Below are 112,967 nucleotides of genomic sequence, written 5' to 3'. Positions count from 1 at the left end.
ACGCACCATCGGCGCGCTGAAAGCCGCTCTCAACGCTGCCCAGTAAGGACTGCACCATGCCAACGCCCAACCACCCCGCCCTGCCCCTGTGCAGCCAGTTCGCGGCACATCCCGACCGCTATATTTTCGCCGGCAACATGCAAACCATCCTGTACGACCAGCCGGCAGACCTACGCCAGGCCGAAGTTCGCCACTTGACTGGAATGCTGGCCGCATACCTTGAAGCTGACGTTATCAACTGCGAGCAGCACAGCGCGCTGCGTCATGAGCTATATGAATTCGCCTACGGTGCCAAAGCATGAGCACCATGCGCGAATCCCTGCGAGCGGACATTCTCCAGCGCCTGGAGAACGATTACGGCCTCAAGCGCGCCGGTCGCACCAAGTACATGCGCAAGGGCAAATGCCCGGCGTGCGGCAAGCTGGAGATGTACACCTTCTTCGACAGCCCGTGGATGCTGCATTGCGGGCGCGGCAAATGCGGGGCGCAGTACCACGTCAAAGACCTGTACAGCGACCTGTTCAACGACTGGAGCGAGCGCGTACCGGCCACCGCCGAGCAACCTACGGCCACGGCGCGGGCCTATCTGGAATTCTCCCGTGGCTTCCGCCTTGAGCTGATTGAGGGCTGGTTTAGCCAAGAAACCTTCTGGAGCCGCGACGCCAACGCCGGCAGCGCCACAGTGCGCTTCCCGCTGGCCAAGGGCGGTTACTGGGAGCGGCTGATCGACCGCCCCGAGCGTTTCGGCAAGCAGAAAGCACGCTTCGCCCCTGGCGAGAGTTACCGGGGCGTATGGTGGTGCCCGCCCTCGGTGGACCTGCAGGAAGTAAGCGAGCTGTACATCGTGGAAGGCATCTTCGACGCCATCGCCCTGCTGCACCACGACATGCCCGCCGTCTCGATGATGTCCGCCGCACCCTTCCCGGAAGAATCCCTGCGCGAGCTGGTCAAGGCCCGTACCGCCGCAGAATTGCCCCTGCCCAAACTCATCTGGGCGCTGGATAACGAGCCCTACGCCCGTGCCTGCATTCGCAAGTGGGTGCCCCAGGCCCGCGCCCTGGGCTTTACCTGCATCGCGGTGCAGATCCCGCAGCACGGCAAAAAGCTGGACTGGAATGACCTGCACCAGCGCTGGGCCTTTATCGACGACGACGAGCAGCGCGCCGAGCGCATCGACAAAGACATTGACGCCGCCCGCTACCAGGGCGCCCTGCTCATCGCCGAAAGCGCCTCGGAAAAGGCCCTGATCATGTACCAGCGCAGCGAGCGCAGTGAGTTCCACTTCGGCTACGACAACCGCCTGTATTGGTGGGCGCTGGACCTCGACAAATACAACAAGGCCATGCAGACCCTGGAGAGCAGCGACGAACCCGAGGCCAAGCAACTCACCAACAAGCAAATGCGCGAAAAGGCCCTGCGCCTGAGCGGCTGCGTGGTGGAAATCGCCAACTGCTACCCCGAGGCCCTGTACTACCAGCGCAACGAAGTGACGGACGAGTCTTGGTACTACCTGCGTGTGGACTTCCCCCACGGCGCGCCCAGCGTCAAAAACACTTTCACCTCTACCCAGCTTGCTGCTGCCAGCGAATTCAAAAAACGCCTGCTCGGCATGGCCGCAGGCGCCATGTTCACCGGCACGGGCCAGCAACTGGACAAGATCATGAAAGACCAGCTCTACGGCATCAAAACCGTCGATACCATCGACTATGTGGGCTACAGCAAGGAATACGGCACGTATGTGTTCGGCGACGTAGCCGTGCGCGACGGCGTGGTGATCGAGGCCAACGTCGAGGACTACTTCGAGTTCGACAAGCTGCGCCTCAAGACCCTGCAAAAGGGCGTACCTATCCGCATCGAGCGCAGCGGCAAGGGCTATAACACCGACTGGCTCAACCTGCTGTGGATGTGCTTTGGCGCCCAGGGCGTGGTGGCGCTGACGTTCTTTTTCGGCTCCCTGTTCTGCGAGCAGATCCGCGCCCGCTGGCAGTCGTTTCCGTTCCTCGAAGCCACGGGCGAGGCCGGCGCCGGTAAAACCACCCTGCTCAATCTGCTGTGGAAACTGCTGGGCCGCGAGGGTTACGAGGGCTTCGACCCGATGAAGTCCACCAAAGCCGGGCGTTCCCGCCTCATGGGTCAGGTCTCCGGCATGCCGGTGGTCTATCTGGAGGCAGACCGCCACAGCGAGGACAAAGCCCACGCCAAAACCTTCGAGTGGGACGAGCTGAAAGACTTCTACGGCGGCGGCACGCTGGCCACCAAAGGCGTGAAAACGGCGGGTAACGAGACCTACGAGCCACCCTTCCGGGGCACCATCGCCATCAGCCAGAACGCCGCGGTGGTCGCGCATGAGGCCATCATGACGCGCATCTGCAAGCTGCACTTTGTACGCCCCACCGTTACACCGGAAAGCCGCGCAGCGGCAGACCAGCTCAACGCCCTGGACGGCACCACCCTCAGCCACTTCCTGCTGCTGGCCGTGCGCCAGGAAGCGGCTGTGCTGGATCTGTTCAACCAGCGCTTCCCAGAGCACGAAGCCCGCCTGCGCCGCCTGCACACCCATTGCGTGGCGTGCGGCACCGCCTACCCGGACGATAAAAGCCCCTGCGGCTGTGGCAACGCCCTGCGCGGCTACATCCGCGTTGAGCGCATCAACAAGAACCACGCCCAGCTGCTGGCCCTGCTCGACTGCCTGCGCCTGCTGCTGCCCATCACCGACGCCCAGGTCAGCGCCACGCAACGGCAAATCATCGCCATGGCGATCGAGCGGCAGAGCTCAATCAGCGCAGACCACCCCGCCGTGGCCGAGTTCTGGGAGGTGTTCGACTACCTCGAAGGGCTGGACGCCGAAGGCCCGGTGGTCAACCACAGCAACAACCCGGAAACCGGTGAAATCGCCATCAACCTCAACGAATTCTACGAGCGCGCCAACGAGCACAAGCAAAAGCTGGCCGACATCGCCGTGCTGCGCAACCTGCTGCCCGAAAGCCGTACCCGCAAGCTGGTGGCCAGCAACCGCGCCGTGTGCAGCGCGGTGCGCAAGCACCAGGCCAAGCGCTCAAACCTCACCGTCTACAAGTCACCTACCGTCAAGTGCTGGGTGTTCAAGGCCAGCTAACCCGCCCAGGCGCTGCAACGCCCAGGCACAACCCCAAAGGAGAAACACCATGCAACCCACCCTCACCGACCACCTGAAAGCCCTGGCCAGCAACGGCCTCACGCTGGCGGTAATCGCCATCGGCGGCTACCTCACCCCCGACCTGATCACCGCCCTTATCCACTGACCAACCCGCCCAGGTGCTGCAACACCTGGGCAACCAAAGGAGAAACACCATGCAAACCAAACCGTTCAACATCAACCAGACCATGCGCGACAAAGTAGCCAATCAGCTGATGCTGCAGGCCATTGCTCAACACGGGGAGCGCATCGCGTTGGACCTCGCAGCGTTCAATAAACAGTTCTGGGCTGCGCACCGCTCGAAGGTCGAGGCCCTGCCAGGGCTGGATAAAAAACACTGGGCAAGCCTGATTCAGGCCGGCGCCGTAACGGCAACTTCGACTGTGCGCCCCGAATACATGAAGCCCCGCGAGGGCGAGCAGCCGCGCAAATGCGAGCTGGTAGGCATCTACGATGAATACGACAACGAAATGCGAAACCACCGCGTCACCACGATGCTGGCCTCGGAGGCATTCGCCGGTGTGGTCCGGTACCTGAAACATAGCCGCTACAGCCCAGCGGGCTGGGTCATCAATCTGGTCAGCACCTCCGGTTCAGTCCCCCGCCTCCACGGCATGGAACTCATCACTGATCCAGGCATGGAAACGCTGGGGCTGATGATCTGCGCCGACATTACCGCCGTAATGGAGGCCGGCCTGGCGTTCCGCCAGCAAGCCATGGACGTGCTGCTGGCCTGCCGCACCTCCCGCCAAGTCGAAGACCTCTTCCCCGAAGCCGCCAAGCTGCTGCCGCAGCCGGTCAAAAACGATAAGGCCGTCGCCCCCACCGAACTGGCCGCCAGCGTGCGCAGCATGCTCAGCAAGGGCGTGCCACCCGTAACGGCACAGGTGTGAGGTGGAAGCCATGAGCAAAGACCTCACCTGCAGAGTCACCGAGCGTGGTTTTCCGATCATCACCTTCCGCGATGAATACGACGAAATCTGCTCTCTCCAGATCAGCAGCCTGATGGGCGAACAGGTGTTTTGCTGGTTGGGGGTCACCAACCCCACCATTCAGTTCATGAATCAAGGCAAGGGCTGGCAGCCAGTGCAACTGCCAGCGGGGACCGTCATCAGCAGCCGCATGCACCTCAGCCAGGAACAGGTGCGCCAACTGCTGCCACACCTGCAGGCCTTCGCAGAGTCGGGTGAGTTTGCGTTTGACCCGCTGAGCACCTGACCGACAACCCAACCGCTCTGGTGCGCTGCAACGCACCAGGGCAACCCAACGGAGAAACACCATGCACCCCATCCACACCAACCACCGCTGGCCGCTGCTGGCCATGGTCGCCGCCCTCGCCGGCGTCACGGCCACGTCGGTGGCCATGGCCATGGCTGCCCTGATCGAAGCGCCCGTGCTGACTGCCCTGTTCGCCACCGCTGCTGTGGTGCTGGATCTGTTCAAGTACGCGGCCTGGCCGCTGGCCCTCGGCCTGCTGGCCGTGCGCCGCACCCTCTGCGCGCTGCTGATGATGGCCAGCGCTCTGGCCTTGGGCGGCGTTTCTGGCTGGGCCAGTTACGACCGCCTCATGACCTCGATCGTCACAAGCCGCGCCGAGTACCAGGCGCAACACCAACAACGCCAGGCCGACCTGCTGCAACTGCGCCAGGCCGACGCAACGCGCATCGAGCAGCTCGACGCCGAGGCCATAGCCGTGCGCCGCCAGGGCGATGCCCTGCGCGAACGCGGCATGGTCAGCCGCGCCCTGGAGCTGGAAAGCGCCGCCCTGGCCCGCATCGACACCGAGCGCGACCGCGCCCAGGTGCGCCGTGATACCGCCTCGCAGGAACTGACCGCCCTGCTCAGCCTGCCGGCCAAAGCCACAGGCCTGCCCATGCAACTGGCCACCCTGCTGTGCCTGGGTTTTGCCGTGGCACTGGAGGTTGTACCCGCCCTGATCCTCTCCGCCCTTCGGCCCGTACCCGTTACCGGGAACAGCACCGCACCCGTAACAGCACGTCAGGAACAGGCCGGGGAACAGCCACAGGAACACCCGGAAACAACGCCGGAAACGGCAACAGGCGAAGGCCTGCCAGCCGCGCTGCTGCAACTCATAGCCGGCACGGAACAAGGAACCAAGGTGGCAGTAAGACAGGTAGCGAAGGAACTACGAATAGGCAGCGACAAGGCCACCAAGCTGATGCAGAAGGCCACCGAGCGCGGCCTCCTGAGCAAGACAGCCGCCGGTTACGTGGCGGCATAAAAAGAGGCCCCGGCGGGCTGCAACCCACCGAGGCCGTACCAACCCCAAAGGAGAAACACCATGCAAGCGAAACCCCAAGAGACCGGCGAAGTGAAGACTACCACTTTCGCGGGCAACTCCCGAAGCGCCGACAAATTCGTGCTCCGTATGCCCGATGGCATGCGCAGCCGTATCGAACACCTGGCCGCCGCCAGCCATCGAAGCATGAACAGCGAAATCATCGTGCGGCTGGAACGGTCCTTCATCACCACCGACCTCATTGCAGAGCAGCGCATGGTGATTGATGCCCTGAAAGCGCAAGTCAGCGCCCTGAGCGAGGCGCTGGAAGATATCGTCCAGCAGTATCCGAACCCTGATATTTCTCACGTCGATTACCGTGTGCATGCCTGCAAGCACGCCGAAGCGGCCCTCACCGCCTGCCGCACCGCGCAAGGCGGTGCAGCATGAAAAACGAGCTCATCACCCTGCAGCAGGCCAACGACCTCATGGCCGAGCTGGAAGCCCAGGACCAGCCGTTCCACGAACTGACCGAGCCAGCCGGTTATACCTGGCTGCTCGACCGCCTCCGAGCCATTGGCCGCACGGATACCTCGTCGGTGGTGTTCCTGCTCGGCGCCGACGCCACACACTTCCAGCAGCTCAAGCGCATCCGCCGCAACAAGGGCGCCGCCCTGGGCGACATGACCGTCTACGCCGTGGAGGTGCCCAGTGAGCAATAAGATCGGCGCCGACCAACTGAGCGAGAAGGTACAAGCCAAACTGCGCAAACTCCAGGCGCTGGCAGAGCGCGGCGAAGGAGGCGAGAAGGTCAACGCCCAGCGAATGCTGGAGAAGCTGCTCGCGCGCCACGGCATCACCGTGGATGACCTGGCCGAAGAGAGTCGCGAGATTCGCTGGTTTCCGGTGGGCAACATGTTCGATAGAAAGCTCGCCGCGCAGATCATGGCGAAGATCGGCAACACCAACGACCCAGGCATCTACAAGAACAAGCGGCGCCCGAAGCATGTAGGGGTAGAGACAACTCCGGCAGAAGCCATCGAGTTCGAACTCCACTACGACACCCTGCGTAAAGCGCTGGCCGAACACTTCAGCGCCGCATTCTCAGCGTTCATCCAGGCCAACCGCGTGTTCTCATCCCTGCCAGACGACGAACTACCGAAAGAATTGAGCGAGCGCGACCTTCGCGTTATGGCGATGGCAGCTGTGGTACCTGTCACGCCAATCAATCCTCGCCTGGAGCACACCGAGGAGGTGCCCCATGCGTGAGCGCCCACCACTGGCAAGCCACCGCCTGGACCTGCCCAGCATCTGCGACATCTGCCTTAAGGCCCGCTCGACACGCAAGCACGCCAAGTGCAGCCGCATCCGCCAGCAGCTCAAGCAGGCCGAATGGGCGGCAGTGCAGGCCGAAAAAGCCGCAGCCAAACAAGCCCGGAGGCCTCGCTATGCGCGCTAAACATCACCCCAAAGAGCGACCAATCCTGTTCAGCGGTGCCATGGTTCGCGCCATCCTCAGTGGCCATAAACAGGTCACGCGCAGGGTCGTAAATAGCGACTGGATTCAGTCTGAGCGACTCCCACTCGAAACAAGCACAGGCATTTTCCATTTTTGGTGCAGCGGGGAGCATGCGTGCCCATATGGCATCCCCGGCGACCGGCTGTGGGTGCGCGAAAGCCTTCGCTTCGATCCAGAGTACGGCCACCACTACGCCGCCGGCGGAAGACACGGCGAAACCGTTTACTTGTGCTCGCTGTTCGACGACGAAGATAAGCAAGCAGGCCCCAGTTATGACGGTCTGCTGCCTGAACGCTCGGTACCCAGCATTCACCTGCACCGCCGCTATAGCCGCATCCTGCTGGAAATCTCTGCCGTGCGCGTCGAGCGCCTGCAGGACATCAGCGAACAGCAGGCGCTGGCCGAGGGCGTGGCAAGCTGCGCGCAAGACCTCGACCCGGACGGCAACGGCTATTCCCCTAGCGAGCTCTTCTCGATCCTGTGGTCATCGATCAACGGTACGGACAGCTGGAACGCTAACCCTTTGGTATGGGTAGTCGAGTTCAAGTGCGTGGAGGTGGCCCATGTCTGACCTCTTCTACCTGCAGGACAGCCGCAGCAACACCGGCAGCCGGGCGATGTTCTGGCGCGACGGTGGTGGCTACACCTCCAACCTGGACGAAGCCGAGCAGTTCACCCGAGCTGCTGCGGTCAAACAGTACGAATGCCGCGAAACCGACCTGCCCTGGCCAGTCGACTACGTCCGCGCCCTGGCCGAGGTCGGCGTCGATCATCAGTACCTGGAGCTCACCCCAGAACAGGCGCTGGCAGCGGCGCCGGCTGGTGACTGCATCTACGTTGCTTACAAGGGCGACTGGGACGGCAATTGCCTGATATGGCTTCGTGCCCCCGGAGCGACTTCAAATCTGGCAGACGCCAGCACCTGGAGCCTTGCGCATGCCCCATTCTTTGCCCAGCAGGGTGACGTACCCTGGCCGAAAAGCTACATCGACCAGCACAGCAGGCCGGTGGTGCGAGCCTACAAGCTCGATCACAAGAAAGCGCTCCGCGCGGTCGGCCTCAAGCTGCCCAAGCTCCAGCGCCAGAAGGCCCGCCGCGAGACCCACCGCTGTGGCAGCGGCTACGGCGGCTGCGGCCGCTTCCTGCGCCCAGCGGACTACTACTCCAGTTGCCCGCACTGCGGTACGGGGAATGCGCCATGAGCATCACAGCCCCCGTTATCCGCTATCACGGCGGCAAGTTTCGGCTTGCCCCGTGGGTCATCGAACACTTCCCGCCCCACCAGGTGTATATCGAGCCGTTCGGCGGCGCCGCTGGCGTGCTGATGCAGAAGCCGCGGAGCCATGGCGAGGTTTACAACGACCTGGACGGCGATATCGTCAATCTTTTCCGCGTGCTGCAGGACGCAGCACAGCGCGAACAGTTAGCCGAACTGCTGGTGCTCACCCCATACGCCCGCGACGAGTTCGAACAGGCATGGATCTACACCGACGAGCCGATCGAGAGAGCGAGGCGCACAGTGATACGCGCACAAATGGGCTTCGGCAGCTCTGGCGCGACCAAGGCCACCACCGGTCTGAGAGTCGACCCATACCGCAAGTACGGTACCGCGCCGCAATTGTGGTCACGCTTCCCCGATAACCTCGCTGCTTTCGGCCAGCGGCTGCAGGGCGTGCTGATCGAGAACAGGCCGGGCCTTGAAGTAATACGCCAGCATGATTCGGCATCAGCGCTGCACTACATCGACCCGCCATACATGCACGAAACCCGCGTTCACGGTGCTCAGAAAGGCCGCTACTACCGCCACGAAATGGACGACCAGGAGCATGGCGAGCTACTCGACACGCTGAAATTGCTCGACGGGATGGTGATTGTCAGCGGCTACCCTTGCGAGCTGTATGACAAGGCTCTCAAGGGCTGGTCGGTCAACACCACAACCGCAAGAATCGCGGCCTTTCGAGGCACAGCGGCGCGCACCGAATGCCTCTGGCTCAACCCCGCCTGCATGGAAGCGCTGGCGCGGCGTGGCTTGCCGCTGGAGGTGACGGTATGAGCCGACACGTCATCATTGCCGGCCGGCGCGGTGGCAAGCGCCTGTGGCCGCTGTTCTGCTACGCCAGGGAACACGGCTGGCAGATCTCCAAAACCAACGGTGGCCACCTGCGCCTAACAAAGCCAGGCCGGCCTATCGTCCACACCAGCAGCACGCCGAGCGATTGGCGGGCCGTTCGCAACGCTGTGTCCATGCTGGCCAGGGCAGACGGTTATTGCGTGGTGGAGACGGAGCATGCAGTCGTCGAGGTAGCGCATGGCTGAGCTGACAAGAAACTGACCGCCCAAATTCTTGGCCCCTCTGCGGGCCAAGTTTTTTTATGGCCCATACACTGGGCCTTTCGCATTGTGTGGGGACGCAAATGGCAAAGGGTGTAGAGGTGCGCGGCAACCGCGTACGCGTGTATTTCCGTTATCAGGGTGAGCTGTGCCGCGAGCCGTTCAACGGCGACGCCACGCCCGATAACATCGCCCAGGCAGAGCGCCTGGTCGGCATGATCGAGTACGAAATCAAGGCGGGCACCTTCTCCTATGCCCGCCACTTCCCTAAGTCGCCGAAGGTGCAGACCAACACCCTCGGCCACTACATCGACCTCTGGCTTGAAATCAAACGCAACGAGCTAGCGCCGTCCGGTTTCCGCACTTACAAGAGCAAGGCCGAGACACACATCCGCCCGCGCTGGGGCGATCAGCAGGCGGACGCCATCGACCACCTGCACCTCAAGGAGTGGGTGCATAAGACGCTGATGCCCAGCCTGCATAACCGCACGGTACGCGAAGTAATCAGCCTGCTGAAACAGATATTCACCCTGTACCGAGCGCGCAACCGCTCGGCGCACGACCCGACCGAAGGCATCACCATCCGTCAGCCCGACCCGGACGAGGTTGATCCATTCACCCGCGAGGAAATCGACACCATCCTCAGCACGCCCACCGACAAGATCCAAGAGCTACACCTCGCCCAGTTCATGTTGTGGACGGGGCCACGGGTATCGGAGGCCATCGCCCTGGCCTGGGAGGATGTCGACCTCAAGGCCGGCACGGTGAAGTTCCGCCGCAGCCAGGTGCGCGGCGTCTACAAGGTGACCAAGACTCGGCGATCTGCCCGCGAGGTGCGCCTGCTCAAACCAGCCCTGCAGGCGCTACACGCCCAGGCGATCCATACGCAGAAGGCCAAGCCAGTGGAAGTCGAGGTGCTCGATCGCGACAACAAGACGCGCAAGCGGCAGACGCTGCATTTCGTGTTCCACTGCACGACCACCGGCGCGGCGCACAGCAGTTCGGACATGCTGCTCAAGGGATTCTGGCGCCCGCACCTGGAAGCGGCCGAGGTGCGCTACCGGGGGCCGAACAACTGCCGCCACACCTACGCCAGCCAACTGCTGACTACCGGCGCGGTAACGCTGCAATGGCTTAAGGATCAGATGGGGCACATGACCATCGCCATGCTGGAACGCCATTACGGCAAGTACATCAGCAAGGACGGCCCGGACATGATCCCAATTCTTGAACACGCGCTAAGGCTCTGAATCCAGGCCCCCAGAAACGACAAAAGGCAGCCTTATCAGGCTGCCTTTTTCGTTGCCTCATTCCCAAAGTATTCCCAAAACACTCCCATACAGAGAGCCGATTTAGAAAAAACCTTTAGTAACAAGGCCTTACATGGTGCGGACGGAGAGACTCGAACTCTCACACCTTGCGGCGCCAGAACCTAAATCTGGTGTGTCTACCAATTTCACCACGTCCGCGTGGTCAATCCTGAAACAAAAACGCCAGGCCTAAGCCTGGCGTTTTCTCGAATATGGGGTGGACGATGGGAATCGAACCCACGACACCAGGAGCCACAATCCTGTGCTCTACCAACTGAGCTACGCCCACCATATTGCGATGCTTGCGCCTGGATGCCAGATGGCACGCCCGGCAGGACTCGAACCTGCGACCATCCGCTTAGAAGGCGGATGCTCTATCCAGCTGAGCTACGGGCGCTTATACATCTGCAATCGCAGATTTAAAGCTTTGGCTTGGCATGACTCAAGAGTCCTGCCTTGCCATCTTACCCAGCGACTGGCTGTGCTCGACAAGCGGGGCGAATCTTATATAGGCGTTCACCAAGCGTCAACAGGAAAAATCAAAAAAATTCAGCGAGATAAAGGAGTTACAGGAAATTCGCGGCCCCTCGCCTTTGCCCGACCGCCCCGTCGTGCGAGAATGGCCGCCCTTTTTCAATCCTTTTCGATGGTTAACCACGCGTCATGACCGCACAACTGATCGACGGCAAAGCCATAGCTGCCAACCTGCGCCAGCAAATCGCCCAACGTGTTGCAGAGCGACGCCAGCAAGGTCTGCGTGCGCCAGGCCTGGCGGTAATCCTGGTCGGTAGCGACCCGGCCTCCCAAGTCTATGTTTCGCACAAGCGCAAAGACTGCGAGGAAGTCGGCTTCGTTTCCGTTGCCCACGACATGCCTGCTAACACGACGCAAGGCGCCCTGCTGGCGTTGATCGATCAATTGAATCGTGACAACGCCATCGACGGGATTCTCGTGCAACTGCCACTGCCCGATCACCTCGATGCGTCGCAACTGCTGGAGCGTATCAATCCGGACAAGGATGTGGATGGCTTCCACCCTTACAACGTGGGCCGCCTGGTCCAGCGTATTCCGCTGCTACGCTCCTGCACCCCGAAAGGCATCATGACCTTGCTGGAAAGCACCGGGGTCGACTTGCATGGGCTAAATGCCGTTATCGTCGGCGCTTCCAACATCGTTGGGCGCCCGATGGCTATGGAGCTGTTGCTGGCCGGCTGCACCGTGACGGTGACTCACCGCTTTACCAAAGACCTGCCCGGCCATCTGGCCAACGCAGACCTGGTTGTCGTGGCAGCCGGCAAGCCTGGGCTGGTCAAGGGCGAGTGGATCAAGCAAGGGGCCATCGTCATCGACGTCGGTATCAATCGCCAGGACGACGGCAAGCTGGTTGGTGATGTCGAATTCGACGCTGCCGCCGAGCGCGCCGACTGGATCACACCGGTACCCGGTGGCGTCGGCCCCATGACACGCGCCTGCCTGCTGGAAAACACCCTGTACGCAGCGGAACACCTGCACGTGTAGCACCCGTGGACGCAACAAAAACGGCGCCGCAGGGCGCCGTTTTTATTTCACTGGCAGAAGCCCTATCACCGGCATCAAACCTCAGCCTCATCAGCCACAGGCAACACCGGGGAGAAAATATAAGAGGCCAGAAGCTCCGCAGCCATCGGCCGCGCAAACAGATACCCCTGCCCTTGCACGCACCCCAGCCCGATCAGAAGCTGGCGCGTCGCCTCATCTTCCACACCTTCGGCGGTCGTCAGAAGTTGCAAGCTTTTGGCCATTTGGATGATGGCTGTGACAATAGCCTGCCCCTGCGTATTGCCCTGCAACTGACGCACGAAGGACTGGTCGATCTTCAGCTTGTCCACCTGGAAGCGCTGCAGATAGGAAAGATTGGAATAACCGGTGCCGAAATCGTCAATCGACAACTTCACACCCAGCCCCTTGAGCCGTTGCAGCACCCCGATAAAGGCATCGGAATCCTGCAGTAGGATGGTCTCGGTCAGCTCCAGCTCCAGACAACCAGGCGGCAGGCCAAAACGCGTCAACGCAGAGCGAACCAATACTTCCAGATTGCCCCGTCGGAACTGCACGGCTGACAGGTTCACCGACACCACAAAACGCGGCAACCCTGCGGCCTGCCAGACCATCATCTGCCGGCATGCCTCGTTGATCACCCACTCGCCAATCTCCACGATCAACCCGGACTGCTCTGCTGCTGCAATAAAGCGATCTGGATAAATCAGACCTTCCTGCGGGTGCTGCCAGCGAATCAATGCCTCAACTGCCAGCAGACCGCCGCTGTTCAGGTCGACAATCGGTTGGTAGTGCAGCACAAACTCGTTGCGATTCAACGCTTCACGCAATCCCAACTCCAGGCTTAGGCGCTCACGGTTGGCGGCATGGGTCTGCGCATCGAAAAAGCGAAAGCCATTTCGCCCCGCCGCCTTGGCCTGATACATGGCCATGTCAGCATGGGTCAGCAGCGTATCGAAATCGTCGCCATCTTCCGGGAACAGGGCAATACCGATGGAGATGGAGGTCACGATCTGCATGCCCTTGAGCGTGAAGGGCTGGGCCAGGCGCTGCTGAATCTGCGTCGCGACGGCGGATACGGCCGCCAGATCATGCACGTCCGCCAAGGCGACGAGAAACTCATCGCCACCCTGCCGGCTGATGGTGTCCTCGTCGCTTACCGCCTGTTCCAAGCGCAGCGCGACCTCCTGCAACAACTCGTCACCGGCCGCATGCCCAAGGGAGTCATTGATCGTCTTGAAATTATCGAGATCGAGAAACAGCAACGCGACACGCCGCTGATAGCGCCGGGCCTGCCCAATGGCCTGCTCGGTACGGTCACTGATCAACAGGCGGTTTGGCAGATTGGTCAGGGCATCATGCTGGGTCAGGTGCGTGACACTGGCCTCGGAGTTTTCCACCTGTACGACCGCTTGCTGCAGACGCTGCAGCGTACGTCGCAGGTCATTGGACAACAGCCACACAGCCACCGCACAGACCAGCAGAATACTGCTGACATTGGCCAAGCGCCCCAGCCCCATCGGTAACGGTTCGAAGGTCTGCAGCCCACTCAGCCCGGCGTAGGTCAGAAATGCCACCACCGCCAGCATGCTCACCAGCAGCCCGATGAACATACGCAGTGATGCCACCATTCCAGCCACGATGAGAATGCCAGGATAGGCCAGCAAGGCAGCGCTATAGAGGCCCTGGCTGAACCACAGGGACACACTCACCAGCACCATGATCGAGCTGAGCACCAGCGCTACCGACAGCTCGATACGCCCCCTCTGATTCAGGTAGCGCCCAGCCAGCGTAAACAGCAGCGCGAGCGCTACCAATCCCGTGTTCAACCAATCCTGCGCCAGCACCGTTTCTGCACCGATACAAAGCAGTATCACGCACAGCACATTGGCGATCTGCAGCAATCGCTGCGCCGGCATATCACGATCCAGGGACGTGTTGATCCCATCCTGATGCTGCGGAAACTGCACACGCGCCATAACGACTTTACTTCCATGAGGCGACAACTGCGGCAGGCCATTATCCGGCCGAAAGGCCGAAAGCTAACGAAATGCCCGCGGGGCAGCAAGTTCTACTCAACAAGCAGCCCGACACCCGCCCACTTCATGCTGCCTCAGATTGGCCGTAGCTGACCTATGCAGGTGCCTGTAACCCCGCTACCTTCGCACAGCCGTCTTCCCCTGATGGGGTCATGGCACGCTCACGCGCAAGCCAACGCGACGAGGAAAACAATAAAGCGATGATCAGGCCACCAGCAGCACCACGCCTCAGCCACCACGGTTCACCGCATAGCAAACGTTGGCTGGTGGCGATCAGCTATACGCTGGCGCTGTGCGCTAATCAGGTGCTGATTACCAATCTGATCCCCCTCCTCTCGCACCTCCAAAACCTCTATGGCCTGTCAGAGATTCAAGCCAGTGCCAGCGTTCTGATCTTTCCCATCTTCTGTGTCGCGCTGTCGATCCCGGCAGGAATGTTCATCGATCGCTTCGGATTTCGCCACGGCACCGGCTTGGGGGTTGCGCTGATGGCATTGGCAGTACCGCTGCGCCTGAAGATCGAAACCTATTCAGGCCTAATGCTCGGGCAATTGCTGATTGCGCTGGCCCAACCCCTGATCATCAATGGCGCCGCAAAAATGGCCGCTGAGTGGTTCGCTGAAGAAGAGCGCGGCAAAGCCATAGGCCTGACCACCGCAGGCATGTTTACCGGACTGGCACTGGGCCTGGGGTTAACGCCCATTCTGTTCGAACGCTACGGCTTGCACGCTACCATCCTGGGGTTTGCGCTGGCCTCACTCCCACCTTGCCTGCTGTTCTTCCTTTTAAGCGGCAATGCTGAGCGGCCCCAACTCAGCCAGAGCGACAGCACCAGCCGTGGCTTATTGAACCTGTTTTATACCCCAGGATTACCGGTCCTGCTGCTGGCAGCACTGATCGGCTTCGGCCTGTTCAATGCGCTAACGTTGTGCCTGGAGCCCATCCTGGCAGACAACGGACTGAATGCCCGCACCCTCGCAGCAGCGAGCACGCTATTGATCGGTGGCGGTGTATTCGGCTCGCTTCTGGTAGAGCCGTTGGCACGACTGATAAACAGCAAGAAAAAGGTTCTACTGGGTTGCGGCTGCGGCGGCATCTGCAGCATCTGGTTGTTGTTCCACACTCATACCCATGTTGCAGCGCTCTTCTATGCAGCGCTGCTGGGCGTATTCTTGCTGCCCTGCTATGCCTTGCTCCTGACCTTGTGCGAAGAGCTGGCAGGCGCCAAGCAGGCTGCCAAGGCCAATGCCTTGCTAACCGTCTCGGGGAATGTCGGTTCGGCTTTGGCGATGACGGCCGTCCCCCTTATCCATTCAGCCATGGGCAACTGGACTGCAGTGATCGTCTTTCTGATCGCCCTGGCCCTGTTGCAATTGATGGTGGTCATACGCTTCAAACCGCCGGTATACACTCAAGCCTGCGCTACCGATAGATAGCGTCCAACCTCTACAACCGTAATCAAGCGAACAGCCCAATGAAATTTGATTGGCACAGTGATCCGATCACCCATCACACGGTCATCAGTAGCGACTACAAGAATACGCAGAACGTCCGCAGGTTCATGCTTGAGCACTGCGGCCCCACATTCCGGTTCGATCGCGACTTCATGGCCTGGATACGCGGCGGTGCACCACAGACGATGGGAGAGATTGTGGCAGAGTGGCAGCGCCGCAACCCGTCGTCAGGACCATCACCGGCCACCGCGTGACGCACCAAAACACGCACAGAAATGCACGCCGGTTTGCCATAATTGCCAGCCCTGAATCCCAGGTTCAGCGTAACGCAGACATTCGCTGCATAACCCACCAGTAGCCAGCGGTGACACGATGATTGAGGTAACCGAGGTTTCCATTTCCGAATTGCGCGCCGCGCTCGAGTCCGGCCGCACCACTTCGGTAGAGCTGGTCCAGGCCTACCTCGCCAGGATCGAGGCCTACGACAGCCCCACCACACCCACACGGCTGAACGCTGTGGTGGTGCGCAACCCCGAAGCCCTCCAGGAAGCCGAAGCCGCCGATGCGCGTCGGGCTCGCGGCGAAACACTCGGCCCGCTGGATGGCATCCCCTACACCGCCAAGGACAGCTATCTGGTGAAAGGGCTCACTGCAGCCTCCGGTAGTCCGGCATTCGCCAGCCTGGTCGCCTATCGGGATGCCTTCACCATCGAACGGCTGCGTGCCGCCGGCGCAATCTGCCTGGGCAAGACCAACATGCCGCCCATGGCCAACGGTGGCATGCAACGCGGCGTCTATGGCCGGGCAGAGAGCCCCTACAACGCCGACTACCTCACCGCCCCCTTTGCATCGGGCTCATCGAACGGCGCCGGCACGGCGACCGCAGCAAGTTTCGCGGCTTTCGGCCTCGCCGAAGAAACCTGGTCGAGCGGTCGCGGGCCAGCATCGAACAACGGCCTGTGCGCCTACACACCTTCGCGCGGCGTGATCTCGGTACGTGGCAACTGGCCGCTGACCCCGACCATGGACGTCGTCGTGCCCTACGCCAGAACCATGGCCGACCTCCTCGAAGTGCTGGACGTGGTGGTGGCTGAGGACCCCGATACCCGCGGTGATTTGTGGCGCCTGCAACCCTGGGTGCCCATTCCGAGCGTGGCCTCGGTACGTCCCGCGTCCTATCCAACGCTTGCCGCCAGCGCCGACGCGCTCGCCGGCAAACGCTTCGGTGTTCCGCGCATGTACATCAATGCCGACCCCGAGGCAGGCACCAGCGATGCGCCCGGAATCGGCGGTCCCACAGGCCAGCGAATCATCACCCGCCCCTCTGTGATCGAGCTCTGGAAGCAGGCTCGCCAGGCGCTCGAAGCGGCTGGCGCCGAAGTGATCGAGGTCGACTTCCCGCTGGTCTCCAACTGCGAGGGGGACCGTCCCGGCGCACCGACGGTATTTACCCGTGGCCTGGTATCCAAAGAATTCCTTCATCATGAATTGTGGGACCTGACCGCCTGGGCCTTCGATGACTTCCTGCGGGCCAATGGCGACCCCAACCTGAACCGTTTGGTCGATGTGGACGGGCCGCTGATTTTCCCGCACGACCCGGGAACCCTGCCCAACCGCGAAGGCGACCTCGTTGCCGGCATGGACGAGTACGTGCGGATGGCCGAGCGTGGCATTACACCCTGGAACGAGATCACCACCCTGCCGGACGGTCTGCGTGGGCTCGAGGAAACCCGGCGCATCGATCTCGAAGACTGGATGGACGGACTGGCGCTCGACGCGGTGATCTTCCCGACGGTGGCCGACGTGGGCCCGGCGGATGCGGACGTGAACCCGGCATCTGCGGACATCGCCTGGAGCAATGGCATCTGGGTCGCCAACGGCAACCTCGCCATCCGCCACCTGGGAGTGCCCACGGTCACCGTGCCGATGGGAATGATGGCGGATATCGGCATGCCCGTCGGGCTGACCTTCGCCGGCCGGGCCTACGATGATTCGGCGCTGCTGCGCCTGGCGTCGGCGTACGAGTCCACCGGAACGAAACGGGTGATTCCTCCGCGCACTCCGCCCCTGTCACGTAACTGAGACGAGTCGCGAAACCGGGGCAATAGACGCCCCGGCTCCGCTCAGGGTCTCCCCCTGAACCCGAGCCGGGCTGGCTCAGCTCCAGAGCCGCCTCAAAGGCAATCCCAGCACGATACCTAACAAGCAGAACAGGCCGAACAGCCAGCCCGAAGCCGCCCCGGCCATGATGCCGGACAGCAACGTGCCGACCGTACAGCCCAGCGCCAGCATGCTGCCCAACCCGAGCAGCACGCCGCCCAGCAGATTACGCATGAGCTCGTTTGCACTGGGGCGCCGAGGCTGGAAGTCACCGGCAACCAACGCACTGGCCCAGGCCGCCGCCACCAACCCGAGAATGAACAGGCCGTTGTTCGACAGCAGGGTTTCCTTGATCACGGTGGCACAGCCGGAGAACCCGTCCAGGCCCTCCATTCGCTCCGGTAACCAGCCCAGATCACTGGCGGAAGTACGGGCCACGCTGCCCAGTTCCGCCGTTACACCAAGCGGTCCGACCCGCAAGTAGGCCAGGGTCGCAAGAAAGCCGATCAGCACACCCCCCACCCAGGTCGGCCAGCGCTGACCGAACAGCACTTGCTTCAGGCTGCGTAAAGGCTGGATCACCTGCGCTCCTGACCGATGATAGGTCAGCAGCCAGCCCGCCAGTCCTGCCAACAACAGGAGCTGCAACACCAGCGAAACCCCGTATCCGTGCCAGTTGGGCAACCACACCACTGGCGCAGCCTGAATGCTCAACAGGTACAACGGGTTCCAACACAGAAAACCGATGACGAAGCCAAGTAGCGCCCCCAACAAGGCGAAGACCGATGCGAAAGCCCCCTCTCCCAGCCGGTACAGATGAGCACTGATACAGGAACCGGAAATGGCCATGCCGATACCGAACAGCGTTGCCGCCAGGGCAAGCACCCAGCTCAATGGCCCCACATGGGCATCAGGTGGTAACCGCCCCGACATCGGATCCGGCAGGAAGGCGCCAAACACCGCGTGGTAACCCAAGGTACCCACGACAAGCGCGGCGATGATACCGAGCAACCCTTCGGGCTTGCGCTGCTCAATGAAATCCCGGGTGACGCAAAAGAAGCAGAAGCGCGAGCGTTGCAGCAGCAGGCCGAAAACCGCGCCACCCAGCAACGACAAACTCAGGGCCTGGCTTTCACTGTCCGGGCCAGCCAACTGCCAGATGGCCAACAGCAGAACCACCGTGATCGATAAAGCCGTCAAGGTGGCGATGCGCTCGGTCGAGCGCCGGGGAACTGCAAGCATGCCGACTCTCCATAAAAGAAGGGTGAGCGCCCAGCCTGAACGCTCACCCCGGCAACCCTGTCACGAAGAATATTGCTTACTTGCCACCCCAGACGGTGCCGGCCACGTTGACCACCGGCACGCCGACCGCGTTGCCGTATTCGGTCCAGGAACCGTCGTAGTTGCGCACGTCGTAACCCAGGATTTTCTTCAGGGCGAACCAGGTGTGACTGGAACGCTCGCCGATGCGGCAGTAGGTGATGATCGGCTTGCTGCCGTCGATCCCGACCGCCGCGTAGACCTTCTTCAATTCCTCGGCAGACTTGAAGGTACCATCGGCTGCCACCGCCTGGCCCCAGGGCACGTTGACCGCACCCGGTACATGGCCAGCGCGGATTGCCAGTTCCTGTACGCCCTGCGGCGCGAAAATCTTGCCGTTGTATTCATCGGCAGAACGGATATCCACCAGTTGCACGTCGCTACGCTTTTCCGCCGCGGCCAGCACATCCGGCAGGAAGGCTCGTAGGTCCTTGTTCGCCGCCTTGACCACCACATTCCCCGCCGCCGGCGTTTTCACGCGGTTCTCCAGCGGACGTTTTTCCGCCTCCCATTTGACCCGGCCGCCATCGAGCAACTTGACGTTATCCACGCCATACACGTCGAAAACCCAGGCGCCCCACGCGGCGAACCAGTTGTTGCTGTCGCCATAGAGCACCGTGGTGGTATCCGCCGAAACCCCCGCCTTGCGCAACAGCGCCTGGAAGTTCTCCTGGCTGGCGATGTCACGGCGCACCGGGTCGACCAGATCGGTATGCCAGACGACATTTACCGCGCCGGGAATATGCCCGCGCTCGTAGACGCCCGGCACGACGCTTACCTCGATGACCCGCACCTTGGGGTTGTTCAGGTTCTTTTCCAACCAGTCGGTCGTCACCAGCACATCACTGGCGGCAATCACCGGAGACGCCTGCAGCAACGCGGTAACCGCGAGCACACCGGCACCAATCAACGTTTTCAGTTTCATCATGAATTCCTCGAAGATTGATCAGGCAAGGCCCCTGCCTTGCAGTCATTGAGTGCTGTGAATCCTTCAGCTGAACGTTCGAGGTAGCGGATCAATCGTCCACAACCGCCGCACACACAGCGCAGAAAATGCAGCGTTGCATGAGCAAGTGGATGAGATGACAAACGCGAGAACCTGGCAGACCTCGTGAGCACGTGTCGGCCATCTTGGCGGGCCGGATCACGGACAACTTCAGGGTTGAGCTGGAGTCCGGTGATCCGGTAGCGGCTAAGCTAGAAGATATAAAAAACAGGCTGCAAATAATCTTTAGGAATTAGCTTATATTGACTGAAGGAGGAAGGGTCGAAGGCAGTGAAAACTCCCGAAAGGCTGCTATCAGCACAAGCCTTCTTTGCGTGACAGGCCGCTCGTAACTCAATAGCAAGCCCTCTCGAATGAACCCTTGCCAGCCCTGTGATTGAGCAATGAGTATGCGACTTTCAACAACTGGATTTTCCTCGTTATCAGCAGCTCCGGAAAAACTGTTGGAGCCTTCTTACAGGGTCCGCCTGGAAGGCTATTTCTCTGGGAAACAGCTCGATGCGCGAGTGCTTCAAAATATTTCTCTCACATGCACGAGCTCATCGCTCCCCTTTTGCTTAACACCACTTGGGCGTTGAGCTGATAAAACTGGGGGGGATCAGTACCCCTACTCAGCTTGATACAGACGACCTTGCCATCGGGGTGGACGAACAAAAATGGGCCATGCTCATCGTCGGTAGTGTTCACGTGAGCTGGCCCTAAAAAGGCGTGTCGGAAGGCTGAAGCATTCCGACCGCCACCGGGGAAATTTAGAAATTCAGGGTATAGCGGACGATAAAGCGGTTCTCGTCACCACTATCCGCATAGTTCGAACGGTTTGTAGAGTTCCGCCAAAGCACCGACACCCCCTTCACAGGCCCGCTCTGTACAACATAAGCAATATCCGTGACCCGCTCCCACTCCTTACCGCTCTGGCCATCGACTCGTAGGGCTGCTGCTTGTCGGGTGTTGAGCAGTGTAGGGTCAACATCGTCGCCTTTCACGTATTTCAGCCCGAACGTCAACCCAGGGATTCCAAGTGCCACGAAATCGAAGTCATAGCGGGCAAACCAGATGCGCTCGTTCGGTGCAGTGAAGGTACTCACCAGAGACTCACCAAACAGATAGGTGTCAGTGCCATTCACAAACGCAAAGGGTGTCTCGCCCCAAGCTTTCTGATAGCCACCGCCAATGGTGTGTCCCTTGATGCTATAGGCGAAGTAGCTACTCAAGGTGCGGTTATCCACCTCGCCCAAGAGTGCGCTTCCCGTCTCACTGGAGTCGAATAGGCGTACATCGGAAATTACAGCGCCAGGCCCCCACGGCTGGTTTAGCTTCAAGCCAGCGTAGTGGGATCGGTAGAGGTCCTTCAGCTCGGCAATGTGATAACTGAGCGTCAGCGTGGGAAGTGCCTTGAGATCGAGTGCCAGGTAATCATAATGGTCCGCCTCAACGGGTCGGTAGCCGAATGCGGTAAGCGACTCGAAGTCTGTCGAGTTTCGCAGCTTGACGGCATTGACCCGGAGCGCCGTGATGGTGAGCGGATCAAGATCATTGGAAACCAGCATCCCGCCCCGGAAGACCTGAGGCAGCAGCCGGCTGAAGTTGCTCGATAGCATGGGAAGGACGGGGTTTAGCCCACCGACGCGCAGCTCGCTTCGACCGAGTCGAGCCTTGGCAGTCAGTAGCAGCTTGCTGTACTCATCCTCCACATTCCGCTCTGAATCAAAGGCCAGAAGCCCCGACCCCGTTCGGTCCGGGCTGGAGTCCAGCTTCACACCGAGCAGCCCCATTGCATCGATGCCGAATCCAACGGTGCCTTCGGTGTAACCCGACTGCAAATTGAGAATGAATCCTTGCGCCCATTCTTCTCGCTTCGACTGGCTTGCCCCCTCGTTACGGAGGTCACGGCTGTAATAGAAGTTGCGAAGTTCCAGGCTTCCCTTTGCATCTGCAACGAAGTCAGCCATGACGACTGGAGTTTCCAGTGCAACGGCAACGATGAGAGATAGCCGAACAAAGTTCTTCGACATCTTGAGCACCTTTTGTTTTTGTAGTGTGCATGAGTCCGTGCCACCAAGTTCTGGCAGCATTCGGGGTTTATTCGTGAGTCATATTTCTCTCAGTACGGCGCTGGCAGAACACCAGACGGCGCTCGACTCCAAGCCTCTTTGTTGGGGCAGTTGGAGTCATCTTGAGCACGTCCTTGGATACTGGTTGGTGGATCCAAGGACTGTGGGCTCAAGAAGCCTGTCGTTCAAACCACTCAGCGAGTGTGCTCAGCCTCCCAAGCCTTAATCGCCTCCGTAGCCACCCGGAACGCAGCCAGTGCGGCCGGTACGCCGGCATAAATACCAGCCTGCATCAGTACCGCACGAATCTCCTCAACGGTGACACCATTGGTGAGCGCCCCCTTCACATGCACACCCAATTCGTGGTGCTGGTTCATGGCTGTCAGCATGGCCAGATTCAACAAGCTGCGTGTTTTGAAAGGCAGCGTTTCATCCCCCCAAACAGCCCCCCAGCAGTACTCCGTCACCAACGCCTGCATGGGTTTGTTGAAGTCATCAGCAGCCGACCAGGACTTCTCTACATGTGCGGCGCCAAGTACAGCCTTGCGATTTGCGAACCCTTTATCGAACAGTTCTTTATTGCTCATATTTCACCTGCTATGAGTAGCTTGATAGTCAGAGGTTGATATCTACATCGCGGGTTTCACGAAGGAAGATCAACCCGATCACGAATGACAATGCAATCCAGATAACCGGGTACCAGAGGCCGAAGTAGATGTTGCCCTTCTCCGCCGACAGGGCGAATGCAATAGTCGGGAGCAAGCCACCGATCCAACCGCTGGCAAAGTGGTAGGGGAAGGACATCGAGGTGTAACGGATGCGCGCGGGGAACATCTCTACCAGCATCGGCGCTACAGGGGTGAGCGTGATGACGCCGCAGAACACCAGCGCCATCAGCAGCAGGAAGACCTTTCCTTGCTGGAATTTCTCAGGATCAGCTTTTACTGGATAACCGGCCTGTTCAAGTTGACCCAGCAGCGATGCTTTCAGTGACTCCATGCGCTCTTTGGCTACAGCTGTATCCAACCCAACGCTGCCAGGCGACATGAGCTCAGCCGCTCCCACCTTGATCAATGCAGTGGCCTGCCCTGGTACATTCTGAGTCTGATAGCTGATGCCCGAGGTCGAAAGCACCTGCTTGGCCACATCACATGGGCTACTGAAACTGCGGGTGCCCGTAGGGTTGAACATGAACGAGCATTGAGCTGGATCCACCACCAATGTAACGGGTGTACGCTCCTCAGCAGCCAACAGATCGGGGTTGGCGTAGTGGGCCACTCCTTTGTAGATCGGGAAGATGAAGAGCGCAGACAGGAAAAAACCAATCAGCAAGACTGGCTTACGCCCTATCCGATCACACAGCCAACCCGCGATCAGGAACATCGGCAGGCCGGTAACCAGGGCAAGCGTCAGCGTGGTATTGGCCAGTTGCGGATCAACCTTGAGACTCTGGGTCATGAAAAAGGTCGGGTATAGCACTGCCACGTAATAGGCACAGGTCATACCACCGCAGATACCGAACAGAGCAATGGTCAATCGCTTCAGGTTGGCTTTTTCCATGAAGGTCTCTCGCAGCGGAGACTTTGAAAGCCGATTCTCTTCCTTCATTTTCTTGAACGCAGGCGACTCTGCCATTCCCATGCGGATAGAAATGGAAATGCCGAGAAGCACTAGCGAAAAGAGAAATGGGATTCGCCAGCCCCAGGTGTTGAACTCATCACCGGTGTAATGACGGCAAGCCAGAATTACCCCAAACGCCAGCAACAATCCCGTCGTACCCGTAGCTGAAATCCACGCGGTATTAAGGCCTCTGCGCCGCGAGCTCGAGTGCTCAGAAACATAAGTCGCAGCACCACCATACTCACCACCCAGAGCCAAGCCTTGGAGCATTCGCATCGCGATCAGCAGACTGGGGGCGAGCACCCCGGCTGACTCGTAGGTAGGAAGCAGGCCAACTGCAACCGTGGAAATACCCATGATCACGATAGTGATGAGAAAGGTCTTCTTGCGCCCGATACGATCACCGATACGCCCGAAGACCACTGCGCCTACCGGACGCATGATGAACCCTACGGCAAAGGTCAAAAGCGCAAAGATGAAGCCTGTCGTAGGGTCGAGACCGGAAAAGAAGTTGAGTGCGATGACTGCTGCGAGAGCCCCATAGAGGGTGAACTCGTACCACTCGAAGACAGTACCCAGCGATGCTGCGGCAATGACTTTAACGGTCGACTTATCGATGCTTTTGGAGGAGCCGACATCCACCGTAGCTGTTGATGTTTTCATGTTCACAACCTGCATTGTTTTTATTGGTGTGTTTTCTTCATGGCGCTCAAGGCGCCGGGGCATAACCGACGATGGACTTGGTTTCCAAATACTCGATCAAACCGTGCTCTCCCCATTCGCGTCCGTTGCCAGATTGCTTGTAGCCACCGAAAGGGGCCCCCATATCCGCGGGTGGGTAATTGAGGTGAACGCCGCCTGCTTGCAGATAGGCCGCGACATCACGAGCCCGTTGCAGGCTGCTGGACTGCACATAGGCCGCGAGCCCATACGGAGTGCCATTGGCGATCGCGATCGCTTCGGCCTCAGTGCGGTATGGAATGATCGAAAGGACCGGACCGAAGATTTCTTCCTGGGCAATGGTCATGTCCGGGCGGACAGCAGCAAAGACCGTCGGCCTGACGTAATAGCCGCGCTCCAGGTCATCAGGTCGACCAAGGCCTCCACAGACCAGTTCAGCGCCCTCGTCGATACCGCTTCGAACCAGTTGCTGGACGCGATCGAACTGCGCCTTGTTCACCAACGGACCCAGTTGCGTTCGTTCGTCATTCGGGTCCCCCGTGCGGTAGGCAGCTGCCGCTGTGCGGGCGATTTCCACTGCCTCGGCCATGCGCGTCACAGGAACCAGCATGCGGGTAGGAATCGAGCAGGACTGACCACTATTGGTAAAGCAAGCAGCCACACCTTTAGTAACGGCCTGGGACAGGTCGACATCATCGAGCAGGATATTGGCAGACTTGCCGCCAAGCTCCTGGGCGACACGCTTGACCGTATCCGCAGCAGCCTTGGCTACGCGGATGCCCGCCTGGGTAGAACCGGTGAAAGACACCATGTCGATGTCCGGATGTGCACAAATGGCATGCCCTACGGTCGGACCATCGCCGTTCACCAAATTGAATACGCCAGCAGGCAGACCAGCTTCATCCAGTACCTCGGCGAAAAGCAGCGCAGAAAGCGCAGAGAACTCGCTCGGCTTCAACACAATCGTGCAGCCTGCCGCCAGGGCAGGCGCGATCTTCACCACGATCTGGTTGATCGGCCAGTTCCACGGCGTGATCAACCCACAAACCCCAATAGCCTCCCGCCGGATCAGCGTTGTGCCGTGCTGCTCATCGAAACTGAACTCGCGCAAGACACGGATGATCTCCTCGATATGCAGACGACCACGCGCCGCCTGTCCTGCCCGCGAAAAAGTAATCGGCGCCCCCATTTCCAGTGTCATGGCCTGGGCAAACTCTTCGTGGCGCTGGTTATAGAGGGTCAATACCCGCTCAAGCAGCTCGATGCGCTGCTGGGGCGTCCAGCGTGAATAACTGGAGAACGCCTTACGCGCAGCACGCACGGCACAATCAACGTCCTCGGCACTCCCCATGGTCAGCTCGCCATAGGCTTCTTCGGTTGCCGGATTGATCAGAGGGAACGTGCGATGTTCGCCTGCTGGCGCACACCATTGCCCATCGATGAAAAACTTATTCATACGATTCATGTCAGCGCCCCGCTCAATCGAAAGTGATGACTTGGCGAACTGCCTCGCCATTGCGCAGGCGATCCATACCGATATTGATTTCATCCAAAGGCAGGCGGTGCGTGACCAGCTTGTCTATAGGCAGGCGGCCAAGACGGAATAGCTCCAGATAGCGCGGGATATCGCGATTCGGGACACTGCTGCCCATATAGCTGCCACGCAGAATCCGCTCCTCTGCCACCAGCCCCACCATCGGCACGCTGAAGGTTGCGCTCGGGCGAGCCAGGCCTGCGGTGACGACCTCACCACCACGCTTGCCAACCTTCCAGGCAGTCTCCAGGGCTGCCGGTGCACCAGCGAACTCCAATGCTACGTCCACCCCTCCCTTGGTCAGTTCACGAATCGCCTCTACCAGGTTCGGATCGGTTGCATCGAATGCGTGGCTAGCCCCAAGCGCCTTGGCCATCGCCAATTTCTCGGGATTGGTATCGATTGCGATAACCTGACTAGCACCGGCCGCCAGCGCACCAAGCAGTGCGGCCAGGCCAACGCCCCCCATGCCGACGATGGCGACAGTCGAACCGAGCGTAATGCTCGCACTGTTGGTGGCAGCACCAACCCCCGTCAGAACGGCACAGCCGAACAACGCCGCGTGTTCCAGAGGAACTTCACGGTCTATTTTCACCAGAGAGTGGGTAGACACTACGGCGTACTCGGCAAAAGCCGAGATACCCGAATGGTGATTGAGGACCTGAGCACCACGGCTCAAGCGTCGGTCGCCACGCAGCAAGGTACCGGCGGTACCCGCAACCGCTCCCGGCGCACAAAGGGCAGGACGCCCTCCAGAGCATTCGACGCAGTGACCACAGGCTGCAACGAACACCGTTACCACATGGTCACCTACCGCCAACTCATCCACATAAGGGCCGACAGCCACCACGACCCCAGCCGCCTCATGCCCGATAACCATCGGCAACGGTCGAGGGCGCACGCCCTCAATGATGGAGAGGTCAGAGTGGCAGATGCCTGCAGCAGCGATCTTGATCAGCACCTCACCAGGACCGGGATCAGCAAGCTCAATTTTTTCGATGCGCAACGGCTTGCTTTCGGCGAATGGCGCGGGCAGCCCCATTTCATCCAGCACAGCGGCTCTGATTTGCATGATGGTTTCCCTTTTACATTGTTCTCGGAAAGGGCTTTTCGGCCTCACTTCGTAAGACTGTATTACAATCCTACAGGCATAACAACACATAAAGATAATTGCTCAGGACTCGGCAAGGGCAATTGACATACAATATGCGTGGTAATCAAACAGATCGTAGGGTTGGCATGCCGACCATGGAGAAATGGATGGAACACGGAGATATGCCGGTGATGAACCGCCCAGAGACCTTGCGCGGCCAGGTTGAAAGCTTCTTGCGCGAAGCGATCATGAACGGACGCTTTGCGCCGGGAGAGCGTCTTGTCGAGCGCGAGCTATGCGAGATGCTGCAAGTGAGCCGCCCTCCTCTGCGCGAAGCCCTGCGCCGCCTGGAAGCGGAAAAACTGGTCGTGATCGTTCCGCATAAAGGCCCCGCGGTGGCCAGCCTGGATACTCGCGAAGCCAAGGAGCTCTATGCCTTGCGTGCACTGCTGGAAGGCTTTGCAGCTCAGGAATTCGCACGGCTAGCCAGTGATGAACAGATCCAGGATCTGGAGCGTGCAGTCTGTGATCTTCATGCGCAGGCGAAAAACCCGGACAGACGAGCACTGCTGGTATCCAAGTCGAAAATTTATGATGTGCTCCTGGGGGGCAGTGGAAACAGTCTCATCAGCGAAGTGCTGCAAGGTCTTCTATCGCGTATCAACCTGCTCAGGGCCACCTCGTTTTCCCGACCTGAGCGCCTTGCTGAAAGCCTGGCGGAAATCGATGAGCTGGTTACCCGGATCAAGGCACGCGACAGCGAGGGAGCAAAAGAAATCGCTCAACAGCACATCAAGAATGCAGAGTCAGCCGCTCTGGGCATGCTCGATACAAACGAGTAGCAAGTCGTATCATTGACAGATTGTATTACAATTCATAGGCTTCTCGGCAGAGCCACTTTTTATGGCTGCCCTTGAACAATCCAAACTGTCGAGACAAGCATGAACAACAACCATACTCCGCTTCCGAAAGTTCTCTTCATCGGCCTAGGCATGATGGGACGCCCCATGGCCACTCTCATCGCCAAGGCGGGTTACCCTTTGCTCGTCAGCGATACCAATACCCACGTGGTTGAAGAGGTTTGCACCGCTCTAGGTGCAGCCCGCTTCGAGGGTGCTCACTCGCTCACCGACGTGAGTGTGGTCATCACCATGCTGCCGAACTCAAAGGTCGTAAATGCTGTTCTGCTCGGTGAAAACGGCATTGCCAAAGGGCTGAAAAAAGACGCGTGCATTATCGACATGAGTTCCTCAGAGCCGCTTGAGACTCAGCGCCTGGCTCAAGAACTGTCCACGCTTTCGATAAACCTCCTCGATGCACCAGTATCCGGTGGGGTAAAACGCGCCACTGCGGGCACTTTACAAATCATGGTTGGCGGAGCAGTCGAAGTCATGACCCAGCATGCCGGCCTGCTGGAGATCATGGGCGTGTTCACTCATGTTGGCCCCAGCGGTGCGGGCCATGCAGTCAAAGCACTCAACAATTTCGTTTCGGCCACTGGCCTGCTCGCAACCGTCGAGGCACTGCATGTGGGTGAAAAATTCGGCATCGACCCGGCCGTGATGACCAACGTGCTGAACAACGCTTCCGGCGGCAACTTCACCACTGCCAACAAGGTGCATCAGTTCATGCTGAGCGGCACCTATGCCTCTGGTTTTGCGTTGCAGTTGATGGTCAAGGACCTGAAGATCGCAGTGAACCTCGCCGAACAAATGACCGAGGACATGAAGCTCGGCCACCAATGCTTGTCCGTCTGGCAAGAAGCCGCACAGAGCTCGACCCCGCAGACCGATCACACCGAGATGTACCGCATCGTCGGTAATCACGGCTGACACCACCAGCCACCCTGGGTGCCCTGGCTTCAAGTGAAGCCCTCGGCACCTCAGCGTGGAAGCAATGCCAATCGGCCCTATGCCACCCCTTAACGGATCTGCCCTTCCCTGACTGAAACACGTGTGGCCATAGCTCTCCATCGGCTGTAACGCGTCAGCAGTTAGAGGCCCGAGCAGTTCGCCTCAGAAAGCAACTCAGCTCATACGTGATGCAAATTACTTATTTTCCCCGCGGCATGGCGGTTCTGTTCCTTGCCGGCCTGGCCTGCGCATTCGCGGGCAATCACATCGCAGCTCGCATCGCATTTGATAATGGCGCCGGCTTGCTTCTCGCAATTCTTTGTCGCTCTGGAATAACGTCCCTGGTCCTGGGGGCCATCGTCCTGGCACGCCGTGAACACCTGCGCATACCTCCAGGCGTACTCAAATGGCAGCTACTGGCAGGTTTGCTCTTGGGGTTGCAGAGCTTATGCATATTCTCTGCTGTAGCTCGAATTCCCGTAGGCCTGGCTCTCCTCCTGACTAATCTGTCACCCATTCTATTGGCTCTGCTAACGGCTCTCCTCGGCGGCCCTGCTCCCACTCGGCAAGCCTTCGTGCTCATGGGTGTAATCCTTAGTGGCCTGTTATTGGCACTCAATATCCCCTCGATAATCAGTGGGCAAGTGACTATGGATGGTCGATGGTTCGAAGGAGTGCTATTCGGACTCGGCTCTGCCCTCTCGTTCGCGATGGTGTTGTGGACCACTGAAAATCGATTGGCAAGCCTGGATGGGACCGTCCGCAGCATGATGTCAACGGCCTTGGTATGCCTGTGTGCGGTTGCTGTGGGCACGACGGGAGTTTTCCCGACCGGGATCTCACTCCCAGGCAGTACGGGAGGCTGGCTTGCACTATCGGTAATGGTCATGCTTTACGGTGCGGCGTTCTCGGGGTTGTTCATCCTCATGCCGCGCTTGAACATGGCACGCAATGCTCCTGTCATGAACGCCGAGCCTGTTGCAGGCTTAATCTTGGGATGGCTGATCCTCGGGCAACACCTAACCTGGGTTCAACTGATTGGTGGCAGCCTGGTCGTTGGCGGAATTGTTCTCCTCGCCTACCAGCGCCATTCCTGAAGTGAAGAGGCAGGATCACAGGACAGAGGCGAGCCGCCCAAGTCGTTGCATAGCCCCTGTGCCTTTAACGTTGCCTCCTATCGAACCTGATGTCAGCTGAATCGCCCACGAGAAAGCAGTCTTGCGAATAACCAGCACGGCTACAGAAGCGTAGATATCGAACCATTCAGTTCCGAAAGCTCAGGTATTGCGAGTAACCAAGCCCCTTAAGCTGCGCATCAGTCACAACCTCGACTGCTAGCGAGTCTAACGATGTAACAGCCGCCAAACCGAGCGGCTACGACCGTCTTGGATAACACGCAAGGAACCCGCTTGAGATGAAACTGCCCGACATTGATCACGCGTGGCTACAACTCGCCCAGCAAGGTGATCCCGCAGCACTGGACCGCCTCTTGCTGACGATCCAGCCGACGATCTTCAACCTTGCCATGCGCATGCTCCACCAGCATGAGGATGCACAGGACGCGACCCAGGAAATCCTCCTGCGCATCACCACGCATCTTTCCAGCTTCCGGGGCGAAAGCCGCTTCAGTACCTGGATGTTCCGTATCGCCAGCAACTACCTGCTCACCGCACGCTCGCGAGCCAAGGAAGCACCAGCCCTGTCCCTGGACGGGTTGGAAGACAAGCTGGGCCTAGGCCTGCAACTGGCCGAGCGCGCCCTGGCTGCTGGCAGTCCTCACCAGTTTGGTCCAGATGAGAAGCTGGCGGCCCAACGCCTGGCGCTGACGTGTACCCAAGGCATGTTGATGTGCCTGGATCGTGAGCACCGTGCCGCCTATGTCCTGGACCTGACCTTCGGGCTCGACTCGGCGACAGCAGCCGACGTGCTGGAAATCACCCCTGAGGCATTTCGCAAACGCCTGTCACGGGCGCGCCAGCGCCTGGACGACTTCATGCAACAGCAATGCGGCCTGGTGAATAGTCATGCCCACTGTACCTGCGAGAAACAACTGGCGGCGATCAGCGAAGCCCAACGGCTTGGAATCGGCAAATCCACGTCACGTCAGCCAGAGGCAGAACTGATCGCCCTAACTGGACTCAGCAACACCGCCGCGGTGTTCCGCGCCCACCCCGACTATCAGGTGCCACACCGGGTCATCGAGAGCGTACGCGCAGTGCTCAAGCTGCATACCGGAGGTTGGCAATGAACACCGGGCAACCATTCGAACTGCTGGCGGCAGATGGCTTTGTCCTCACGGCCTACCTTTTCTCGCCACCAGCGAGGCTCCAACCTCGCCAGAGCGTATTGATATCAAGTGCGCTTGCCGTACCACAGCGTTTCTATGCCCGCTTCGCCACATGGCTGGCCAATCAGGGCTTTGTGGTGCTGACATTCGATCCTCGCGGCATGGGTGCCTCTCGTCCCGCTGCGTTTGCCGGTTCGCTGCGCGGCTTTGCGACGGACTTCGGCGTCTGGGCTGAGCAGGACTTCTCAGCTGCAGTGCTCTGGCTCAAGACACAGTTTCCCAATCTGCCATTGCAGGTAATTGGACACAGCCTAGGCGCTCAGCAACCAGGCATGGCCAGCCAGGAGGCGCAACGGGCCATCGATGGCCTGCTGGCAATCGGCAGCGGCTCCGGCTACTGGCGTGACTGGGCCTGGCGCTCACAGCTGATAGCACCATTACTACTGCATAGCCTGGGGCCACTACTCAACCGCTTGCTGGGCTACTTCCCCGGGCGGCGCCTGGGCCTGGTTGGCGACTTGCCCCACGGGGTGATGCGTCAGTGGATTCACTGGTGTCGTCACCCGGATTTTGCCTGGGGCGCCGACCCGCAGAAGATTCTCGCCGGTTATCAGCAAGCGCGCTTCCCGATTCATGCCATCGGCCTCAGCGACGATGAATCCATGACGCAAGCCTGCACCCGCAAACTGCTGGCCGCCTATACCAATGCACCCAGCCGGTTGGAGATGCTCGACCCTGCACAGCTGGGTCTCGGTCGAGTCGGTCACATGGGGTTCTTTCGCCGCCAGTTCTCCGACAGCCTATGGCCACGCGTGCTGGCAATCCTCGAACAGAAGACAGATGCGAGGCTGCTCGTATGAATGACGCCCTGATTCCCGAGGGATTCCTCAGCCTACCTCGCAGCAGCCCATTGCTCGACCTGCTCGGGCCGTTTTATTGCAAAGGCAGCGGCTTGCAGCTGGAAATCGGCCTGCGCACAGACAGCCGCCATGCCAATGGTCGTGGCACCTTGCATGGCGGCGTCCTGGCAACCCTGATGGATGTCGGCATGGGCTACGCCATGGCCTTTTCCAGTGAGCCACCATTACCACTGGTAACGGCCAGCATGACCCTGGATTACCTCGATGCAGTACAGATCGGCGAATGGCTGGTAGTGCGCCTGGAACACGCCAAACGTGGCCGGCAGATGGCATTCGCCACGGCGAGCTTGCAGGTTGATGAGCGAGTGGTGGCGCGCGCCAGTGCGGTATTTGCGGTACCCGCACCAGCGTTAACTTAAAGGTTCAGCAGAACGATAACGTGAACCAAAGTTGCTGCCCTACAGGCTCTGATACTGCTGCACCATCGGAATATGCAGGAGCGGGTCTTTTCCATGTCAAAACGTGAGGGCCAGCAAGCAACAGCCACAAAAAAGGCCGCTCATCGAGCGGCCTTCTCCGTGCAGCAAACGCTTATTCGGCCAGGCGCCAGGTAGTGCCGCCCTTGCCGTCTTCCAGCACCACGCCCATGGCAGTGATCTGGTCGCGGATGCGGTCGGACTCGGCCCAGTTCTTGTCGGCGCGTGCTTGCAGGCGCGCGGCGATCAGGGCATCGACCTCGGCAGCGTCGACCTTGCCTTCGGCACCGGCCTTGAGGAAGTCGTCCGGCTGCAGCTGCAGCACACCGAGCACACCCGCCAACTGCTTGAGCTGGGCAGCCAGGCCGGCGGCGGCTTGTACGTCCGACTCACGCAGGCGGTTGACCTCGCGGATCATCTCGAACAGCACGGCGCAGGCTTCTGGCGAGTTGAAGTCGTCGTCCATTGCTGCGCCAAAGCGCTCGACAAAGGCTTCGCCACCGGCAGGCTGGGCTTGTGGCAGGCCTTTCAGGCCGTTGTAGAAACGTTCCAGGGCGCCTTTGGCTTCCTTGAGGCTGTCCTCGGAGTAGTTGATCGGGCTGCGGTAGTGGCTGGACACCAGCAGGTAGCGCACCACCTCCGGGTGGTACTTCTCCAGCACTTCGCGGATGGTGAAGAAGTTGCCCAGGCTCTTGGACATCTTCTCGCCGTCCACGCGCACCGCGCCGGCGTGCATCCACGCGTTGGCGTAGAGCTTGCCGGTAGCCGCCTCGCTCTGCGCGATCTCGTTCTCATGGTGCGGGAACACCAGGTCCGGGCCGCCGCCATGGATGTCGAAGGTCTCGCCCAGGCAGCAGGTGGACATCACCGAGCACTCGATGTGCCAACCCGGCCGGCCCGCGCCCCAGGGCGACTGCCAGCTCGGCTCGCCCGGTTTGACGCCTTTCCACAGAACGAAGTCGAGCGGGTCTTCCTTGATTTCGTCGACTTCGATGCGAGCACCGATCTTCAGGTCTTCGATCTTCTTGCGCGACAGCTTGCCGTAGCCGACGAACTTGCCGACGCGGTAGTACACGTCGCCGTTGCCGGGGGCGTATGCGTAGCCCTTGTCGATCAGGGTCTGGATCATCTGGTACATGCCATCGATGTGGCCAGTGGCACGCGGCTCGATGTCCGGGCGCAGCACGCAGAGACGCGCCTCGTCCTCGTGCATGGCGGCGATCATGCGCTCGACCAATGCCTCGAACGGCTCACCGTTTTCATTGGCGCGCTTGATGATCTTGTCGTCGATGTCGGTAATGTTGCGCACGTAGGTCACGTCATAGCCGCGATGACGCAGCCAGCGGGTGACCACGTCGAACGCCACCATCACGCGGGCGTGGCCGATGTGGCAGAAGTCGTACACGGTCATGCCGCACACGTACATGCGCACCTGGTTGGCCACCAGCGGCTTGAAGGGCTCTTTGACCTTGCTCAGGGTGTTGTAGATGGACAACGCCATGGATCAGGCTCCCCAGGAGTCGCGCAGGGTTACAGTCCGGTTGAAGACGGGCGCACCCGGCTTGCTGTCCTTGCTGTCGGCAACGAAATAGCCTTCGCGCTCGAACTGGAAGCGCTCTTCCGGCGTGGCATTGGCCAGCGATGGCTCGGCGCGGCAGCCTTTGAGCACCACCAGCGATTGCGGGTTGATGTTGTCGAGGAAGCTGCCGCCCTCTTCGTCCTTCTCCGGGTTGGCGGAGCGGAACAGGCGGTCATACAGGCGCACTTCGCACTCCACGCTTTCGGCAGCCGGCACCCAGTGGATCACGCCCTTGACCTTGCGGCCCTCGGGGTTCTTGCCCAGGGTGTTCTCGTCATAGCTGCAGCGCAGTTCGACGATGTTGCCGGCAGCGTCCTTGATGGCCTCGTCGGCGCGGATCACGTAGCTGCCACGCAGGCGCACTTCGCCACCGGGGATCAGGCGCTTGAAGCCGTCCGGCGGGGTTTCCTCGAAGTCGCTGGCGTCGATGTAGATCTCGCGGCTGAACGGCAATACGCGCACGCCCAGGTCCTGCTTGGGATGGCGCGACAGTTCGAGGTTCTCGACCTGGCCTTCCGGGTAGTTGGTGATGACCACTTTCAGCGGCTTGAGCACGCACATGGCGCGCGCGGCGTTGGCGTCGAGGTCTTCACGGATGGCGAATTCGAGCATGCCGACATCGACCACGCCGCCGGCACGGTTGACGCCGATCATGTCGCAGAAGTTGCGGATCGACGCCGGCGTGTAGCCACGACGACGGAAGCCCGAGAGGGTCGACATGCGCGGGTCGTCCCAACCATTTACATGCTTCTCATCGACCAGTTGCTTGAGCTTGCGCTTGCTGGTGATGGTGTAGTTCAGGTTGAGACGGGCGAATTCATACTGGCGAGGTTGCGCCGGCACCGGCAGTTGCTCGAGGAACCACTCGTACAGCGGGCGGTGATCTTCGAACTCCAGGGTGCAGATGGAGTGGGTAATACCCTCAATGGCATCCGACTGACCATGGGTGAAGTCGTAGCTCGGGTAGATGCACCACTTGTCGCCGGTCTGGTGGTGATGGGCGTGACGGATGCGGTAGAGGATCGGGTCGCGCAGGTTCATGTTCGGCGAGGCCATGTCGATCTTCGCGCGCAGGGCACGGGCGCCGTCCGGGAACTCACCAGCTTTCATGCGGGCGAACAGGTCCAGGTTCTCTTCCACCGAGCGCTCACGGAACGGGCTGTTCTTGCCCGGCTCGGTGAGGTTGCCCCGGTATTCGCGAGCCTGCTCCGGCGACAGGTCGTCGACGTAGGCCTTGCCAGCCTTGATCAGCTCCACGGCCCAGTCGTGCAACTGGTCGAAGTAGTTGGAGGCGTAGCGCTCCTCGCCCGCCCACTTGAAGCCCAGCCACTCGACATCGGCCTTGATTGCGTCGATGTATTCCTGGTCTTCCTTGGCCGGGTTGGTGTCGTCGAAACGCAGGTTGCACTCGCCACCGAACTCCTTGGCCAGGCCAAAGTTCAGGCAGATCGATTTGGCATGGCCGATATGCAGGTAGCCGTTGGGCTCCGGCGGGAAGCGCGTGATGATCTTGGCGTGCTTGCCGCTGTCCAGGTCGGCCTGGACGATCGGACGCAGGAAGTTGGCGGCGGCGGTGCTGGCTTTGGGGTCGACGGTGGGCTTGCTCATGATGTCCTTAGGTACGAATACGCGGCGTAGAGCTAATTTCGGGTCTCGCGAGCTAGAGCCAGGCAAGGCGAAATCGGGCGAAGAAGCGCAGTTTACGACGTGTAAATGAGCATTCTGAGCCCGGTTTCAACGCGGCATGGCCGACGCGCAGCAGACCCGACAAGGGTAGGCCGGTCAAATCAAAGCCCGTATGATAGCGAACCCGTCAACCCCCTGACAGCCGCAAAGCGACCAGGCGTGACGATAAGGCACCAAAGTCAGGCCCTCGCCGCTACCGTGCCGGTCCATGCCGCCCGTTTTGCCCGTAACCCGAGAGTGAATCCCATGATCAAGCTGCACACCAACCACGGCGTCATCACCCTGGAACTGTTCGAAGACAAAGCCCCGGAAACCGTGGCCAACTTCAAGGAGTACGTGAAGAGCGGTCACTACGACGGCACCGTCTTCCACCGTGTGATCAGCAACTTCATGATCCAGGGCGGTGGTTTCGAGCCGGGCATGAAGCAGAAATCGACCCGCGCACCGATCAAGAACGAAGCCAACAACGGCGTGGCCAACAAGGTTGGCACCGTGGCGATGGCTCGCACCATGGAGCCGCACTCGGCCTCTGCGCAGTTCTTCATCAACGTTGCCGACAACAGCTTCCTCAACCACAGCGCACCGACCGTACAAGGCTGGGGCTACGCGGTATTTGGCGAAGTAGTCGAGGGCATGGACGTGGTCGAGAAGATCAAGGCTGTTGCCACCACCATGAAGTCGGGTCACCAGGACGTTCCGGTGGACGACGTGGTCATCGAGAAGGCCGAAATCGTCGAGTAAGTCGATGATCCTGCTGATCTCCGATCTGCACCTGGAAGAACAACGCCCGGATATCAGCCGGGCGTTTGTGCATTTCCTCGCCGAACGGGCGCCCCAGGCACAGGCCCTGTACATCCTCGGCGACTTTTTCGAAGTATGGATCGGCGACAACGCCATGTCGCCGTTCCAGCACGACATCGCCCGCGCCCTGCGCCAATTGAGCGACAGCGGCACGCGGGTATACCTGATGCACGGCAACCGCGACTTTCTCATCGGCCAGGCATTCTGCCGCGAAGCCGGCTGCACCCTGCTGAAAGACCCGAGCGTGATTCAGGTCGACGGCAAGCCGGTCCTGCTGATGCACGGCGATAGCCTGTGCACCCTGGATGTCGGCTACATGAAGCTGCGCCGCGTGCTGCGTAACCCGCTAACGCTGTTCATCCTGCGCCGCCTGCCGCTGAGCACCCGGCACAAGCTGGCGCGCAAGCTGCGCAACGAAAGTCGCGCGCAAACGCGTATGAAAGCCAGCGAGATCGTCGATGTGACGCCCGAGGAAGTGCCGAAAGTGATGACGGCCTTTGGCGTGCGCACGCTGATCCACGGCCACACCCATCGCCCAGCCGTACACACGCTGGAGGTCGATGGCGAGCCCGCGCAACGCATCGTCCTTGGCGACTGGGACAAACAGGCCTGGGCCCTGCAGATCGACGAAAACGGCTACCAACAGGCCCCTTTCGCACTCTGAACGGTCTTCTCGCTACGCCAAAACACGCACCTCGATTGCCCGATAGGCAGGCAAAAAAACGGCCCAACACCGCAAAGTGTGGGCCGCGAAGCACTATCGGGTCGTGTGCCTGCAAAAGGTCACGACTGGACGACCAGCCAACCGGACCGAAAACTCAGATGTGAGCGTCCTGGTATTCCTTCTCGGCCACATCGAAACGCTGCTGCATGGCTGTGGACGGCGCATTGCCGATACGACTGAAAACCAGGATTGCCAGGGTCGCGAAGATGAAGCCCGGAATGATTTCGTACAGCCCCAGGCCGATCCAGTTCTTCCACACCACCACGGTCACGGCACCGACCAGCATGCCGGCCAACGCACCGTTGCGGGTCATGCCCTTCCACAGGACGGCAAGCAGCACCACCGGCCCAAAGGCCGCGCCGAAGCCCGCCCACGCGTAGGACACCAGACCCAGCACCTTGCTATCCGGGTTGGAAGCGATGGCGATGGCCACCACGGCAATCAGCAGCACCATGCCGCGACCGACCCAGACCAGCTCGTTCTGGCTGGCATCCTTGCGCAGGAAGGCCTTGTAGAAATCTTCAGTCAGGGCGCTTGAGGACACCAGCAGCTGGCAACTCAAGGTACTCATTACCGCGGCGAGAATCGCCGAGAGAATGATGCCCGCCACCCATGGATTGAACAGGATCTTGGTCAGTTCGATAAACACACGCTCGCCATTCTCGGTTACGGGACCCGCCAGCGATGGGTTGTTGGCGAAGTAGGCGATGCCGAAGAAACCGACTGCGACCGCGCCGCCCAGGCACAGGATCATCCAGGTCATGCCGATACGGCGTGCAGCCGGGATCGACTTGACCGAATCGGCAGCCATGAAGCGCACCAGGATGTGCGGCTGACCGAAATAGCCCAGCCCCCAGCCCAGCAGGGAGATGATGGCGACAAAGGACAGGCCACGGAACATATCGAAGTTGGCCGGGTTGGCTTGCTCGATGGTCGCCATGGCAGCGCTGTAGTCACCCAGGGCAAGCACCACGAACACCGGCGTGATCAGCAGGGCGAAGATCATCAGCGTGGCCTGTACGGTGTCGGTCCAGCTTACGGCGAGGAAACCACCGACGAACACATAGACGATGGTCGCGGCAGCCCCTACCCACAACGCTACATCGTAGGGCAGGCCGAAGGTGCTCTCGAATAGGCGCGCACCGGCAACGACGCCAGAAGCACAGTAGATGGTGAAGAACACCAGAATGACCACAGCAGAGAGGACGCGCAGGATTCGGCTTCTGTCCTCGAAACGGTTGGTGAAGAAGTCCGGCAGAGTCAGCGCATTGCCATTGTGCTCGGTCTGCACACGCAAGCGCCCAGCGACGAACAACCAGTTGAGGTAAGCACCAATGATCAGGCCGATGGCGATCCAGCTTTCGGAAATGCCCGCGACGAAGATCGCCCCGGGCAGCCCCATCAACAGCCAGCCACTCATGTCGGAAGCGCCGGCAGAGAGCGCGGTTACGAAGCTGCCCAGGCTACGCCCACCCAGGATGTAGTCGGAGAAGTTCTTGGTGGCCCGGTAGGCAACGAAGCCGATCAGTACCATGGCCAGGATATAGACCACGAAGGTGACCAGCATGGGAGTGCTAGCAGTCATTGGGGAGTACCCTCTCGTTTATTGTTAGTGCACGTTTTTATCGCTGCGATGGGTTATCCGCAGCCCGGCTTGCAAAACACCCGCTTTTGGCAAGTGTCGCGACGAGCCCTGCTCACGGTGGAGCAGAACCCTCAACAGGCACGCCATGCTCGGCGCCAATCAGCACTTTCATCCTGAAAGTGGTTGGGCGAGACCTTGTCCCGCCCTGCCCTGGACCTAGAAGCTCAGGACATTTACGCCTTACTCTCCATCGCCCAGCGACAGCAGCGAGGCGTTACCGCCCACCGCTGTCGTGTTGGTGGAGGTGGTGCGTTCGTTGGCGAAGCGCAGCAGGTAGCTCGGGCCACCGGCTTTCGGGCCGGTGCCGGACAGGCCGCAACCGCCGAATGGCTGCACGCCGACCACCGCACCGATCTGGTTGCGGTTGACGTACAAGTTGCCGACACGCGCCAGGGCCTCGATACGCTGGGCGGTTTCCTCGTTGCGGCTGTGCACGCCGAGGGTCAGGCCGTAGCCGGTGGCATTGATCGCTGCGACGACCTTCTCCAGGTTCGCCGCCTGAAAGCGCACCACGTGCAGCACCGGGCCGAAGTGCTCTTTCTTCAGCTCGTGGATGCCAGCGATCTCGAACGCCACCGGGGCGATGAAGTGGCCATTGAGGCCGTCTGGCAGCGTGGCTTCGGCGATCAGCTTGCCCTCGCCTTTGAGTTGGGTGATGTGCGCCAGCAGGCCGGATTTGGCTTCTTCGTCGATCACCGGTCCAACGTCGCTGACGCGCTGGTGAGTCGGGCCGACGTTGAGTTGGGCCATCGCGCCCTTGAGCAAGTCGAGCACGCGCTCGGCGATATCGTCCTGCACATAGAGCACGCGCAGGGCCGAGCAACGCTGGCCGGCACTGGTGAAGGCCGAGGCTACAGCGTCCTTGACCACTTGCTCGGGCAACGCGGTGGAGTCGACGATCATGGCGTTCTGGCCGCCGGTTTCGGCGATCAGCGCGGCGATCGGGCCTGGCTTGTCGGCCAGTTGGCGGTTGATGATGCGTGCGGTGTCAGTGGAACCGGTGAAGCACACGCCGGCGACGCGGGCATCGCGGCAGAACACGCCGCCGAGGGTAGCGCCGTCGCCCGGCAACAGGGCGAACACATCTTTCGGCAGGCCGGCTTCGAACAACAGGTCGGCGGCACGGGCAGCGATCAGGCTAGTCTGCTCGGCCGGCTTGGCCAGCACGCAGTTACCGGCGACCAATGCGGCGCTGATCTGGCCCAGGTAGATGGCCAACGGGAAGTTCCACGGGCTGACGCAGGCGAAGATGCCGCGGCCTTCGTGGAACAGCTCGTTGCGCTCGCCAGTCGGGCCCTGCAGCTCTTCACGGCCCAGGCGCAGGCGCGCCTGCTGGGCGTAATAGCGGCAGAAGTCGACCGCTTCACGCACTTCGTCGATGCCATCCTGCAGCGATTTGCCGGCTTCCAGGGTGCACAGCGCCATCAATTCGGCGCGGTGGGTTTCCATCAGGTCGGCAACGCGGTCGAGGATCGACGCACGGTCGTCAACCGGGGTGGCATTCCAGCGCGGCCAGGCGGCACTGAGCACGTCGAGGGCAGTGGCGGCCTGTTCGGCACTGGCGAACTGCACGCTACCGACCACCTTGCCGAGGTCATAGGGGCAACGCACGTCCTGTGCCGCGCCCGTGAGTTTCTGGCCGTTGATCACCGGGGTGGCCTGCCAGGTCTTGCCCAGGTTGGCGTTGAAGTCGGCCTCGAGGTCAGCCCATTGGCTCTGGATGTTCATGTTGATGCCCTGCGAGTTTTTCCGCTCCGCGCCGAACAGCGCCAGCGGGAGGGGAATCCGGTCATTGCCGAGAGTGTTGAATGTGCGCAGTTGCGTCACCGGGTGATCGATCAGCGACTCCACCGGCACGCTCGGGTCGACCAACTGGTGCACGAACGAAGAGTTCGCACCGTTCTCCAGCAGGCGACGTACCAGGTATGGCAGCAAGTCCTTGTGCGCACCGACCGGGGCGTAGATGCGCACGTTGCGCCCATGCTGCTCGAGCACGGTGTCGTACAGCGCATCGCCCATGCCATGCAGGCGCTGGAACTCGAAATCGCGCACCTCACCGGACTCGGCCCTGGCCGCGTCGGCCATGCTCAGGATGCAGGTGACGGTGTGTGCGTTGTGGCTGGCGAACTGCGGGTAGATCACCCCACGGGTATGCTCGGAGAGCAGGTAACGCGCACAGGCGAGATACGAGGTGTCGGTACCCTCCTTGCGGGTGAACACCGGATAACCCAACGCGCCCTGGACCTGGCACTGCTTGATCTCACTGTCCCAGTAGGCGCCCTTGACCAGGCGCAGCGGCATCCTGGCGCCGAGCTCCTTACCCAGCAGGGTCAGCCATACCAGCACCGGCAGGCAGCGTTTGGAATAGGCCTGGACCACCAGGCCGAACTCGCCCCAGCCAGCAATGGCCGGGTCACGCATGAGCTTCTCGTACAGTTCAAGGGACAGCTCCAGGCGATCCGCTTCCTCGGCATCGACCGCAATGCCGACGTCCAGTGCACGGGCACGGATGGCCAGCTCCCGGACGTTGGCGAACAACTCGCTGAGCACGCGTTCGCGTTGCGCCACTTCGTAGCGCGGGTGCAAGGCAGAGAGCTTGATCGAGATCGACGGACGCGGACCGGGACCGACCTGCGGCTCCTTGCCGACGGTGTCGATGGCCTTGCGGTAGTCGTTCATGTACTTCTCGGCATCGTCAGCGGTCAGCGCCGCTTCACCGAGCATGTCGAAGGAATAGGTGTAACCCTGTTCGCGCTGCGGTCGACCGTTTTTCAACGCCTCGCTGATACTGCGACCGAGGACGAACTGCTTGCCCATGAGCTTCATGGCCTGGTTCATCGCGGCGCGGATCACCGGCTCACCGGAACGTTTGATCAGGCGGCCGAGGATGTTCTTCGGGCGACCGTCGGCGGTTTCCGGGTCGACCACCTTGCCGGTCATCACCAGGCCCCAGGCAGCGAAGTTGACCAGCACGTTGTCGCTTTGGCCAAGGTGACGCTCCCACTCGGCGGCATTGAGCTTGTCGCGAATCAACGCATCGGCAGTGGCGGCGTCCGGCACACGCAACAGCGCTTCAGCCAGGCACATCAGCATCAACCCTTCGTGGGTGTCGAGGCTGTACTGGCGCAGCAGGGCGTCGAGGGTGTCTTCGGCGTTGTCGCGGCTGCGCACGTCCTCGATCAGGTGACGCGCCTTGGCGCTGATGGCCTCGATGCCAGCAGCACCGGGGTCGGCGAGCTGCAGCAGCTCGGTGAGATAAGCGGCCTCGTCAACAGCGTAGTTGGCGCTGATGGCGGGGAAGAATTCGGCGGCAGTCTGCTTGAGAACATCGCCCTGCAAGACGTGACTGGCTTTGAACATCACGCCCTCCTCTTTTTCTAGAGACTATTGTTTGGTCTAGCCCATTGCAGCGAAGCTGCAAGAACGAATGGTTCTATGCAGCAAGCACGCGGGATGCAGGACTCTAGTGACAGAGCGATGACGGGTTCTTGCGAGAAACTCTGGAGTTTTTGCAGAAAACTCCAGAGTGGGGGACTTTATCGAGACAGACGCTTGAATCAGCAGGAGGCAATGTTCAAGCGCTAGCGTGCACAGGCAGGGTCAGGACAACACGCTGCGGTCGAATACATAAAGGCCCGAGTCTGTCGGGCAATGTTCCAGCAGCGCCTGGGGACGGCCCATTTTCGGGTAGTTCTTCTCACCGGTATCGGTGATCCAGCCCTGTTGTTTCATCTTCTCCAAACGCCCACGCAAGGTGGTGTGCTGCACCGCCTGCCCCAGGCACGCCTGGAATGCAGCCAGCGCCTCGGTGACGGTAAAGCGCGGGGCAAGCAGGTACAGCGGCAGCGAGGTATAGACGGACTTGCTGGCCAGCCGCTCGGCAGCCTGGCCGACCAGTTGGGCATGATCGAACGACAAGGCACAGCTTCCATCCAGCACACCGGCCAGCGCAACGAAGGCACTCTCGGAGCCCTCGGCAGTCACATCCCCATCGAGCAACGCCAGGTAGAAGGTGCTCAGTGACCATCCCCGCGGGTCGCGGCGAGCATTCCCCACCGTGGCCACCTGCTCCAGATAGCGCGGGCATACACGAGCCTTTTCAGCCAACGCACGTGTGGCGGCCGCATCCAGATCGATATCGGCGCAACGACCATTGACCAGCACACCAGGCAGTGCCCACTGCCCCGCAAACGGGGCACGTTCACGGCGGATCACCAGTACTTCCAACTCGGCGCGGACATTCAGGCGCAGTGCGACGATATCGACACCGGCCAGGACTTCGGCAGACTGCATGTCACCTCCTCTCCCAGGACTTATTTCATCTTGACGAATAACTCGTGCATTTTCACTCCCAAGGCAGGAAAACTGCTTGACGACTTATTTCATCAGATGGAATATCTAGCCATCCAACCCAAGCCGAGGGCTACTCCATGAAAATCGCCAGCTTCGACATCGATGCGCAAAAAGGCTTCACGCCGCTGTGCCCGAACGAACTGCCGGTTGCCGGCGGTGAGCAGATCGCCCCAGCCCTCAATCAACTGGCCAGCCGTGCGCATTTGCGCCTGGGCAGCAAGGATGCCCACAGCCCGCAAGCCGCCTGGATCGCGCCAAGCCATGCGGAGATGCTCAAGCCACTGCCGCTGGCCAATGCCGACCTGTCCTGGGTCAGCCACTGCGTACCCGGTACGCCCGGCTTCGAACTGCTCGACGAACTGCCCGCCCCGCTCGATTACGACTACTTCGTCTGGAAAGGCGTAGAGCCGGACCTGCACCCCTACGGTGCCTGCTACCACGACCTGGCTGAGCGACGCAGCACAGGCGTGATCGAGTTTCTCCGGCACAATGGCGTGGAGCGCGTGCTGGTCGGCGGCCTGGCCCTGGACTACTGCGTGAAGACCAGCGCCCTGCAATTGCGCCGCGCCGGCTTTGCGGTCGATGTCTACCTACCGGCCTGCCGCGCCATCGCTGACGATACGGCACAGGCCGCCTGCGCCGAAATGCGCGCCGCCGGTATTGCCCTGCATAACGATCTGGATGAGCTGGACGCAGCCCTCAACAGCAAGAACCTGGAGAACTGACATGGGCGAAAGCGTATTTGCCGAGCGCATCGTGCAGAACCTGCTCGACACCGACTTCTACAAGCTGACCATGATGCAGGCCGTGCTGCACAACTACCCCAACGCCGAAGTGGAGTGGGAGTTCCGCTGTCGCAACCAGGAAGACCTGACCCCGTACCTGGCCGAGATCCGTTACCAGATCGAGCGTCTGGCGGACATTTCCATCACCGCCGATCAGCTCGCCTTCCTGGAAAAGATCCCGTTCATCAAGGCCGACTTCATCCGCTTCCTCAGCCTGTTCCGCTTCAACCTGCGCTACGTGCAGACCAGCGTCGAGGATGGTCAGCTGTGCATCCGCCTGCGTGGGCCGTGGCTGCACGTGATCCTCTACGAGATCCCGCTGCTGGCGATCATCAGCGAGGTACGCAACCGTTATCGCTACCGCGAGGTGCTGCTGGAGCAGGCCGGCGAACAGCTCTATCGCAAGCTCGACTGGCTCAAGGGCGAGGCCAGGGCCAGTGAACTGGAAGGCTTCCAGATCGCCGATTTCGGCACCCGCCGACGGTTCTCCTACCGCGTGCAGGAAGAGATGGTGCACATCCTCAAGCGGGATTTTCCGGGCCGCTTCGTCGGCACCAGCAACGTGCATCTGGCCCGCGAGTTCGACCTCAAGCCCATTGGCACCATGGCTCACGAATGGCTGATGGCGCACCAGCAGCTCGGCCCGCGCCTGATCGACAGCCAGATCGCTGCACTGGACTGCTGGGTGCGTGAATACCGCGGCCTGCTCGGTATCGCCCTGACCGACTGCATCACCACCGATGCCTTCCTGCGCGATTTCGACCTGTACTTCGCCAAGCTGTTCGACGGCCTGCGCCACGACTCTGGCGACCCGCTGGTCTGGGCCAACAAGACCATCGCCCACTACGAGAAGCTCGGTATCGACCCCTTGAGCAAGACCCTGGTGTTCTCCGACGGCCTTAACCTGGAGAAAGCGCTACAGCTCTACCGTGCACTTCACGGACGGATCAACGTAAGCTTCGGCATCGGCACCAACCTGACCTGCGACATTCCCGGCGTCGAACCGATGAACATCGTGATCAAGATGACCGCCTGCAACGGCCAACCCGTGGCGAAGATCTCCGACACGCCCGGCAAGACCCAATGCCTGGACGAGAATTTCGTCAGCTACCTGAAACATGTATTTCGCGTGTGAGGACTTTGAAATGAGCAACCGCCAAGCCGAAATCGCCGCCGCTCTCGATGTGGTGGCGCCCTTCGCCGATGACGCCGCCCTGCTGGCGGAAATCGAACGCCGCAAGACCTTCATCAAGCAGACCCTGCGCAATGCTGGCCTCAAGGTGCTGGTTCTGGGCATCAGCGGGGGCGTCGATTCCACCACCGCCGGGCGCCTGGCTCAGCTATCGGTCGAAGAACTGCGCCGCGAGACGGGCGATGATGGCTACCGCTTCATCGCTGTGCGTCTGCCGCACAACACCCAACACGATGAACATGATGCTCAGGAATCGATGCGCTTCATCCATGCCGATGTGGAGGACACGGTAAACATCGCCGCCAGCGTCAACGGCCTCAACGAGCAAGTCAGCCACCTGCAAAAGCTCAGCGATGCCCGTCGCGACTTCGTGGTTGGCAACATCAAGGCACGCATCCGCATGGTTGCCCAGTTCGCCATCGCCAATGCCAACAATGGCCTGGTGATCGGCACCGACCACGCCGCCGAAGCGGTGATGGGCTTCTTCACCAAGTTCGGTGACGGCGCCTGCGATCTGGCGCCACTCAGCGGCCTGGTCAAGGGCCAGGTCCGCGCCATCGCCCGCGTTCTGGGAGCCCCGGAGAATCTTGTGCAGAAAGTGCCGACCGCCGATCTGGAAGAGCTGCGCCCAGGCAAGCCGGACGAAGACGCCCACGGCGTGACCTATGCCGAGATCGATGCGTTTCTGCATGGTCAGCCCGTGAGCGACGAGGCTTACGCCATCATCGTGCGCACCTACGACAACTCCCGGCACAAACGCGAACTGCCGCTGGTGCCGTGATCGCCATGCACAGTGCGCGGGGCCACCGGCCATGCGCACCGTGAACCAGCCAAAGCCGTCATGGCCAAGAACCTAAGCGCGGGCTACAGGCGTGGGCGGCGGTGGATCTGGCAGGGTCGGTACACCCGGCTCGACAGGCGGCTCAGGATTATCGGGGGTGTCAGGGTCCGGCTGGCCAGGAATGCCCCCCATCAGCCAGGCGTCGATCAGGTAGTCTTCCAGGTAAGCATTTACATTCGCTGGGAGCGAGCCCGTAGGGGATCGGGACAAGGAATAAACACGCATATGAACCTCCATCAGGCAATACGGCCCTCGATGGGTAGAGTTCAGTACCCGGCTAACATTCCCCCTATTTCCCGGCCCGTGCTCAGCGCCCTTCGTTGAAATGCACGGTCAGCGACACCACGCGCTGCTCGTCGCCATCGCCGGAACCGTAATCTCCGGCCCTGCCGTAGCCGATCCAGATTTCGCTACCGTTCTTGATCAGCACTTCCGAGCGTTCGTCGCCAGTACCTTCCAGCCCCACCAGCCAGGGCGCGACTTCTTCCCGGGCTTGCCCCAAGGACAGCTGGTCATCGACGCTGAAAGTCGGCCTGGTCCCCTCGCCTGTCTCGATATCCTGCATCCAGCCGAGAAACAGGTCGGAAGTGAAATCGGGCAGCGCCCAGCAGCGCACCTCGCGCAAGGTATCTTCGGCAAACACCAGCAGCAACGAATTGCCGAACAGCAGGCCACGACGGCCATTGCTCAGCGCCAGCTCGGCGCTCGGCGTACCGAGACGTTTGATAAAGGACTCAGCCGAGGCGCTAGGCAACAGGCCGAACACTTCTCGTCCGGTGTACACGACCAAGGTATCGCCTGCCTGGCTCAACGGCGGAAACGCCAGGCACAGCAACAGGAGCAGAATATGACGCGCCTTCATCACTTCACCTCGGCATTGACGATCCACTGATCACAAAATGGCTGATGGCCCTTTTGCCCGTCGCTTGCGGTGGCCGGCAAGCTGACTGCCCCAAGGTAGCCACTCACAAAAAAGCCGGGCATCCCCGGCTTTTTACACAGCTAGCCGTCCATCAGGTGCGCGGCAGGGTGACCCCGGTCTGCCCCTGGTACTTGCCGCCACGATCCTTGTAGGAGACTTCGCAGGCTTCATCCGACTGCAGGAACAGCATCTGCGCCACGCCCTCGTTAGCGTAGATCTTCGCCGGCAAGGTGGTGGTATTGGAGAACTCCAGGGTCACATGGCCTTCCCACTCGGGTTCCAGCGGGGTGACGTTGACGATGATGCCGCAGCGCGCGTAGGTGCTCTTGCCCAGGCAGATGGTCAGCACATCGCGCGGGATACGGAAGTACTCGACGGTACGCGCCAGGGCGAAGGAGTTCGGTGGAATAATGCACACCGGGCCTTTTACATCCACGAAGCTCTTCTCATCGAAGTGCTTGGGGTCGACGGTGGCCGAGTGGATGTTGGTGAACACCTTGAATTCATCGGCGCAGCGCACGTCGTAGCCGTAGCTGGAAACCCCGTAGGAAATCAGGCGCTCGGCACCCTCGGTACGTACCTGACGCTCGACGAACGGCTCGATCATGCCGTGTTCCTGGGCCATGCGGCGAATCCACTTGTCCGATTTGATGCTCATGGCGGGCGTCCTGAATCAAGGTCTGGAGAAAAACTGAGCGCGCATCTTACCGGGGCGGGCCGCAGCGAGCAAAGTGGTGCTCACTCCGTCGACGGCAAAGCCGCATGGAGCTAGGCTGTGGGCCTTTCTCCCCGGGAATGGATACCGGCATGTTTGAAAACCTTGCGCCCCCTGCTTTATCTCAAGCTCAGTTCCCAGAGTCTCAGCGGCATCCATCTGCCTTCCGGCAAGACCTTCAATGAACCGCCGCTGCTGGCGATGCAAGTGCTCAACGGCAAACGTCAGGCGGTTGCCGTAGGCGAAGCAGTCAGAAAGCTGCAGGGCAAGGCCGATGTCGAACTCTTGAACGGTTTCGAGCATCCGCGCTCGCTACTGGCCGATTTCTCCATCGCAGAGAAGACCCTGCAACTGTTTTTTCGCCAGCTCACACCCAAGTCGCTGTTCAAGCCCGCGCCGGTAGTCGTCCTGCACCCACAGGAACACCTGGAAGGCGGCCTGACGCAGATAGAAGCACGCGGTTTGCATGAACTCTGCTGCTGCGCCGGCGCACGAAAGGTCCACCTCTGGATTGGCCGCGAACTCAGCCAGGAGGAACTGCGTTCCCGCCAGTTCCCCGCCGATGGTGGATCATTGATCGCGCCCTGAGAACCTGTCTCGAATCTCGCGAGCTAGAGCAAAACAAGGCGAAAATGGCTGAGGAAGCGCAGTTTACGGGCTGTAAATGAGCATTCCGAAGCCGTTTTCAACGCAGTTTGGCCGACGCGCAGCAGATCCGAGACAAGTTCTGAGGGTCAGTCGTCGCTGACCTCGATGGTCGGCATGGCATTGGCACCCAACCCACCCTGAGCAATGCGCGCACCCACGCTGCGGGCCATTTCCTGGTAGATCATGGCGATCTGGCTTTCCGGATCGGCGATAGTGGTCGGCTTGCCGCCATCCGATTGCAGACGGATAGCCATCGACAGTGGCAACGAGGCCAGCAGGTCGACACCGTATTGATTGGCCAGCTTCTCGCCACCGCCCTCACCGAACAGGTGCTCGGCATGGCCGCAATTGGAGCAGATGTGTACGGCCATGTTCTCCACCACGCCGAGCACCGGGATATTGACCTTGCGGAACATCTCCACGCCCTTGCGCGCATCGAGCAGGGCCAGGTCCTGCGGAGTGGTGACGATCACCGCACCGGCCACCGGCACTTTCTGCGCCAGCGTCAGTTGGATATCGCCGGTCCCTGGCGGCATGTCCACCACCAGGTAGTCGAGGTTGTCCCAGGCGGTCTGGGTAATCAGTTGCAACAGGGCACCGGACACCATCGGCCCGCGCCAGACCACCGGCGTATTCTCGTCGGTGAGGAAGGCCATCGACATGACCTGCACGCCATGGGCTTCCAGCGGCACGAAGAATTTCTCGTCGCGCACTTTCGGCCGGGTGCCCTCGGGCAGGCCGAACATGATGCCCTGGCTCGGGCCGTAGATATCCGCATCGAGGATGCCGACCCGTGCCCCTTCGCGGGCCAGGGCCAGCGCCAGGTTGGCGGCGGTGGTCGACTTGCCCACACCGCCCTTGCCGGAGGCCACGGCAATGATGTTCTTCACATTGGCCAGCGCCGGCACCTGGGCCTGCGCCTTGTGCGGCTCGATCACGCACTCGACCTCGACCTTGGCGCTGTCGACACCGTCCATGCCCTCCAAGGCCATTTGCAGCATCTGCGCCCAGCCGCTCTTGAACAACCCCGCGGCATAGCCCAACTCCAGGCGCACATGGACCTTGCCGCCCTGGATATCGACTTCACGCAGGCAACCGGCGCTGACCGGATCTTGATTGAGGTTGGGGTCGGTGAACTGACGCAGGGTCGCTTCGACCCCTTCGCGGGTGACGGCGCTCATGAGGCAACTCCGAAAGGCTGAGCAAAACAGGCGGGCATATTACCCCACACGGTTGATCCGTAGGGTGGATCGGGGCGCGCAGCTGACGCCTTTTTCATCCACCAGAACGCCGCTCGGTGAATCGGTGAAGCGCGATCCACCCTGCGTCCGGCGATGCTTGCGCCTTGCCGGCAATCGCAAGCAGCGCTCGCTCCTACGCGCTTTTACCTGCGGCTGGTAGCTTGAGGCTTGCCGCTTCCCTTATAGTTGCCGACTTCTCTCGTAATACCAGTGCAGTCGATCACCATGTCCGAAGCCCGCAAGATTCTCGTTACCAGCGCCCTGCCCTACGCCAACGGTTCGATCCACCTCGGCCACATGCTTGAGTACGTCCAGACCGACATGTGGGTGCGTTTCCAGAAGCTGCGCGGCAACCAGTGCATCTACGTCTGTGCCGATGACGCCCACGGCTCGGCGATCATGCTGCGCGCGGAAAAGGAAGGCATCACTCCGGAACAGCTGATCGCCAACGTACAGGCCGAGCACTGCGCCGACTTCGCCGACTTCCTGGTCGAATTCGACAATTACCACTCGACCCACGCCGAAGAGAACCGCGAGCTGTCCACCGCGATCTACCTCAAACTGCGAGATGCCGGGCATATCGCCACCCGTTCGGTGACCCAGTATTTCGACCCTGAGAAGGGCATGTTCCTCGCTGATCGTTTCATCAAGGGCACCTGCCCGAAATGTGCGGCCGAAGACCAGTACGGCGACAACTGCGAGAAGTGCGGCGCCACCTACGAGCCGACCGAGCTGAAGAACCCGCGCTCGGCCATTTCCGGCGCCGTACCGGTACTCAAGGACTCCAAGCACTTCTTCTTCAAGCTGCCCGATTTCGAGGCCATGCTGAAGACCTGGACCCGCAGCGGCTCGCTGCAGGACGCCGTGGCCAACAAGATCGCCGAATGGCTGGATAGCGGCCTGCAAGAGTGGGACATCAGCCGCGATGCGCCCTACTTCGGCTTCGAGATCCCCGACGAGCCAGGCAAGTACTTCTATGTCTGGCTGGACGCGCCGATCGGCTACATGGCCAGTTTCAAGAACCTCTGCACCAAGCGCCCGGAGCTGGACTTCGACGCTTTCTGGAACAAGGATTCCAGCGCCGAGCTGTACCACTTCATCGGCAAGGACATCGTCAACTTCCACACCCTGTTCTGGCCAGCCATGCTCGAAGGCGCGGGCTACCGCAAGCCGACCGGCGTCAACGTGCACGGCTACCTGACGGTCAACGGCCAGAAGATGTCCAAATCGCGTGGCACCTTCATCAAGGCGCGCACCTACCTGAACCACCTGAATCCGGAGTACCTGCGCTACTACTACGCAGCCAAGCTGGGTCGGGGCGTCGATGACCTGGACCTCAACCTCGAGGACTTCGTACAGAAGGTCAACTCGGACCTGGTCGGCAAGGTGGTCAATATCGCCAGCCGCTGCGCCGGCTTCATTCACAAGGGCAACGCCGGTGTATTGGTCGACGCCAACCCTGAACCAGAGCTGTGGGCTGCCTTCCAGGCCGCCGCGCCGAGCATCGCCGAGGCCTACGAGGCCCGCGACTTCTCCCGTGCCATGCGCGAGATCATGGCGCTGGCCGACCGCGCCAACGCCTGGATTGCCGACAAAGCCCCATGGGCACTGAACAAGGTCGAAGGCAAGCAGGCCGAGGTACAGGAAATCTGCGCCCTGGGCGTCAACCTGTTCCGCCAGCTGGTGATCCTGCTCAAGCCGGTACTGCCGAACCTGGCACGTGACGCCGAGGCCTTCCTCAATGTCGCGCCACTGAACTGGAGCGACCTGAGCACATCGCTGGCCAACCATCAGTTGAATCCGTTCAACCCGCTGCTGACCCGTATCGAGCCTGCCAAGATCGAGGCCATGGTCGCCGCGTCCAAGGAAGATCTCGCCGCCACCGACGCACCTGCTGCCCCAACTGGCAACGGCGAACTGGCGAAAGACCCGCTGGCCGCCGAGATCGCCTTCGATGCCTTCGCCGCTGTCGACCTGCGTATCGCCCTGATCGAGAAGTGCGAGTTCGTCGAGGGTGCGGACAAGCTGCTGCGCCTGAGCCTGGATATCGGCGACGAGAAGCGCAACGTGTTCAGCGGCATCAAGAGTGCCTACCCCGACCCAAGCAAGCTCGAAGGCCGCCTGACCCTGTACGTGGCCAACCTGGCTGCACGCAAGATGAAGTTCGGCGTATCCGAAGGCATGGTCCTGGCCGCCGGCCCTGGCGGCGAAGAGATCTACCTGCTCAGCCCGGACAGCGGTGCCAAACCCGGCCAGCGCGTCAAATAACCCTTACCTGCCAGCAAGGAGCCTGTGATGCATAAATGGATGATGGGGCTGATGGCCCTGCTGGCACTGGTGGGCTGTTCCGACCACAGCGCATCCGGTGGCGGTGCCTCCCTGCAAGGCGAGAGCAATCGCAATGGCAGCCTGTTGGCCTACGAACATACCGTCGCCATCCAGCTCCCAAGCGGGCAGGTGCTCGAGCGCTTCAATGCCACCCGCCAAGCCTGCAACAGCGGGCGCTTCGGCGCCTGCAACCTGCTCAATGCCGATGAGAACAGCAGCACACGGGCTTATTCCAATCTGACCCTGCGCATCGTGCCCGAAGGCGTCGAGCCATTGGTCGCCTTCGCCACCGAAGGCGGCGAGCTGACCAGTCGCAACACGCGCAGCGAAGACCTGGCCCAGGCCGTCGCCGACAACCAGCGGCAACGCGAACAGCTTCTCCTGCAACAGCAGACCCTGCAGGCCTACCAGGCCCGCAAGGACCTCAGCGTCAGCGACATGCTGGCCCTGGCCAAGGAGCTGGCAGCCGTGGACGTGCAACTGCAGGCCACCGCCCAGGAAGCCGCCCAGCAACAACGTCGCCTGAATACCAACCTGCTAACCTTGAACTTCAGCAGCCTCTACCAGGCACCTGATCGCCTTGACCAGATCGGTGGTGCCTTTAGCGACATGCTCGACAACATCACCGAAGGATCGGTCGCCGCCTTGCAGTTCGTGGGGCGCGGCTTGCCTTTCCTGGTCCTGCTGTTCCCGCTGGCATTGCTGGTGCGCTGGTTGTGGCTGGTCGTCACACGTCGCAAGAAAACCGCCTGATACCCGCCCGGGGTGCCATGCGCCCCACTCGCTCGCGCTTGCATGCGAGCGGCGACCTGCTCATTAGCCACTCGTGGCTATCCCCATCCGGCCACATCCCGGATAATGCGCACACCCCATCAGTGATACAGCCGCCTCCACGCGCATGAGCGAACTCCTATCCGCCCTGATCGGCGCCGCCCTGATCAGTAACCTGCTGCTCAACCTGCCGCTGGCCGTAGACACCCTGCGCGGCGCCCGCGTACAGGCACTCGGCCCAACCACCGCGCTGTTGATTGCCCTGGCGTGCCCGCTGGCCTGGTTGGTCGAACACGGGCTGCTGCAACCGCTGGCCCTGCAACACCTGCAACTGTTCGCCTTCCTACCACTGGTTAGCCTCCTCGCCTGGCTAAGCCTGCGTTTGCTGGCGCGCCTGCGCCCCGGACTGCCCGTACAAGGCCTGTGGCCCTTGCTGCTGATCAACGGCGCCGGACTCGGCAGCATGCTGCTCATTCTTCCACTGGCAAGCGTTGCCATGGCGCTGGCCGTCGGCATCGGTGCCGGTCTGGGTTTCTGGCTGGCGCTGCAACTGTTCGCCGATCTGCTTGAGCGTATCGACCGCTGCGATGTACCCGCTCCCTTCAAGGGCATGCCTATCAGCCTGATCGGTGCCGGCCTCATGGGCCTGGCCTTTCTCGGCTTCAATGGGCTGGGGGGCGCATGAGCAAGGCATTGCTTGTTCCCCAACAGCCTGGCGACGCCAGGCGCATTCAGGCCATCGACGCGCTGCTGCCGCAGACCCAGTGCGGCAAGTGTGGTCACCCCGGCTGCCGCCCCTATGCCGAAGGCATCGCTGCGGGTGAAGCGATCAACAAATGTCCACCTGGCGGCACGGCAACCATCCATGCACTGGCCGACCTGCTAAAGGTCCCGGAACTGCCACTCGCGCTACCCGCGGTACCGCCGCAGCGCGTGGTGATCCGCGAGGCCGAATGCATCGGCTGCACCAAGTGCATCCAGGCCTGCCCGGTGGATGCCATCGTCGGCGCCGCCAAACTCATGCACACGGTCATCAGCGACGAGTGCACCGGCTGCGAACTGTGCATCGCGCCCTGCCCCGTAGACTGCATCGATATCCTCACATTGACTGGCGCGGAGGCCGATGCACAGCGCCAGCGTGCCGACCAGTTCCGCCGCCGACATGACGCCCGGCAAGCGCGACTGGCGCGCGACGAAGCCCGCCGCCTGGCCGAACGTGAAGCCCGCAGCCAGCAACCGAAACCTGCTACCCGTGGCGCGGACGCGGTGCAGGCGGCCCTCGCCCGGGTCAAGGCACAACAGGCCGCCAATGGCGATGCCCATGAGCGTGGCAAACGCCTGAAGATCGACGCAGCCATGGCCAAGGTCGCCCTGGCCAAGGCGGAAAAACAACTGGCCGTGCATGGCACACCAGAGTTGGAACGGCAGGTTGCGCAACTGCGTCAGGCCGCCGAACAGGCGCAGCGCGCCCTGGATGACGCCCAGCCATCCCAGGGCACAGCGCCCAGCGCAGGGGTCGCGGCGCTCAGGCAGGCCAAGATCCATCTCGCCAGTTGCCGGGCGGAACTGGGCAAGGGCGAACGTCAGGGCCTCGACGAAACCGCCCTGGCGCCATTGCGCCTGGCCCTGGCCAATGCCGAACAGGCCCTGCATGCCGCCGAAGCCGCCAGTGGTAAGCCACTGCCCGATCTCGTGCGCACCGACAAGCGACCGGTCGATCCACAACTGCGCACGTTGAAGACCGAGGTAGCCTACGCCCGTGCCGACCTGCTGCGCCTGGAGCGACGCCAGGGCAGCGATGCCGACACCCTGGAGCAGGCGCGCCAGCGACTGGCCAAGGCCGAGCAGCAGTTACATGACCACGCCAGCCGCTGAGCCTCGCTTTGACCCACGCCCGAGCCTGCAACGGGTGCTGCTGGCCTGTTTGCCGGGCGTGCTGGCGCTGCTCTGGTTCAATGGTTGGGGCGTTTTACTGCAATTGTCGCTGGCCACAGCGACCTGCTGCGTCTGCGAGTGGCTGACACGTCGTCTGCGTCAGCAACCCACAACCGCCGCAGACAGCCTGTTCGGCCTACCGCTACTGGCGGAGGGCAGCGCCCTGGTCAGTGCCGTGCTGCTGGCGGTGGCCCTGCCGACCTACGCCCCCTGGTGGCTGACCGTCAGCGCCGCAGTATTTGCCAGCCTGTTTGGCAAGTCGTTGTTTGGCGGTTTTGGCCAGAACCCGTTGAACCCGGCGATGCTCGGGTATGCCTTCGCCCTGGTCACCTTTCCGGCACAGATGACGCAGTGGCCGGTTCCCGGTAACGGTCCCGGGTTGTATGCCGCCCTGCAGCAGGTATTCGGTTTTGGCAGCGGTCTGATCGATGGGTGGAGCCAGGCCACCGTGCTCGACAGCCTCAAGCACAACAACCGCCTGACCATCGATGAGCTGTTCAGCCGGCACAGCGCCTTCGGCACCCTGGGTGGTCGCGGCGCAGAATGGATCAACCTGGCCTTTCTCGCCGGCGGCGCCTTTCTGCTGCGGCAGAAGGTGATTCGCTGGCACGCCCCCGTGGGCATGCTCGCCGCCCTGTTCGTCATCAGCCTGCTGTGCTGGAACGGTTCCGGCTCGGATTCCAACGGCTCGCCTTTGCTGCATCTGTTCAGCGGCGCGACCATGCTTAGCGCCTTCTTCATCGTCACCGAGCCCGTCAGCGGTGCCAGCAGCGACCGCGCGCGCCTGTATTTCGGCATCGGCGTTGGCCTGCTGACCTATGTCATCCGTACCTGGGGCGGCTACCCCGACGGCCTGGCCTTTGCGGTGCTGCTGATGAACCTCTGCGTGCCTCGCCTCGAACGCCTGGCCGCCTGGCGTACAGCGAGGGCAGCGCAATGAACCGGGCCTACCTGGTGCTGGGTGTGCTGGCCGTGGTCGCGGTCGGCCTGGTAACAGGCCTGCACAACCTCGGTGAAACGCGCATCGAGGTACAGCGCCAGGCGGCTGCCGAGCGTGTGCTGCTCGACCTGTTGCCGACCGCGCTCTACGACAACCATCCCCTCGCCCACCCACGCCCCCTTGCGGCTGGCGGGCTGCTCGGTAATACCAGCGCCACGATGGCCTACCTCGCCACCCTGAACGGCCACCCCAGCGCCGTACTGCTCCCCGTAACCGGCAAGGGTTATGAGGGCGAGATTCGCCTGCTAGTAGCGATCAGCCCGGAAGGTCGCCTGCTTGGCTCCAAGGTTCTGCAGCAGCGCGAAACCGCCGGCCTGGGTGACCTGATCGAACGCACGCGCAGCCCCTGGCTAAGTGCTTTCGACAACAAGATGCTGGGCGATCCTCCAGCAACCTGGACGCTACGCGCCGATGGCGGCCAATTCGACCAGATCGCCGGCGCGACCGTCACCTCGCGCGCGGTCACCGACGCCTTGCAGCGCAGCCTGCGCTTCTTCGACAGCCAGCGCGACACTCTAATCAACGAGCGAGCGGATGAGCCCCTGTCGGACGGTGATCAGCCATGAAGCAGCCTGAGTCTTCCCTGCTCTTTCTCGGATTACCCGTGCTGCTGGGCGGCACCGACCTGTTGGTCAAAGCGCTGGTCATTGCCGCTATCGGCCTGGTACTCCTGCTCCTCTGCGGCTTGTTTCTGGCGGCCTGGCGAAAAGCATTGCCCCTGGCAGGTCGCATCCTTGCCGCGCTTCTGCTTGCGAGCACGGCGCTGAGTTGCGCCAGCCTGCTGCTGCAGATGCACAGCCGTGAACTGTTCGATGCACTCGCGCTGTTCCTGCCGCTGCTGATTCTGCCCTGCCTGCAGCTGGCGCAACGTGAGCGCTCCACCGCCCTGAGCGGCCTGCGCCCCGGCCTGACCCTAGCCGCCCTCGCGCTGCTGCTCGGTCTGCTGCGCGAGGCGCTGGGCAACGCGACGCTGCTCAGCCATGCCGACTGGCTATTCGGTGCACAGGCCTCCGCCTGGCAGCTTTCTCTGACTGGCCTCAGCGGCCTGCACCTGCTGATGCTGGCGCCAGGCGGCTTTATTCTGCTGGGCCTGCTGCTCGCCCTCCTTCGCCCCTTTTTGCACGCGACCCACGACCGACCATGAACGCCGCCAAACGCCACGAAATCTTTCGCCGCCTGCGCGAAGACAATCCCGAACCGAAAACCGAACTGGCCTATTCGACGCCGTTCGAGCTGCTGATCGCGGTGATCCTTTCCGCCCAGGCCACCGATGTCGGCGTCAACAAGGCCACCGCCAAACTCTATCCCGTGGCCAACACGCCGGAAGCCATTCATGCCCTCGGCGTCGACGGCCTGAGCGAATACATCAAGACCATCGGCCTGTACAACAGCAAGGCGAAGAACGTCATCGAGACCTGCCGCATCCTGGTCGAGAAACACAACAGCCAGGTTCCAGAGAACCGCGAAGAGCTGGAAGCCCTGCCCGGCGTAGGCCGCAAGACCGCCAACGTGGTGCTCAATACCGCCTTCCGCCAACTGGCGATGGCAGTGGACACGCACATCTTCCGCGTCAGCAACCGCACCGGCATCGCGCCAGGCAAGAATGTGGTCGAGGTGGAGAAGAAACTGCTCAAGTTCGTGCCCCGGGAATTTCTCCTCGATGCGCACCACTGGCTGATCCTGCATGGCCGCTATGTATGCCAGGCGCGCAAGCCTCGCTGTGGCAGTTGCCGCATCGAAGACTTGTGTGAATACAAGGCCAAAACCTCCGACGATTGAGCGCTTATTGAATAAGGCAATCTGTCGATTGAAAAAATCTTTTTTACCGACTCATGCTTTGCCGCTATAAGGTCGCCAACATCGCCCCGAAAGCTGGAGTGAACCGGATGAGCACAGGCAAAGAAGACCTCGAACTCGAAGATGACTTTGTCGCGGAAGACGCGGAAGAGCCAAGCGAGCGCCCCGTGGAAACCGCCAAGACCAATCTGACCAAACGTCGCATCATCGACAACTACCTCGATGAGCGTCGCTTGCAGAAACAGCTCGGCGATTACGATTTCGATCTCTGAATCGCACCCAACAAAAAGCCCCGTCTCAGCGGGGCTTTTTGTTAATCATCGCTAGCGTGCAGCGCGCGCGCTCACACGCTCGGCGAGCCGGCCTCAGTCACCGCGCTGCGGCGAAAGCAGCTCGATCTTGTAACCGTCCGGGTCCTCGACGAACGCCAGGATACTGGAACCATGCTGCATCGGGCCTGGCTCGCGGGTGATCTTGCCACCACGCGAACGAATGTCTTCACAGGCCTTGTACACATCGGCGACTTCCAGGGCGATGTGACCATAGCCGGTGCCCAGCTCATAGCTGTCCTTGCCCCAGTTATGGGTCAGCTCGATCACGCTGTTATGCGCCTCGTCGCCGTACCCGACGAACGCCAGGGTGAACTGGCCATCCGGATAATCTTTGCGCCGCAGGAGGGTCATGCCCAGCACTTCGGTATAGAAGGCGATGGACTTGTCCAGATCGCCGACGCGCAGCATGGTATGCAGCAGTCTCATCAGGTCTTCCTCGTCATTGGCCCATTCGGGCTCTAAAAAACAGAACCCCGGCTTATGGCCGGGGTTCGTATGGCTCAGGCGAAGCTTATCAGAAGAGCTTGCGGCCCTTGCCGGCAGCGATGCGCAGGCGCAGCGCATTGAGCTTGATGAAGCCTGCCGCGTCCGCCTGGTTGTAGGCGCCGCCATCTTCCTCGAAGGTCGCAATGTTGGCATCGAACAACGAATCGTCGGACTTGCGGCCGGTAACGACGACGTTGCCCTTGTACAGTTTCAGGCGCACAACACCGTTCACGCTGGCCTGGGAAGCGTCGATCATCTGCTGCAGCATGACGCGCTCCGGGCTCCACCAGAAGCCGTTGTAGATCAGGCTGGCATACTTCGGCATCAGCTCATCTTTCAGGTGAGCGACTTCGCGGTCCAGGGTGATCGACTCGATGGCGCGGTGAGCCTTGAGCATGATGGTGCCGCCGGGGGTCTCGTAGCAGCCACGGGACTTCATGCCGACGAAGCGGTTCTCGACGATGTCCAGGCGGCCGATACCGTTCTCGCCACCGATGCGGTTCAGCTCGGTCAGCACCTGGGCCGGAGTCAGCTCCTTACCGTCGATGGCGACGATGTCACCGGCACGGTAGGTCAGTTCGATATAGGTAGGAGTGTCCGGCGCCGCTTCCGGCGACTTGGTCCAGCGCCACATGTCTTCTTCGTGCTCGGTCCAGGTGTCTTCCAGCACACCGCCCTCATAGGAGATGTGCAGCAGGTTGGCGTCCATGGAGTACGGGGATTTCTTCTTGCCGTGGCGCTCGATCGGGATGGCGTGCTTCTCGGCGTAGTCCATCAGCTTCTCGCGCGACAGCAGGTCCCACTCGCGCCACGGGGCGATCACTTTCACACCTGGCTTGAGTGCATAGGCACCCAGCTCGAAACGCACCTGGTCGTTGCCCTTGCCGGTGGCGCCATGGGAGATGGCGTCGGCGCCGGTCTCATTGGCGATTTCGATCAGGCGCTTGGCGATCAGCGGACGGGCGATGGACGTACCCAGCAGGTACTCGCCTTCGTAGACGGTGTTGGCGCGGAACATCGGGTAGACGAAGTCGCGGACGAATTCTTCGCGCAGGTCGTCAATGTAGATTTCCTTCACGCCCATGGCTTGCGCCTTGGCACGTGCCGGCTCGACCTCTTCGCCCTGACCGAGGTCAGCTGTGAAGGTCACCACCTCACAGGCATAGGTATCCTGCAGCCACTTGAGAATTACCGAGGTGTCCAGGCCACCGGAATAAGCCAGAACTACCTTCTTTACGTCCGCCATGCCAATCAACTCCACGGGGTTGTACGGAAAACCCGTGATTCTACCGGCCACGCCCGCCGTTTTACAGGGGCGCGACAGGGACTAACGACAAAGCGACGAGTTTATTTGCAAAGTCTAGGCTCAGGACGCACTAACCGGCCCTGTCGCAGCCGGCGCAACGGGCGGCGCTGACGCGGGCACCTCCTCGGCAGGCGGTAAAGGAGCCTCGCGCGACAGACTCAGGGTCACGCGGCGGTTCTTCGCCCGATTGGCTTCGCTGTTGTTGGGAGCCAATGGATAGCGCTCGCCATGGAAACGCACCAGAATCTGTTCTGCCGGCACGCCATTGGCCTTGAGGTAATCCTCCACGGCGATGGCGCGGCGGCGTGACAGGTCACGGTTGGTCAGGCGGCTACCGCTGTTGTCGGAATGACCATCAAGTTCGATGCGGTTGACCGTGGGATCGGCCTTGAGAAACCCGAGAATTATGTCGAGCTTGGCCCGCCCGACATCGTCTAGCGCCGAGCCGCCGCCGGGGAATCCTACCTGCGCCTTGCGAATCTGATCGAAATTGACGGGCAGCAGCTTGGCCGTACACGCCAGGTAATCGCTGTAGGCCTTGTTGAAGCGGGCAGGCAGCAAGCGCACTTCAAGGCTGTCCCCACCCATTGACGTCCGATGGCGAACCAGCGGGCTGCGCCCTTCCATCAGGCCGGTCAGCAACCGCCCGGCTTGCTCCTGCGAGCTATTGAACGGCACCTCACCACCGACCACGCTGACCGAGCCCAGGTTGATATCACCACGCCCGGGCTGCCAGGGCGCAGCGGCTGCCAGCAGGGTTGCAGCGCCCGTCCCCATCCAGCGCTCCTGCGCTTTCAGGCGGAACGTCGCCTGCTCACCCGCACGCCGCACGAACTCGCCACTGCCGAAATCGGCCACCGGCTGCGACAGACGACACTCGAACTGATCGCCTTCTACCTTCCATTCCACCTTTTCCAGGCGCGTCTGGAAAGTAATAGCCGAAGCCGGCACGCACCACGGCAAGCTGGTCAACAGGCATAACAAGGCGATATAGGGCTGGCGCACGACAGGCTCCACTGGGAGAAACGGCATTCCTCTCGGGTATCGGTCAGCATCGGGAAAACTTGATAGCCCGTGCCGGCAAAGGGCATTTCCGGTAGCATGCGAGCACGTTTGACCCGCCTGGAACTCTCCATGTCCGACCGCCTTACCCTGCTGCGTCCCGACGACTGGCACATTCACCTGCGCGATGGCGCCGTGCTGCCCCATACCGTCGCGGACGTCTCTCGCACCTTTGCCCGCGCGATCATCATGCCGAACCTGGTTCCGCCCGTGCGCAATGTCGATGAAGCCGACGGCTATCGCCAGCGTATCCTCGCCGCCCGCCCAGTTGGCAGCCGTTTCGAACCGCTGATGGTGCTGTACCTCACCGACCGCACCACGCCTGATGAAATTCGCGAGGCCAAGGCCAGCGGTTTCGTCCACGCGGCAAAGCTCTACCCGGCCGGCGCCACGACCAACTCCGACTCTGGCGTCACCAGCATCGACAAAATCTTCCACGTACTGGAGGCCATGGCCGAAGTCGGCCTGCCCCTGCTGGTACACGGCGAAGTGACGCGAGCCGACGTGGACGTCTTCGATCGCGAGAAGCGCTTCATCGACGAGCACCTGGTGCGTGTGGTCGAGCGTTTTCCCAGCCTGAAGCTGGTGTTCGAGCACATCACCACCGGGGATGCCGCCGAGTTCGTCAAGGCCGCGCCAACGAATGTGGGCGCGACCATCACCGCGCACCACCTGCTGTACAACCGCAACCACATGCTGGTGGGCGGTATCCGTCCGCACTTCTATTGCCTGCCGATTCTCAAGCGCAACACCCATCAGGAAGCGCTTCTGGATGCCGCCACCAGCGGTAATCCGAAATTCTTTCTTGGCACCGACTCCGCGCCACACGCCCAACACGCCAAGGAAGCCGCTTGCGGCTGTGCAGGCTGCTACACGGCGCATGCGGCTATCGAGCTGTATGCCGAAGCGTTCGAGCAGCGTAATGCGCTGGACAAGCTGGAGGCCTTCGCCAGCCACTTCGGCCCGGACTTCTACGAATTGCCGCGCAATACCGAACAGGTCACCCTCGTACGCGAAGAGTGGACCACACCGGCCAGCCTGCCCTTCGGCGAACAGACCGTAATCCCCCTGCGCGCTGGTGAAAGCCTGCGCTGGCGCTTGCTGGAGAACCACGCGTGAGCGAAGACAACTACGACGACGAACTCGACAGCAACCAGCCCTCCGGTCCTCGCCATCCCATGGCGGCACGTTTCCGTGGCTATTTGCCGGTTGTAGTGGATGTCGAGACCGGCGGTTTCAATAGTGCGACCGATGCCCTGCTGGAAATCGCCGCGACCACCATCGCCATGGACGAAGGTGGCTTCCTCTACCCTGATCACACGCATTTCTTCCGCGTCGAACCGTTCGAGGGCGCCAACATCGAACAGGCGGCCCTGGAATTCACCGGCATCAAGCTTGATCACCCACTGCGCATGGCCGTTAGCGAAGAACACGCCCTGGGTGAGATCTTCAAGGGCCTGCGCAAGTCGATCAAGGCCAATGGCTGCAAGCGCGCCATCCTGGTCGGCCACAACAGTAGCTTCGACCTGGGCTTCCTCAATGCTGCCGTCGCGCGCTGCGATCTGAAGCGCAACCCGTTTCACCCCTTCTCCAGCTTCGACACCGCCACCCTCGCCGGCCTCGCCTACGGGCAAACCGTTCTGGCCAAGGCCTGCCAGGCAGCCGGTATCGAATTCGACGGGCGCGAAGCGCATTCGGCACGCTATGACACCGAGAAGACCGCTGAACTGTTCTGCGGCATCGTCAACCGCTGGAAGGAAATGGGCGGCTGGGACGAGTTCGATCAATAAACCCTTTTAGTATGAGCCAAGCCCGTAATGGCACTGTCTAGTCCTGAAATAGGTTTACACCGTTTCAGCTAGATTTGCGGCACCTAGAGCGCCCGATGCACCGCATCGGGCGTTTTGTATTTCAGGGCCCTATGCGGCCGCTCCGTGTTGTAGATTCTGACGGCCTCGCTGACCATTAACCTGGCCTGCTCCAAGTCATTGGGGCTTCGCTGCAGTAGTTCGTTCTTCAGGATTCCATTCACCCGCTCTGCAAGCGCGTTCTGATAGCAGTCGTAGCCATCGGTCATCGAACACCGCACGCCATGGCGCTTGTGCAGCTCCTGATAAAGCGCCGAGCAATATTGGACTCCACGATCAGAGTGATGGATGAGCCCATGGTTAGTGCGGCGACCGCGCAAGGCGTGTCGAAAGGCAACGGCCACAGACTCGGCATGCAAGCCCTCGTGAACGTGATGACCGACGATCTTCCGTGAGTAAGCATCAGTGACCAAGCTCAGATACAAAGGACCACTGCGCGCCGGCAGATACGTAATATCCGCCACCCACACATGCTCGGGCGCTGCCGCTGTAACTTGATCGGGCCCCGGCTTCAGCCGGTTCGGATGCCGATAGAAACGATGAAAGCTATGCGTGGTCTTGTGATACGCGCGCTTGGGTAAAACCAGCAGGCGACGCTCACCCAGGATCGAAAATAGCCGGTCACGACCTACCTTCAGGCTGTCATTGGGCTGGTTGTGCAGAAGATGATGCAACTTACGCGTGCCGATCCGCGGCTGGCGCACCCTTATGAAACTGACGTACTGAGCGACCTGTTCACCCTGCCTATGGCGCTGGTCAGCAACACGGTTGCGCTTGTAGTAAGCCTGGCGGCTGATGGAAAGAAACTGGCAAGCCCTGACAACGGTCAGCCCTTGGATTTGCTCTTGCGAGAGGACTTGCCGGGTCGCTTTTTTACGATCGAAACACCGTAATCCTTCTTCAACACATCGACCACAGCCTCAAAGAACTGGGCCTTCTGGCTCATGAGCTGCAATTGCTGCTCTAGCTCCTTGATGCGTTGCTCAGGCGTCAGGTCTTTGGGATCGGTCACAGCTTCACTCCTATCGGCTCGAATCGATGCCCCCTGGCTCCAATCCTGCCGACCATGCTTACGCAACCATACCAAAATGGTAGACCTGCCCTGGATGCCATACCGTGCCTGCGCCTGTTTGTAAGTCAGCTCGCCCTTTTCGACCTGATCAACCACAGCCAATTTAAAAGTCAGCGAGTAATCACGCTGCGTACGCTTAACACCTTGCTCCATCGAGCTCTCCAGATTCTCGGGATAAAGGTGTAAACCTTATTCAGGACGGGACACACCTCAATAAAAAGCCCGACTTAGGTCGGGCTTTTTATTGGTCATCTGAGAAATTGCCCTGCACTCCGAATCGCTTCCAGATGTACTCCTATTTCATAGGACGCCAAACGAACCAATTCTTGCCTGTCACACCGCACGGTCCAGGCGAGCAATAAATTATCTCACAAGGTTTTGACAAGCATTCTCATTAACATTAGTATCCCTCGCCAACAGCAACCCGCTTTTCGAGATTGCCCATGTACGTTTGCCTCTGCCAAGGTGTCACCGACGGTCAAATCCGCGATGCAATCTATGAAGGCTGCTGCAGCTACCGTGATATCCGCGAAAATCTCGGTGTTGGCACCCAATGCGGCAAATGTGCCTGCCTGGCCAAACAAGTCGTTCGCGAGACTCTCAGCGACGTGCAAAGCAGCCAGGCCCTTGCCTGCCAGGCCTCTTTCGTCGCTGCCTGATAAGCACATCGCGAATACAAAAAAGCCGGACCTCATGTCCGGCTTTTTCATGCCTACGAATCCCCTGCCCTCAGGCCGCTACTCCGCTGTGGAAGCGGAACTCGCTGTCGGGAGTGAGGATCGCCTCACGCTCTACTTCGGCAAAGAACGCCACCCGCTCGTCAATCGGCCCCTTGGCGTAGTCGCGCGCCATCTTCAGGTAGCCCTGGTAATGCCGCGCCTCGGACTTGAGCAAGGAACGGTAGAACGTACCAAGCTCTTCATCGAGGAACGGCGCCAAGCGGTAGAACCGCTCACACGAACGCGCCTCGATAAAAGCACCGACGATCAAGGTATCGATCAGCTTATGCGGCTCACTGCTGCGAATATGTTTGTGCAGGCGCTGGGCATATAGCGCAGCGCTGATGGGGCGATAGGTCACACCACGCTTCTTCATCAGCGCCGCAACCTGCTCGAAATGACGCAGTTCTTCACGCGCCAGGCGTGACAGGTTGTGTTGCAGCTCAGCCTTTTCGACATAGCGAAACAGCAGCGTCAATGCCGTCGATGCGGCCTTCTTCTCGCAGTTGGCATGATCGATCAGCATGATGTCCTGATTGGCCAGGGCCTGGGTAATCCAGCCGTCAGGCGTCGGACAGAGCAGAAAGGATTCGATTTCGGGGATCAAGGACATGCGCGTTCAATGCTGGCAGGCTGGATAAGAGCGCGCCATTATACGAGGAGCGGCGCGCAGAGCCAGCGATGCGTGATACAGGTCAAGACCCTAGCCGCTCACGCGACCTATAGTGACAGTAGAAAAATACAAGTACTCATGTCCGGGAGACGTTCATGCAAGCCATTCGCAGCATTCTGGTGGTAATGGATCCGCAACGAGGCGAATGCCTTGCCCTGAAAAGAGCCAAGCTGATTGCCGGGGTTACACAATCCCACTTGCACCTGCTGGTTTGCGACAAGAAGCAGGAGCACGCGGCCTTCCTTGAGGGCACCAGCGCCAGTCTGATCGCCGAAGGCTACTCGGTCAGCACGCAGCAGGCATGGCACGAGAATTTCTACCAGACCGTCATCACTGTGCAGAATGCAGAGGGCTGCGGCCTGGTGATCAAGCAACACGTTCCGAGCAATCCGCTGAAAAAAGCCCTGCTCACCCCGGACGACTGGAAACTACTGCGCTACTCGCCAGGCCCGGTGCTGATGGTCAAGACCGACAAGCCCTGGACTGGCGGCATCATTCTTGCCGCAGTCGATGTGGGCAACAGTGATGGCGAACACCGCACCCTGCACTCCAGCATCGTCAGCAATGGCTACGAAATCGCCAGCCTGGCCCAGGGCACGCTCCACGTGATCAGCGCTCACCCTTCACCTATGCTCTCCGCAGCCGACCCGACCTTCCAGCTCAAGGAAACCATCGAGGCGCGCTATCGTCAGCAATGCAAAGCCTTCCAGGCCGAATTCGATATCAGCGACGAGCGCCTGCATGTCGAGGAAGGCCCAGCCGATGTGCTGATTCCCTATATCGCCCAGAAACTGCACGCTGTGGTCACCGTCATTGGCACGGTTGCTCGTACCGGGCTATCCGGCGCGCTGATCGGCAATACCGCTGAAGTGGTGCTCGACACCCTGGAAAGCGACGTATTGGTACTCAAGCCAGACAGCGTCATCGCCCACCTCGAAGAGTTGGTCGCCCAGCGCTAACCTGCTCCCGAATAAAAAGCCGCCCAATCAGGCGGCTTTTTAATTGCAGACGAGTTCAGACACGTACATCCATGCCTTCGCGCAGGAATTTCGGCGCGATGTAGCGCTCATAGTGCGCCTCGGAGAGTAGGAAGAACTCCCGGTCGATGGCTTCGCGCAAGTCGGGCAACGTCCACTCGCGGAACTCCGGCAGCAACGACACGCCATAGGCATCCAGCCGGTTGATGACACGCGACGCTCGCGCAATCAGTTGGTAGGCCCAGCAATAGGCAGACTGTTCCGGCACGAAGCGCACTTGGCGCTGTTCCAGCTGGGTCCGCAGACGTTGCGCATCGAATATTTCCAGCTTGCCCTGCATCACCTGCACCAGCAGCACTTCCAGACGACGCCAGACAGCACGTTTTTCTTCCTCGTCGTACAGGTTCCAGTTCACCACTTCGTGATGGAAGCGCTTGCAGCCGCGACACACCAGATCGCCGTATACCGTGGAACAGAGACCGACGCAGGGCGTCTTGATGCGCTGATTGGACATGGGAAAGAAGAGAAAAAACAAAAGACAGGCAGGTCATAGTAGCGGCTTACTTCGACAGGGTCACGCACCAGGCAATGCCACCTACTTGCGTCTATATCGACCTTGGTCGCACATCAGCAAGCCTGCTGTCTCGGGCTTTACGCTTAACTTTAGCCGCGTATTCCAGTAGAATCGGCCCGCCATTTTAGGCGTCGATGTCCGATAGAAGCTGTTTTCAAAGCGTCACGAGCACAGTTCATCCGCCAGGAACGACGTTGGCGCCAGGTCTTCGAATCCACTTCAAGACCTGCGCCAGCCCTCATCGCCCTGTTCCTGCGGCGTAAAACTTTGAAAACAGCTTCTTGTATGAAGCTATCGACACAGAGGCCAAGGTACTCAAAAAGTACCGAGGCGCCCTGTGCGATGGCTTTCTGGATGAGCGTCGCGAGCCGCCTCGCGATCACTGATGAGGGTAAAAACTGTGCTTGAAGCCTATCGCAAACACGTAGCAGAGCGTGCCGCCCAGGGTATCGTGCCCCAGCCGCTAAACGCCGAACAAACCGCAGGCCTGGTCGAGTTGCTGAAGAACCCGCCAGCCGGCGAAGAAGCATTCCTGGTCGACCTGATCACCAACCGCGTACCGCCAGGCGTCGACGAGGCTGCCTACGTCAAGGCCGGCTTCCTTTCCGCCATTGCCAAAGGCGAAGCCACCTCTCCGCTGATCACCAAGCAACGCGCTGTTGAACTGCTCGGCACCATGCAGGGCGGCTACAACATCGCCACCATGGTCGAGCTGCTCGATGACGCCGAGCTGGGCGCCACCGCTGCCGAACAGCTCAAGCACACCCTGCTGATGTTTGACGCCTTCCACGACGTAGCCGAGAAAGCCAAGGCCGGCAATGCCAACGCCAAAGGCGTTCTGCAGTCCTGGGCCAATGGCGAGTGGTTCACCAACAAGCCTGCAATTGCCGAGAAGTACAGCCTCAGCGTCTTCAAGGTCACCGGCGAAACCAACACCGACGACCTGTCCCCGGCTCCTGATGCCTGGTCGCGCCCGGACATCCCGCTGCACGCCCTGGCCATGCTGAAAATGGCTCGCGACGGCATCGTGCCTGAGCAGCAAGGTGCCATCGGCCCGCTGAAGCAGATCGAAGAGATCCGCGCCAAAGGCTTCCCGGTTGCCTACGTCGGTGACGTGGTTGGTACCGGCTCCTCGCGCAAATCCGCCACCAACTCGGTGCTGTGGTTCTTCGGTGACGATATTCCTTACGTTCCGAACAAGCGCGCTGGCGGCTTCTGCTTCGGCTCGAAAATCGCCCCGATCTTCTACAACACCATGGAAGACGCTGGTGCCCTGCCGATCGAGTTCGACGTATCGAACATCGCCATGGGTGACGTGATCGACGTATACCCGTACGCCGGCAAAGTGACCAAGCACGGCACCGACGACGTCATCACCACCTTCGAACTGAAGACCCCGGTACTGCTCGACGAAGTTCGCGCTGGCGGCCGTATTCCGCTGATCGTTGGCCGTGGCCTGACCGAAAAAGCTCGCGCCGAGCTGGGCCTGGGCCCAACCGACCTGTTCAAGCTGCCGGAAGCACCTGTCGACACTGGCAAGGGCTACACCCTGGCGCAGAAGATGGTTGGCAAGGCCTGCGGCCTGCCGGAAGGCAAAGGCGTCCGTCCGGGCACCTACTGCGAACCGAAGATGACCACCGTCGGCTCCCAGGACACCACGGGCCCGATGACCCGCGACGAACTGAAAGACTTGGCGTGCCTGGGCTTCTCCGCTGACCTGGTCATGCAGTCCTTCTGCCACACCGCTGCCTATCCGAAGCCGATCGACGTCACCACCCACCACACCCTGCCGGATTTCATCCGCACCCGTGGCGGCGTGTCCCTGCGTCCTGGTGACGGCATCATCCACAGCTGGTTGAACCGCATGCTGCTGCCGGACACCGTCGGTACAGGTGGTGACTCGCACACCCGCTTCCCGATTGGCATCAGCTTCCCGGCCGGTTCTGGCCTGGTCGCCTTCGCTGCCGCCACCGGCGTCATGCCGCTGGACATGCCGGAATCCGTTCTGGTGCGATTCAAGGGCAAGATGCAACCTGGTATCACCCTGCGTGACCTGGTGCATGCCATCCCTTACTACGCCATCCAGAAAGGCCTGCTGACCGTCGAGAAGAAAGGCAAGATCAACGCCTTCTCCGGCCGTATCCTGGAAATCGAAGGCCTGGACGACCTGACCGTCGAGCAAGCATTCGAACTGTCCGACGCCTCTGCCGAGCGTTCTGCCGCTGGTTGCACCATCAAGCTGCCGGAAAAAGCCATTGCCGAGTACCTGAAGTCGAACATCACCCTGCTGCGCTGGATGATCAGCGAAGGCTACGGCGATGCGCGCACCATGGAACGTCGCGCCCAAGCGATGGAAGCATGGCTGGCCAATCCGGAACTGCTGCAAGCCGACAAGGACGCCGAATACGCCGAAGTCATCGAGATCGACCTGGCCGAGCTCACCGAGCCGGTCCTGTGCGCTCCGAACGACCCGGATGACGCTCGCCTGCTGTCCACCGTTGCCGGCGACAAGATCGACGAAGTGTTCATCGGCTCGTGCATGACCAACATCGGTCACTTCCGCGCTGCCGGTAAGCTGCTGGACAAGGTCAAGGGCGGTATCCCTACGCGCCTGTGGCTGTCGCCGCCGACCAAGATGGATGCCCACCAGTTGACCGAAGAAGGCTACTACGGCATCTACGGCAAGGCTGGCGCACGCATGGAAATGCCGGGCTGCTCGCTGTGCATGGGTAACCAGGCACGCGTCGCCTCCAACTCCACCGTGGTGTCGACGTCGACCCGTAACTTCCCGAACCGTCTGGGTGATGGCGCCAACGTGTACCTGGCCTCTGCCGAACTGGCAGCAGTCGCTTCGATTCTCGGCAAACTGCCGAGCGTCGAGGAGTACATGGGGTACGCGAAGGACATCGACAGCATGGCTGCCGACGTCTACCGCTACCTGAGCTTCGACCAGATCGCCGAGTTCCGCGAAGCAGCTGCGAACGCCAAGATCCCGGTCGTTCAAGCCTAAGCGCCTCTGCGTCAGAAAAGCCCCGCCTAGTGCGGGGCTTTTTCTTTCTGGTACTTGCAGCAATTCGCTCAGCGACTAGTTTGAGTACAGGAGCCGGCTTTCACGGCTCTCTTCATCCTGAGGAGCTGTCTCATGAAACACTGGATTCTTGCAGTGCTCTGCGCCGTCAGCCTGGCTGGGTGCTCCAGCGAATACATCATCACCACAACCGATGGCCAGATGCTGACCAGCAGTAACAAACCCGTATTGGATGACGATACCGGCATGATCGAATTCAAGGACAGCGAAGGTCGCCAGCAACAGATTCCCCAGACCTCCGTCAAACAGATGCTGGAGCGCTAATCGCTCCTCACAAACCCCGCTTCGGCGGGGTTTTACTTTGTAGCCCGCATAGCAATATCGCCCAATTCGCAGCAGTAAAAACATTCACTCAAACCCAACCCAACTGACGCCCTCCCCTCTACGTGCGCCAGTGGAGACAAAGGCACTGTTGCGGGGCTCGACAAAGACGCACCACTGCGATTATCTTCGCCGCCTGGCCAGCGCACTGGCCAACGTCGCTCGGACGGTTCCGGGCGCTTACGTATCAGAGGAAAGCATGGCTGACCAAGCTAAGCGCCGCTTTGCGCGCATCGATCGTCTCCCCCCCTACGTTTTCAACATCACTGCCGAACTGAAGATGGCTGCTCGTCGCCGTGGCGAGGACATCATCGACTTCAGCATGGGCAACCCCGATGGCGCCACGCCGCCACATATCGTCGAAAAGCTCTGCACCACCGCCCAGCGTGACGACACCCACGGCTATTCCACCTCCCGTGGCATTCCGCGCCTGCGCCGCGCCATTTCGCGTTGGTATGCCGACCGTTACGACGTGGAGATCGACCCTGATGATGAAGCCATCGTCACCATCGGCTCCAAGGAAGGCCTGGCGCACCTGATGCTGGCAACCCTGGATCATGGCGATACCGTGCTGGTACCAAACCCCAGCTACCCGATCCACATCTACGGCGCCGTGATCGCAGGCGCCCAGGTGCGCTCCGTACCGCTGGTACCGGGCATCGATTTCTTCGCCGAGCTGGAACGTGCGATCCGTGAATCGATTCCGAAGCCGAAGATGATGATTCTTGGCTTCCCGTCCAACCCGACCGCCCAGTGCGTGGAGCTGGACTTCTTCGAGCGCGTGGTGGCCCTGGCCAAGCAGTATGACATCCTCGTGGTACACGACCTGGCCTACGCCGACATCGTCTACGACGGCTGGAAGGCCCCGTCGATCATGCAGGTGCCGGGCGCCAAGGACATTGCCGTGGAGTTCTTCACCCTGTCCAAGAGCTACAACATGGCCGGCTGGCGCGTGGGCTTCATGGTCGGCAACAAAGAACTGGTCAGCGCTCTGGCGCGGATCAAGAGCTACCACGACTACGGCACCTTCACCCCCTTGCAGGTTGCGGCCATTGCTGCCCTGGAAGGCGACCAGCAATGCGTGCGTGATATTGCCGAGCAATACCGGCAACGCCGCAACATGCTGGTCAAGGGCCTGCATGAGGCAGGCTGGATGGTCGAGAACCCCAAGGCCTCGATGTACATCTGGGCGAAGATTCCGGAGCAATATGCCCATCTGGGTTCGCTGGAGTTTGCCAAGAAGTTGCTGCTGGAAGCCAAGGTCTGCGTTTCACCTGGCATCGGTTTCGGTGACTACGGCGACGATCATGTGCGCTTTGCCCTGATCGAAAACCAGGACCGCATCCGTCAGGCGGTACGCGGTATCAAGGCCATGTTCCGTGCCGATGGCCTGCTGCCGACCGTCACCGTCAAAACGCGCAAGACACCTGTCGCGTAACGCATGGGCGGCGGCATATACCGCCGCCCTGCCCTCAACCGGAATAATCCAGCGCCGTCCAGGCACGGCTCAGACCACGGGCGATTACACAGCCCGGCCTGTCCAACTCCTCGTTGTAATCCCGTGACAATCGCGTGACCTCCCCCTCTGCGCTGCCCTGGCGCTCTGTCAGCCATTGCACCTTGCCGCAGTTCGGCGTTTCGATCACATAACTGGCGGAGATGTGCGTGTGCTGCCCTGGCAGCTTGACCACGTCCAGCACGGTGCCGTGCTCTTCGATCCGCTTGCCATCAGAAACCAGCACTGCCCAGGCCTCGCTCCCGTCAATCACCAGATAGGCACCATTGGCTTTGGGCTGCTCAAGCTGCGGCTGGGCACAACCTGTCAGCAGGGCGAACAGCAAAATTGTCATCAACCTGTGGTGCATATAGTGCGGCTCCTCTTTTCGGCGAGCCTCCCGGCAGGAGGCAAGACTGATTCAGCAGTGCATGAGCCGTACTATTATCGAATACTGTTTATTTGTACAGTATTTTTCGTTTACCCTTGGCGCCCAACAGAAATGACCATGCGACAGGTGCGCAAGGCCGCAGCCAACAGGAGCAGGATGATGCTGGACGTACTGCAGCTGAAGAACAAAGTGAACCAGACACCCCTGGAAAGTATTCGCCCCATGGTCGCCGAACTGCATCTCGAAGGACTGGTGACTGGCAGCAAGACCCCATTCAGGCGGGTGCACTTCAACACCTGCTTCGCTGAAATCGAGGCCCTGCTGCAAAGAGCCGGCTATCACAAGCAACTGGATGTGGTGGGTTACCAGGGCCTCGCCTATGCGCTGTTCGACCCGGCACGCTGGGAGGCGGTTACCGTGCTGCGCTGGCTCAAGGAATACGTGGAGGAAGCTCAGACCCGCACCGGCAGCCGTCCACGCGGTTGATCGCCCCCTTCAATGACCTGGCGTAGCCGAGCTGTAAGCACCGGCTACGCTCGCGGCAACGATCATCACGATCAGCCCCACATAATTCCTCGATGCGGTCCATACCAACCCATCGCACGACCACCCAGACCATGACGCCTGCAAACCCCATAACCACAGGGCATCAAGGTCATGAGCACTGGCTCTTTTACTTCGCAAACGCCTCTCCCTACTCTCTTGCGGGCCAGACACTCATAACAATACCGGAGGCCCCATGCTTGCCAGCATCTACACCGCGGCTGCGCTTTCCCTGCTGCTGATCGCCCTGTCCCTGAACATCTCGCGCCTGCGCCTGCGTTATCGCATCTCCTTTGGCGATGGCGGCAACGCGGCGCTTACAGCAGCCATGCGCGCCCATGGCAACAGCCTGGAACAGTCGCTGCCCTTCATCATCCTGCTCTACTTTGCCCAGACCACGGGGCAAGCCACCCATACACTGGTTGCCCTGCTCGGCGGCGCATTCGTCGTGGTACGTGTCCTGTACTGCGTCGGGGTATTGGGGCGACTGTTGCTGCTGCGCCAGGTCAGCCATGGCCTGACCATGCTGCTGTTACTGGCGGTCACGCTGCTCCTGCTGGCCTGAGGAGAACGCCATGTCTACGGAGCAGCGCAAGATCGCGCTCTATCAACGGATCAACGGGTTCACCGGGCCGCTGTCGCGCGGCAGCTGGCACTGGCGCACCCGCTGGATCGCCCGCTTGCTGGCCAGCATCGTCTGGCGCAAGAACAATGGCCAGGTGCAGCAGGAAACGCTGGCCATTGCCCAGGAATGGATACGCCTGTTCGGCCTGCCGCAGTTCTGGCAGGTGGAACATATGGAGGATGACACAGCCCACTGCGCCATCCGTTTTCCTTGCTCGCTGGAAGGTACGGGCGATGTCGCCGCCTGCCATCGCCTGATGGAATATGACCGCGCCCTGTTGAAGAAAATAGGGGGGAGCCTGGTGGTAGTGCGCTCACGGGCCGACCCGACGGTGACAGGCGCCTGCCAGGTCGCCATTCGCCGCCTGACGGACTCGCGCCATGATCTGATCCCGGCACGCCTGCTCGATTGACCCTGGCTGACTTGCTCGCCGCCGAAACACTGGCGAAGATGGCAGCGGCAGTCCTGCCAGGGAAACGAGCACTCTTCATGCGTCTGGAAATGAAACACCTTCGCCTGGTCCGCAGTATCGCCCAGACCGGTAATCTCACACGGGCCGCCGAGACGCTCTTCATCTCGCAACCGGCCCTGAGCAAGCAGTTGGCAGAACTGGAGGGTCGCCTGGGGCTGGCACTGTTTCAGCGCACGCAGAAAGCCATGCTGCTGACGGAGGCCGGCCAGGCTTTCAACGATCACGCCCAGCGTATTCTTGGCGATGTGGCCGTGCTCGAAGAACACCTGCTGCGCTATGCCAAGGGCGCTTCAGGCCGGCTGCGCCTGGCTATCGATCGCATGCACCTGAACGACTGGCTGCCAACCTTTCTGCTGGATTTCCGCGAGCGTTTTCCGCATATCGAAGTACAGGTCAAACAGGTGCCAGACCTGCTTCACAGCCTGCAGCAACATGATTGCGACCTTGCCATCCTCGGCGAGGCAGTGCCCGCCAGCGGCGTCGAATACCTGGATTTGAATGCCGATGAAATGGTCGTCATCGTGCCAACCACCCACGCCCTGGCCAGCAAGCCCTGGTTGAAGGCAACCGATCTGCAAGGCGTCGACCTGCTCTATCACTTCGAACTGGAGCAGTCCTTTCTCTACCGTCGCTACCTGCACCCACAAAATATCGAGCTGGGCTCGCTGCAACACATTCAGGATATCCCCACCATCATCGAGCTGGTGCGCAAAGGTATTGGCATCAGCCTGCTGCCGCGCAGACAGTTGCGCGGGGATGAAAGCGGTCTACTGGTAAAGCCCATTGGTGTGAACGGCATGCTGTTTCACTGGCAGGCCGCCATCGCCACCGACGAACAAAGGGCGTTCGTACGCACCGCGTTGCAACTTTTGCAGATACAGCTCAAGCCACTGTCAGCAGCCAGCGATTGACGTGGTCCGCCACACTTTGCGGCGCCCTCAACCAGGCACTGTGGGCGTTCTCCCGTGCAGGGCGCGGAGATGGCAGCAGGTCGATCTGCGGCTCATCCTGCACCAGTTTCGCCAGGGCCAGCGTGGAAGCCGGCGGCGCAAAGTTATCGCCTTCGATCTGGATGAACAGTGAAGAAGCAGCGTTGCTCTTCGCGGGTGTCAGCGCCAACCCCAGGTGGTTGTAGTGACCACTGAACGCCACACGGCCCCAGTCCCGCATCAGTTGGCGAGCCTCATGCCCACCGAACCCGATCCGCCGCCCAGGCAAATAGCCAAGTACGCTGGTCAGCACATTGAAGGTTACTGCCACGGTGGGCGTCATCAACGCGCGCAGGCCACGCCAGTTACGGTAATGGATATTGCCGCACGCAACGCCAACCATACGCACCGTGCCCTGCGGGTTTGCCGCTACATACAACGTCGCAATATGGCCACCCAGGCTGTGGCCGAGCAGCACCGGCGTCGTACCCGGGAACTGCTCATCGGCCAGGCGCAGTAGTTTGGGCAGGAACTCGTCGACCAGTTGCCGGTAGCCATAGTCGAAACGCCAGCTCGGCCTCGGCTGGCTTTCGCCCTGCCCGGGCCAATCGGCTACCAGGACATTGTTACCCGCCTTGGCCAGCAACTGCGCGAGCCCGACATACTTGCGCGCCACAACACCGAGCGCCGGAAGCACGATGATGGTACGTGTCGCACCGGCTACCGGATAGAAAGTTACCGGGCAACGAAACATGCCATCGGCAAACTGCAGGGTATCGCCCATATCCGCACGTCCTGAACAAGAGTGAACAATGCCAGGCAATTTAGAGTTATTACTCTAAAAATACCAACTCCCCCTCTTCAGACAACGCTCGCCTGATTCATCTGGCTATCACGTTGTCGCGCTAGCGAACGCCTGAACGACCGTAGCGGTTATGCGGTCTGTTCAAGTACGGGGGGCGGTAGCGTGTCAGCAACAGGCAGATCGAACACCGGCAGTACGTGAGGTGCATCGAGCCGTTGCTGCAGACGCGCGATAAACTGGTATGCCGACTGGCGGGTGGAGAAATCAATGGAACACTCGCCCAACGTCACGATCCAGCCACGGCCTGTTACTTCATGGATGCTGATATTCATGTCATTCCCCTATAGAAACTCGCCAGGCGAGCTTAGGAGCCGTAGATGACAGTTTTGCGTCAGCCCACACAGCGGCCACTGACAGACGCCTCGCCGGGCGCTATGGTGAGGCCTCATTACTCAAGGAGAGCAGCATGCCCTGGTATGCCTGGTTGATCATTGCGCTGGCCCTCGGCTCGATTTTAGGCAGCCTGTTATTACTGCGCGACAGTGCGCGCAAGCTGCCGTTGAGTGAGGATCAGCTCAAGCGCATTCATGAACGCAATGCCGAACAGGATGCCAAGGACGCCGCGGACCGTTGAACTCCAGCGTTCCCCTGCACCTTCGCCTGCTGCTTCCCGCCTTGGCGCTTGGCCTTGGCGTCGCGCTCGACTTCATCCAACCCGTTGGCCTGCTGGCTGCCACGCTATTCATCGCCATCGTGCTACTGGACGATCACCGCCGACCACAATGGCTCTGGTGGCTGCTTGGCCTGGTAATCAGCATCGCGCTCGCCGCGCACCTGGTCCCGGGTTTCCTGCCAACAACGTTGGCCCTACCGCAGCGTTTCAGCCTCGATGCCGATCCCGTCACCATCCGCCTTTCCTGGGACAAACTGCTGGTTGGCCTGACGCTGCTGGCCTGGTGGCTTGGGCAACGCCCCCAACACAGCCTCTCTCTGCGCAAAGCCTGGCACGTGATGATCGCAACGCTGATCGTGGTACCAACGCTAGCGCTGGCTCTCGGGCTGGTCGCCTGGCAGCCGAAATGGCCGGACGGGTTGTGGCTGTGGCTGCTCATCAACCTGAGCGTAGCGGTGCTGGCGGAAGAACTGCTGTTCCGCGCCTGGCTACAGCCTTGTTTGGTGAAACGCCTGGGCGCCTGGCCAGGCGTGCTGTTGACCGCAGCCCTGTTCGGTGCGGCCCATATCCCGTTCAGCCCACTGTTCGCCCTGGTCGCCGCTGTTGCAGGTCTGGGCTACGGATTGGCCTTCCACTACAGCGGCCGCCTGCACCTGGCCATTGTCCTGCATGGCGCCGTCAATCTGACGCACATGCTGCTGTTGAGCTATCCCTTACGGCTGGCTTAGCTGATGCGACTCTTTGTGTGACGCACTGAGTTCGCAGTGGTGGGGGTTCTGGTTAGCCCCCCTACCCCTACGCTGGGATAGCAGCGCTCTCAGCCTTCCTTGATAACCAGGGTCAGGGCTTCTTCGGCCAATTGATCGAGGCTCATCTTGCCGTCCTGGCGGAACCAGGTGGTGCTCCAGCTCAGCGCACCGGTAAGGAAGCGGCGCAGAATGAACGGATCGCCTTTCACATAGCCAGCCTTGCGCGCCTCGCCGAGCACGTCGAGCCAGATCTGCTCGTAGGTGTCGCGCAGGGCCAGGATATGTGCGCGCCCCTCCTCCGATAGCGAGCGCCATTCGTAGACCAGCACGGCCATGGCCTCGCCGGTACCGCCCATGATCGATTGCAGCTCGCAGCGGATCAGCGCCAGCACGCGACCGCGCAGGTCGCTCGCCTCGGCCAGCGCGGCGTTCATCAATGCAGTGTTGTAGCGCACCGTCTCTTCCATCACGGAACGCAGGATTTCGTCCTTGCTCTTGAAGTGGTGAAAGATGCTGCCGGACTGAATGCCCACCGCACCAGCCAGGTCACGCACGGTGGTGCGCTCGTAACCCTTGCTGCGAAACAGGTGAGCAGCGGTCTGCAGCAGCTTGCCGCGGGCACTTTCAGGGTCGGTGACCTGGCCACTGGCAACCAGTTGCTGCATCACGGCGCGGGCCTTGTGATCGTCCAAACTTGCTTCTCCGTTGAACACACAGGCCTGAGCTGGCCTGCCTTTAGAAGTGGTGGACGAAATTTACGGGCCACAAGCCACCCAAGCAAGCGCTTGGGTGAAAAGTTGTCACAAAGGCTTTTCAACCAAGCGCTTGCTTGGTAATGTCTTATCACCTTCTGTCGTCGATGGAATACCGACCATGAGCAAGACCATCCGCATCGGCTGCGCCTCCGCCTTCTGGGGCGACACCTCCACCGCAGCCGCCCAGCTCGTCAAAGGCGCTGAGCTGGACTACCTGGTGTTCGACTACCTGGCCGAAATCACCATGTCGATCATGGCCGGAGCCAAGATGAAGAAGCCGGATGAGGGTTATGCGACCGACTTCGTCGACGTGCTCGCCCCGCTGCTGCAGGACATCGCCAGCAAGAACATCCGCGTGATCAGCAATGCCGGCGGGGTCAACCCGCAAGCCTGCGCAACAGCGCTCGCCGCGGCCTGTGACAAGGCTGGCGTCAACCTGAAGATCGCCGTGCTGCACGGTGACAACCTGCACCCGAAACTCGGTGAACTGGCCAAGGCCGGCGTCAGCGAGATGTTCAGCGGCGCGCCACTGCCGCCGATGTGCGTGTCGGTCAACGCCTACCTGGGTGCACCGGGTATCGTCGACGCACTCAAGCTGGGTGCCGACATCGTCATCACCGGCCGGGTGGTCGACAGCGCCGTGGTCAGCGCAGCGCTGGTCCACGAATTCGGCTGGGCCTGGAGCGACTACGACAAGCTGTCCCAGGCGGCCCTGGCCGGGCACATCATCGAATGCGGCGCGCAGTGCAGCGGTGGCAACTTCACCGACTGGCGCGATGTACCGGACTACGAGCACATTGGCTTCCCGGTGCTGGAGGTCAGCGCGGACGGTAGCTTCATCGTCGGTAAACCCGCCGGAACAGGCGGCCTGGTGACTCCGCTTACCGTTGGCGAGCAGATGGTCTACGAGATCGGCGACCCGCGTGCCTACTACCTGCCCGATGTGATCTGCGACTTCACCGAAGTCGAGCTGCGGCAAGTCGGCGAAAACCGCGTCTCGGTAAGTGGCGCTCGGGGCCTGCCGCCCACCGATCAGTACAAGGTCAGCGCTACCTATCCTGACGGCTTCCGCTGCACCGCCAGTTGCCTGATTGCCGGGATCGACGCCGTCGCCAAGGCCGATCGGGTCAGCCGGGCGATCATTGCCAAGACCGAGGAGATCTTCGCCGAGCGCGGCTGGGGCCCGTATCGGGAAGTGAATATCGAGCTGCTGGGCAGCGAGGCCACCTACGGCCCACACGGGCAACGCAAGGACACCCGTGAAGTGGTGATCAAACTGGCCGTGCGCCACGCCAAGAAGGAAGCGCTGGTGGTGTTCTCCCGCGAGATCGCCCAGGCGGCCACCGGCATGGCACCGGGCCTGACCGGCATCGTCGGCGGGCGTCCCACCGTTTACCCGGTGATCCGCCTGTTCTCCTTCCTCACCGACAAAGGCAACTGCAACCTGGAAGTCAGCCTGGGCGAGCAACGCCAACCTGTTGAGCTGCCGCCACTGGACAGGTTCAGCCCCGAGCAATTGGCCGAGGCCGTGCAACCACCACGCCCGCAGGGCACAGCCGACAGCAGCGTGCCCCTGTACAAATTGGCCGTGGCTCGCTCCGGCGACAAAGGCAATCACAGCAACATCGGCGTCGTGGCACGCCAGCCCGAATACCTGCCGTGGATCTCCGAGGCGCTGGGCAAGGAAGCCGTGGTCGACTGGATGAACCATGTGCTCGACCCACAGACCGGCCGTGTCGAACGCTGGTACCTGCCCGGCAGCCACAGCCTGAATTTCCTGCTGGAAAACGCCCTGGGTGGCGGTGGCGTGGCCAGCCTGCGTATCGACCCACAGGGCAAGGCCTTCGCCCAACAGTTGCTGGAATTTCCGGTGCCGGTGCCACGAGCGCTGGCAGAAACCCTGTAGATGCTAGTCGTAGGGTGGATGACGCTTCATCCATCCACTGGCTTCTGGTGAAAAACGCTTCACGGGTTCCCACCCTACAACCCACTCAATAGCGCACCACCTTGACGAGGTGGCGCCCATAACGAGGTCGAAGGACAACAACAATGAGCTACGACTCCGTCTTCAAACCCGGCCTGTTCAGCGGCCAGACTATCCTGGTCACCGGTGGCGGCAGCGGCATCGGCCGTTGCGTGGCCCACGAACTGGCCCATCTGGGCGCCCATGTGGTGCTGGTCGGGCGCAAGCTGGAAAAGCTCGAGACCACCCAGGCTGAAATCGTCGGTGACGGTGGCAGCGCCAGCTTCCAGGTGTGCGATATCCGCGAAGAAGAAGCCGTGAAAGCCATGATCAAGGCGGTGATCGACGAGCACGGGCAGATCCACCACCTGGTCAACAATGCCGGTGGCCAGTTTCCTGCGCCGCTGATCGGCATCAACCAGAAAGGCTTCGAAACCGTAGTGCGCACCAACCTGGTGGGCGGTTTCCTGATTGCCAAGGAAGTCTTCCTGCAGAGCATGAGCAAGCACGGCGGCAGCATCGTCAACATGCTCGCCGACATGTGGGGCGGCATGCCCGGCATGGGCCACTCGGGCGCCGCGCGTGCCGGCATGGAGAATTTCACCAAGACCGCCGCCTACGAATGGGGCCACGCCGGGGTACGGGTCAACGCCGTCGCGCCGGGCTGGATCGCTTCCAGCGGCATGGACACCTATCCCGAGTCGATGAAAACCATGATCCGTTCGCTCAAGGATCACGTGCCGCTGCAGCGCATCGGCACCGAGTCGGAAGTGGCTGCGGCCATCGTCTTCCTGCTAACCCCCGGCGCCAACTTCATCAGCGGCAACACCATCCGCATCGATGGCGCCGCCAGCCAGGGCACCCGTGCCTGGAGCCTGGGCAAGGCGAAACAGAGCGAGTCCTACAACGGCTTCCACCGGGCCTATGTGCCTGCTGTATTGAAGGAGTAAATCGATGCCCGTCATTCAGTCCGACATCGATGTGCATGGCGAGGACTTCGCCAGGAACCGCGACGCCATGCTCGCCGCCATCGCCAGCTTCCGCGATGTCGAAGAGAAGGTGCTGGAAAAGGCCGCCGAGGCCAAAGCCAAGTTCATCAAGCGCGGGCAACTGCTGCCACGCGAACGCCTCAACCTGCTGCTGGACCCCGGTGCCCCGTTCCTCGAGCTGTCCTCGCTGGCCGGCTACAAGCTGCATGACGACAAGGACGGCACCCAGGCCGGCGGCGGCATCATCGCCGGTATCGGCTACGTAGCGGGCGTGCGCTGCCTGGTCAGTGCCAGCAACAGTGCGATCAAGGGCGGCACCATCTCCCCTACTGGCCTGCGCAAGTCGTTGCGCCTGCAGCAGATCGCCGCGGACAACAAGCTCCCCCTCATTACCCTCGCCGAAAGCGGTGGCGCCAACCTGACCTACGCCGCCGATATCTTCGTCGAAGGTGCCCGCGCCTTCGCCAACCAGGCACGCCTGTCCGCCGCCGGCATTCCGCAGATCACCGTGGTGCATGGCTCCAGCACCGCCGGGGGCGCCTACCAGCCGGGCCTGTCCGATTACGTGGTGGTGGTGCGTGGCAAGGCCAAAATGTTCCTCGCCGGCCCGCCGCTGCTCAAGGCTGCCACTGGCGAAGTGGCCACCGATGAAGAACTGGGTGGCGCCGAGATGCACGCCCAGGTCGCCGGTACCGCCGAATACCTAGCCGAGAACGACGCCGACGGCGTGCGCCTGGCCCGGGAGATCACCGCCATGCTGCCGTGGAACGCGCAGCTGCCGGCACGCCCGGGCAAGGCCTACAGCGAGCCGCTGTACCCGGCCGAAGAGCTGCTCGGCATCGTCCCGGCGGATGCGAAGAAGCCTTACGATGTACGCGAAATCATCGCACGCATCGCCGACGGTTCGGCCTTCCTCGACTTCAAGAACGAGTTCGACAGCCAGACCGTCTGCGGCCACCTGGCCATCGAAGGCCAGCCCTGCGGCTTCATCGGCAACAATGGGCCGATCACCCCGCGAGGCGCGGCCAAGGCAGCGCAGTTCATCCAGCTGTGCGACCAGAGCAACACGCCGATCCTGTTCTTCCACAACACCACTGGTTTCATGGTCGGTACCGAGTCGGAACAGAACGGTGTGATCAAGCACGGCTCCAAACTGATCCAGGCAGTGGCCAATGCCCGCGTACCGAAGCTGACCATCGTCGTCGGTGGCTCCTACGGCGCCGGCAACTACGCGATGTGTGGCCGTGGCCTCGACCCCCGCTTCATATTCGCCTGGCCGAACAGCAAGACCGCCGTGATGGGCGGCGCCCAGGCCGGCAAGGTGCTGCGCATCGTCACCGAGGAGAAGCATCGCAAGGAAGGCAAAGAAGCCGACCCGAAGATGCTCGACATGCTGGAAATGGCCACCGCACAGAAGCTCGACAGCCAATCCACTGCGCTGTACGGCACGGCCAGCTTGTGGGACGACGGCCTGATCGACCCACGCGACACGCGCAAGCTGCTTGGCTTCCTGCTGGACATCTGCGCCGAAGCTGCTGTACGCCCACTCAAATCCAACACGTTTGGCGTTGCCCGCCTGTAACTGCCCAGGAGAACAAGAACAATGATCTTTACTCAGGAACACGAAGAGCTTCGCCGCACCGTCCGTAACTTTGTCGACAAGGAAATCAACCCGCATGTCGACGAGTGGGAAAAGGCCGGCAAATTTCCGATCCACGAGATCTTCAAGAAAGCCGGCGACCTCGGCCTGCTGGGCATCTCCAAGCCGGAAAAATTCGGCGGCATGGGCCTGGACTACAGCTATTCGATCGTCGCTGCCGAAGAGTTCGGCACCATCCATTGCGGCGGCATCCCGATGTCCATCGGCGTGCAGACCGACATGTGCACCCCGGCCCTGGCCCGCTTCGGTTCCGATGAGCTGCGTGAGGAATTCCTCACTCCGGCCATCGCCGGCGACATGGTCGGCTGCATCGGCGTCTCCGAAGTCGGCGCCGGCTCCGACGTCGCCGGGCTGAAAACCACCGCCAGGAAAGATGGTGACGACTACGTGATCAACGGCAGCAAGATGTGGATCACCAACTCGCCCTCCGCCGACTTCATGTGCCTGCTGGCCAATACCAGCGACGACAAGCCCCACGTCAACAAATCGCTGATCGTCGTGCCGATGAACACTCCCGGCATCAGCGTCAGCCCGCACCTGGACAAGCTCGGCATGCGCAGTTCGGAGACCGCCCAGGTGTTCCTCGACAACGTGCGCGTACCGCAACGCAACCGCATCGGCCACGAGGGCGCAGGCTTCATGATGCAGATGCTGCAGTTCCAGGAGGAACGCCTGTTCGGCGCGGCCAACATGATCAAGGGCCTGGAACAGTGCGTCGACAGCACCATCGAGTACTGCAAGGAGCGCAAGACTTTCGGCAACGCGCTGATCGACAACCAGGTCATCCACTTCCGCCTGGCCGAGCTGCAGACCGAGATCGAATCCCTGCGCGCCCTCGTCTACCAGGCCACCGAGCTGTACGTCAAAGGCCGCGACGTGACCAAGCTGGCCTCCATGGCCAAGCTCAAGGCCGGGCGCCTGGGCCGTGAAGTCACTGATTCCTGCCTGCAATACTGGGGCGGCATGGGCTTCATGTGGGACAACCCGGTATCGCGCGCCTACCGTGACACCCGCCTGGTTTCCATCGGCGGCGGCGCCGACGAGATCATGCTCGGCATCATCTGCAAACTGATGGGCACCCTGCCCGGCAAGAAGAAATAGCGCGACACGCAGGGGGGATGGCGCTTTTTACATCCACCCAAAGGCTGCACGGTGGATCGCTAAAGCGTGATCCACCCTACAGGCTCTCCACCCGGGAGCCGGAACGAACAGGTCGCTGGATGGGTGAAGCCCGGGCTGACAAAGACCCAGACCGCACCCACCCTGCTTCAACGGAGCGATGAAGATGTCCCTACCGAACTGCGAAACCCTGCTGCTGGAACAGCGTGAAGGCGTGCTCTACGTCACCCTGAACCGCCCGGAAAGCCGCAATGCCATGAGCCTGGCGATGGTCGAGGAACTGCGTGCCGTGCTGGCAGCCGTGCGCCATGACCACAGGGTTCGGGCTCTGGTGCTGCGTGGCGCCGGTGGTCACTTCTGCGCGGGCGGCGACATCAAGGACATGGCCAGTGCCAAGGCACGCGGCAACGATGCCTACCGTGATCTCAACCGGGCCTTCGGCAGCCTGCTGGAAGAAGCCCAGTGCGCGTCGCAGGTGCTGATCGCCGTGCTCGAAGGCGCAGTGCTGGGCGGCGGTTTTGGTCTGGCCTGCGTCTCCGACATCGCCATTACCCGTCAGGACGCCAAATACGGCCTGCCGGAAACCAGCCTCGGCATCCTGCCGGCGCAGATCGCCCCCTTCGTGGTCAAGCGCATCGGCCTGACCCAAGCCCGTCGCCTGGCGCTGACCGCCGCCCGTTTTGACGGCACCGAAGCGCTACGCCTGGGCCTGGTGCACTTCTGCGAAAACGACGACCAGGCCGTGGCCGGACGCCTCGAACAGAGCCTGCAGCAGGTCTGCCAGTGTGCGCCGGGCGCCAATGCGGCGACCAAGGCCCTGCTGCTGGCCACCGAGACCGAACCGCTCGGCACCGTGCTCGACCATGCCGCCAACCAGTTCGCCGACGCCGTGCTGGGCAACGAGGGCACGGAAGGCACCCTGGCCTTCGTACAAAAACGCAAACCAACCTGGGCCCAATGATGGATTGGACCGAGCGGCATTGCCGACGGTAACCCCTAGGGTGGATGTCGCTTTCTACATCCACCCGAACACCGCCCTGTGGATCGATAACGCGACATCCACCCTACGCAAACCACAGCGGTTTGAACGGCAGGAGTAGAGAACAAGATGGCTGCATTCAACAAGATTCTGATCGCCAACCGTGGCGAGATCGCCTGCCGGGTGATGCGTACCGCACAAGCCCTGGGTTATCGCACCGTGGCGGTGTACTCCGCGGCCGACGCCGGCGCGCGCCATGTGCAACTGGCCGACGAAGCTGTGTGCATCGGCCCGGCGCAGGTCAACCAATCGTACCTGGTGATCGACAACATCATCACCGCCGCGCAGAAGACCGGTGCCGATGCCATCCACCCCGGCTACGGCTTCCTCTCCGAAAACGCCGACTTCGCCCGCGCCTGCGAGGCGGCCGGAATCGTCTTCATCGGCCCGACCGTGGAAGCCATCCACCTGATGGGCAGCAAGCGCCTGTCGAAGATCGCCATGCTCGAAGCCGGCGTGCCGTGCATTCCCGGCTACGAAGGCGCGGCGCAGGACGACGACACCCTGAGCCGCGAGGCCGAGCACATCGGTTACCCGCTGATGATCAAGGCCAGTGCCGGCGGCGGTGGCCGTGGCATGCGCCTGGTACACGAATCCAGCGAATTGCTGGCGCAGATCCGCACCGCCCGCTCTGAGGCGCAGAACGCCTTCGGCTCCGGCGAGCTGATTCTCGAACGCGCGGTGATCCAGCCACGCCACGTGGAAATCCAGGTGTTCGGCGACCAGCACGGCAATATCGTCTACCTTGGCGAGCGCGATTGCTCGGTGCAACGCCGCCACCAGAAGGTGGTCGAGGAGGCGCCCTGCCCCGTGATGACGCCCGAACTGCGCCAGGCCATGGGCGAGGCCGCGGTGAAGGCCGCAGCGTCGGTCAACTACGTCGGCGCTGGCACCGTGGAGTTCCTGCTCGACACCAGCGGCGAATTCTTCTTCCTGGAAATGAACACCCGCCTGCAGGTCGAGCACCCGGTCACTGAGCTAATCACCGGCCAGGACCTGGTGGCCTGGCAGATCCGCGCCGCCGAAGGCCAACCGCTACCACTCAAACAGGACGAGATCCGCCTGACCGGCCATGCCATGGAAGTGCGCCTGTATGCCGAAGACTCGGCCCATAACTTCCTGCCCCAGACCGGCGATGTACTGCGCTGGGAACCGGCCTTGCTCGACGGCATCCGCATCGACCACGGCCTCGTCGAAGGCCAGGCCGTTACCCCGTTCTACGACCCGATGCTGGCCAAGGTCATCGCCTATGGCGCCACCCGCGACGAAGCCCGGCGCAAGCTGGCACGTGCGGTCGAAGACTGCGTGCTGCTCGGCGTCAACGGCAACCAGCGCTTCCTCGCCAACCTGCTCAAACACCCGGAGTTCGCCGCCGGAAACGCCACCACCGCGTTCATCGGCGAACACTTCTCTGACGACCCCAGCCTCACGCCACAGGCGCCCAGCGCGGTTGAACTGGCCAGCGCCGCCGCCCTGCTCTATCAGGCCTCGGCCACTGCCAGCGCGCACCAGAGCGGCCTGGCCGGCTGGCGTAACGCAGGCAGTGCGCCCTGGCACTTTGTCCTCAAGCAGGGCGAACAGAAATACGCCGTCGAGCTGCAGGTCGTGGCGTCCGGCGAGCAGCCACAGCTGCGCGCCACGGTCGGCGATATCCAGGTCGAACTGCGCCTGCTAGACAGCGATGGCCGCTGGGCGACCCTCGAGCTGGACGGTATTCGCCAACGCCGCGCCTATCACCTGGCCGGTGAGCGCCTGTGGCTGTACGGCCAGGCCGGCAACCTGGAACTTATCGACGCTACCCATGAGGCCGCTGGTGGACAGAATGCCGCCAGCTCGGGCACGGTCAAGGCACCCATGGACGGTGCGATCGTCGACGTACTGGTCAGCGAAGGGGAACAGGTCAGCAAAGGCCAACTGCTGGTCGTCCTGGAAGCGATGAAGATGGAACACCCGCTCAAGGCCGGGATCGACGGCGTGATTCGCCGCGTACAGGTCAGCCAGGGCGACCAGGTGAAGAATCGCCAGGTGCTGGTGGAGGTCGAAGCCGCAGAAGCCTGATGCAAGGTGGATCGGGGCGCCTAGTCGGCGCTTCATTCATCCCCCCAAAAACGGATGGAAAGAACGCCATCCACCGTACAAGAACAACATGCCACGGAGCACGCTTATGTCACTGCAAGGCAAAACCCTGTTCATCACCGGCGCCAGCCGCGGTATCGGTCGCGAGATCGCCCTAAAGGCCGCTGTCGATGGCGCCAACATCGTCATCGCCGCCAAGAGCGCGGAAGCCCACGCCAAGCTGCCAGGCACCATTCACTCGGTGGCGGCCGAAGTCGAAGCCGCTGGCGGCAAAGCCCTGGCCCTGCAACTGGATGTGCGCGACGAAGCGGCGGTGAAGGCCGCCATGGCCAAGGCGGCCGAGCACTTCGGCGGTATCGATGTGCTGATCAACAACGCCGGCGCGATCAAACTGGTTGGCGTCGAGCAACTGGAACCCAAGCGCTTCGACCTGATGTATCAGATCAACACCCGCGCGTTGATGGTCTGCAGCCAGGCGGCCCTGCCCTACCTGAAGAAAAGCACCAACGGCCACATCCTCAGCCTGTCGCCGCCACTTAACCTCGACCCGAAGTGGTTCACCCAGTACGGCCCCTACACCACCACCAAGTACGGCATGAGCATGCTCACCCTGGGCATGAGCGAGGAATTCAAGAAATACGGCATCAGCGTCAACGCCCTGTGGCCGAAGACCATGATCGCCACCGCCGCCATCGAGTTCGAACTGGGCAGCCGCGACGCCTTCAAGCGCTCACGCACCCCGGCCATCATGGCCGACGCCGCACACGCCATTCTCTCGAGCCAGGCCCGCAGCATCAGTGGCCGACTGCTGATCGACGAGGACATCTTGCGTGAACAGGGTCAGACCGAGTTCGACCAGTACCGCTACGACCCAGAGGGCGGCGCCCTGGTACCGGACCTGTTCCTCGATTGAGGCCTAAGGAAGGAAGCGCCGTGCACATCGAGCACGGCCTGTTCCTGCTTTCGTAGGGTGCGCGCCTCGCGCCCCGTGAGGTCACTCTACAGATTCAGAGCGACTGGGGCCTCCCCCGAAATCAGTGGCGGAACTTGATCTGAACTTCCGCCCCTTCCACCTGATCCTTCTGCTGTTCGTTGGTGAGCAATCGACCATTGAGTTCGAACGGGCTAGGCTCAGCCGGCTTCTCGGTGAACAGGGGCGGCAACAACGGCTGCTTTGGATCTTCCAGCACTTCGCTAGGGTCGATCTGATCCACCAGCTCGGCGGGCAAACGCAGATCCAGCTTGGCAGGCGGCAACACCACATCCTTTACTGCCTTGGGTTTGCTGGCTGCGGGCTTGGCCGCTGCAGCCGGCTTCTCTGCCTTGGTTTCAGCAGGCGCAGATGGGGTTTCAGTCTTGACCGGAGGTGGCGTCGGTTTGGCTTGCTGAGGAGCAACCTGCTCCGTAGCGGGTACTTCGGCAACGGGGGCCGGTTTGGCAGGAGCAGGATCATCACAGGCCGCAAGCAGGCCGCAAACCAGCACCAAAGGCATTACACGAAAACAATTCATGGCTCATACAAATACAACGACATGGACCTTAATGCTCGCTGCTGGCCCGCGATCTGGCAAGTCGTAGAGCCTGAATCAGACACGCCCTTCATCGCCAGGCTTGTAAATGATCACGTTCGAGTCGCTGCCATTGGCCGGCTCGCTGCAGCTCTTCAGGGGGCAACCACAGGTCGCCTCGAGCCTGCAGAGAGGCCTCGTGCATGGGTAGCAGATCGGTCAGTGCAATGCGCCTGACCTCTCCTAGATCATCCTCCACCTGCCAGTCACTGGCGAATGTGCGCACCTCGATGCCGTGCTCATCGAACCCCACAAACAACGGCATGCAACCGATGTGGGTACCGGTATCGCGCAGGGTGTGTGCCTGCGTATCGAGCAGCAGCAGATGCCATTGATCGGTCTCGACCTGCTGTCGACTCTGCATCCGGTCAATGAACCGTGTCAGCGCCAGGTAACGCCCATCCGCCGACCAGATCATCGATGGGCCAACGTTCGCCAGCGCCAGTCCGGATGCAGTCAACAAGCAGCCCCCCTGTCGCGGAAAGTCTTCCCGCACATAATGGTCGCCGTATTCACTTTCAGCACCGAACAGCCAGGCAGCGTCATGGCCATTGGGGGCCGGCAGCACGAAATCGCCGTCGGCATTGGCTGCTTGCGGGCGATCAACCAACCGCCACGCCGGGAGTGGCTGCAACTCGTCTGCCCCAACCTGCAAGGTCAGGTCTTGATAGAACAGGCGCGAATCCTCGCGGCGCTCAAGAAAGCGCGCAGCCCGCTCCGCCGCCGGTGCGGCTTGGTCGAAGCGGCGTAACGGCGTGTCCTGCTCGCCTTCGCTCAAACGCCCGAGCACATGGATGAGGCTGAGCTGGCCAGCCTGGAAGTCGAGCAGACGAGCCAGCCGTAGCGGCTGCGGCGTGCTTAGCACCCGACGCTGTGCGATATCCACTACACACACCCGGCCAGGCACTGCCGGCGCATCAGCGAACGTCACCAGGGCCAGGTAGCGGCCACAGGCGGAAACCCGATGATCGAGCAACCACTCGCCCGGTATGCACCAGTCAGCAATATGGCAGGTGAAGGCGCCTAGCCGTCCCAGAGCATTGTCGTGCAGCCAGGTAAAACGAGCGCACTGCCCCTCCGCCAGCGGCCTACTGAGCACCTCACCAGCGCCACGCCGCGCGCCCCCCATCAGCGGCAATACCAGACGCACCTGGGTGCGCTGGAACTCGCCTGTCAGCAGGCGGCCCTCGGCATCATGCCCTGTGGCAACCTCGATATCGCTCGGCGTGTGGTACAGCGCATACCCGAAACCCAGGCGATTGGTGTACGCATGATCGAACGTCGCCTCGATCTGGATGGCCTGCTCGTCCAGTTCGAGCACATTGCCCCACCCCATATCGGGCTCGTCTTCGACCGAAACCCAGGGTGTCGATAATTGACGCCAACCCTGCCCTGCCTGCCATAGCCAGTAATCACGTGACCAACGGGGCTCGCCCATCCGGGACGCACGGCAGACCAGCGCCTCGCCATCGGCACGCCAGACCACGTCCTCGCTGTCGTCGATCATCAGGTCGCTGAGCTGCTCATCGACCTCTAGGCGATAGGACGGATAGCGCAGCGGCAGCATTGGATCATCCAGGCCGCGCAAGCTGTGCGGCATATGCCGCACAGCCCGGAGATGGTGACCGCCGGCAGGTGCGTCGAAAGCCCGCTCGGCAACAGGTTCACCACGTTGCCAGCCTGGCTCCAGCCACAGGTCGGCCACGGCGTGCAGTGGTACGGCCAGCTCTGGATTGAGCAGATCAGCCAAGGCAATGCGATAACCCTGGTTATCCACCAGCGGGCTACAACGTCCGGTCAGCGTCTCGTCGGTAAAGCTGTCAAGTTCCCAGAATTGCCCCATATCGGCATGGCGATAGACCGTTCGCTCCTGGCGATCGAGAATCAGCAACCCCCAACCGTCACGCCCCGGCAAGGGTGCAGCGAAGTAGCGGCCGCTGCTGGAGAACCGCACGGACGAGCCCAGCCCACTCAACAACACGCCATCGGGAAACAGATAGCTGCCATAGGTCGGCCCGCCCATGCATAACTCGCCCCAATCCAGGGTACGAATGAGCTCGCCTTCGGGGGTCAGCAAATCACTGCCTGACCAGGCGCTGGTGCTGGTCGCAGGCGTATCGCGCGTAATAGGCTCCGGCTGGGCCTTGCTCAGTCCCAGGCGGCGCTCGTAAGTCGACAAGGCTGCCAGACCGCCAATCAGCACCACCGGGACCAAGACGACTCCCCACCAACCGGGCACGCTACCAAACAGCGCAATGCACAAGCCGATAAGCGTGGTGCTCAGCAATACGCACAGGCGCTCGGCAATCTTCTTTCTGCCAAGGCGGGCGCACAGACCGACAAGTAACACCAGCACCAGCATCACCCCGGCGCCGAGCAGTGGCGGAAGCAGCGCAATCAAGGTGATGGGCGCCACCAGCTTGATCACGGCCCAGAGCAGCCGCAGTAGCAGCACACTAAGCGGCGTAAGCTCATCGTCAGACGTCGACAGACGATCCGATTGATCCGGCATGAACGACTCCTGTCTCAGTGGAGGCGCAGCTTAAGGCGCTCCACTGCGGGCTACTGCGAACTGATGGGCTTTTCCTGGCGAAGCCGCTGCAAACGCAACAGCTCTGCCGGCAGATCATGCTGCGGATAGGCCTTTTGCAATTGCTGCAAGGCCTCGTCGGCAGCCTTCTGCTCGCCCGCCTCGCGCAATTTCAGGATGCCCTCCAGCGCCTGCTGCACTGTCGGCTCCAACGGCTTCTTAGGCGCTTTCGCGAACGCCGTTACAGCCTGCTCGGCAAGTTCATCTCCGGCAACGGCATCGGCCAGGGCTTCTGCTGCTTGTGCCTGCTGTTTTGCCAGTGGGGCAGGCGCTGCTGCGCTCCGGGCACTGACCGGCGCCTGCTTGCGTTGCATTTCGGCAGGGGCAGGCATGGCAGGAGCTACTGGAGGTGCGTAGGCCTGGCTCATCTCCGCCTGCGGGGCCTCCGGCTTCGGTGCCTGCATACGGGGTGACGCAGCCATGGGCACGGCCTGGTCATAGGCATTTGGTGCTTCGTCCAGCGTGCGCCAGGTCAGGCTCAGGCCAAGACCAACCGTGGCCAGGCTGGCAAAGGCCACCGACCAACGCAGCCGTGCCCCCGAGCCAAAGATCCAGCCATGCAGCCGCTCGTGCCAATTTGGTGTGGCCACAGGAGCCTGCGCCACGGCAGCACTGGCGGCCGCCAGAATACGTGCGTCCAGCGCCGCAGACGGCTCGCCGGTGGCGTGTTCGCGATAGTGCTGCAGCAGTGCCTGCTCGGGATCGTGCGGTCGATGGTTCATACGGATACCTCTTCGGCCGAAGCCGGGTCGGCCAATAGCCGACGTAACTTTTGCAGCGCGTAGCGCAGGCGGCTTTTCACGGTTTCCGCCGGAGTACGAGTGAGTTCGGCAATCTCGTGCAACTCCAGATCACCGTGCGCGCGTAGCAGGAAGACTTCGCGCTGCTCGGCGGGCAAGTCGTCCAAGGCGGCCTGAAGGCGCTCCTGATCGCGCGTCAACGTCAGTTGCTGCTCCGGGTTAGGCTGCGGATCAGCACTGGCATGTTGCTGCTCATCGTACTCGTCATGCTTTCCCTGATGACGACCGGACTTGCGCCAGTGATCGATCAGTCGGTTGCGCGCGATCTGGTACAGCCAGGTCTTGAACAGCACGGCTTCGCGCTGCTCGCTGGCACTGCGGATCAGGCTCATCCAGGTGTCCTGGAACACCTCTTCGGCCAAGGCATGATCGCTGCACAACCCCAGCAGGAAGCGAAACAGGCCGAGGCGGTGGCGCTCGTAAAGCACCGTAAAAGCCCCAGTATCGCCGTTGCGATAACGCCGCAACAAAGCGGCGTCATCGTCCATCAATAGCTTTTCCAACTAGTCAGCCCTGACCTGAACGTTTTGCGGAGTTTGCAGGCTTTGTGCGAGCTCTACCAGTTGCACGAATTCGGCCCGCAGCCCGAAGCGATCTTCACCCTTGGCCCTACGCGCCAGCTCGGCGCTGTCCTTGAGGGCAAACGTACCGGTGTACTGCTCACCCTTTAGCTGCTGAGCAAACGCTGCCACCGCTGCGGCGAAACGCAGGTCTTCACTGGCTCCGGCAATGGGCGTCACCTTGCTTTGTGCCTCAATCGACCGCTCCAGCAAACGACTGGTCTCAGCCTGCGGGGCCTTGTAGCGCAAACGCAGCCAGGCCAGCTCGCCCGGCTTGCCTGCAGCTCGTTTGCCTGAGGACTCAGTACCCTCGGCATAACGCAGCGGCTCCAGCCAACCCTTGCCACCGGCCGGGACGATTTCATACAGCGCGGTGACCGTGTGACCGGCCCCGATATCACCGGCATCGACCTTGTCATTGCTGAAATCCTCGCGCTTCAGTGCACGATTCTCATAGCCGAGCAGGCGGTACTCACTGACCTCTGCCGGATTGAATTCGACCTGGATCTTCACATCGCGAGCGACGGTCGCCAGGGTCGAGCTGAGCTGGTCGACCAGCACCTTGCGCGCCTCGCGCAGGTTATCGATGTAGGCGTAGTTGCCATCACCGGCATCAGCCAGCTGTTCCATCAGGCGCTCGTTGTAGTTGTCGGTGCCAAACCCGAGGGTGGTCAGGGAAACCCCGGTCTTGCGTTTGTCGGCGGCCAGTTGTTTGAGCGATTCGAAGTCGCTGATGCCGACATTGAAGTCACCATCGGTGGCCAGCAGGATGCGGTTGATGCCCTTCTCGATAAAACCCTGCTGGGCCTGCTGATAGGCCAGCTGGATGCCCGACTCGCCAGCGGTGGAGCCACTGGCAGTGAGCCGGTCGATGGCGGCACGAATCTTCGCCTTCTCCTTCCCGGACGTGGACGCCAGCACCACCTGCGATTCGCCGGCATAGGTCACCAACGCCACATGATCCTGCGGGCGCAATTGATCGACCAGTAGCTTGAGAGTGCTCTGCACCAGCGGCAGGCCGTCACGACGGTCCATCGAACCGGATACATCGACGAGGAATACCAGGTTCGCCGGCGGCAACGCCTCGACCTGCATATCGGATGCCTTGATAGCGATACGCAACAGGCGGCTATTGGCGTTCCAGGGCGAGGCCGCTACCTCGGTCGTCACCCCGAATGGCGTGTCGCCAGTAGGCTGCGGATAGGCGTAGGGGAAGTAGTTGACCAGCTCCTCCAGACGCACCGCATCCTTCGGTGGCAGACGCCCGCTGTTGAGGAAACGACGGACATTGGCATAGCCGCCGGTGTCGACATCGATGCTGAAGGTCGACACAGGTTGCTCGGCAACGGCATGTACCGGGTTATCAGCAACAGACTGGTACTGCTCGCGGTCGGTATCCTGGTAGCCGGTAATACGGTCGGCCATCGGCATTGGCGCAATCGCCGCGCGTGGCATGAGCGCGCGGCGCTGCACTTGCTCGGCTGCGATAGGGGCGCTCTTGCGAGACATATCCTGAGGCGCCATCTCCTCATACAGGGCATCTGGCTCACTGGCTACGGGCTGTGCAGGGCGAGCTGCAGACTCATTATTGTCGGGCAGGCTGCAACCAGCCAGAGCAAAAGTCAGCCCAGCAGCAAAGCCGGCAAGCAGAGGTTGGCGAATCAGAGGATTGGAAGTGAGCATGGTGGCGGCCTCCAGGGGCGAAAAGTCCATTCGCTCAGGTAGACGCAGCCACGCTCCACTTCGGGTTAAGCATGCGAAGAAATTGCATGCCGGCTTTCAGAGGCCAGGGCTCAAAGGGCCACCTCGCCCTCCTGGCACAGTTGGGTAGCCAGCATGCCCAGCGTCATCATGGCGCGCTCGGAGTCGCGGTTCCAGGGAATGCCACAGGTCAGGCGCAGGCAGTTGTTGAACTGCTCGGTGTTACTGAAAATCAGCCCTGGCGCAATACTGATGCCACTCTGCAAGGCACGGGCGTGCAAATCCTTGACGTTGATCCGGCCCGGCAGACTGACCCAGAGAATGAAGCCACCGTTAGGCCGGGTCATCTGCGTGCCTTCGGGGAAGTACTGCTGTACCGCCAACTGGTAGGCGGTCATGTTCTTGCGGTACTCCTGGCGAATGTAACGCAGGTGCCGGTCGTAGCCACCGTTCTCCAGGTAAGCAGCCACCCCCATCTGCGTGACGCTGCATGCCGAATGGGTACTGAAGGTCTGTAGCCGCCCCACTTCCTCCTGATAACGCCCGGCGATAATCCAGCCAATACGTACACCAGGCGATATGGTCTTGGAGAAGCTCGAACAGTAGATCACCTGATCGTTGCGATCATGAGCTTTCAGCGCCTTGCAACGTCCTGGCTCGAACAGCAGCTCGCCGTAGATGTCATCCTCGACGACCTGAATGCCATAGTCCGCCGTCAGTTTGAGCAGTTGTTTCTGCCGCTCCTCCGGCATGCTCCCGCCCATCGGATTGCTCAGGCGGGCGGTGAGCACCAAAGCCTTGATCGGCCACTGGTTGGCAGCCAGTTGCAACGCCTCCAGGCTCAGGCCCGTGCTCGGATCACAGGGAATCTCGATGACCTTGAGACCAAGTACCTCGGCCAGTTGCAGCAGGCCGTAATAGGTAGGCGATTCGGTTGCGATCAGGTCACCCGGCTTGGTCAGAACCCGCAGCGCCATATGGATGGCATCCACACAACCATGGGTGATGACCACCTCGGAGGGATCGACCAGTACGCCTGCATCGCGCATGCGAATCGCTACTTGCCTGCGCAGGGGTTCGAAACCCGGACTGAACATGTAGCTGAATGCACGAGCGCTATGGAAACGGGTGATCTTGGCCAATTGCTGATGCAATGCACGGGCCGGCAGGTAATCCACATGCGGCACCGCGGCGCCCAAGGGAAAAACGCCCTCCTGCCGTGAGTCGGTCAGCACCTGGCTGATGATGCTGCTGCGCGTGACCATTGCAGGTCGCTCGACGCGGGCAATATCCGGCGTGGCGGCAGTCAATGCTGCCGTCTGATGCACGTAGAAGCCGGATTGCGGCCGCGCGCGAATCAGGCCCTGGTCTTCCAGGTTGGCATAGGCCTGCAGCACCGTCGCATGGCTGACGCTGAGCTGAGCACTCATCTTGCGTACCGAGGGCACACGCTCGCCGGGCTGGTACACCCCACGACGAATATCTTCGGCCAGTTGTTGGGCAATGCGCTGATAAAGCAGAAGGTTGGTCATGGCGGAAATCTCTGATTCAGACCATAACAGTAGCTCAGTATTTGAATACTGTAGCGGTACAGTTATCAGATGTGGAAACCGTACAGATACGGCAACCGTCCAGCACGTTTTCCTAGCGGCCGTTATCCCCTGTCTAGTCCTGAAATAGGTTTACACCGTTTCAGCTAGATTTGCGGCACCTAGAGCGCCCGATGCACCGCATCGGGCGTTTTGTATTTCAGGGCCCTATGCGGCCGCTCCGTGTTGTAGATTCTGACGGCCTCGCTGACCATTAACCTGGCCTGCTCCAAGTCATTGGGGCTTCGCTGCAGTAGTTCGTTCTTCAGGATTCCATTCACCCGCTCTGCAAGCGCGTTCTGATAGCAGTCGTAGCCATCGGTCATCGAACACCGCACGCCATGGCGCTTGTGCAGCTCCTGATAAAGCGCCGAGCAATATTGGACTCCACGATCAGAGTGATGGATGAGCCCATGGTTAGTGCGGCGACCGCGCAAGGCGTGTCGAAAGGCAACGGCCACAGACTCGGCATGCAAGCCCTCGTGAACGTGATGACCGACGATCTTCCGTGAGTAAGCATCAGTGACCAAGCTCAGATACAAAGGACCACTGCGCGCCGGCAGATACGTAATATCCGCCACCCACACATGCTCGGGCGCTGCCGCTGTAACTTGATCGGGCCCCGGCTTCAGCCGGTTCGGATGCCGATAGAAACGATGAAAGCTATGCGTGGTCTTGTGATACGCGCGCTTGGGTAAAACCAGCAGGCGACGCTCACCCAGGATCGAAAATAGCCGGTCACGACCTACCTTCAGGCTGTCATTGGGCTGGTTGTGCAGAAGATGATGCAACTTACGCGTGCCGATCCGCGGCTGGCGCACCCTTATGAAACTGACGTACTGAGCGACCTGTTCACCCTGCCTATGGCGCTGGTCAGCAACACGGTTGCGCTTGTAGTAAGCCTGGCGGCTGATGGAAAGAAACTGGCAAGCCCTGACAACGGTCAGCCCTTGGATTTGCTCTTGCGAGAGGACTTGCCGGGTCGCTTTTTTACGATCGAAACACCGTAATCCTTCTTCAACACATCGACCACAGCCTCAAAGAACTGGGCCTTCTGGCTCATGAGCTGCAATTGCTGCTCTAGCTCCTTGATGCGTTGCTCAGGCGTCAGGTCTTTGGGATCGGTCACAGCTTCACTCCTATCGGCTCGAATCGATGCCCCCTGGCTCCAATCCTGCCGACCATGCTTACGCAACCATACCAAAATGGTAGACCTGCCCTGGATGCCATACCGTGCCTGCGCCTGTTTGTAAGTCAGCTCGCCCTTTTCGACCTGATCAACCACAGCCAATTTAAAAGTCAGCGAGTAATCACGCTGCGTACGCTTAACACCTTGCTCCATCGAGCTCTCCAGATTCTCGGGATAAAGGTGTAAACCTTATTCAGGACGGGACACCCCCCACAAAAAAGCCCCGCATCGCAGGGCTTTTCCAGCAGCACTTGTTGAGTCAACGCTCCGAGCCTAGGTGCCCCATCTCGTCGGAGAAAACGATCTCAACCCGGCGATTCAAGGTTCGCCCACGGCTGGACGCATTGTCCGCTACAGGGAACGCTTCACCGTAACCAACCACGCTGAGGCGTTTGCTGTCGATACCCAGATCGACCAGCGCGTCAGCCACCGTTTGAGCCCGCGCCCGCGATAGCTCCTCGTTTTCCTTATTGTCGCCAACACTGTCGCTATAGCCCTCGATACGCACGATGCGTCGCGGGTTCAACTGGAGAAACTGCACCAGCTTGAGCACGGTCCGGTTAGCCGATGCATTGAGCTCGGACTTGCCCGCACTGAACAGCACATCGCCGAGCGTCATGACCAGGCCACGTTCGGTTTCGTTGGCAGCCAGGCTGGCCATCTGTTCTTCGAGCCACTGCCCTTGCGATTGAACACTGAGTAGCTTGGCTTCACGTAAGGTCAGTTGCAGGCGCTCACGCTCCAGTTCGAGCTTGGCTGCGCGCTCCTGATTCAGGCTGAGCTGACTATGTTGGCTGGCGATATCGCTGTAGCGCTGGCTGAGATAGGCGTAATGCTGCACATCCTTCTCGCTGCCCCAGTAGCTGGATAAGCGTTGTGCCCGAGCCAGCGACTCGCCAGCCCGGATTACATCCTTGGGCGCACTGCGCAATACGTTGGGATCTTCCTTGACCTTCTGGAAGCTCGCCTCGGCCTCGGCCAATGCCTGGTCGCCCTGCTGGCTGGCACAGCCGCCCAGCAACATCACCACCAGCGCCAATCCCGTCGCGGCATGAGTATGGAACGTCACTGTACATCCCCCAGTTGCTTGCGCAGACGTGTAATTCGCGCATTCAGATCAGCCAACTGGGCTTCACTCTTCTGCGTCAGCACTTTGGCTTCGGCCAGGCGCGCATCCAACTCGGCCTGCTCGGCGAATACGCGCGCACGCTTGTAATCCTCTTCCCCCATGTTCTTCTCCGCGCGAGCAAGCTTGGCCTCGGCCAGTTGCATCTCCGGAATCTGATCGTCGGCGCCAATGGCTCGGGCCTGCTCGACGGCACTGATGGTCAGGCGCATCTGCTCGCTCGGCGCCGGGTCATTGGCGCAGCCGGCTAGCGCCAACATGGACAGGACGACGCAGGGAATTCGTTTCTTCACTGAAAACTTCCTACTCACTCGGCGGAACACTGACAGGCTGCAATTGCTGCTCCTTCCAGCGCTCGAGATTGCGCTGCAAAAGCGTTTCCGGCAGCCCGGAAGCGGTCAATTCTGTCATCTTTTTCGCCAGCTGTCCGCGCAGCCAGGGCTCATTACACGCCGAGTTGTGCGACAGGGTAAGGAACAGCCCTTCACTGGCGACCGGCGGGTCAAGCGCCTGCAAGTCATCAAGCAAACCCAGCGTATCGGCTATGGCCACACCCGGATAACGCTCATAGAGCACATAGTCCGTACGCCCCAGCAGTAGTTTCTGAAACGCCTGGGTCAAGCCGGGTACGGGCTCGAGGTTCAGATTAGCCTTGGCATAGGCATCGAATGCCTGACCAACGCTATTGTTGACCAGTGTCCCGCCCTTGAGCCCTCGCAAGTCTTCCCAACTGCTGTAGGGAAACTCGTGCCCCTGCCGCACCCAGACCACACTAGGCGTGATGAAGAAGGCAGGATGCACATAATCCATGGTTTCCAGCCGGGACAAGGTAATGAACGCACCGGCCAATGCATCCGCCCGCCCCGTGCGTACTTCGTCCTGAGCGCGCGACCAAGGACCGGTATAGATCACCTCCATCTTCACGCCGATGGCCTCACCGATGTGAGCAATCAGGTCGGCATTCGCTCCGATAAGCTTTTGTGGATTCTGTGGGTCACGCCACAGGTAAGGCGGGTATTCCGGATTACCCGTCACCACCAGGCGCTCGCATTTGCCAGCAGCCACTACCTGCAACGGACTGAGCAGCAGGGACAGCAACAGCGAGGACGCGAAGAACAGCGGAGTGCGCATAGTGAATGTCCCGGCTTGAAGTTCGAAAGAGCATGCGTCATACCTGACGCCCGAATCGACCTAATCGTAGCTCAAAAAAAACTCTAAATAATTAAACGCGATAAGGAATCGCCATGAAAAAACTTATTCTCGGCATCATCCTGCTGCTGGCTGGGATAGCCGCCACGCTTTATCTATCACCTGCAACGCTGATCGCCAGCGTACAGTTCGCCGAGCGTAGCTTGGCCGGTCTGTCGTCACGGCAACTTCAGGTCGGGGACCTGGATATCCATTACTACGAAGGCGGCAAAGCCGACAGGCCAACCATCGTCATGATTCACGGCTTTGGCGCTAACCGTGACAACTGGTTACGTTTTGCGCGCTTCTTTACCACTGACTACCACGTTATCGCACTGGACCTGCCAGGCTTTGGTGAAAGTAGCAAACCAGATGCCAGTTACGACGTTGGCACACAGGCCGACCGCCTGCAGGAATTCCTTCACACCCTCGGCCTGGAAAAAGTCCACCTGATCGGTAACTCAATGGGTGGCCATATCGCAGCGTTGTACGCCGCCCGTCATCCACAGGAAGTGCTGACCCTGGCTCTGCTGGACAACGCAGGTGTTACCTCACCCCGCAAAAGCGAGATGTTCGAACGTGTCGAACGTGGTGAAGCCAATCCGCTGGTGGTGAGAAAAGCCGAGGAATTCCAGGCATTGATGGAGTTCGTCTTCGTCGATCCACCGCCCCTGCCAGACGCACTGAAACGGCACTTCGCCGAACAGTCCATGGCCAATAGCGAGCACTACGATCGCATCTTCGACCAGTTGATCCACCAGTACATACCACTGGAACCTGAGCTACCCAAGATTCAGGCTCCGACCCTGTTGCTGTGGGGGGACCAGGACAGGGTGCTGGATGTATCCAGCATCGAGGTCATGCAGCCACTGCTGCGCGATCCAACCGTGGTGATCATGAAAGACTGCGGTCATGCACCAATGATCGAACGAGCGGAAGAAACAGCCGATCACTATCGCGCTTTCCTCGACTCCCAACACTGAAAACAGCCAATAAAAAACCCGCTCGATGAGCGGGTTTCTTGTGGGCTAGAAAACTGGATCAGACCAGTTTTTCCAGCTCCGGCACAGCTTCGAACAGGTCAGCAACCAGACCGTAGTCGGCCACCTGGAAGATCGGTGCTTCTTCGTCCTTGTTGATCGCAACGATCACCTTGGAGTCTTTCATGCCAGCCAGGTGCTGGATGGCACCCGAGATGCCTACAGCGATGTACAGCTGCGGAGCAACGATCTTGCCGGTCTGACCAACCTGCATGTCGTTCGGTACGAAACCGGCGTCGACTGCGGCGCGCGAGGCACCGACAGCAGCGCCCAGCTTGTCGGCCAGCGCGTACAGGTGCTTGAAGTTGTCGCCGTTCTGCATGCCGCGGCCGCCGGAAACGACGATCTTGGCAGCGGTCAGCTCAGGACGATCCGACTTGGCCAGTTCTTCGCCAACGAAGGCGGACTTGCCAGCATCGGCTGGGCCACTGACGGCTTCAACAGCGGCGGAACCACCTTCAGCGGCAACCGGGTCGAAACCGGTAGCACGTACGGTGATGACCTTGACGGCAGCCGAAGATTGCACGGTAGCAATGGCGTTACCGGCATAGATCGGGCGCTTGAAGGTGTCAGCGCTTTCAACGGAGACGATCTCGGAGATCTGATCGACGTCCAGTTGAGCAGCAACACGCGGCAGGATGTTCTTACCGTTGCTGGTAGCAGCAGCCAGGATGTGGCTGTAGCCCTTGCCCAGCTCGGCCACCAGCGGCGCGACGTTTTCTGGCAGTTGATTGGCGTAGGCAGCGTTGTCGGCGACCAGCACCTTGCTTACACCGGCAATCTTGGCAGCAGCCTCAGCAACAGCGTTCGCGTTCTGGCCAGCGACCAGGACGTGAATGTCGCCACCGATCTTCGCGGCAGCGGCAACGGTGTTCAGGGTGGCAGGCGCCAAAGCGGCATTAGTGTGTTCAGCGATAACCAGGATAGTCATTTAGATTACCTTCGCCTCGTTCTTCAGTTTCTCGACCAGTTCAGCCACGGACTTGACCTTGATGCCGGCGCTGCGAGCTGCAGGCGCTTCGACCTTCAGGGTCTTGACGGTGGAGGCAGTAGAAACGCCCAGCGCGTCTGGAGTAACGGTCTCCAGCGGCTTCTTCTTGGCCTTCATGATGTTCGGCAGCGACGCATAACGCGGCTCGTTCAGACGCAGGTCAGTGGTCACGATGGCCGGCAGGTTCAATGCAACGGTCTGCAGACCGCCGTCGATTTCGCGGGTCACATTGACCTTGTCGCCGGCCACTTCGACTTTGGAAGCGAAGGTGCCTTGGGCATAACCGGTCAGGGCACCCAGCATCTGGCCAGTCTGGTTGTTGTCGCTGTCGATAGCCTGTTTGCCGAGGATAACCAGCTGAGGCTGCTCTTTATCGACAACGGCTTTCAGCAGCTTGGCAACTGCCAGAGAATTCAGCTCATCGGCAGACTCGACCAGAATGGCACGATCAGCACCCAGAGCCAGGGCAGTACGCAGTTGCTCCTGAGCAGTGCTCGGACCAATGGTGACCACGACGATTTCAGTCGCTACGCCCTTTTCCTTCAGGCGTACGGCTTCTTCCACGGCGATTTCGCAGAAGGGGTTCATCGACATCTTGACGTTGGCGAGGTCGACGCCGGAGTTGTCCGCTTTGACGCGAACCTTGACGTTGTAGTCGACCACTCGTTTGACAGCTACAAGAACCTTCATGGATTCCTCGTTACTCTCCGGTGAATAAGGATGTCGCCAAGGCGAGCCTGGCAGGTGATGCAAGTCGGTCGGAACCGACGGTCAGCCCGTACGGCGAACGCAAAACCGACCGTATCTTGACCGGAACGCCTATTCTGGTCAATACGAAAAAATCCCATTTCATCCGCTCCCAAGCCTTGCGCGACATGGGTTTGACAAAATTCAAACAAACGTTTGTATTGGACCGGAACGGACGTGTGGATATAATGCCCGCGCGCAGGCCAGAGAAAGCCTAGCCAAGTAATCACAATACACCGAAGAGCCTTGAGTAGGAGATTCTCTGTGGAACGCGAATTTATGGAATTCGACGTCGTCATCGTCGGTGCTGGCCCTTCCGGTCTGTCCGCCGCCTGCCGACTCAAGCAGAAGGCCGCCGACGCCGGTAAAGAGATCAGCGTCTGCGTAGTCGAAAAAGGCTCCGAAGTCGGTGCCCATATTCTTTCCGGCGCAGTATTCGAGCCTCGTGCTCTGAACGAGCTGTTCCCCGACTGGAAAGAACTCGGCGCCCCGCTGAACACCCCGGTCAAGCGTGACGACATCTATATGTTGAGAAACGCCGAAGCCGCGATCAAAGTGCCGAACCTGTTTGTGCCAAAAACCATGCACAACGAAGGCAACTACATCATTTCCCTGGGCAACCTGTGCCGCTGGCTGGCCCAGCAGGCCGAGAACCTCGGCGTGGAAATCTACCCGGGCTTCGCCGCCCAGGAAGTCCTGATCGACGAAAACAACGTGGTGCGCGGCATCATCACCGGCGATCTGGGCGTAGACCGTGAAGGCCACCCGAAAGAAGGCTACTACACCCCCGGCATGGAACTGCGTGGCAAGTACACGTTGTTCGCTGAAGGCTGCCGCGGTCACCTCGGCAAGCAACTGATCAGCAAGTATGACCTGGCCTCGGAAGCCGACGCCCAGCATTACGGCATCGGCATCAAGGAAATCTGGGACATCGATCCAGCCAAACACGAACAGGGCCTGGTGGTGCACACCGCCGGCTGGCCGCTGGACTTCGTCGGCAACCAGAATACCGGGGGCTCGTTCCTCTACCACCTTGAAAACAATCAGGTGGTCGTCGGCCTGATCGTCGACCTGTCCTACAGCAACCCGTTCCTCTCCCCGTTCGACGAGTTCCAGCGCTACAAGCACCACCCGGTGGTCGCGCAGTACCTCGAAGGCGGCAAGCGCGTTTCCTACGGCGCCCGTGCAATCTGCAAAGGTGGCCTGAACTCCCTGCCGAAGATGGTTTTCCCAGGTGGCGCGCTGATCGGTTGCGATCTCGGCACTCTGAACTTCGCCAAGATCAAAGGCAGCCACACCGCCATGAAGTCCGGCATGCTGGCGGCCGATGCCGTGGCCGATGCGTTGCTGGCTGACGGCCAAGGCGGCGATCTGCTGAATAGCTACGTCGATGGTTTCAAAGCCAGCTGGCTCTATGACGAACTGTTCCGCAGCCGTAACTTCGGTGCCGCCATCCACAAATATGGTGTACTGGCCGGCGCTGCGTTCAACTATGTCGACCAGAACATCTTTGGCGGCAAGATCCCAGTGACCCTGCATGACAACAAGCCAGACTATGCCTGCCTGAAGACCGCTGCCGAGTCGACGCGTATCAGCTACCCGAAACCGGATGGCAAGCTCAGCTTCGACAAGCTGTCGTCGGTATTCCTCTCCAACACCAACCATGAAGAGGAACAACCCTGCCACCTGAAACTTGCCGACGCGAGCATCCCGATCGCCAAGAACCTGCCTCTGTACGACGAGCCAGCCCAACGTTATTGCCCGGCTGGCGTGTATGAAGTGGTCAGCAATGACGACGGCAGCAAGCGCTTCCAGATCAACGCACAGAACTGCGTGCACTGCAAAACCTGTGACATCAAGGACCCTGCCCAGAACATCACCTGGGTAGCCCCTGAAGGCACTGGCGGCCCGAATTACCCCAACATGTAATTCCAGCCGCACCAGAAAGGCCGCCGCAAGGCGGCCTTTTCATTTCTACATCTACCTGCCTAATCCCTCCCTCTTTTCAGCTAGCACAGCAACCTAAACTGTAGGATGCGCCACGCGAACCGTCTTCGGCTGGCGCCCTACAATCACATGCAAAGCGCCAAGCTCACCACAGGTACGCACCTGCTATCGCTGCAACCCAATCTGCCCAATACCCACGTTCTCACGGCCATAAAAAAAGGCTCCCGAAGGAGCCTTTTTCAACAGCTGATAAATCAGTGAGCGAACAGCGAACCGCCCTTCTTACCGGCAAGTTTCTCCGGCTTGATCAGGAAGCGGGCCAGTGCCGGCAGCAGCCACAGCGCACCGAACATGTTCCACAGCAGCATGAAGGTCAGCATCAGCCCCATGTCCGCCTGGAACTTGATCGCCGAGAAGATCCAGGTCGCCACGCCGATGGCCAGGCACAGGCCTGTGAACATCACGGCCTTACCCGTGGACTTCAAGGTCTGGTAGTAGGCCTCCTGCAAGGTCATACCGGCACGCAGGAAACTCTCCAGGCGACTGTAAATGTAGATACCGTAGTCGACCCCGATACCCACACCCAACGCGATCACCGGCATCGTTGCCACCTTCACACCGATACCCAACGTGGCCATCAAGGCATTACCGAGGACAGAGGTCAGGATCAGCGGCAGGATGATGCACAGCATCGCGCCGAAGGAACGGAAGGTCAGCAGACACATTACCGCCACACAGATGTACACCAGCACCAGGATCTTCAGTTCCGAGGTGGCGATGACTTCGTTGGTGGCCGCTTCGATACCCGCGTTACCCGCTGCCAGGATGAACTCAAGGCCATCCTTGTTGTACTCGTCGGCAAACTCCTGAGCCACACCCACCGCACGCTTGAGTGTGTCGGCCTTGTGGTCGTTGAGGAACACCAGCACTGGCGCCAACGAGCAGTCAGCGTTGTACAGACCGTCAGCCCGGGCAATGGAGTTGTTCAGCACATCAGGGTTGCGCGACAGGGTTTCCCATTTCAGGTTGCCCTCGTTCATGCCCTTGATCATCTGCTTGGACACACTGACCATGGAGATCGCCGACTGGACGCCTGGCGTGTTCTCCATACGCCACATCAGCTCGTCCATAGGCGCCAGCGCCTCGTAGGTCGAGCACCCTTCATTCGCCGTCTTGACCATCACCACCAGAACGTCGGAGCTGGTGGAATAGTTGTCGATGATGAAGTTGTTGTCCTTGTTGTAGCGCGAGTCGGCACGCAGCTCCGGGGCCCCCTGATCGAGGTCACCGATCTGCAGATGCTCCTTCTGGTACATGAAGCCTGCAACGCCCGCAGCCAGAGCGATGACAACCGAGATCGGCGCCACGACCGGGTGTGCGAAGTAGGACAGCAGGCGCCAGAACGGATGGTCACGTACCGCGTCTTTCTTGCTGCGCTCGACGGCTTTCTTGCTGATACCGATGTAGGAAATTGCCACCGGCAGCAGGATCAGGTTGGTGAACACGATCACCGCGACACCGATGGACGCACCGATGGCCAGCTCGCGGATCACGCCAATATCGATGATCAACAGGGTAATGAAGCCAACCGCATCCACCAGAATCGCGATCATCCCCGGCAGGAACAGCTGACGGAAAGTACGACGCGCAGCGGTCAGGGCATTGTCGGCATCACTCGACTGCAGGGCGATACCGTTGATCTTCTGTACGCCGTGGGAAATACCGATGGCGAAGATCAGGAAGGGCACCAGCATCGAATACGGATCGAGACCGAAGCCCACCAGGTGCATCAGACCGAGCTGCCAGATCACCGCAATCAGCGTGGTCGACAGCACCGAGATAGTGCTGCGGATACACCAGCTGAACCAGTAGAGCAGAACCAGAGTGATCAGGAAGGCGATAGCAAAGAACGCCACCACCATGATCAGACCATCGATCAGATCACCCACCTTCTTGGCAAAGCCAACAATGTGGATTTGCACATTCGGGTTCTGGTTCTGGAACTTGTCGCGAATCTTCTCTTCCAGCTCGTGAGAGAACTGGCGGTAGTCGAGGGTCAGCAGTTCGCTCTGGTTATCCGGATTCGGATAGGACTCCAGCAACGGCACGTCGACGATACTCGACTTGAAGTTGTTGGCAACCAGGCGCCCGACCTGACCGGATTTGAGTACGTTGTTACGCAACTCTTCCAGGCTGTCCTTGGAACCGTCGTAGGTCTGCGGAATGACTTCCCCACCCTCGAAGCCTTCTTCGGTCACTTCAGTCCAGCGTACGCTGGGGCTCCAAAGCGACTTCAGACCGGAGCGGTCGACACCGGAGATGTAGAACACTTCGTCATGGATCTGCTTGAGCGTCTCCATGTACTCCTTGCTGAAGATGTCACCATCCTTGGCCTCGACGGAAATACGCACGGTATTACCGAGGTTGGCCAGGTCGTTACGGTGTTCCATCATCTTCTGGATGAAGGGGTGCTCCAGCGGAATCATCTTCTCGAAGCTGGTCGAGGGACGAATCATCGAAGCCTGCCAAAGCAGGAAAACACTGACCAGCAGGCAGATCGTGATCACTGCCGGCCGGTTATTGAAAATCAGGCGCTCAAGAAAGGTCGCCTTGTCTTGGTGATGGCTGCTCATCGTACTGATTACCTTCAAAAAGCCCGGCTTATTGTTTTTGGCCCGGAGCGGCGCCAGTCGCCGTAGCGATATGCACCCCACCCTGCCCCACGAGGATCAGGTTGCCGGCGGCATCGTCCGTAACCCCGGCCAGCGAGGCACGGTCACTACGGTTGATAACCGAGAACGTACGACCACCATCGCTGCTGCGCAGTACGCTGCCGCCATGGCCGACGATGACCAGCGTGCCGTCCTTCAATAAGGTGCCGCCCGCCAGACCGAAGCGCAGGGGACCGTTTTCGGAGAGCAGTTGCAGGCTCTGCCAGGTCGTGCCGAAGTCAGTGGAACGCAGCAGGTTGCCGCGCAGGCCATAGACCAGCAAGGTATTCGCATTGGCGGTGCCCAGTGCACCGAACAGGGAGCCTTCGTAGGGGGCGTGCATGCGCTCCCAGGTTTGTCCCCAGTCAGCGGAGCGGAACATGCTGCCCATTTCGCCGACCACGAACAGACCCGCATCCTTGACGGCAGTAATGCCGTTCAGGTGATAGCCATCTTCGTTGTCCAGGCGATCACTGACATTGTTCCAGTTCTGACCGCCATCAGTGGTTTCCAGCAGAGCACCGTAAGCACCTACGGCAAGTCCGTGATTGGCATCCTGGAACCAGATATCCAGTAAGGGGGCTTCGCGCTCAAGGTCTTCGAATTGCAATGTCCAGTTGGCACCACCGTCAGTGGTTGCCAGGATCTGTGCATCGTGACCGACAGCCCAGCCTTTCTTGTCGTCGATGAAAAATACACCGGTCAGCATCTGTCGGGTCGGCACACGCGCCTGAACCCAGTTTTTACCGGAGTCATCGGAAAACAGGATATGCCCACGATCACCTACCGCCACCAGGCGTTTGCCGGCATGGGCGATGTCCACCAGCAGGCTGGTTGCTGCCTTGGGTGACTCGACGGAGAAAACGGCAGGGGCATCCGTAGCCGCCTGGGCATGCATGGGAGCAGCCAGGGCAAGAACGGAAACCATGCTGAGCAAGGACAATGCTTTCGCCAGAGGCGATTGGAAACGGGTCGGCATCTGTACAGCGTGCAGATGGCCGGAGCAGGTGCGCCGCATGAAGGGCTCACGCATAAAACTTCCCCCTTTATTCTTATAAGTGGGTGCATGCCTAGATGGCAGACTCCCCATGCTATACAGCTTTGCAAAAGCCTTACAATCAGCGCGACGTTATGTTTTGTTAAGCACGTCCAACGAGACGCGTCGCATGCTGACTCCACACCCCGCAAGGCTGCCACAACTGTAGCGGCCTTTTGATGGCTCATGTGTGAATTCATTCAGCGACGCATACGGAACAGCCAACCAGCGCACAATCGAACAGCCAGCCCCCCGCCAAGTCACCCACTCGGTCAGCGTGTGCCCAGTCGCCTTAATGTGGCCGCAGAGAAATAGCTGCTGGGTGGCACCGGCTGGCTGAAGTCGCTGGTCCCCCGCTCTTCGTTATCCAGGTTCTGCACGTAGTAACGCCCCGATTGCAGATCATGGAAGACATCCAGCGCGGACCAGGTGGTAGGCACCTCGTAATAGTTCTTCAGGTAGGCCAGCGAAACCCGCCACAGCTCGCCACGGTTGTCGTACTGGTCTACCGCTGCGGCCTGCCAGCTGTCCTCATCGAGATACAGCGTACGCTTGGCATAGACATGTCGCGCCCCTGGTTTCAGCGTCCCCTCCACCACCCAGACCCGGTGCAGTTCATAACGGGTATAGGCCGGTTCGAGGTGCCCCGCACGAATCAACTGGGCGTATTGCACGTCCGGGCTGGACAACCGGTAGTTGTTGTACGGGATAAAGATCTCGCGCTTGCCCTGCAACTGCCAGTCGTAACGGTCCGGGGCGCCGTTGAACATGTCCTTGTCGTCTGCCGTCATCAGGTTGTCAGCCGTGCCCAGCGGCGTGTCATAGGCCACATTTGGCGCTCGGCGCACACGGCGCTGCCCTGCGGCATAAGCCCACGCCTGGCGCGCCTGGGCAACCTGATCGAGGGTTTCCTGCACCACCAACGCCCCACCGGCCAAGCGCGCCGGACTTTTTGTTTCCGCCAGGAAGTAGAACAGGATGTTGTTCAGCTCACTGGCTGAGCGGGCCTGGTAATAGTTGAACAGCGCTTCCTGACGCAGCGTTACCAAGCCGTAGCTGCCATTGCGCTGTACGCTGGCATCGGAGGACTGGCGCACGACATAGATACCGCGATAACGGGCGATGTGATTCCACAACGCTTCGACACCACGTTGTGGAATGGGGAACGGGATGCCCGCGTAGGCATCGGCAAAACCGTTGCCATCCTTCAGCAGATGCGCCTGGGCAGCATTGCGCCGCGTATTGTCATACACCCATTGCGGCGCCGACGCCGTACGCCGGCTTTGGTAGACCGGCATCGAGAAACTGTCTGGATAGGCCTTGAACAAGGCGACCTGCCCCGCCGTCAACTGCGCCTGGTATTGCTGCAGGTTGGCACTGGTGATGGTGAACAGCGGCTTGTCGTCGGGAAACGGGTCAACGTGATGCCGACCTGCACCGGCATAACCAGTCGGTGCCTGGGTAATGCCACCATCCCAGGCCGGAATGATGCCTGCCGTATTGCCGGCTCTTTCGCCACCCAACGGTGTCAGGCTGCCCCCCAGCTTGTCGACCTCGGTCTGGGGAGCTGCCGCCATGGCATTGGACAGACACAACAGCAAACCCGCTGTGAACACGCGCTTCAACATTGCACCACTCCATTCAAAGGCAGGCACAACCGACCGGGAGGCCTTACAGAAGGCTCCCGGCTAGCGGCAGTGAAAAAGAAATGCCGGTGCTCGATCCGAGCACCGATTAGCGAACCATCCGGGATGCCGAAAGCATCCCGGAGGACCATCAGGCCAGGCTCTTGCTCACGACTTCGTAGACGTCGCTGGACAGCTCGCCGGAGGCAAGAATGCGCTCCAGTTCGCCACGCATCAGCGCCTGACGCGCAGCGTCATACTTGCGCCAGCGGGTCAGCGGGCCGAGTTGACGTGAGGCGATCTGCGGGTTCGAAGCGTTGAGGCTGATCACCTGGTCGGCGAGGAAGCGATAGCCGCTGCCGTCGGCCGCGTGGAAGTTGATCAGGTTCTGCCCGGCGAAAGCCCCGATCAGGGCGCGGACCTTGTTCGGGTTCTTCAGGGTAAAGGCTGGGTGCTGCATCAGCGCCTGCACTCGCGCCAAACCACCCGGCAAGGTGCTGGCGGCCTGCACGCTGAACCACTGATCCATGACCAGGGCGTTGTCCTTGAAGTGCTCGGCGAAGGCCTTCAGTGCCTCGCCACGCTCGGCCTCGAACGGCGAATTGACCAGCACAGCCAGCGCGGTCAGGCGCTCGGTCATGTTGTCGCACACCTCGTACTGCTCCAGCGTGGCGGCCAGCACTTCCGGCTTGCCGGTGAGCATCAGGTAGGACAACGCGATGTTCTGCAGGCTGCGGCGGGCGAAGTGGCCTGCCTCGGCCACGTAGGCGGTCGCGCGCGACTGCTCGCGATTGGCTTGGTAACGCTGCCACAGCGGCTCGAACAGCGCATTGGCCAGTTCCTGACGAGCGAATTCACGCGCCGCATGAATCGCATCGACATCGGCCACGTCGCTGATCTCGGTAAGGTAGCTCTCACCCGGCAGCGAGAGCATCTCGGCGACCATCGCCTGGTCCAGCGAGGCGTCCTCCAGCAGGGTACGGAAGGCCGCAACCAGGCGCTGGTCGAGCACCAGTGGCTCGCCGCGCTGATGCTGGCCGATCAGTTCCTGCAGCACCTGCACCGCCAGTTGCTGGCCGGCCTCCCAGCGATTGAAACCGTCGGAGTCGTGCTGCATGAGGAACATCAGCTGGTCGCGGTCGTAGGGGAAGCTCAGCTTGACCGGCGCGGAGAAGCCCCGCAGTAGCGACGGCAGTGGCTGCTCAGCGATATCGACGAAGGTGAAGCGCTGTTGCGCCTCGGTCACCGACAGCACGCGGTTGCCGCCCGCGGCAGCGCTCTCACCCTGCAGGCGCAGTGGCAGGTCGTTGCCCTGGGCATCGAGCAGGCCCAGCTCGACCGGGATCACGAAGGGCAGCTTCTCGCTCTGACCCGGCGTCGCCGGACAGCTTTGGGTGAACGTCAGGGTGTAGGTTTTCGCGGCCGCATCGTACGACTCGCTGACCACCAGGCGCGGCGTGCCCGCCTGGGTGTACCAGCGCTTGAACTGGCTCAGGTCGACGCCGCTGGCATCTTCCATGGCCTTGACGAAATCGTCGCAGGTCACGGCCTGGCCGTCGTGGCGTTCGAAGTACAGGTCCGAGCCCTTACGGAATTTTTCCGCACCGAGCAGGGTGTGGATCATGCGCAGCACTTCGGAACCCTTCTCGTAGATGGTCAGGGTGTAGAAATTGGAGATCTCCATGTACGCATCCGGGCGCACCGGGTGGGCCATCGGGCCGGCGTCCTCGGCGAACTGGTGGGTACGCAGATAGGCCACGTCCTCGATGCGCTTGACCGTGCGCGAGTTCATGTCGGCGCTGAACTCGGCGTCGCGGAACACGGTGAAGCCTTCCTTGAGCGACAGCTGGAACCAGTCACGGCAGGTCACGCGGTTGCCCGACCAGTTGTGGAAGTACTCGTGGGCGACCACCGCCTCGACGCGCTGGTGGGCCGCGTCGGTGGCGGTTTCGGCGCGGGCCAGCACGCAGCTGGAGTTGAAGATGTTGAGGCCCTTGTTCTCCATGGCCCCCATGTTGAAGTCGTTGACCGCGACGATCATGAAGATATCCAGGTCGTATTCGCGGCCGTAGACCTCTTCGTCCCACTTCATCGATTTCTTCAGGCTGTTCATGCCGTGCTGCACCTTGTCGATGTTCTCCGGCTCGACGTAGATGCGCAGGGTCACTTCGCGGGCGTTCATGGTGGTAAAGGTATCTTCCACGCACCAGAGATCACCAGCGACCAGGGCGAACAGGTAGGCCGGTTTCATGAACGGATCTTCCCAGGTCGCCCAGTGGCGGCCGCCCTCTTCGCTGCCGCTGGCGATCGGGTTGCCGTTCGACAGCAGGACCGGGTAGCTGTGCTGCTCGGCGCTGAGGGTCGTGGTGAATTTGCTCATCACGTCCGGGCGGTCGAGGTAGTAGGTAATCTTGCGGAAACCCTCGGCCTCGCACTGGGTACAGAACATGCCGCTGGACTTGTACAGGCCTTCCAGCGCGGTGTTGCTTTCCGGGTGGATGCGCACGCTGCTATCGATGACGAAGGTGGCGGCGGTGGGCTGCAGCGTCAGGTGGCTGTCGGTGATTTGATAGTCGCCGGCGCTCAGCTCACGGTCGTCGAGGGCGACGCTGAGCAGCTCCAACTGCTGGCCGTCGAGCACCAGCGGCGGAAGGTCGGCACTCAGCGCCGGATTGCGGCGCATCACCAATTGCGTGTGGACCAGGGTGTGGTCTTCGAACAGCTCGAAGGTCAGGTGGGTCTCGTCGATCAGGTAATCGGGCGCCTGATAGTCCTTGAGGTAGATCATTTTCGGCTGTTCGGTACGCATGGCTTGTGGCCCTTTGTGTGCGAGCCGACAGTGCGGCCCGTTGACGATAAGTTCGGTAAAACGCGCTGGCCGATTACTGATGCACGGCCAGTTGGTACGCCGTGTACTTGCGGATGTTGATCACCCCGGTGTCGAACATCAGGTACTGGCCCTTGACGCCGAGCAGCGTACCCTCCACCAGCGGGTTCTTGTCCAGGTTGAAGCTGGTGATCTTCGCCGGATAGGCCTCGATCGGGTAGCTAATCTCCACCACCGGCTGTTCACTGAGCGGCTGCACCGCCTGGATGCCGAAACGCTCCTGCAGCGCCAGCACGCCATCGGCGCAGGCATCCAGGACCTGATCACGCACCGCCAGCAGGTCAACCGGCAGCGCATCGCCCTTGAGCAGCGCGCGCCAGTTGGTCTTGTCCGCCACCTGGCTGCGCAGCAGGTCCTCGACGAAGCCGGATTGCTGGCGGGTCGCGACGCGCATGATCGGCAGCGCCTGAGTCGCGCCCTGGTCGATCCAGCGTGTGGGAATCTGGGTGGCGCGGGTAATGCCGACCTTTACACCGGACGAGTTGGCCAGGTAGACCACATGATCGGTCATGCAGAACTGCTCACCCCAGCTCGGCTCGCGGCAGGTACCCGACTCGTAGTGGCAGCGCTCCGGGCTCATGATGCAGATGTCGCACTGCGCCAACTTCTGCATGCAGGGGTAGCAATAGCCCTGGCTGAAACTGGTCTTGGTCTTGCGGCCGCAATGGCTGCAGTGAATCGCGCCGAGGTATTCCAGGCGCAGGGTCTTGCCCACCAACGGATTGACCGGAATTTCCTCATCACCCAGGCGAAAGGCGTACTGCACCGGCGCGCCCAACTGCGCCGCCATCTTGCTCAGCGCACCGCGCCCCAACTCACTCACCTCAGTGCACCGTGTCGCTGGATTTGAACAGCAGATTGGGAATCGGCTCGGCGTGCGACTCGCACTCCTGCGGGCCCATGTAACCGGTACGCTGCTCTTCCGGCAGATTCTGGATTTCCCAGGCGATCATTGCCTGCAACGACAGCTCCTTCTGCTCCTGGCTCAGCTTGCGTCCATCCGGCCACTTGCCGATTTCCACCGCCAACTTGAGGCTCTGGTAGATATCGGGGGTGATGTTCTCGATCATTTCGGCAAAAGATGACATTTCAGGCTCCAGACAAACGTCATGGCAAAAATTCAGGCCGCCAGTTTAACGACGTGCGCGTGCCAATGCACCGCCGACCAGCCCCGCGACACAGCCCGCCACCAGCCCGCCGACATGCGCCGCATTGGCGATGGAGCCAAAGCCCAGCAGGTCGATCGCACCGCTCAGGCACACCAGCAACCAGATCAGCATCATCACCAGCACGCCGCGTGGCAGGCTGTAGGCTGGAGTTGGCGCCAGCAACTGGAAAATCCAGCAATAGCCAAGCAAGCCATACAACACGCCGGATAGACCACCAAAGCGCGCCGGACCGCCGAACCAGAACTGGGCCAGGTTGGATAGCAGGCCGAACAACACTGTCAGCCCCAACAATGCC

108 protein-coding genes and 3 tRNA genes (2 of these 111 only partly in view) are annotated in these 112,967 nt (G+C 60.9%); 62 read left to right on the top strand and 49 right to left on the bottom strand.

Going from position 1 to position 112,967, the window contains the following annotated elements:
- From ACWPW0_RS09465 to ACWPW0_RS09395, 15 genes are all read left to right on the top strand, one after another.
- Window positions 1-46 carry the 3' portion of a hypothetical protein gene (locus tag ACWPW0_RS09465; RefSeq protein WP_454255161.1) on the top strand. 188 nt of this gene lie to the left of the window's left edge, so the window shows 46 of its 234 coding nt (coding positions 189-234); its start codon lies beyond the left edge, outside the window; the stop codon is at window positions 44-46.
- A 10-nt stretch (window positions 47-56) separates the two neighbouring features.
- Entirely contained in the window at window positions 57-302 is a 246-nt protein-coding gene (locus ACWPW0_RS09460) for a hypothetical protein (protein WP_454255160.1), read from the top strand.
- 5 nt (window positions 303-307) lie between these two features.
- Window positions 308-3,115, top strand: coding sequence for a toprim domain-containing protein (locus ACWPW0_RS09455; protein ID WP_454256720.1), 2,808 nt, complete (start codon window positions 308-310; stop codon window positions 3,113-3,115).
- A gap of 215 nt (window positions 3,116-3,330) precedes the next feature.
- The gene (locus tag ACWPW0_RS09450) at window positions 3,331-4,068 is read left to right on the top strand and encodes a hypothetical protein (RefSeq protein ID WP_454255159.1); all 738 of its coding nucleotides are present in this window, start codon (window positions 3,331-3,333) and stop codon (window positions 4,066-4,068) included.
- A gap of 10 nt (window positions 4,069-4,078) precedes the next feature.
- Entirely contained in the window at window positions 4,079-4,393 is a 315-nt protein-coding gene (locus tag ACWPW0_RS09445) for a hypothetical protein (RefSeq protein ID WP_454255158.1), read from the top strand.
- Window positions 4,394-4,454: 61 nt separating this feature from the next.
- Window positions 4,455-5,417: a hypothetical protein gene (locus ACWPW0_RS09440; RefSeq protein ID WP_454255157.1), complete on the top strand. Its 963-nt coding sequence runs from the start codon at window positions 4,455-4,457 to the stop codon at window positions 5,415-5,417.
- A gap of 60 nt (window positions 5,418-5,477) precedes the next feature.
- Window positions 5,478-5,864, top strand: a complete 387-nt coding sequence (locus ACWPW0_RS09435) for an Arc family DNA-binding protein (RefSeq protein ID WP_454255156.1) — start codon at window positions 5,478-5,480, stop codon at window positions 5,862-5,864.
- Entirely contained in the window at window positions 5,861-6,136 is a 276-nt protein-coding gene (locus tag ACWPW0_RS09430) for a hypothetical protein (protein WP_454255155.1), read from the top strand. The genes ACWPW0_RS09435 and ACWPW0_RS09430 overlap by 4 nt, the downstream gene beginning before the upstream one ends.
- Window positions 6,126-6,683, top strand: coding sequence for a DUF2786 domain-containing protein (locus ACWPW0_RS09425; RefSeq protein ID WP_454255154.1), 558 nt, complete (start codon window positions 6,126-6,128; stop codon window positions 6,681-6,683). Before ACWPW0_RS09430 ends, ACWPW0_RS09425 begins: the two co-directional genes overlap by 11 nt.
- Window positions 6,676-6,873, top strand: a complete 198-nt coding sequence (locus ACWPW0_RS09420; RefSeq protein WP_454255153.1) for a hypothetical protein — start codon at window positions 6,676-6,678, stop codon at window positions 6,871-6,873. The genes ACWPW0_RS09425 and ACWPW0_RS09420 overlap by 8 nt, the downstream gene beginning before the upstream one ends.
- Window positions 6,863-7,504, top strand: a complete 642-nt coding sequence (locus ACWPW0_RS09415; protein WP_454255152.1) for a hypothetical protein — start codon at window positions 6,863-6,865, stop codon at window positions 7,502-7,504. The genes ACWPW0_RS09420 and ACWPW0_RS09415 overlap by 11 nt, the downstream gene beginning before the upstream one ends.
- The gene (locus ACWPW0_RS09410) at window positions 7,497-8,135 is read left to right on the top strand and encodes a hypothetical protein (RefSeq protein WP_454255151.1); all 639 of its coding nucleotides are present in this window, start codon (window positions 7,497-7,499) and stop codon (window positions 8,133-8,135) included. The genes ACWPW0_RS09415 and ACWPW0_RS09410 overlap by 8 nt, the downstream gene beginning before the upstream one ends.
- Window positions 8,132-8,986 carry a DNA adenine methylase gene (locus tag ACWPW0_RS09405; protein ID WP_454255150.1) on the top strand — a complete coding sequence of 285 codons (855 nt, stop codon included), beginning with the start codon at window positions 8,132-8,134 and terminating at the stop codon, window positions 8,984-8,986. The genes ACWPW0_RS09410 and ACWPW0_RS09405 overlap by 4 nt, the downstream gene beginning before the upstream one ends.
- Window positions 8,983-9,249: a type II toxin-antitoxin system HicA family toxin gene (locus ACWPW0_RS09400; protein WP_454255149.1), complete on the top strand. Its 267-nt coding sequence runs from the start codon at window positions 8,983-8,985 to the stop codon at window positions 9,247-9,249. The genes ACWPW0_RS09405 and ACWPW0_RS09400 overlap by 4 nt, the downstream gene beginning before the upstream one ends.
- A 98-nt stretch (window positions 9,250-9,347) precedes the next feature.
- The gene (locus ACWPW0_RS09395) at window positions 9,348-10,514 is read left to right on the top strand and encodes an Arm DNA-binding domain-containing protein (protein ID WP_454255148.1); all 1,167 of its coding nucleotides are present in this window, start codon (window positions 9,348-9,350) and stop codon (window positions 10,512-10,514) included.
- 134 nt (window positions 10,515-10,648) lie between these two features.
- Here ACWPW0_RS09395 and ACWPW0_RS09390 read toward each other — a convergent pair.
- From ACWPW0_RS09390 to ACWPW0_RS09380, 3 genes are all read right to left on the bottom strand, one after another.
- Window positions 10,649-10,733 (bottom strand) — tRNA-Leu (locus tag ACWPW0_RS09390).
- A gap of 54 nt (window positions 10,734-10,787) precedes the next feature.
- A tRNA-His gene (locus ACWPW0_RS09385) sits at window positions 10,788-10,863 on the bottom strand.
- A gap of 31 nt (window positions 10,864-10,894) precedes the next feature.
- A tRNA-Arg gene (locus ACWPW0_RS09380) sits at window positions 10,895-10,971 on the bottom strand.
- A gap of 266 nt (window positions 10,972-11,237) precedes the next feature.
- Between ACWPW0_RS09380 and folD the strand changes: the two genes are divergently transcribed.
- Complete coding sequence (gene folD / locus ACWPW0_RS09375) at window positions 11,238-12,092, top strand: bifunctional methylenetetrahydrofolate dehydrogenase/methenyltetrahydrofolate cyclohydrolase FolD (protein WP_454255147.1); 855 nt, start codon at window positions 11,238-11,240, stop codon at window positions 12,090-12,092.
- A gap of 74 nt (window positions 12,093-12,166) precedes the next feature.
- On the opposite strand, the gene ACWPW0_RS09370 is transcribed toward folD, so the two are convergent.
- Window positions 12,167-14,089, bottom strand: coding sequence for a putative bifunctional diguanylate cyclase/phosphodiesterase (locus ACWPW0_RS09370; RefSeq protein WP_447722260.1), 1,923 nt, complete (start codon window positions 14,087-14,089; stop codon window positions 12,167-12,169).
- A gap of 212 nt (window positions 14,090-14,301) precedes the next feature.
- Here ACWPW0_RS09370 and ACWPW0_RS09365 point away from each other — a divergent pair, with 212 nt between their 5' ends.
- From ACWPW0_RS09365 to ACWPW0_RS09355, 3 genes are all read left to right on the top strand, one after another.
- Entirely contained in the window at window positions 14,302-15,585 is a 1,284-nt protein-coding gene (locus ACWPW0_RS09365) for an MFS transporter (protein ID WP_454255146.1), read from the top strand.
- A 38-nt stretch (window positions 15,586-15,623) separates the two neighbouring features.
- Complete coding sequence (locus ACWPW0_RS09360) at window positions 15,624-15,857, top strand: DUF6434 domain-containing protein (protein WP_447591021.1); 234 nt, start codon at window positions 15,624-15,626, stop codon at window positions 15,855-15,857.
- Window positions 15,858-15,975: 118 nt separating this feature from the next.
- On the top strand, window positions 15,976-17,685 hold the full coding sequence (locus ACWPW0_RS09355) for an amidase (RefSeq protein WP_454255145.1): 1,710 nt from the start codon (window positions 15,976-15,978) through the stop codon (window positions 17,683-17,685).
- Window positions 17,686-17,760: 75 nt separating this feature from the next.
- Here ACWPW0_RS09355 and ACWPW0_RS09350 read toward each other — a convergent pair whose 3' ends face one another.
- The 7 genes from ACWPW0_RS09350 to ACWPW0_RS09320 form a co-directional block, all read right to left on the bottom strand.
- Window positions 17,761-18,945: a YeeE/YedE family protein gene (locus tag ACWPW0_RS09350; protein WP_454255144.1), complete on the bottom strand. Its 1,185-nt coding sequence runs from the start codon at window positions 18,943-18,945 to the stop codon at window positions 17,761-17,763.
- 76 nt (window positions 18,946-19,021) lie between these two features.
- Window positions 19,022-19,948, bottom strand: a complete 927-nt coding sequence (locus tag ACWPW0_RS09345) for a sulfurtransferase (protein ID WP_454255143.1) — start codon at window positions 19,946-19,948, stop codon at window positions 19,022-19,024.
- Between the two features lie 830 nt (window positions 19,949-20,778).
- Window positions 20,779-22,041 (bottom strand): OprD family porin, encoded by a 1,263-nt coding sequence (locus ACWPW0_RS09340; protein ID WP_454255142.1) that lies wholly within the window; start codon window positions 22,039-22,041, stop codon window positions 20,779-20,781.
- Window positions 22,042-22,274: 233 nt separating this feature from the next.
- Window positions 22,275-22,667, bottom strand: a complete 393-nt coding sequence (locus ACWPW0_RS09335) for a carboxymuconolactone decarboxylase family protein (RefSeq protein ID WP_447591016.1) — start codon at window positions 22,665-22,667, stop codon at window positions 22,275-22,277.
- Between the two features lie 28 nt (window positions 22,668-22,695).
- The gene (locus ACWPW0_RS09330; RefSeq protein ID WP_454255141.1) at window positions 22,696-24,363 is read right to left on the bottom strand and encodes an MFS transporter; all 1,668 of its coding nucleotides are present in this window, start codon (window positions 24,361-24,363) and stop codon (window positions 22,696-22,698) included.
- A gap of 46 nt (window positions 24,364-24,409) precedes the next feature.
- Complete coding sequence (locus tag ACWPW0_RS09325; protein ID WP_454256719.1) at window positions 24,410-25,846, bottom strand: aldehyde dehydrogenase family protein; 1,437 nt, start codon at window positions 25,844-25,846, stop codon at window positions 24,410-24,412.
- Window positions 25,847-25,859: 13 nt separating this feature from the next.
- Window positions 25,860-26,987, bottom strand: a complete 1,128-nt coding sequence (locus ACWPW0_RS09320) for a zinc-dependent alcohol dehydrogenase family protein (RefSeq protein ID WP_447591014.1) — start codon at window positions 26,985-26,987, stop codon at window positions 25,860-25,862.
- 188 nt (window positions 26,988-27,175) lie between these two features.
- On the opposite strand from ACWPW0_RS09320, the gene ACWPW0_RS09315 reads away from it, so the two are divergent.
- The 6 genes from ACWPW0_RS09315 (at window position 27,176) to ACWPW0_RS09290 (ending at window position 32,427) form a co-directional block, all read left to right on the top strand.
- Window positions 27,176-27,850, top strand: coding sequence for a GntR family transcriptional regulator (locus ACWPW0_RS09315; RefSeq protein WP_447722259.1), 675 nt, complete (start codon window positions 27,176-27,178; stop codon window positions 27,848-27,850).
- A gap of 99 nt (window positions 27,851-27,949) precedes the next feature.
- Complete coding sequence (locus ACWPW0_RS09310) at window positions 27,950-28,840, top strand: NAD(P)-dependent oxidoreductase (RefSeq protein WP_454255140.1); 891 nt, start codon at window positions 27,950-27,952, stop codon at window positions 28,838-28,840.
- Between the two features lie 209 nt (window positions 28,841-29,049).
- A complete protein-coding gene (locus ACWPW0_RS09305) occupies window positions 29,050-29,958 on the top strand; it encodes an EamA family transporter (protein WP_454255139.1) in 909 nt (302 codons plus the stop codon).
- A gap of 317 nt (window positions 29,959-30,275) precedes the next feature.
- Window positions 30,276-31,109 carry an RNA polymerase sigma factor gene (locus tag ACWPW0_RS09300; RefSeq protein WP_454255138.1) on the top strand — a complete coding sequence of 278 codons (834 nt, stop codon included), beginning with the start codon at window positions 30,276-30,278 and terminating at the stop codon, window positions 31,107-31,109.
- The gene (locus ACWPW0_RS09295; protein WP_454255137.1) at window positions 31,106-32,008 is read left to right on the top strand and encodes an alpha/beta hydrolase family protein; all 903 of its coding nucleotides are present in this window, start codon (window positions 31,106-31,108) and stop codon (window positions 32,006-32,008) included. The genes ACWPW0_RS09300 and ACWPW0_RS09295 overlap by 4 nt, the downstream gene beginning before the upstream one ends.
- Window positions 32,005-32,427 carry a PaaI family thioesterase gene (locus ACWPW0_RS09290; RefSeq protein ID WP_454255136.1) on the top strand — a complete coding sequence of 141 codons (423 nt, stop codon included), beginning with the start codon at window positions 32,005-32,007 and terminating at the stop codon, window positions 32,425-32,427. The genes ACWPW0_RS09295 and ACWPW0_RS09290 overlap by 4 nt, the downstream gene beginning before the upstream one ends.
- Before the next feature lie 172 nt (window positions 32,428-32,599).
- Here the strand turns inward: ACWPW0_RS09290 and cysS are convergent, their stop codons facing one another.
- Both cysS and ACWPW0_RS09280 read right to left on the bottom strand, forming a co-directional pair.
- Window positions 32,600-33,985 (bottom strand): cysteine--tRNA ligase, encoded by a 1,386-nt coding sequence (gene cysS / locus ACWPW0_RS09285; protein ID WP_454255135.1) that lies wholly within the window; start codon window positions 33,983-33,985, stop codon window positions 32,600-32,602.
- Window positions 33,986-33,988: 3 nt separating this feature from the next.
- Window positions 33,989-35,671, bottom strand: a complete 1,683-nt coding sequence (locus ACWPW0_RS09280) for a glutamine--tRNA ligase/YqeY domain fusion protein (RefSeq protein WP_447591006.1) — start codon at window positions 35,669-35,671, stop codon at window positions 33,989-33,991.
- A 324-nt stretch (window positions 35,672-35,995) separates the two neighbouring features.
- Between ACWPW0_RS09280 and ACWPW0_RS09275 the strand changes: the two genes are divergently transcribed.
- Both ACWPW0_RS09275 and lpxH read left to right on the top strand, forming a co-directional pair.
- Window positions 35,996-36,490 (top strand): peptidylprolyl isomerase, encoded by a 495-nt coding sequence (locus ACWPW0_RS09275; RefSeq protein WP_447591005.1) that lies wholly within the window; start codon window positions 35,996-35,998, stop codon window positions 36,488-36,490.
- A 4-nt stretch (window positions 36,491-36,494) separates the two neighbouring features.
- On the top strand, window positions 36,495-37,214 hold the full coding sequence (lpxH, locus tag ACWPW0_RS09270) for a UDP-2,3-diacylglucosamine diphosphatase (RefSeq protein ID WP_454255134.1): 720 nt from the start codon (window positions 36,495-36,497) through the stop codon (window positions 37,212-37,214).
- Window positions 37,215-37,368: 154 nt separating this feature from the next.
- Here lpxH and putP read toward each other — a convergent pair whose 3' ends face one another.
- The 3 genes from putP to ACWPW0_RS09255 form a co-directional block, all read right to left on the bottom strand.
- Window positions 37,369-38,859, bottom strand: a complete 1,491-nt coding sequence (gene putP, locus ACWPW0_RS09265) for a sodium/proline symporter PutP (protein ID WP_447591003.1) — start codon at window positions 38,857-38,859, stop codon at window positions 37,369-37,371.
- 240 nt (window positions 38,860-39,099) lie between these two features.
- Window positions 39,100-42,279: a bifunctional proline dehydrogenase/L-glutamate gamma-semialdehyde dehydrogenase PutA gene (gene putA / locus ACWPW0_RS09260; protein ID WP_454255133.1), complete on the bottom strand. Its 3,180-nt coding sequence runs from the start codon at window positions 42,277-42,279 to the stop codon at window positions 39,100-39,102.
- A 240-nt stretch (window positions 42,280-42,519) separates the two neighbouring features.
- Window positions 42,520-43,212 (bottom strand): NUDIX domain-containing protein, encoded by a 693-nt coding sequence (locus ACWPW0_RS09255; RefSeq protein WP_454255132.1) that lies wholly within the window; start codon window positions 43,210-43,212, stop codon window positions 42,520-42,522.
- 137 nt (window positions 43,213-43,349) lie between these two features.
- On the opposite strand from ACWPW0_RS09255, the gene ACWPW0_RS09250 reads away from it, so the two are divergent.
- Genes ACWPW0_RS09250 through nadE form a run of 3 tightly spaced genes read left to right on the top strand, consistent with a single transcriptional unit; the run spans window position 43,350 to window position 46,030 of the window.
- Window positions 43,350-43,997 carry a nicotinamidase gene (locus ACWPW0_RS09250; RefSeq protein ID WP_454255131.1) on the top strand — a complete coding sequence of 216 codons (648 nt, stop codon included), beginning with the start codon at window positions 43,350-43,352 and terminating at the stop codon, window positions 43,995-43,997.
- A gap of 1 nt (window position 43,998) precedes the next feature.
- Window positions 43,999-45,192: a nicotinate phosphoribosyltransferase gene (gene pncB / locus ACWPW0_RS09245; protein WP_454255130.1), complete on the top strand. Its 1,194-nt coding sequence runs from the start codon at window positions 43,999-44,001 to the stop codon at window positions 45,190-45,192.
- Between the two features lie 10 nt (window positions 45,193-45,202).
- A complete protein-coding gene (nadE, locus tag ACWPW0_RS09240) occupies window positions 45,203-46,030 on the top strand; it encodes an ammonia-dependent NAD(+) synthetase (protein ID WP_447590998.1) in 828 nt (275 codons plus the stop codon).
- Between the two features lie 72 nt (window positions 46,031-46,102).
- On the opposite strand, the gene ACWPW0_RS09235 is transcribed toward nadE, so the two are convergent.
- The 3 genes from ACWPW0_RS09235 to dcd all read right to left on the bottom strand — a co-directional run bounded on the left by ACWPW0_RS09235 (window position 46,103) and on the right by dcd (window position 47,670).
- Complete coding sequence (locus ACWPW0_RS09235) at window positions 46,103-46,315, bottom strand: hypothetical protein (RefSeq protein ID WP_447590997.1); 213 nt, start codon at window positions 46,313-46,315, stop codon at window positions 46,103-46,105.
- 82 nt (window positions 46,316-46,397) lie between these two features.
- Window positions 46,398-46,952, bottom strand: coding sequence for a hypothetical protein (locus tag ACWPW0_RS09230; RefSeq protein WP_454255129.1), 555 nt, complete (start codon window positions 46,950-46,952; stop codon window positions 46,398-46,400).
- A 151-nt stretch (window positions 46,953-47,103) separates the two neighbouring features.
- The gene (gene dcd, locus ACWPW0_RS09225) at window positions 47,104-47,670 is read right to left on the bottom strand and encodes a dCTP deaminase (RefSeq protein ID WP_447590995.1); all 567 of its coding nucleotides are present in this window, start codon (window positions 47,668-47,670) and stop codon (window positions 47,104-47,106) included.
- Between the two features lie 153 nt (window positions 47,671-47,823).
- On the opposite strand from dcd, the gene ACWPW0_RS09220 reads away from it, so the two are divergent.
- Entirely contained in the window at window positions 47,824-48,315 is a 492-nt protein-coding gene (locus ACWPW0_RS09220) for a rod shape-determining protein (RefSeq protein WP_454255128.1), read from the top strand.
- A 146-nt stretch (window positions 48,316-48,461) separates the two neighbouring features.
- Here ACWPW0_RS09220 and apbC read toward each other — a convergent pair whose 3' ends face one another.
- Window positions 48,462-49,556: an iron-sulfur cluster carrier protein ApbC gene (gene apbC / locus ACWPW0_RS09215; RefSeq protein ID WP_454255127.1), complete on the bottom strand. Its 1,095-nt coding sequence runs from the start codon at window positions 49,554-49,556 to the stop codon at window positions 48,462-48,464.
- Window positions 49,557-49,841: 285 nt separating this feature from the next.
- Between apbC and metG the strand changes: the two genes are divergently transcribed.
- From metG to ACWPW0_RS09170, 9 genes are all read left to right on the top strand, one after another.
- Window positions 49,842-51,884 (top strand): methionine--tRNA ligase, encoded by a 2,043-nt coding sequence (gene metG / locus ACWPW0_RS09210; protein ID WP_454255126.1) that lies wholly within the window; start codon window positions 49,842-49,844, stop codon window positions 51,882-51,884.
- Window positions 51,885-51,911: 27 nt separating this feature from the next.
- Window positions 51,912-52,697 (top strand): DUF4349 domain-containing protein, encoded by a 786-nt coding sequence (locus ACWPW0_RS09205; RefSeq protein WP_454255125.1) that lies wholly within the window; start codon window positions 51,912-51,914, stop codon window positions 52,695-52,697.
- Between the two features lie 145 nt (window positions 52,698-52,842).
- Entirely contained in the window at window positions 52,843-53,400 is a 558-nt protein-coding gene (locus ACWPW0_RS09200) for an Rnf-Nqr domain containing protein (RefSeq protein ID WP_454255124.1), read from the top strand.
- On the top strand, window positions 53,397-54,590 hold the full coding sequence (locus tag ACWPW0_RS09195; RefSeq protein WP_454255123.1) for an RnfABCDGE type electron transport complex subunit B: 1,194 nt from the start codon (window positions 53,397-53,399) through the stop codon (window positions 54,588-54,590). Before ACWPW0_RS09200 ends, ACWPW0_RS09195 begins: the two co-directional genes overlap by 4 nt.
- Complete coding sequence (locus ACWPW0_RS09190; protein WP_454255122.1) at window positions 54,571-55,590, top strand: RnfABCDGE type electron transport complex subunit D; 1,020 nt, start codon at window positions 54,571-54,573, stop codon at window positions 55,588-55,590. The genes ACWPW0_RS09195 and ACWPW0_RS09190 overlap by 20 nt, the downstream gene beginning before the upstream one ends.
- Window positions 55,587-56,216, top strand: a complete 630-nt coding sequence (locus ACWPW0_RS09185) for an RnfABCDGE type electron transport complex subunit G (protein ID WP_447590987.1) — start codon at window positions 55,587-55,589, stop codon at window positions 56,214-56,216. The genes ACWPW0_RS09190 and ACWPW0_RS09185 overlap by 4 nt, the downstream gene beginning before the upstream one ends.
- Window positions 56,213-56,794: an Rnf-Nqr domain containing protein gene (locus ACWPW0_RS09180; RefSeq protein WP_447590986.1), complete on the top strand. Its 582-nt coding sequence runs from the start codon at window positions 56,213-56,215 to the stop codon at window positions 56,792-56,794. Before ACWPW0_RS09185 ends, ACWPW0_RS09180 begins: the two co-directional genes overlap by 4 nt.
- Entirely contained in the window at window positions 56,791-57,429 is a 639-nt protein-coding gene (gene nth / locus ACWPW0_RS09175) for an endonuclease III (protein WP_454255121.1), read from the top strand. Before ACWPW0_RS09180 ends, nth begins: the two co-directional genes overlap by 4 nt.
- Window positions 57,430-57,536: 107 nt before the next feature.
- Entirely contained in the window at window positions 57,537-57,719 is a 183-nt protein-coding gene (locus tag ACWPW0_RS09170) for a PA3496 family putative envelope integrity protein (RefSeq protein WP_447590984.1), read from the top strand.
- 93 nt (window positions 57,720-57,812) lie between these two features.
- Here ACWPW0_RS09170 and gloA read toward each other — a convergent pair whose 3' ends face one another.
- From gloA to ACWPW0_RS09155, 3 genes are all read right to left on the bottom strand, one after another.
- Window positions 57,813-58,205 (bottom strand): lactoylglutathione lyase, encoded by a 393-nt coding sequence (gloA, locus tag ACWPW0_RS09165; protein ID WP_454255120.1) that lies wholly within the window; start codon window positions 58,203-58,205, stop codon window positions 57,813-57,815.
- 88 nt (window positions 58,206-58,293) lie between these two features.
- Complete coding sequence (locus ACWPW0_RS09160) at window positions 58,294-59,511, bottom strand: argininosuccinate synthase (RefSeq protein ID WP_447590982.1); 1,218 nt, start codon at window positions 59,509-59,511, stop codon at window positions 58,294-58,296.
- 120 nt (window positions 59,512-59,631) lie between these two features.
- Entirely contained in the window at window positions 59,632-60,603 is a 972-nt protein-coding gene (locus tag ACWPW0_RS09155; RefSeq protein ID WP_447590981.1) for a flagellar protein MotY, read from the bottom strand.
- 102 nt (window positions 60,604-60,705) lie between these two features.
- Here ACWPW0_RS09155 and pyrC point away from each other — a divergent pair, with 102 nt between their 5' ends.
- Together pyrC and rnt are read left to right on the top strand one after the other, a co-directional pair.
- Window positions 60,706-61,752 (top strand): dihydroorotase, encoded by a 1,047-nt coding sequence (gene pyrC, locus ACWPW0_RS09150; RefSeq protein WP_447590980.1) that lies wholly within the window; start codon window positions 60,706-60,708, stop codon window positions 61,750-61,752.
- Window positions 61,749-62,423, top strand: a complete 675-nt coding sequence (rnt, locus tag ACWPW0_RS09145; RefSeq protein WP_447590979.1) for a ribonuclease T — start codon at window positions 61,749-61,751, stop codon at window positions 62,421-62,423. The genes pyrC and rnt overlap by 4 nt, the downstream gene beginning before the upstream one ends.
- Window positions 62,424-62,506: 83 nt before the next feature.
- Here rnt and ACWPW0_RS09140 read toward each other — a convergent pair.
- Window positions 62,507-63,726, bottom strand: a protein-coding gene (locus ACWPW0_RS09140; protein ID WP_454255088.1) for an IS3 family transposase whose coding sequence is annotated in 2 segments (ribosomal slippage) — window positions 62,507-63,358 and window positions 63,361-63,726 — 1,218 coding nt in all. Because the reading frame shifts where the segments join, the coding sequence is not laid out codon by codon here.
- A 290-nt stretch (window positions 63,727-64,016) separates the two neighbouring features.
- Between ACWPW0_RS09140 and ACWPW0_RS09135 the strand changes: the two genes are divergently transcribed.
- Complete coding sequence (locus ACWPW0_RS09135; RefSeq protein WP_447590978.1) at window positions 64,017-64,232, top strand: bacterioferritin-associated ferredoxin; 216 nt, start codon at window positions 64,017-64,019, stop codon at window positions 64,230-64,232.
- 70 nt (window positions 64,233-64,302) lie between these two features.
- Here ACWPW0_RS09135 and miaE read toward each other — a convergent pair whose 3' ends face one another.
- Window positions 64,303-64,905 (bottom strand): tRNA isopentenyl-2-thiomethyl-A-37 hydroxylase MiaE, encoded by a 603-nt coding sequence (gene miaE / locus ACWPW0_RS09130; protein WP_454255119.1) that lies wholly within the window; start codon window positions 64,903-64,905, stop codon window positions 64,303-64,305.
- Between the two features lie 155 nt (window positions 64,906-65,060).
- On the opposite strand from miaE, the gene ACWPW0_RS09125 reads away from it, so the two are divergent.
- Entirely contained in the window at window positions 65,061-65,924 is an 864-nt protein-coding gene (locus ACWPW0_RS09125; RefSeq protein WP_454255118.1) for a universal stress protein, read from the top strand.
- Between the two features lie 55 nt (window positions 65,925-65,979).
- Here the strand turns inward: ACWPW0_RS09125 and ACWPW0_RS09120 are convergent, their stop codons facing one another.
- Window positions 65,980-66,456, bottom strand: coding sequence for a DUF1289 domain-containing protein (locus tag ACWPW0_RS09120; RefSeq protein ID WP_447590975.1), 477 nt, complete (start codon window positions 66,454-66,456; stop codon window positions 65,980-65,982).
- Between the two features lie 460 nt (window positions 66,457-66,916).
- Here ACWPW0_RS09120 and acnB point away from each other — a divergent pair, with 460 nt between their 5' ends.
- The 3 genes from acnB to alaC all read left to right on the top strand — a co-directional run bounded on the left by acnB (window position 66,917) and on the right by alaC (window position 71,363).
- Complete coding sequence (gene acnB, locus ACWPW0_RS09115; protein WP_454256718.1) at window positions 66,917-69,526, top strand: bifunctional aconitate hydratase 2/2-methylisocitrate dehydratase; 2,610 nt, start codon at window positions 66,917-66,919, stop codon at window positions 69,524-69,526.
- Window positions 69,527-69,658: 132 nt separating this feature from the next.
- A complete protein-coding gene (locus ACWPW0_RS09110; protein WP_447590974.1) occupies window positions 69,659-69,868 on the top strand; it encodes a YgdI/YgdR family lipoprotein in 210 nt (69 codons plus the stop codon).
- Window positions 69,869-70,124: 256 nt separating this feature from the next.
- Entirely contained in the window at window positions 70,125-71,363 is a 1,239-nt protein-coding gene (gene alaC, locus ACWPW0_RS09105) for an alanine transaminase (protein ID WP_447590973.1), read from the top strand.
- A gap of 34 nt (window positions 71,364-71,397) precedes the next feature.
- Here alaC and ACWPW0_RS09100 read toward each other — a convergent pair whose 3' ends face one another.
- Complete coding sequence (locus tag ACWPW0_RS09100) at window positions 71,398-71,790, bottom strand: hypothetical protein (protein ID WP_447590972.1); 393 nt, start codon at window positions 71,788-71,790, stop codon at window positions 71,398-71,400.
- Window positions 71,791-71,970: 180 nt separating this feature from the next.
- Between ACWPW0_RS09100 and ACWPW0_RS09095 the strand changes: the two genes are divergently transcribed.
- The 4 genes from ACWPW0_RS09095 to ACWPW0_RS09080 all read left to right on the top strand — a co-directional run bounded on the left by ACWPW0_RS09095 (window position 71,971) and on the right by ACWPW0_RS09080 (window position 74,362).
- Window positions 71,971-72,297, top strand: a complete 327-nt coding sequence (locus ACWPW0_RS09095) for a transcriptional regulator (RefSeq protein ID WP_447590971.1) — start codon at window positions 71,971-71,973, stop codon at window positions 72,295-72,297.
- Window positions 72,298-72,550: 253 nt separating this feature from the next.
- The gene (locus ACWPW0_RS09090) at window positions 72,551-72,919 is read left to right on the top strand and encodes an MAPEG family protein (RefSeq protein WP_447590970.1); all 369 of its coding nucleotides are present in this window, start codon (window positions 72,551-72,553) and stop codon (window positions 72,917-72,919) included.
- A 10-nt stretch (window positions 72,920-72,929) separates the two neighbouring features.
- On the top strand, window positions 72,930-73,391 hold the full coding sequence (locus ACWPW0_RS09085) for a hypothetical protein (protein ID WP_454255117.1): 462 nt from the start codon (window positions 72,930-72,932) through the stop codon (window positions 73,389-73,391).
- A gap of 77 nt (window positions 73,392-73,468) precedes the next feature.
- Window positions 73,469-74,362, top strand: coding sequence for a LysR family transcriptional regulator (locus ACWPW0_RS09080; protein ID WP_454255116.1), 894 nt, complete (start codon window positions 73,469-73,471; stop codon window positions 74,360-74,362).
- Here the strand turns inward: ACWPW0_RS09080 and ACWPW0_RS09075 are convergent.
- Window positions 74,334-75,164 carry an alpha/beta fold hydrolase gene (locus tag ACWPW0_RS09075; protein ID WP_454255115.1) on the bottom strand — a complete coding sequence of 277 codons (831 nt, stop codon included), beginning with the start codon at window positions 75,162-75,164 and terminating at the stop codon, window positions 74,334-74,336. The genes ACWPW0_RS09080 and ACWPW0_RS09075 overlap by 29 nt on opposite strands.
- Window positions 75,165-75,313: 149 nt before the next feature.
- Window positions 75,314-75,517, bottom strand: a complete 204-nt coding sequence (locus ACWPW0_RS09070) for a hypothetical protein (RefSeq protein ID WP_454255114.1) — start codon at window positions 75,515-75,517, stop codon at window positions 75,314-75,316.
- Window positions 75,518-75,651: 134 nt separating this feature from the next.
- Here ACWPW0_RS09070 and ACWPW0_RS09065 point away from each other — a divergent pair, with 134 nt between their 5' ends.
- Both ACWPW0_RS09065 and ACWPW0_RS09060 read left to right on the top strand, forming a co-directional pair.
- Window positions 75,652-75,819: a DUF2897 family protein gene (locus tag ACWPW0_RS09065; RefSeq protein WP_447590965.1), complete on the top strand. Its 168-nt coding sequence runs from the start codon at window positions 75,652-75,654 to the stop codon at window positions 75,817-75,819.
- Entirely contained in the window at window positions 75,816-76,586 is a 771-nt protein-coding gene (locus tag ACWPW0_RS09060; RefSeq protein WP_454255113.1) for a CPBP family intramembrane glutamic endopeptidase, read from the top strand. Before ACWPW0_RS09065 ends, ACWPW0_RS09060 begins: the two co-directional genes overlap by 4 nt.
- 89 nt (window positions 76,587-76,675) lie before the next feature.
- On the opposite strand, the gene ACWPW0_RS09055 is transcribed toward ACWPW0_RS09060, so the two are convergent.
- Window positions 76,676-77,299 carry a TetR family transcriptional regulator gene (locus ACWPW0_RS09055; protein WP_447590963.1) on the bottom strand — a complete coding sequence of 208 codons (624 nt, stop codon included), beginning with the start codon at window positions 77,297-77,299 and terminating at the stop codon, window positions 76,676-76,678.
- Between the two features lie 181 nt (window positions 77,300-77,480).
- Here ACWPW0_RS09055 and ACWPW0_RS09050 point away from each other — a divergent pair, with 181 nt between their 5' ends.
- From ACWPW0_RS09050 to ACWPW0_RS09020, 7 genes are all read left to right on the top strand, one after another.
- Window positions 77,481-79,268, top strand: a complete 1,788-nt coding sequence (locus ACWPW0_RS09050) for an acyclic terpene utilization AtuA family protein (protein WP_454255112.1) — start codon at window positions 77,481-77,483, stop codon at window positions 79,266-79,268.
- A 143-nt stretch (window positions 79,269-79,411) separates the two neighbouring features.
- Window positions 79,412-80,275 carry an SDR family oxidoreductase gene (locus tag ACWPW0_RS09045; RefSeq protein WP_454255111.1) on the top strand — a complete coding sequence of 288 codons (864 nt, stop codon included), beginning with the start codon at window positions 79,412-79,414 and terminating at the stop codon, window positions 80,273-80,275.
- Window positions 80,276-80,279: 4 nt separating this feature from the next.
- The gene (atuC, locus tag ACWPW0_RS09040) at window positions 80,280-81,896 is read left to right on the top strand and encodes a geranyl-CoA carboxylase subunit beta (RefSeq protein ID WP_447590960.1); all 1,617 of its coding nucleotides are present in this window, start codon (window positions 80,280-80,282) and stop codon (window positions 81,894-81,896) included.
- Between the two features lie 21 nt (window positions 81,897-81,917).
- Window positions 81,918-83,075, top strand: a complete 1,158-nt coding sequence (gene atuD, locus ACWPW0_RS09035) for a citronellyl-CoA dehydrogenase (protein WP_447590959.1) — start codon at window positions 81,918-81,920, stop codon at window positions 83,073-83,075.
- 184 nt (window positions 83,076-83,259) lie between these two features.
- Window positions 83,260-84,054, top strand: a complete 795-nt coding sequence (locus ACWPW0_RS09030) for an enoyl-CoA hydratase/isomerase family protein (RefSeq protein ID WP_454255110.1) — start codon at window positions 83,260-83,262, stop codon at window positions 84,052-84,054.
- Between the two features lie 147 nt (window positions 84,055-84,201).
- Entirely contained in the window at window positions 84,202-86,190 is a 1,989-nt protein-coding gene (gene atuF, locus ACWPW0_RS09025; RefSeq protein WP_454255109.1) for a geranyl-CoA carboxylase subunit apha, read from the top strand.
- A 106-nt stretch (window positions 86,191-86,296) separates the two neighbouring features.
- Entirely contained in the window at window positions 86,297-87,121 is an 825-nt protein-coding gene (locus tag ACWPW0_RS09020; RefSeq protein WP_454255108.1) for an SDR family oxidoreductase, read from the top strand.
- Between the two features lie 121 nt (window positions 87,122-87,242).
- Here the strand turns inward: ACWPW0_RS09020 and ACWPW0_RS09015 are convergent, their stop codons facing one another.
- From ACWPW0_RS09015 to ACWPW0_RS08970, 10 genes are all read right to left on the bottom strand, one after another.
- Window positions 87,243-87,719 (bottom strand): translation initiation factor 2, encoded by a 477-nt coding sequence (locus ACWPW0_RS09015; protein WP_454255107.1) that lies wholly within the window; start codon window positions 87,717-87,719, stop codon window positions 87,243-87,245.
- Window positions 87,720-87,807: 88 nt separating this feature from the next.
- Window positions 87,808-90,288: a hypothetical protein gene (locus ACWPW0_RS09010; protein ID WP_454255106.1), complete on the bottom strand. Its 2,481-nt coding sequence runs from the start codon at window positions 90,286-90,288 to the stop codon at window positions 87,808-87,810.
- 50 nt (window positions 90,289-90,338) lie between these two features.
- Window positions 90,339-91,088: a hypothetical protein gene (locus tag ACWPW0_RS09005; RefSeq protein ID WP_454255105.1), complete on the bottom strand. Its 750-nt coding sequence runs from the start codon at window positions 91,086-91,088 to the stop codon at window positions 90,339-90,341.
- Window positions 91,085-91,654, bottom strand: coding sequence for an RNA polymerase sigma factor (locus ACWPW0_RS09000; RefSeq protein WP_447590952.1), 570 nt, complete (start codon window positions 91,652-91,654; stop codon window positions 91,085-91,087). The genes ACWPW0_RS09005 and ACWPW0_RS09000 overlap by 4 nt, the downstream gene beginning before the upstream one ends.
- Before the next feature lie 15 nt (window positions 91,655-91,669).
- Window positions 91,670-93,409, bottom strand: a complete 1,740-nt coding sequence (locus tag ACWPW0_RS08995) for a vWA domain-containing protein (protein ID WP_454255104.1) — start codon at window positions 93,407-93,409, stop codon at window positions 91,670-91,672.
- A gap of 110 nt (window positions 93,410-93,519) precedes the next feature.
- Window positions 93,520-94,959, bottom strand: coding sequence for an aminotransferase-like domain-containing protein (locus ACWPW0_RS08990; RefSeq protein WP_454255103.1), 1,440 nt, complete (start codon window positions 94,957-94,959; stop codon window positions 93,520-93,522).
- A 179-nt stretch (window positions 94,960-95,138) separates the two neighbouring features.
- Window positions 95,139-96,358 (bottom strand): IS3 family transposase gene (locus ACWPW0_RS08985; protein ID WP_454255088.1). Its coding sequence is split into 2 segments (ribosomal slippage): window positions 95,139-95,990 and window positions 95,993-96,358, totalling 1,218 coding nucleotides; the frame shifts between segments, so codons are not numbered across the junction.
- Between the two features lie 106 nt (window positions 96,359-96,464).
- Entirely contained in the window at window positions 96,465-97,229 is a 765-nt protein-coding gene (locus ACWPW0_RS08980) for an OmpA family protein (protein ID WP_447595613.1), read from the bottom strand.
- 41 nt (window positions 97,230-97,270) lie between these two features.
- Complete coding sequence (locus tag ACWPW0_RS08975) at window positions 97,271-97,591, bottom strand: DUF4398 domain-containing protein (protein ID WP_454256717.1); 321 nt, start codon at window positions 97,589-97,591, stop codon at window positions 97,271-97,273.
- Window positions 97,592-97,634: 43 nt separating this feature from the next.
- Window positions 97,635-98,462 carry a substrate-binding periplasmic protein gene (locus tag ACWPW0_RS08970; protein WP_454255102.1) on the bottom strand — a complete coding sequence of 276 codons (828 nt, stop codon included), beginning with the start codon at window positions 98,460-98,462 and terminating at the stop codon, window positions 97,635-97,637.
- A 113-nt stretch (window positions 98,463-98,575) separates the two neighbouring features.
- On the opposite strand from ACWPW0_RS08970, the gene ACWPW0_RS08965 reads away from it, so the two are divergent.
- On the top strand, window positions 98,576-99,502 hold the full coding sequence (locus ACWPW0_RS08965; RefSeq protein WP_454255101.1) for an alpha/beta fold hydrolase: 927 nt from the start codon (window positions 98,576-98,578) through the stop codon (window positions 99,500-99,502).
- Window positions 99,503-99,560: 58 nt separating this feature from the next.
- On the opposite strand, the gene ACWPW0_RS08960 is transcribed toward ACWPW0_RS08965, so the two are convergent.
- Both ACWPW0_RS08960 and ACWPW0_RS08955 read right to left on the bottom strand, forming a co-directional pair.
- Entirely contained in the window at window positions 99,561-100,490 is a 930-nt protein-coding gene (locus ACWPW0_RS08960; RefSeq protein ID WP_447590947.1) for an electron transfer flavoprotein subunit alpha/FixB family protein, read from the bottom strand.
- On the bottom strand, window positions 100,491-101,240 hold the full coding sequence (locus ACWPW0_RS08955) for an electron transfer flavoprotein subunit beta/FixA family protein (RefSeq protein ID WP_447590946.1): 750 nt from the start codon (window positions 101,238-101,240) through the stop codon (window positions 100,491-100,493).
- Between the two features lie 303 nt (window positions 101,241-101,543).
- Between ACWPW0_RS08955 and ACWPW0_RS08950 the strand changes: the two genes are divergently transcribed.
- A complete protein-coding gene (locus ACWPW0_RS08950) occupies window positions 101,544-103,226 on the top strand; it encodes an electron transfer flavoprotein-ubiquinone oxidoreductase (protein WP_454255100.1) in 1,683 nt (560 codons plus the stop codon).
- A gap of 272 nt (window positions 103,227-103,498) precedes the next feature.
- Here ACWPW0_RS08950 and ACWPW0_RS08945 read toward each other — a convergent pair whose 3' ends face one another.
- The 7 genes from ACWPW0_RS08945 to ACWPW0_RS08915 form a co-directional block, all read right to left on the bottom strand.
- Window positions 103,499-105,886, bottom strand: a complete 2,388-nt coding sequence (locus tag ACWPW0_RS08945) for an efflux RND transporter permease subunit (RefSeq protein WP_454256716.1) — start codon at window positions 105,884-105,886, stop codon at window positions 103,499-103,501.
- 19 nt (window positions 105,887-105,905) lie between these two features.
- Window positions 105,906-106,988 carry a WD40/YVTN/BNR-like repeat-containing protein gene (locus ACWPW0_RS08940; RefSeq protein ID WP_447590943.1) on the bottom strand — a complete coding sequence of 361 codons (1,083 nt, stop codon included), beginning with the start codon at window positions 106,986-106,988 and terminating at the stop codon, window positions 105,906-105,908.
- Between the two features lie 275 nt (window positions 106,989-107,263).
- Window positions 107,264-108,619 (bottom strand): DUF1329 domain-containing protein, encoded by a 1,356-nt coding sequence (locus tag ACWPW0_RS08935; RefSeq protein WP_454255099.1) that lies wholly within the window; start codon window positions 108,617-108,619, stop codon window positions 107,264-107,266.
- Window positions 108,620-108,767: 148 nt separating this feature from the next.
- Window positions 108,768-111,425, bottom strand: coding sequence for an aminopeptidase N (pepN, locus tag ACWPW0_RS08930; protein ID WP_454255098.1), 2,658 nt, complete (start codon window positions 111,423-111,425; stop codon window positions 108,768-108,770).
- Window positions 111,426-111,498: 73 nt separating this feature from the next.
- Window positions 111,499-112,326, bottom strand: a complete 828-nt coding sequence (locus ACWPW0_RS08925) for a DUF2797 domain-containing protein (RefSeq protein WP_454255097.1) — start codon at window positions 112,324-112,326, stop codon at window positions 111,499-111,501.
- A 1-nt stretch (window position 112,327) separates the two neighbouring features.
- Window positions 112,328-112,591 (bottom strand): YeaC family protein, encoded by a 264-nt coding sequence (locus ACWPW0_RS08920; protein WP_447590939.1) that lies wholly within the window; start codon window positions 112,589-112,591, stop codon window positions 112,328-112,330.
- A 45-nt stretch (window positions 112,592-112,636) separates the two neighbouring features.
- On the bottom strand, window positions 112,637-112,967 hold the final stretch of the coding sequence (locus ACWPW0_RS08915; protein ID WP_454255096.1) for a rhomboid family intramembrane serine protease. The gene runs 533 nt beyond the window's last position; 331 of the gene's 864 nt are visible here — the last part of the coding sequence; the start codon falls outside the window, past its right edge; its stop codon occupies window positions 112,637-112,639.

The sequence above is a fragment of the Pseudomonas sp. Marseille-Q8238 genome, from assembly GCF_965111915.1.
Note: the sequence above shows the minus strand (reverse complement) of the source record. Positions and strands in the feature narration are given on the sequence as shown.

Excerpts from the sequence above, each read along its gene's own strand:
- ACWPW0_RS09460 (WP_454255160.1), top strand. The coding sequence starts at position 57 with ATGCCAACGCCCAACCACCCCGCCCTGCCCCTGTGCAGCCAGTTCGCG.
- ACWPW0_RS09455 (WP_454256720.1), top strand. The coding sequence starts at position 308 with ATGCGCGAATCCCTGCGAGCGGACATTCTCCAGCGCCTGGAGAACGAT.
- ACWPW0_RS09450 (WP_454255159.1), top strand. The coding sequence starts at position 3,331 with ATGCAAACCAAACCGTTCAACATCAACCAGACCATGCGCGACAAAGTA.
- ACWPW0_RS09445 (WP_454255158.1), top strand. The coding sequence starts at position 4,079 with ATGAGCAAAGACCTCACCTGCAGAGTCACCGAGCGTGGTTTTCCGATC.
- ACWPW0_RS09440 (WP_454255157.1), top strand. The coding sequence starts at position 4,455 with ATGCACCCCATCCACACCAACCACCGCTGGCCGCTGCTGGCCATGGTC.
- ACWPW0_RS09435 (WP_454255156.1), top strand. The coding sequence starts at position 5,478 with ATGCAAGCGAAACCCCAAGAGACCGGCGAAGTGAAGACTACCACTTTC.
- ACWPW0_RS09430 (WP_454255155.1), top strand. The coding sequence starts at position 5,861 with ATGAAAAACGAGCTCATCACCCTGCAGCAGGCCAACGACCTCATGGCC.
- ACWPW0_RS09420 (WP_454255153.1), top strand. The coding sequence starts at position 6,676 with ATGCGTGAGCGCCCACCACTGGCAAGCCACCGCCTGGACCTGCCCAGC.
- ACWPW0_RS09415 (WP_454255152.1), top strand. The coding sequence starts at position 6,863 with ATGCGCGCTAAACATCACCCCAAAGAGCGACCAATCCTGTTCAGCGGT.
- ACWPW0_RS09410 (WP_454255151.1), top strand. The coding sequence starts at position 7,497 with ATGTCTGACCTCTTCTACCTGCAGGACAGCCGCAGCAACACCGGCAGC.
- ACWPW0_RS09405 (WP_454255150.1), top strand. The coding sequence starts at position 8,132 with ATGAGCATCACAGCCCCCGTTATCCGCTATCACGGCGGCAAGTTTCGG.
- ACWPW0_RS09400 (WP_454255149.1), top strand. The coding sequence starts at position 8,983 with ATGAGCCGACACGTCATCATTGCCGGCCGGCGCGGTGGCAAGCGCCTG.
- ACWPW0_RS09395 (WP_454255148.1), top strand. The coding sequence starts at position 9,348 with ATGGCAAAGGGTGTAGAGGTGCGCGGCAACCGCGTACGCGTGTATTTC.
- folD (WP_454255147.1), top strand. The coding sequence starts at position 11,238 with ATGACCGCACAACTGATCGACGGCAAAGCCATAGCTGCCAACCTGCGC.
- ACWPW0_RS09370 (WP_447722260.1), bottom strand. The coding sequence starts at position 14,089 with ATGGCGCGTGTGCAGTTTCCGCAGCATCAGGATGGGATCAACACGTCC.
- ACWPW0_RS09365 (WP_454255146.1), top strand. The coding sequence starts at position 14,302 with ATGGCACGCTCACGCGCAAGCCAACGCGACGAGGAAAACAATAAAGCG.
- ACWPW0_RS09360 (WP_447591021.1), top strand. The coding sequence starts at position 15,624 with ATGAAATTTGATTGGCACAGTGATCCGATCACCCATCACACGGTCATC.
- ACWPW0_RS09355 (WP_454255145.1), top strand. The coding sequence starts at position 15,976 with ATGATTGAGGTAACCGAGGTTTCCATTTCCGAATTGCGCGCCGCGCTC.
- ACWPW0_RS09350 (WP_454255144.1), bottom strand. The coding sequence starts at position 18,945 with ATGCTTGCAGTTCCCCGGCGCTCGACCGAGCGCATCGCCACCTTGACG.
- ACWPW0_RS09345 (WP_454255143.1), bottom strand. The coding sequence starts at position 19,948 with ATGAAACTGAAAACGTTGATTGGTGCCGGTGTGCTCGCGGTTACCGCG.
- ACWPW0_RS09340 (WP_454255142.1), bottom strand. The coding sequence starts at position 22,041 with ATGTCGAAGAACTTTGTTCGGCTATCTCTCATCGTTGCCGTTGCACTG.
- ACWPW0_RS09335 (WP_447591016.1), bottom strand. The coding sequence starts at position 22,667 with ATGAGCAATAAAGAACTGTTCGATAAAGGGTTCGCAAATCGCAAGGCT.
- ACWPW0_RS09330 (WP_454255141.1), bottom strand. The coding sequence starts at position 24,363 with ATGAAAACATCAACAGCTACGGTGGATGTCGGCTCCTCCAAAAGCATC.
- ACWPW0_RS09325 (WP_454256719.1), bottom strand. The coding sequence starts at position 25,846 with ATGAATCGTATGAATAAGTTTTTCATCGATGGGCAATGGTGTGCGCCA.
- ACWPW0_RS09320 (WP_447591014.1), bottom strand. The coding sequence starts at position 26,987 with ATGCAAATCAGAGCCGCTGTGCTGGATGAAATGGGGCTGCCCGCGCCA.
- ACWPW0_RS09315 (WP_447722259.1), top strand. The coding sequence starts at position 27,176 with ATGGAACACGGAGATATGCCGGTGATGAACCGCCCAGAGACCTTGCGC.
- ACWPW0_RS09310 (WP_454255140.1), top strand. The coding sequence starts at position 27,950 with ATGAACAACAACCATACTCCGCTTCCGAAAGTTCTCTTCATCGGCCTA.
- ACWPW0_RS09305 (WP_454255139.1), top strand. The coding sequence starts at position 29,050 with ATGCAAATTACTTATTTTCCCCGCGGCATGGCGGTTCTGTTCCTTGCC.
- ACWPW0_RS09300 (WP_454255138.1), top strand. The coding sequence starts at position 30,276 with ATGAAACTGCCCGACATTGATCACGCGTGGCTACAACTCGCCCAGCAA.
- ACWPW0_RS09295 (WP_454255137.1), top strand. The coding sequence starts at position 31,106 with ATGAACACCGGGCAACCATTCGAACTGCTGGCGGCAGATGGCTTTGTC.
- ACWPW0_RS09290 (WP_454255136.1), top strand. The coding sequence starts at position 32,005 with ATGAATGACGCCCTGATTCCCGAGGGATTCCTCAGCCTACCTCGCAGC.
- cysS (WP_454255135.1), bottom strand. The coding sequence starts at position 33,985 with ATGGCGTTGTCCATCTACAACACCCTGAGCAAGGTCAAAGAGCCCTTC.
- ACWPW0_RS09280 (WP_447591006.1), bottom strand. The coding sequence starts at position 35,671 with ATGAGCAAGCCCACCGTCGACCCCAAAGCCAGCACCGCCGCCGCCAAC.
- ACWPW0_RS09275 (WP_447591005.1), top strand. The coding sequence starts at position 35,996 with ATGATCAAGCTGCACACCAACCACGGCGTCATCACCCTGGAACTGTTC.
- lpxH (WP_454255134.1), top strand. The coding sequence starts at position 36,495 with ATGATCCTGCTGATCTCCGATCTGCACCTGGAAGAACAACGCCCGGAT.
- putP (WP_447591003.1), bottom strand. The coding sequence starts at position 38,859 with ATGACTGCTAGCACTCCCATGCTGGTCACCTTCGTGGTCTATATCCTG.
- putA (WP_454255133.1), bottom strand. The coding sequence starts at position 42,279 with ATGTTCAAAGCCAGTCACGTCTTGCAGGGCGATGTTCTCAAGCAGACT.
- ACWPW0_RS09255 (WP_454255132.1), bottom strand. The coding sequence starts at position 43,212 with ATGCAGTCTGCCGAAGTCCTGGCCGGTGTCGATATCGTCGCACTGCGC.
- ACWPW0_RS09250 (WP_454255131.1), top strand. The coding sequence starts at position 43,350 with ATGAAAATCGCCAGCTTCGACATCGATGCGCAAAAAGGCTTCACGCCG.
- pncB (WP_454255130.1), top strand. The coding sequence starts at position 43,999 with ATGGGCGAAAGCGTATTTGCCGAGCGCATCGTGCAGAACCTGCTCGAC.
- nadE (WP_447590998.1), top strand. The coding sequence starts at position 45,203 with ATGAGCAACCGCCAAGCCGAAATCGCCGCCGCTCTCGATGTGGTGGCG.
- ACWPW0_RS09235 (WP_447590997.1), bottom strand. The coding sequence starts at position 46,315 with ATGCGTGTTTATTCCTTGTCCCGATCCCCTACGGGCTCGCTCCCAGCG.
- ACWPW0_RS09230 (WP_454255129.1), bottom strand. The coding sequence starts at position 46,952 with ATGAAGGCGCGTCATATTCTGCTCCTGTTGCTGTGCCTGGCGTTTCCG.
- dcd (WP_447590995.1), bottom strand. The coding sequence starts at position 47,670 with ATGAGCATCAAATCGGACAAGTGGATTCGCCGCATGGCCCAGGAACAC.
- apbC (WP_454255127.1), bottom strand. The coding sequence starts at position 49,556 with ATGAGCGCCGTCACCCGCGAAGGGGTCGAAGCGACCCTGCGTCAGTTC.
- metG (WP_454255126.1), top strand. The coding sequence starts at position 49,842 with ATGTCCGAAGCCCGCAAGATTCTCGTTACCAGCGCCCTGCCCTACGCC.
- ACWPW0_RS09205 (WP_454255125.1), top strand. The coding sequence starts at position 51,912 with ATGCATAAATGGATGATGGGGCTGATGGCCCTGCTGGCACTGGTGGGC.
- ACWPW0_RS09200 (WP_454255124.1), top strand. The coding sequence starts at position 52,843 with ATGAGCGAACTCCTATCCGCCCTGATCGGCGCCGCCCTGATCAGTAAC.
- ACWPW0_RS09195 (WP_454255123.1), top strand. The coding sequence starts at position 53,397 with ATGAGCAAGGCATTGCTTGTTCCCCAACAGCCTGGCGACGCCAGGCGC.
- ACWPW0_RS09190 (WP_454255122.1), top strand. The coding sequence starts at position 54,571 with ATGACCACGCCAGCCGCTGAGCCTCGCTTTGACCCACGCCCGAGCCTG.
- ACWPW0_RS09185 (WP_447590987.1), top strand. The coding sequence starts at position 55,587 with ATGAACCGGGCCTACCTGGTGCTGGGTGTGCTGGCCGTGGTCGCGGTC.
- ACWPW0_RS09180 (WP_447590986.1), top strand. The coding sequence starts at position 56,213 with ATGAAGCAGCCTGAGTCTTCCCTGCTCTTTCTCGGATTACCCGTGCTG.
- nth (WP_454255121.1), top strand. The coding sequence starts at position 56,791 with ATGAACGCCGCCAAACGCCACGAAATCTTTCGCCGCCTGCGCGAAGAC.
- ACWPW0_RS09170 (WP_447590984.1), top strand. The coding sequence starts at position 57,537 with ATGAGCACAGGCAAAGAAGACCTCGAACTCGAAGATGACTTTGTCGCG.
- gloA (WP_454255120.1), bottom strand. The coding sequence starts at position 58,205 with ATGAGACTGCTGCATACCATGCTGCGCGTCGGCGATCTGGACAAGTCC.
- ACWPW0_RS09160 (WP_447590982.1), bottom strand. The coding sequence starts at position 59,511 with ATGGCGGACGTAAAGAAGGTAGTTCTGGCTTATTCCGGTGGCCTGGAC.
- ACWPW0_RS09155 (WP_447590981.1), bottom strand. The coding sequence starts at position 60,603 with ATGCCGTTTCTCCCAGTGGAGCCTGTCGTGCGCCAGCCCTATATCGCC.
- pyrC (WP_447590980.1), top strand. The coding sequence starts at position 60,706 with ATGTCCGACCGCCTTACCCTGCTGCGTCCCGACGACTGGCACATTCAC.
- ACWPW0_RS09135 (WP_447590978.1), top strand. The coding sequence starts at position 64,017 with ATGTACGTTTGCCTCTGCCAAGGTGTCACCGACGGTCAAATCCGCGAT.
- miaE (WP_454255119.1), bottom strand. The coding sequence starts at position 64,905 with ATGTCCTTGATCCCCGAAATCGAATCCTTTCTGCTCTGTCCGACGCCT.
- ACWPW0_RS09125 (WP_454255118.1), top strand. The coding sequence starts at position 65,061 with ATGCAAGCCATTCGCAGCATTCTGGTGGTAATGGATCCGCAACGAGGC.
- ACWPW0_RS09120 (WP_447590975.1), bottom strand. The coding sequence starts at position 66,456 with ATGTCCAATCAGCGCATCAAGACGCCCTGCGTCGGTCTCTGTTCCACG.
- ACWPW0_RS09110 (WP_447590974.1), top strand. The coding sequence starts at position 69,659 with ATGAAACACTGGATTCTTGCAGTGCTCTGCGCCGTCAGCCTGGCTGGG.
- alaC (WP_447590973.1), top strand. The coding sequence starts at position 70,125 with ATGGCTGACCAAGCTAAGCGCCGCTTTGCGCGCATCGATCGTCTCCCC.
- ACWPW0_RS09100 (WP_447590972.1), bottom strand. The coding sequence starts at position 71,790 with ATGCACCACAGGTTGATGACAATTTTGCTGTTCGCCCTGCTGACAGGT.
- ACWPW0_RS09095 (WP_447590971.1), top strand. The coding sequence starts at position 71,971 with ATGCTGGACGTACTGCAGCTGAAGAACAAAGTGAACCAGACACCCCTG.
- ACWPW0_RS09090 (WP_447590970.1), top strand. The coding sequence starts at position 72,551 with ATGCTTGCCAGCATCTACACCGCGGCTGCGCTTTCCCTGCTGCTGATC.
- ACWPW0_RS09085 (WP_454255117.1), top strand. The coding sequence starts at position 72,930 with ATGTCTACGGAGCAGCGCAAGATCGCGCTCTATCAACGGATCAACGGG.
- ACWPW0_RS09080 (WP_454255116.1), top strand. The coding sequence starts at position 73,469 with ATGCGTCTGGAAATGAAACACCTTCGCCTGGTCCGCAGTATCGCCCAG.
- ACWPW0_RS09075 (WP_454255115.1), bottom strand. The coding sequence starts at position 75,164 with ATGGGCGATACCCTGCAGTTTGCCGATGGCATGTTTCGTTGCCCGGTA.
- ACWPW0_RS09070 (WP_454255114.1), bottom strand. The coding sequence starts at position 75,517 with ATGAATATCAGCATCCATGAAGTAACAGGCCGTGGCTGGATCGTGACG.
- ACWPW0_RS09065 (WP_447590965.1), top strand. The coding sequence starts at position 75,652 with ATGCCCTGGTATGCCTGGTTGATCATTGCGCTGGCCCTCGGCTCGATT.
- ACWPW0_RS09050 (WP_454255112.1), top strand. The coding sequence starts at position 77,481 with ATGAGCAAGACCATCCGCATCGGCTGCGCCTCCGCCTTCTGGGGCGAC.
- ACWPW0_RS09045 (WP_454255111.1), top strand. The coding sequence starts at position 79,412 with ATGAGCTACGACTCCGTCTTCAAACCCGGCCTGTTCAGCGGCCAGACT.
- atuC (WP_447590960.1), top strand. The coding sequence starts at position 80,280 with ATGCCCGTCATTCAGTCCGACATCGATGTGCATGGCGAGGACTTCGCC.
- atuD (WP_447590959.1), top strand. The coding sequence starts at position 81,918 with ATGATCTTTACTCAGGAACACGAAGAGCTTCGCCGCACCGTCCGTAAC.
- ACWPW0_RS09030 (WP_454255110.1), top strand. The coding sequence starts at position 83,260 with ATGTCCCTACCGAACTGCGAAACCCTGCTGCTGGAACAGCGTGAAGGC.
- atuF (WP_454255109.1), top strand. The coding sequence starts at position 84,202 with ATGGCTGCATTCAACAAGATTCTGATCGCCAACCGTGGCGAGATCGCC.
- ACWPW0_RS09020 (WP_454255108.1), top strand. The coding sequence starts at position 86,297 with ATGTCACTGCAAGGCAAAACCCTGTTCATCACCGGCGCCAGCCGCGGT.
- ACWPW0_RS09015 (WP_454255107.1), bottom strand. The coding sequence starts at position 87,719 with ATGAATTGTTTTCGTGTAATGCCTTTGGTGCTGGTTTGCGGCCTGCTT.
- ACWPW0_RS09010 (WP_454255106.1), bottom strand. The coding sequence starts at position 90,288 with ATGCCGGATCAATCGGATCGTCTGTCGACGTCTGACGATGAGCTTACG.
- ACWPW0_RS09005 (WP_454255105.1), bottom strand. The coding sequence starts at position 91,088 with ATGAACCATCGACCGCACGATCCCGAGCAGGCACTGCTGCAGCACTAT.
- ACWPW0_RS09000 (WP_447590952.1), bottom strand. The coding sequence starts at position 91,654 with ATGGACGATGACGCCGCTTTGTTGCGGCGTTATCGCAACGGCGATACT.
- ACWPW0_RS08995 (WP_454255104.1), bottom strand. The coding sequence starts at position 93,409 with ATGCTCACTTCCAATCCTCTGATTCGCCAACCTCTGCTTGCCGGCTTT.
- ACWPW0_RS08990 (WP_454255103.1), bottom strand. The coding sequence starts at position 94,959 with ATGACCAACCTTCTGCTTTATCAGCGCATTGCCCAACAACTGGCCGAA.
- ACWPW0_RS08980 (WP_447595613.1), bottom strand. The coding sequence starts at position 97,229 with ATGTTGCTGGGCGGCTGTGCCAGCCAGCAGGGCGACCAGGCATTGGCC.
- ACWPW0_RS08975 (WP_454256717.1), bottom strand. The coding sequence starts at position 97,591 with ATGTTGGCGCTAGCCGGCTGCGCCAATGACCCGGCGCCGAGCGAGCAG.
- ACWPW0_RS08970 (WP_454255102.1), bottom strand. The coding sequence starts at position 98,462 with ATGCGCACTCCGCTGTTCTTCGCGTCCTCGCTGTTGCTGTCCCTGCTG.
- ACWPW0_RS08965 (WP_454255101.1), top strand. The coding sequence starts at position 98,576 with ATGAAAAAACTTATTCTCGGCATCATCCTGCTGCTGGCTGGGATAGCC.
- ACWPW0_RS08960 (WP_447590947.1), bottom strand. The coding sequence starts at position 100,490 with ATGACTATCCTGGTTATCGCTGAACACACTAATGCCGCTTTGGCGCCT.
- ACWPW0_RS08955 (WP_447590946.1), bottom strand. The coding sequence starts at position 101,240 with ATGAAGGTTCTTGTAGCTGTCAAACGAGTGGTCGACTACAACGTCAAG.
- ACWPW0_RS08940 (WP_447590943.1), bottom strand. The coding sequence starts at position 106,988 with ATGCGTGAGCCCTTCATGCGGCGCACCTGCTCCGGCCATCTGCACGCT.
- ACWPW0_RS08935 (WP_454255099.1), bottom strand. The coding sequence starts at position 108,619 with ATGTTGAAGCGCGTGTTCACAGCGGGTTTGCTGTTGTGTCTGTCCAAT.
- pepN (WP_454255098.1), bottom strand. The coding sequence starts at position 111,425 with ATGCGTACCGAACAGCCGAAAATGATCTACCTCAAGGACTATCAGGCG.
- ACWPW0_RS08920 (WP_447590939.1), bottom strand. The coding sequence starts at position 112,591 with ATGTCATCTTTTGCCGAAATGATCGAGAACATCACCCCCGATATCTAC.